We start from the raw sequence: 113,208 nt of genomic DNA, 5'->3' as shown, positions 1-113,208 counted from the left end.
TGTATTCCTGGTCGGTGGTCACGCCCAGCATGCGCTGACGCGTTTCGACAAGCTCCATCAGGTAGCTGTCGGGGTAGCGGGAGGATTCGACCCACTCAGGCTGGAACATATAGTGGGCGCCACCGCCCCAGTTCACAGCGGCCGCAATGCGTTCCGGCTGCAAGTGCGCCAGTTTGGTCGCCCAGTAGCCGCCGAACGAGCGCCCCAGGATGCCGACCTTTGCGCCGTCCAGGTCACTCTGACGACTGGCCCACTCGAATACGGGCAGGAACTGGCGCTCTGCATCCTGAACGCCCTTCACCGGTGACTCGCCGGTGCCTGCATTGTCCATGGCGATGGTCGCCACGCCGGCCGCCAGGAAGGCATTGCATGCGGCGGTCATCTGTTCTTTCCATGCATCCACCCCGCCCCACATGACAACGACAGGCGGGCGCTCCACACCTTGGGGACGACGGATCAGGAACACGATTTCCTTGCCTTCACCGCTGCGGCCTTCGAAGGGAATGGTGACGCGCTGCACCGGATTATCCCAATACGAACCTGCGAGGACATAGGTCTCGCGCTCTGCGCGTGCACAACGCTCCTTGTCAGGATGATTCGGGCAAGGGAATCGGCCCATGAAATAGAAGCCGCTTGCCTTCATGTAGAGCGCGGCAGCTTCTGCGTCGTTGGCGCTGTCACGGGCGCGGTCAGCCAGAGCGCGTGTTTCGTCACCGGCCTTGCCCCAGACGGCCGCCCACGATGCGCCATCCAGACCCTGAAGGGAGTCAATGAGACGCTCACCGTCTTCCTTCGACACCAGATTCATCGGGTGCACCTTGGCGGCCAGCTTACCCAGCATCCATTGCTTGGCTTCGGCCAGGGTCTTGGGGCGGCCCTGCACGGCGCCGGCATTCTCTACGTTCTCGCTCAATTCGTCACCTCTGTCAGTTGCAAGCCCTTATCGATGTGGGCCCGGGACTGATATCGTAGGCGCGCGAAGGCCAGCTACTTTGCCCCCTGTGCTGCGCCTTTTGACCCTCAGCGCAGCATCGCTGTCTGCCTCCTTCGCTCCGAGACAAATTGCACGGCCAGTTCAGGCAAATTTCATCCATGCATACCGCTACGCTGCCAGTGTGAACAACATCCTGGCCTTTTCGTATCGACTGCGGTCGTGCTGGGTCCGGTAACTGGAGACTTGTGTAGATGCAACAGAAGAAGATTCTTATCGTGGGCGGTGGGGTTGGCGGGATGTCTGCCGCCATATCGCTGGCCAGGTTCGGCCACCACGTGGAGCTCATCGACCTGGACCCGGAATGGCGTGTCTACGGCGCGGGCATCACGATTACCGGCCCTACACTGCGGGCGTTCAAGGCGCTGGGCGTGCTACCGGACATTGAAGCGCAGGCCTATACCGGCGCCGGCATTCAGGTGTGCTCTACCGACGGTGCGCGTCTGGCAGTATTGCCTACCCCCGTACGACCAGAGGATGGCATTCCCGGCTGCGGCGGCATCATGCGGCCGGTACTGCACAAGATTCTGTCGGCCAGAGTCCTGGCGGCTGGCGTGAATGTGCGTCTTGGCCTGTCGGTTGAGAAGTTCAACCAAGGCCATGACCAGGTCGACGTAGAACTGACCGACGGCACCCGGTCCAGCTATGACCTGGTGATCGGCGCGGATGGACTGTTCTCGCGTATCCGGAGCCTGCTCTTCCCGGACGCCCCCACTCCCGAGTACACCGGTCAGAGCGCCTGGCGCGCCCAACTGCCCCGCCCTCCTGAAATCGACCGGCGCCATTTCTTCCTGGGCGGCCCGTATAAGGTCGGTTTGACACCCGTATCCAAGGAGCGGATGTACATGTTTCTCCTGGAAAACGCCAAGGAAAAGCGTCGGCTCCCGGAAGAGTCCCTTCCTGAAGAACTGGAACGTCTGACTCGCTCCTATGGCGGCATCATCCGTGAAATCGGCAAATCTCTGAGCGCGGAGAACACCATCGTCCATCGACCGTTGGAAGCCTTTCTACTGCCGGGTCCGTGGTTCAAGGGCCGAGTCCTGCTCATCGGCGATGCCGCCCATCCGACGACGCCTCAATTGGCGTCCGGTGCGGGTCTGGCGGCGGAAGATGCCCTGGTATTGGCGGAAGAATTCGGTGACGGCCAGGATATCGACCGTGCGTTGATGCGCTACATGTCCCGGCGCTATGAGCGCTGCCTGCTGGTGGTCCAGAACTCACTGGAGATTGGGCGGCGCGAACAGGCCGGTCGGCCGATCGCGGAGCAAACCGTGCTCGTCGAACAATCTCTGAAGGTCCTGGCAGAGCCGATCTGACGCCGGCTCTTGGAGCAGCATGGCGTTTCTGAGCACGGCAAAATCGGGCAAGTCCTGCTTTGCATAGAGACAAAATCTTGCAGGCGAGAAGACTAATATCGGAATTTGTACCTAGAACAAAGTGGAGACCAGCATGACACAGCCATCTCACGACATCATCCGCGGCGCACAAGTCGCCATGAGCCGCCTCGCCGACCGCAATACGCCGTTTATCTTCAACGAATGGTATGTCGCAGCCTTCAGCGATGAAGTAGGTCGTTTTCTGCTCAAACGCACCCTGCTCGGCAAACGCGTGATCCTGTACCGCACCGAAGCTGGCAATCCGGTCGTCATGGACGACCGGTGCGTGCACCGTTCCTATCCTCTGTCGGCGGGTCAGCTGGACGGTGACACGGTCGTCTGCGGCTACCATGGCCTGCGCTATGACGCATCCGGTGACTGCATCGAGGCCCCCGCAGTTGCAAAATGCCCGAAGAACATCGGCGTACGTACCTATCCGCTAGCGGAGCGTGGCCCGGTCATCTGGATCTGGATGGGTGACCCCGCCCTGGCTGATGAGTCCAAGGTTCCGGCGCTGCCCTGGATGATGGATAGTGAATGGGCAGGCGCCAAGGGCTGCTACGACCTCAAGTCCAGTTACGTCTACTTGCACGAGAATCTGCTGGACACCTCGCACCTGAGCTACATGCATGCGAACACCATCGGCTCACCCGACTATGTGAAAGCGCCCACCAAATCCGAAATGGGTGAAGGCAGGTTTGCCCTGGTACGCACGGTGTCGCCGACCAAACTGCCACCGGTCTGGGGAAAGCCGACTGGCCTGGACGGCGTGCCAACCGCATCGCGCATCGTTCGCAATGAATTCCTGACGCCTGCGCTCTACGAGGTAACCACACGCTTGTACGATTCGGCACTTGCTGAAGGAGAACGTCCAGAATTCCTCATCAAGGTCGCTCACATGGCCACACCTGCCACGCACAACACCACCCACTACTTCATCTATCTGGGCCGTGACTTTGCCCAGACCGACGAGGCAGCGACGCAATTCATGGCCACGAATTTCTTCAAGGCATTCGATGAAGACGTGGTCGGCCTGAGCTTGCTCGAAGAAGTGATCGCAGAACAGGGGGACGACCTCTACGAGATTTCCATCGCCAGCGATGCGCTCGGCGTGGCCATGCGGCGTTATCTCAAAGGACGGGCCGACCAGGAAGCCAAGGATAAGGAAAACGCTCCGCCATCGACCGGTGCCGGCTTCCCCCAGGTGGTGATGATGCAGCAGTCCTGAATCCGGAAGTCAGCAGGAATGAGAATATGAAGCTCGATGCAGGCAGTAACTTGTGGATGACCATGACCGTATCGGCCAAGGTCCTGGAAGCGGATGGAATCTATTCTTTCAGGTTCAGAGCGGCCGGTGGTGAGGCCTTGCCCCGTTTCACTGCCGGTGCGCACATAGATGTCGAAGTCGCTCCCAACCTGGTCCGCCAATATTCGCTGTGTAACGTAGCGGGACAAGAGAGCGAATACGAAATTGCCGTGCTTCTGACAGAGCCGTCCCGTGGCGGCTCCAGGGGCATGCATGCGATTGGAGTCGGCCAATCGATCCGTATCAGTGCGCCCCGAAACAACTTCAACCTGGTGCCAACCACCGGTCGGTCGATTTTGGTGGCCGGTGGCGTGGGCATCACACCCATTTTGTCCATGGCAGAGGAGTTGCACGCTCAATCCAAGGCATTCGAACTTCATTTCAGCGCCCGGTCACCCGCTCGCGCAGCGTTTCGCCAGCGTCTTGCCGAACGCTCCTTTGCCAAGGACGTGCGGTTCTACTTCGATAACGAAGGCCAGAAGCTCGACCTGGCTGACCTCGCCAGGTCTCGTCAACCCGATGACCACCTCTACGTGTGCGGGCCGACCGGCTTCATGGACTTCGTCCTGGGCGAATCGGAACGGCTGGGCTGGAAAAAAGAACAGCTCCACAAGGAGTATTTTTCCCCACCGTCGGTCGAGGAAAAGAGCGGCGCTAGCTTTGACGTCAGGATTGCAAGCACCGGCGATGTCTTCCACATCCCTGAAGATAAGTCTGTCGTTCAGGTATTGGCAGAAAATGGCATCGAAATTCCTACTTCCTGCGAGCAAGGGATATGCGGGACATGCATCACCCGCGTCCTGAGCGGCAGCATCGACCACCGCGATTTCATTCTCAGCGATGAAGAGAAGCGCCGCAATGACCAATTCACGCCATGCTGTTCCAGAGCGGCTTGCCAGATGATTGAACTGGATTTGTAGTTATCCGTCATGGGCGCCGTGGCCTGCCAGGGCTGCTGATGGGGGGCATGGGACCAGCCCCTTCTCTCCGGCTCGGCAGCATGAATGAATGCGTTGTAGGTATCGGCCGGACGATGACCACCGGCCAGATCAAGAGCGTGACCAATCGCCCCTCGATGGTAGGTTCCATGATTGATGAGGTGGAACAGGGCTTCTTCGCGGCTGAGTCTTCCCCGCTTTCCATCGACAAACGTGAAAGAAATGCTCTCCTTCGAACTACTGGACGTCAGGCTCCTGGCATAGGCCAACGACCATTGGTTTGCCGCCGTCAGCCTGGAATCCAGCTCGGCCAATTCCGGCAGATGCTCGGTATTGGTGGAGTCATGGGGGTCTTCAACTCCGCGCAATCTGGCTTGAAACAACTCCTCGACGCGAACCATGTGGTTCAGCTGTTGCCGTGCGAAATCCAGGGCGCTTTTCTGTTCCGCTTGGGTGAGTTGCGCTACCGCGTCAAGAATGCGTCGGTCCGACCAACTCTTGTATTCCACGATTTTAATCAAGTCCATTTTCCAGCTCCTCCTCAGCGCTGCACGATACCTTAGTTCGAGGGTGCCAGGGTGGGGCCAACCATTTAGAAAGGGAGAAATCTATCCCCTCAGCGCCAGCCGGATACCCTCCGCATAGGAAGTCTTTTCTATCGGCCCGATCAACTGCTGCAGCGCCGAATCGTCCATGATCACCGGCTGCGTCTGCAGATAATGCATCTCCACCAGTTCGCGCATCAAGGGATTGAACATTCCGATGAACCGCAGCAGGGTCTTGCCCGCCACCCGGATCTTCAATTTACGCCCGGTCTGGCGCTCCATTTCCGCCACCAGCGCTTTTTGCGTCGTCACGCCCGCACCCGCCAGGTGCCAGATCTTGCCGAAGGCCGCAGGCGTGTTGACCAACCTGGCCACAACCGGACCGACGTCCGGCGCGAACACAAACTCGTGCGGCCGATCCAGCGGGCCGATCATGTCCGCCCTGCCCCCTTGCGCCGCTGCCTTGATCGCACCATGCAACAGGCTGGCTTCGACGCCGGGGCCGTAGAAGTCCGGCAGGCGCAGTACCGCGGCCTGGATGCGCCCTTCGGTGTGCGCCTGCATCAGCAGATCTTCCTGCGCCTTGCGCATGCGGCCCTTGAAGGTATGCGGCTGGCGCGGGTGGTCTTCACGCACCGGTGTGGTCTGCGGAACACCATACGGGTACACCGTGCCGATCAGGAGAATGCGCTTGACCCCGGCGCGGATGGCGCCGGCCAGGGTCTTGCGCATCAGTTCTGGATGCAGCTCGAACTGCGTGTAGTTGACGCCCACCAGGTAGATGAGTGTATCGACGCCATGCGCGGCCGATTCCACCGACGCCGGTGAATCGGGGTTCCAGGTGACGATCTCGGCGAGCGGATCTGATCCGAAGGTCTTGCGCAAGCTCGCTTCGCTACGGCCGACAACGCGGTATTGCTGGCCTTGGGCGCTGATGGTGGACGCGATGCTGCGACCAATGGCGCCGGCAGCACCGAACAAGGCAATCTTGGACATGGACTTCTCCTTGGGTAGCGTGTGATGGAAGAAGCTCCAGTATGCAAAATTGACGCATCAATGAAAATTGCATAAATTATCCTAGCATCTATACATAAATGAATACCATGGCCGACATCGAACCGAATTGGGAGTGGTACCGAACCTTCCTCAAAGTCTTGGAGACGGGCTCGCTGTCAGCGGCCGGACGCGAGATGGGCCTGACGCAGCCGACCGTGGGCCGCCATATCGACCAGCTGGAATCGACGCTGGGATTGAAACTCTTCGTTCGCTCCTTCGACGGCTTTTCGCCCACTGACGCAGCACTGGAACTGAAACCCTATGCAGCCGGGATTGCCGCCACCTCCGCTGCATTGCGCCGGGTCGCCAGCAGCCAGGGCAAGGAAGTGCGCGGAACCGTCAGGCTGACCGCCAGCGAAGTCATTAGCGTGGAAGTGCTGCCGCCCATCCTGACCGAACTCAGACGTCAGCATCCGGAGTTGCGCGTCGAACTGGTCATGTCGAACAAGCCCGATGACCTGCTGAACCGAGAGGCCGATATCGCCGTGCGCATGTTCAAGCCGTCGCAGGATGCGCTGATCGCCAGGCGGCTGGGCAGCATCGAATTGGGGCTACATGCCCACCAGCGCTATCTCGCGGCCCACGGTACACCGCGCTCGCTGGAAGCGCTGGCCGATCATGCGCTCATCGGCTTCGACCAGGAAAGCGCCTATGTGCGCAAGGTATTGAAAGAGCTCCCCTGGCTTTCGCGTGCCATCCTGGCGTTCCGCACCGATAGCGACCTCGCACAACTGGCCGCCATCCGCGCGGGCTTCGGCATCGGCATCTGCCAGGTGGCATTGGCGGCGAGGGACGACGCACTGGTGCGTCTGCTGCCCAGGCAATTCTCGCTCAAGATGGAAACATGGGTCGCCATGCATGAGGACCTGCGAGCAAGTCCGCGCTGCGCTGTGACATTTGCCGCCCTGGTAAAGGGTCTGGGCGCCTATATACGTAATTGACCTCCGCGTCGGGCGTTCAGGCAGCTTATGCCGGTTTTTCTCGGGCGCCGGGTATTCATCCCCTCTGCCCAGACAGCGATCCATTGCGCATTCGCAATTGATCAACAACCACAACGCCCGTTGCTTCTTTCTCCCCATCGCAACGAAAGTTGTTGACCACTGAGAATGATCGTTCTACTATACATAGAACGATCATTCTCATCTGGTTCACATGGATACTACTGACGACTCCCCTCTCACCGCCCGGCTGCTGGCCGCGACCGAGAAACTCATCTATTCAGGGGGCATTCACGCCACCGGGATGGATGCCATCGTGAAGGCGTCCGGTGTAGCGCGGCGCAGTATCTACCAGCTCTACTCAAACAAGGAAGCCTTGGTCGCGGCCGCGCTGCTGGCGAGAGACCAGCGGTGGATGGCGTGGTTTATCGATGCGACTTCGCAAACCAGTGCTCCGCTTGAGCGACTTGCGGCGATCTTTCCTGCGCTGCGCCAATGGTTTGAAACCGAGGATTTCCACGGCTGCGCATTTATCAATGCCGCCGGTGAACTTGGAGGGGTCAATCCCGAGATTGGCGCGGTAGCGGCGCTGCACAAGCAACGCTTGCTCTCCTATCTGCGTGAGCTGACCAATGCGTCAGGCTTGAGCAATCCGGACGAAATCGCGAACTATTTTCTGATTCTTATCGACGGCGCAACTGCAGTGGCCATGGTCACTGGCGATACAGGTGCCGCCGATAGCGCTGGTAGAGCGGCCGCTCTGCTTTTATCAACTCTGCAGCAGCAGGCGGGGTCCGTTTCACCTAAACATTCACGTCACCATTGAGGTCATATCATGTCATCCAATACTGAAGTTCGTCCGCCCCTTCCGCCGTTCACCCACGAGTCCGCCATCCAGAAGGTGCGCCTGGCCGAAGATGGGTGGAACACCCGCGATGCAGCAAAAGTCTCTCTTGCCTACAGCCTGGATACGCGCTGGCGCAATCGTGCCGAGTTCGCCAACGGCCGGGACGAAGCACGTGCCTTCCTCGAGCGCAAGTGGGCCAAAGAGTTGGAATATCGCCTGATCAAGGAACTGTGGGCATTCAACGGAAACCGCATCGGCGTGCGCTATGCCTATGAATGGCGCGACGATTCCGGCAACTGGTTCCGCTCCTACGGCAACGAGAACTGGGAATTCAACGAAGACGGGCTGATGCAGAACCGTTACGCCTGCATCAACGACCGCCCCATCACTGAAAGCGAAAGGCTGTTCCGTTGGCCGCTCGGACGTCGCCCGGACGATCACCCCGGCCTGTCCGAACTGGGACTCTGAGCTGGTCTCGCCGTCGCGCCTACTTCGGCCCGGCCGTACGCAAGTCCGGCGCGACGACACCTCTGTTTTCCTTGATGCGGATGAAGACGGTCATCAGGAATGCGATGAGCAGCAGACCTGAGAGGAACATCAGCCCGGTGCCTGGCGCCTGACCTCGGGTCTCAGTACCTTGGGTCGATAGGACTGGTCAGCGGACGAGAGCAGTCTTGTTCGAGAAGAAGATCGAATGGCAATTGTCAAATCGTAAGCAAAGTGGGATGTCGGTCAACTCGTGACCACCTGTCCCAGCCGCGCCACGGTGACCCCGGGTCCGAGCTGGCGCAGGGACGGCATGACGATGACGCAGTTGTCATAGGGCGTGACGAATTCCCGCTCACCTTCGCGGGCAATGACGGTGCCGGCCTGGGGGATGATCTCCATGCCGCGATAGTCTTCGGCGAATTCCAGGTCGTAGGACCTGGCCACCACCGGCTCGGTCACCTTGATGACGCTCTGCGCTACGGTTTCGCCGGCTGACATGAAGGCCATCAGAGCGGCCCCCTCCATCACGCCGGTCGCGATCAGGAATCGGCAGGCCGAGTCCATCGCGACATCCCGGCTGCGCGCGGAGAAGTGCTGGCCGGTCTCGATGAGCAGCGCATTCTTCGCGCTGGCAGGATCGCCGAAGCCGCCGTAGTCGCGCATGCGCACACCATTCGGGTGCCCGACGTCGACGATCACATGTTCCGGCGCTCCGACCTCCGCGGCGAAGCGGATGCCCTTGTCCAGGGGACCACTCACAATCAGCGGTACCGCCTCTTCATGCATGGAATGCAGGTCGAGCATGTAGTCGACCGTGTCGATGACGGGCCGCAGCTGGCGTGCACGACGCAGCTCCATGCTGTCGTCGGCGCCATCGAGGCGCGCTGGCGACCAGACCCGGTTCATGTCTTCATCCACATAGCGCGTCGCATCCGGGTCGCGGGCGTCGAAACGGCGATAGGCATCGACGTTGGCAAAGCCCAATGTGATACGTCCCTTTACCGGCTTCAGGCCGGCTTGCAACAAGCGGTCGACGGTGATCGCACCGCTGACCTCGTTGCCATGCATCAGCGCCAGGATCATCACGTGCGGGCCGGCGACGCCGCTGTCGATGCTGTGCACGAAGTCGACACCGGTGTTGCCGTGCTGCCACTTGGCGATGTCGGGAAAGGCCACTTCGACGGGATATTGCTTCAGTGCGGCGCGTACTTGTTCCAGGGTTTTCATTCAACAGGCTCCAGCTTGATTTATCGGGCGCGTCCCGTTCGGCGGCCGAGCACGATGACGGCCGTCAGGCTGATCAGTGCAGTGGCCATGACGTAGAAGCTCGGTGCCATGTTGTTGGCGCTGGCCGCGATCATCCAGGTCACGATGAGCGGGGAGAAGCCGCCGAACAGGGTCACGGAAAAGTTGTAGCTCAACGCAAGACCCGTGCCACGGGTCTGGGTCGGGAAGATATCCGACAGCAGGGCCGGGATCGGACCCAGGCAGGCCGCGATCAACACGCCGACGATGCCCTGTACCGCAATCAGGGTGGAAATGGTCGGCCAGGTGTTGAGCAACATGAACAGGGGATAGGAACTCAGCCCGATCGCCGCCATGGCGATGGTCAGTACGCGAAAGCGCCCATAGCGGTCCGACAGGGTGCCGAACACGGGTGCCGTCAGCATCAGTACCAGTCCGGTGATGAGGGCACCGATGAAGGAGGAGGTTGCAGGAATGTGCAGCTGCTTCAATGCATAGGTCGGCATGTAGAGCTTGTGCACGTAGTTGAACGCAGTGGCACCGGCGACCACGCCAATGGCCAGCAGCAGCTTGGCGCGATCACGTACCAGCACCAGTACCAGCGGTGATTTTTCGGATTGGGTCGCTGCTGCCGCGACCTTCTTGAATTCCGGTGTTTCATCGATCTGGCTGCGGATATAGAGGCCCACCGGACCCACCAGCAGACCGAAGCAGAAGGCGACGCGCCAGCCCCATTCATTGAGTTGCGTTTCGGTGAGCAGATAGCTGAGCAGCGCGCTGACGCCGGCGGCCAGTACCGTGGCCAGGCCTTGCGTAGACAACTGCCAGCTGGCGAAGAAGCCGCGTCGCTTGGCGTCGGCATGCTCGACCATGAAGGCCGTCGCCGCACCGAATTCACCGCCGGTGGAGAAACCCTGCAGCAGGCGCGCCACGATGATGATCAACGGAGAAGCGATGCCGATCTGTGCATAGGTCGGCGCGAAGGCGATCATCGCCGTGCCGACCATCATGATCAGGATCGATGCCGTGAGTGAGGCCTTGCGACCGGCACGGTCGGCGTAGGAACCCAGCACGATGGCACCGAGCGGACGGATGACGAAGGAAATCCCGAAGGTACCCACACTGAGAAGCAAGGAGGTCGTATCGTCCTGCGCCGGGAAGAACAGCTTGCCGATCACCACGGCAAAGTAGCCGTAGATCAGCAGATCGTAGAATTCCAGGGCGTTACCGATACTGGCGGCACAGATCTCCTTCCAGGGGTTCTTGCGGCGGGCTGCGTGATGGGCGGAGGCGCTGGTGGCGCTGCTGGCGTTGGCGACACTTGCGGCGGATGACTCTAGTTCGGCTGACATGCGATGGCTCCCTCTTCTCTGTGGGCGGCGCATCGCTGCTGCGTTGGCAATCCTGGCTGCGCCGCCTGTTCTATTTGGCTCGCACGCTTGATCTGTCCGGAAAAGTGCGCGCACTTTCCAGACGCATCGGAAGGCATGCCGAGAACGTCGAGGGAGTATAGGGAGCCGCTTTTTCTGGCGATTGCCGTGTCGGCACAAGCCTGTGCTTTTTGCGGCAGGAAGGGTCTGGGACGGGCCGGCGCCTATCAGGCCTGCTCGATGGCGTCCGCGGAGACGCCCTCCCAGATGGCATTGACCAGCGCATTGTCGTTGCCCCGCATGCGATAGAGCGAAATGTCGAAGTTCACGCGCATCTCGGGTTCGCCGATGATCTTCAGGCGGCGCTCGCTGAGGTCTTCCTGTACCAGCCGCTGGGGCAGCCAGGCCACGCCTGCACCGCGGCGGGCCATCTCGTGGATGGATTCGTAGGAGTCGGCTTCATACACCATGCGCAAGGCAATCTTTCTCGACAGGCCCGCCAGATGCTTGGCCAGCACCCCGCGCAAGGTCAGCGACTGCGAGAAGCCCAGCCATGGAATCGGCGCCAGCGCGGCGGCACCGCCCGTACCGGCTGCCGGCAGCTTGAAGCGCGCCCGTCCCTTGGCATCGACAGCGGCCACCGGCAGCAGGATCTCACGCGCCAGCGTCAGGGACTCGTAGCGCATCGGGTCGATCAGCAGGCGCGTGGTGGGACTGGAATAGATCACCAGCAGATCGGCATCCCCTGTGCCCAGTCGCAGGATCACCTCCTGCGCACCACCGGTACTGAGCGACACCGGAAACGGCCCGAAGCGCTGATTGATGCTCTCGTACCAGTCCGGGAAAAAGGTCCGCGCCAGGGTGCGCCCGGTGGCCACGCGCAAGGTTTTTTCCACCGGGCTGGAGGCATCCTGCAACTGGGCCCGGGCAGCGTAGAGCACGTCGGTCGAATGCGTGGCCGCATCCAGGAACAGCCTGCCCGCGGCGGTCAGTGACACCGGATGCGCGCGCACCACCAGCTCCGCGCCGACCCACTGCTCCAGCGCCTTGATGCGCCGACCGAAGGCCGGATGGGTAACGAAGCGATTCTCGGCGGCCCGCGAAAAACTGCGCGTGCGTGCCAGCTCGATGAAGTCTTCCAGCCATATCAAATGCACAATGCCACCTCTGGAGTTTGGTGTTGGCGATACTCGTCCATGCTGCTTTCCGCGGCCCTTGGCTCTCAGGGAATGACCTTGGCCCGCCCCTTCGCCGCCAGCAGCTGCACCAGCAACTGATCGCGCTCGGCGGCGATCGCAGCAGAGGTCTTGCCGGCCATCTGTTCTTCCACGCCGGCACGGATCCGGGCCTTGAGTGCGTCGGTGATGGCAGGCGTGCCGAGGTCGGCCCACCAGCTCTCGATGGGGGGGCCCAGGTGGTCCAGCATGTGCTGGATGCCGCCCTCGCCGCCCGACATGTGCAGGTTCAGATAGGGGCCCATCAGGGCCCAGCGCAAGCCGGGGCCGTAGGCGATGGCGGTGTCGATGTCCTCGGTACTGGCCACGCCCTGCTCGACCAGATGGAAAGCCTCGCGCCACAAGGCGGCCTGGAGCCGGTTGGCGATATGTCCCTTGACCTCCTTGCGGACGTGGATGGCCTTCTTGCCGATGGCGGTGTAGAAGTCCAGCGCGGCCTGCACCGCCTCGGGCGAACTCTGTTCACCGCCGATCACTTCCACCAGCGGGATCAGATGGGGCGGGTTGAAGGGATGGCCCAGCACCACTCGGCCGGGATGGCGGCAGGCGGCCTGCACCTTGCTCATCAACAGGCCCGATGAACTGGAGGCCAGCACCACGTCAGCCGGCAGCACGGCATCCATGCGCCGGAACAGGTCGATCTTGAGGTCTTCACGCTCGGGGCCATTTTCCTGGACGAAATCGGCATCGGCCAGCGCCTCTTCCAGCTGCGCCGAAAAGCGCAGCCGATCCAGCGACGCGCCCGGCGCCAGCCCCAGCACTTCCAGGCTGGGCCAATGGCGCGCAACGGCCTGGCGCAACTTCTCTTCGGCACCAGGCATGGGGTCGGTCGCCGAGACGTCCAGTCCTTGTGCCAGGAAATAGGCCACCCAGCTGGCGCCGATGACCCCGGTACCCACCACGGCAACACGCTGCACGCCCTGCTTGCCCTGCTTGCCGCGGACGGCGCCGGATGTTGATTCTTGCATCTGTATCTCCTCTTCTTGCCCTGATGGGAAGTGAAATGAACTCAAATAAAGTAATGATTTCTCGATTTTATTCGAGGAATTTTAGCGAGATTCCTACGGGCCTTCAGCTACGATGCCGTACAAACCATACAAAACAATAAATCGGACACGAGTCCGAACCAACTCCAGGCGCTTTCATGTTCTTGTACATCCCCTTCCTGCTGGCATTTCTGACCGTCGTGGTGATCGCACTGGGGTGGAGGTCATTAAGCAATAAGCTATGGTTGGCAAGCGTCGGGGTGAGCTTGTGGTGGTTCAGCCAGCACATACAAGGTAACCCGGGCTTCGTACTTTAGAGATGGATAGCGATCATGGACCGTTCCATCGTCTTTACTCCGCGTGACCCTATCCTGCCGGGCGGGATCTTCCTCAACTGCGTCTGCCTGCTGGTCGTCAGCGGCTGTCTGGGCCTGCTGCTCTACTTCCAGTGGGCCTTGCAGGAGCCGCTCTGCCCGCTCTGTCTCCTGCAGCGTACGGGCATCATCCTGACCGGCATCGGGTTCATGCGCAACCTGCGCTTTGGCGTGAAGAGCGCGCACTACGGCATGGCGGTGATCGGCGCCCTGCTGACCGGCGTGAGCGCGCTGCGCCAACTGACGCTGGAAGGTCTGCCAGGTCAGGATGCACCGGGTGCAGTGCTGCTGGGAATGCATTTCTACACGCTCTCGGCGCTGTTTTCGCTGGTTGCACTGGCCACCATCGCCGGCCTGCTGGGCGTCAAGAGCGCGGAATATCCGGCCACACTGGTGCTCATGCAGATGGCAGAGAAACCCGATATACAGCCCCGTACTCCCTGGGCCAGGATCACGACGTGCGCGACCTTCGCCCTCCTGGTGGGCGCGCATCTGGCCGCCACGATGACCGCTTGCGACCCCGGTATCTGCGATGAAAATCTGTTCGGCCGCCTGCAGCTCCAGGCCGGCAATACCCCTATCCCGTAATAAAAAAAACGGCGCACCCCGCAGAAGACGGGATGCGCCGTGCAATGAACGACTCAAGACTATCCAGTCCGGGTGCCTTGCCACCCGGACCTTGCTTCAATACATCAGAAGCGGTGCTGCATGCCCAGCGCCATGCCGAACTGGCTGTTGGCGAAGCCAGCCTCGTCACGCGAGAGGCCGACCAGCTGGTTGTTCTTGGCCTTGGCATAGGCCGTGCTCAGGTACAGGTCGGTGCGCTTGGACATCGCATACTTCAGACGCAACGAGTACATGATCGGATCGGCATCGTTGGCTACGTTCTTGATGTTCTGGTAGTAGATGGCACCGATCACGCTCATGGCCGGAGTGAACTTGTAGGTCACGCCACCCCAGAAGAAATCGCTGCGCAGGTCGGTGGCGCCGGTGGCCAGGCTCTTCTTGTAGTAGCGGTAGCCCAGGTTGAACTTCCACGCATCCGACAGCTGGTAACCGGCGGCCAGGTGGGCGCTGGTCGCGCGGTCGTAGGCGGCGCTGGTGGCGGTGGTGCTGTTGACGCGGTCGTAGGTCGCGGCCACGCTGAACGGACCCGAGCCCCAGCCCAGGCCGACGCCATACTTGGCGCCGTTGCTGGTGTCGCCGGCCACTTCGCCGAAGCCATACATGGCACCGACCTTCACGCCGGAGAACTCACCCTGGTACTTGACCAGGTTGGACACGCCGGTCGGCATGCCATCCTTGCGGCTACCGGTGGCGCCGGCCGAGGTCACCCACGAATAGTTGGCCGAATAGCCCATGGGATCGAAGGGCAGGATGAAGTCATAGGTGGTCGAGAAGGAACGACCCATGACCACGCGACCGAAGCCGCCTTCCAGGCCCACGGTGGACTGGCGGTTGAAGAGCTGGTTGGTGTCGCCGTCGAAGCTGCCGGTGTCGAGCTTGAAGCCGTTTTCCAGCTGGAACACGGCCTTGAGGCCACCGCCCAGGTCTTCCGTGCCACGGAAGCCGATGCGGGAGGTGTTCATCATGCCCGAGCTCAGGCGCACGACGTTGTTGCCGGCCGCGTTGGCGTGGTTGACGAATTCCACGCCCGAATCGATCAGGCCGTAGACGGTGACCGACGACTGCGCCTGGGCGCCGGTCGTGGCCATGGTGGCGAGGGTGGCGAATGCTGCCAGCATGCTGGCGGCGAGGTGATTCCTTTGCACTGAGGTCTCCTTGGTTGAAAGCTTGGATGGTTTGCGTCGGCACGGACGCGCCGTGCGACGTCTTCTGGTATTGCGCCCGGCCACGCCGACGAGCCGGCCGGACGAGCGGGAAGAACGGCGGGTATCCGTCCGCTCCCTTGCTTCATCGATGGGATGAACCGTTGATAGCCTGGGCGAGCTGCAGCAACGTCAGCGCGTCAGAACGCCCACAGCGCCTGTTCCGGCAGCGACAGCCAGTACTCGCCCTGCTCCAGACGCTGCGGCGCGTAGGCACGCAGGCCGACCGCGCCGGCCGGGCCGCCCTCGACCTTGAACAGGCATTCCCAGCGGTCGCCCAGGTACATGCAGGTTGACAGCGGCAGGCGGATGGCATTGCCGGTCTGCTCGCCGGAGACGCGCACCTGTTCGACGCGGATGATGCCGGTCAGCTGCTGGCCCGGCTGGGCATCGTTGCGGCCGCGCAGGGTGGCAACAGCGGTGCCGCCATCGAGCTTGAGGGTCACACGCTCGCCATCCCGGCTGACTACCTCGGCGGCCAGCTTGTTGTTGCTGCCCATGAACTCGGCGGTGAACAGGGTATCGGGGGTCTGGTACATGCTCTGCGGCGTACCCTGCTGTTCGATGCGGCCATTGTTGAGCAGCAGGATGCGGTCGGAGATCGCCATGGCCTCACCCTGGTCGTGGGTCACCATCAGGGCCGACAGGCCCAGGCGCACGATCAGTTCGCGCAGGAAGGCGCGGGCTTCCTCGCGCAGCTTGGCGTCGAGGTTGGAGAGCGGCTCGTCCAGCAGGATCACCTGCGGGTTGTAGACCAGGGCACGGGCAATGGCCACGCGCTGCTGCTGGCCGCCGGAGAGCTGGTGCGGATAGCGCTCGCCCAGATGGCCCAGGCCCAGTTGCGAGAGCACTGCCTTGACGCGGGTGGCGATCTCGGACGAGGGTGTCTTGCGCAGCTTCAGGCCATAGGCCACGTTGTCGGCCACGGTCTTGTGCGGCCACAGCGCATAGGACTGGAACACCAGCCCCAGGTTGCGCTCTTCGGCCGGCATCTCGAAGTTGCGGCTGCCATCGAAGACGCGGCGGGTGCCGATGTCGATGCTGCCGGCCTTGGGCGATTCCAGCCCGGCCACTGCGCGCAGCAGGGTGGTCTTGCCGCTGCCGGAGGGGCCCAGCAGGGCCACCACTTCACCGCGCTGCAGTTCCATGGAGACGCCCTTGAGAATGGGGTTGGCGTGGGCGCCGCTACCGTAGTCCAGGTGCAGCTCGTTGACGGAAAGTTCGCTCATGATGATTCCTTTGGAGACGCTTGCTTAAGGGGCGTCGGGCAGCCGGGCGCCCGACGCATGCAATGGATGGATTCGGTTGTCGGAGTCAGTCGTGCAGCTTGACGCCAAAGCGCAGCGCAATGCCCAGGCCCACGGCCACCAGCGTGATGTTGATGAAGGACAGTGCCGCCACCAGTTCCACCGCGCCGGCCGCCCACATGGAGACGATCATGGAGCCGATCACCTCGGTACCCGGCGAGAGCAGGTAGACGCCGGTCGAGTATTCGCGCTCGAAGATCAGGAACACCATCAGCCAGGCGCCGATCAGGCCATAGCGCACCAGCGGGATGGTGACGTCACGCGTGACACGGGAGCGCGAGGCACCGACCGCGCGGGCCGCCTCTTCCAGTTCCGGCCCGACCTGCAGGAGGGCGGTATTGATCAGGCGCAGGCCGTAGGCCATCCACACCACCGAATACGCCAGCCAGACCGAGAAGATGGTCGAACGCAGACCACGCAGCGCCGGGATGAAGCTGTCCACCAGCCACAGGGCGATGGGGTTGTCGATGCCCTTCAGGGCCGAATCCAGCAGCGACGGTACGAACAGGAACACCCACAGGAAGGACAGGCCGGCCAGCAGGCCCGGCACCGCACGCGGCACCAGCACGCTGTAGTCGAGGAAGCGGGTGATGCCATCCTGCTTGCGGTGCATGGCCAGGGCGATGGCGGTATAGCAGGCCACCGCCAGGGCGCCACCGATGACACCGATGAGCACCGTGTTGATGATGCCGCGCACCAGCGAGGGCTGGTCCCAGACGTTCAGGAGGTTGTCCAGGGTCAGCACTTCCAGCAGGTTCACGCCGTCGCCCCAGTGCGAGACGAAGGTACGCAGGGCAATACCCGACAGCGGGATGATCACGGTGAAGAGCAGCCAGCCGGCGATCAGCGCGAACGCCACCCAGCGCCACTTGCCCAGCGGCAGAGCCTTCTGGCGCGCGCCCTTGCCCTTGATGGCGACGTACTTGTTGGCCGAACGCAGCAGCCAGCGCTGCATCATCACCAGCGGCATGGTCACCGCCACCAGGCACACGGCCACTGCCGCCATCAGGTGATAGGACGGTGTCCCCAGCTTGTTGGTGAGCTTGTAGAGATAGGTCGGCAGGACCAGGTGACCTTCCGGATCGCCCAGCACCAGCACCAGGCCGAACACTTCGAAACCGAGGAAGAACACCAGCACGCCCGAATAGGCCAGGGCCGGCGTGATCATCGGCAGCGACACGTTCAAGGCCACCTGCAGCGGCGAGGCGCCGGCCACGCGGGCGGCCTCTTCCACGTCCGAGCCCAGGCTCTTGAGTGCCGACGAGGCGTACAGGTAGACGTGCGGTACGTGGGTCAGGCCGGCGATGATGACGATGCTGGTGAAGGAATAGATGTTCCAGGGGTCGCCCTCGAAGCCGAATACCGACAGCAGGTTTTTCATCCACACGGTGTAGAAGCCCACCGGTCCCATCGAGACCACGTAGCCGAAACCGATCACCATGGGCGAAACGAAGATCGGCACCATCAGCGCCGGGGCGATCAGGCTGCGACCGGGCAGGTCGGTCCGTACCATCAGGAAGGCCAGCATGCCGCCCAGCGGCACGGCGATCAACGTCAGACCGGCGGCCAGGGTGAAGCCATTGATGAAGGCCTGGCGGAAGTCCGGATCGTCGAAGATGAAACGGTAGGAATCCAGGGTCAGCGTCTTCACCGGCACGAAGAACGGCGCCGACAGGAAGCTCTGGTAGAAGATCAGCAGCAGCGGCACGAAGATGGCCAGGGCTGCCAGCAGCACGACCAGGCCGCGTGGCCAGTTCAGCCGGAAACGGCGGACTGGCAGGGCTTGCTCGCTGCGCGCTAGCGTTGTGGAGGTTTGCATGTTACGCCTCATGAATAGGCAAATCGGGACAAAAGGATCAGAACTGGCAAAGCGACGGCAATACCGCTCCCACGGAGCCGCACAGAGGCGCTCCGGGAGAGCAATGATTCAGACGGATGGAACCTGGCTGCTTGGACGACCCCGCCCGGACCTCCCCGGACCGGACGGGGCAGGGGCTTACTTCTTGGTGGCTTCCTTCCACTGCTTCAGGAAGTCCAGGCGCTTCTTCTGGTCCAGGTATTCCAGCAGTTCGGTGGAGACCGGCATGGGCTTCAGGGCCGCGCCCAGTTGCTTGGTCAGCTCGGCCGAGGTAGTGGCGCCGGTCACGTCGCCACGGATGGCGAACAGCTGCGCGTCATTGGCGATGATGGTCTGGCCGCGCTTGGAGAGGATGTAGTCCACCCACAGCTTGGCGGCATTGACGTTCTTGCCGGCCTTGTTGACGAAGATCACCCGCGAGAGCACCAGGTTGTAGTCCTTGGTGAAGGCCACGCCGATGGATGGGTCCTTCTTGGCGCGCACCAGGGCGTAGGGGCCGAGGATGTTGTAGCCGATCAGGTTTTCACCGGAAGAGATGCGCTCCAGCATGGTACCGGTGGAGGATTGCACGCGCGCTGCCACGCCGCCCATGGCGCGGGCGAAGTCCCAGAACTGCGGATTGTGCTTGAGGTCGTAGGTCATCAGGCTGAAGCCGACACCGGACTTCTCGATGTCGTAGGTGGTGACCTTGTTCTTGAACTTGTCCTGCTTGGTGGTCAGCAGCTTGGTGAAGTCGGCATGGGTGGTCGGCACTTCGGCTTCGGTCACCAGGCGCTTGTTATAGACAATGGCCGCCGGCTCGAAGGTGGTGCCGTAGGCGGTGTCCTTCCAGTTGGCCCAGGCGGGAACGGCAGCCGCTTCCGGCGACTTGTAGGGCAGCGCATAGCCTTCGGCGGCCAGCTTGACCTGCAGGTCCATCGAGGACGACCACATCACGTCGGCGGTGGCGCCACCGGCGGCCGCCTCGGAGATGAAGCGGTTGTAGGCTTCGGTGGAATTCATGTCGTTGTACTCGACCTTGACGGCCGGATAGAGCGCGCTGAAATCCTTGATCAGCGATTCGGCGGCCTTGGAATCGGTGGTGCTGTAGATCACGACCTTGCCTTCCTTCTTGGCGCCTTCGATGATCTTGGCGTAGTCGGCCGGATAGCCGGCAGGGGTATCGGCGTGAGCGACTCCACTCAAGGCGACGGGCAAAGCGAGGGCCAGGCCGAGCGCGATGCTCAGGCGACGTTGGTGCAACATGGATTCTCCTTGATGATGAAAATGGCCCGCGCCGGCAAGTCAGCAGAGAGCGCCTGACGGCGCCTGCCCACCCGCACTGTCAACGCACCAGGCCTAACTCCTGGGACAGCTTGCGATATCGCGCCACGGTCTGCGCGATGTAATCCGAAAGCGGCTTGCCGGTCATGGCAAAGGGCTGCAAGCCGCCGATACTGCGCTGGCGATCGAATGCAGGATCGGCCATCGCCTTGTCGAAATAGCGCACCCAGCGCTGGTAATCGTCCTCGCTGGCATACGGGCTCATGTAGAAGCCGCGGATGATGGGCCACACCACGTCATAACCCTGCTCGCGTGCGGTCGGCACCTCCTGCAGCGGCCCCGGCAGGCGCTGCTCGGACAGTACCGCCAGGATGCGCACCTTGCCTTCGGCGATGAAATGGGCGGCCTCCGAGGCATCGCCGGAAATCACCTGCACGTGGCCGGCCTGCAGGGCCGCGAACGAGTCGCCACCGCCTTCCAGCGCCACGAAATGGAACTGGCGCGGTGCCATGCCGGCACGCTGGACCAGCATGGCCACCTTCAGCCAGTCCTGGCTGCCGGCCGTGCCGGACAGGCCGATGGTGGTGGCCGAGGGATCCTTGCGGATGGCCTCCAGCAACTGCTTCAGGCTGCGCCAGGGCGCATCGCTACGGACTGCGATCATGCCGTGGTCGATCCCGACCCCGGCCACCCAGCGTACATCGCCGACATCGGCGCGACCGTACTTGCCTTGCGCCAGTCCCAGCAGGGAACCCCCTGAAAACGCCACCAGCGAATCCGGACCACCGCGGCGGTGCGACACCACCGAACCCCAGGCCACGGCCCCGATGCCACCGGGCAGGTAGGCGACCTTCACGTTGCCCTGGGCGTCGCGACCGTCCTGTTCCTGCATCACCCGCCGCAACAGCTTGCACGAGGCATCCATGCCACCGCCAGGCTTGGCCGGCACGATGCATTCCACCGCCAGGGCGCACGGCGCCGCGCATGCCAGCAGGCAAGCGGCCACAAAGCGGTGCCAGCGGTTCGCCTTCATGGCGTCAGCGGCACAGGGGATGCAATACGGGACGGGCGGTGTCGGCAGGGCCGACGGACAGGGCGGTCATGATGTGTCTCCTGCATGATCTTTTTTGATATGGGCGCATCGTACAAGAAAAGCCTTTCAGCCGGCTTTCAGTAAAGCTTGCAATGCGGCTTTCTCTCCACAATGGCGGCTACGCGTTTTCCGCAATTGCTGCGCCGGCCATTTCAAAGGGCGACGGCCTTCTGTTAGCATCCGCGCTGGAGACAAGCCGCACCGGACCTACATCAATAAAAAGGCAGCATCATGCGCATCCTGCTGGTCGAAGACCATATCGAACTTTCACGCTGGCTGGCCAAGGCCATGCGTGACGCCCACCTGACCGTGGAATGCGCCCATAACGGCGCCGATGCCGACAGCCTGCTGTTGACGCAGGACTACGCGCTGGTGATCCTGGACCTGACCCTGCCGCGCATGGACGGACTGGAAGTCCTGAAGCGCATGCGCGCCCGTGGCAGTCGCACCCCGGTGCTGATCCTGACCGCACGCGGCGGCCTGGCTGACCGCGTCAGCGGCCTCAACATGGGCGCCGACGACTACCTGGCCAAACCCTTCGAACTGGAAGAACTGGAAGCCCGCGTGAAGGCCCTGCTGCGCCGCTCGCAGAGCCATGAAGCAGTCACCGTCACCTGTGGCGCGCTCAGCTTCGACACCGTCTCGCGCACCTTTACCTATGACGGCGAACTGCTGGCGCTCACGCCCCGTGAGCATTCCGTGCTGGAAGCGCTGATCGTGCGCCATGGGCATACCGTCCCCAAGGAAAAACTGTTCCAGCAGGTGTTTTCGCTGGACGACAATGCCAGCGTGGATGCCATCGAGATCTATATCCACCGCCTGCGCAAGAAGCTCGAACGCGATGGCACCGGCAAGGTCGGCATCACCACCCTGCGCGGCCTGGGCTATCTGTTGCAGGCAGTGTGATGGCAACCGCGATCCGGCGCCTGGGCAACCTGCGCAGCCAGCTGGTGCGCTGGTTGCTGATCCCGTTGACGCTGCTGGTGGCGGTGGATGCGGTCTCGGTCTACTACAACGCGCTGGAAGTGGCCGACCTGGCCTACGACCGCTCGCTGCTGGCCTCGACCCGGGCACTGGCCGAGCGGGTTTCCATCGTCGATGGTCACGTCACGGCCGATGTGCCCTATGTGGCGCTGGACAGTTTCGAGACCGACAACCTGGGCCGCATCTACTACAAGGTCACCGGCTTGAAGGGTGAGCTGGTGTCGGGCTACGACGACCTGCCGCCGGTGCCGGCCAATGTCAAGCGCTCGGAAGTCTATCCGGCCCTGGTGCGCTTCTACCAGGCGGACTACCACGAGCAACCGATCCGCATCGCCGCCCTGCTGCAGCCGGTGTATGACGACAGCATGCGCGGCATCGCCCTGATCCAGGTCGGCGAGACCATGGAAGGGCGCAACGGCATGACGCGCAAGATCCTGTTCGACACGCTCTGGCGGCAAGGCACGCTGGTATCGGTGGCCGCGCTGCTGGTGTGGTTCGCGGTGCGTTTCGTGCTGCGGCCGGTGATGCAGTTGAAGGGGGAGGTGGAGTCGCGCGCGCCAACCGACCTGTCCGGCTTCGATCCGGCGCTGGTGCACAAGGAAATGCGTCCGCTGGTACAGGCCATGAATGGCTACATGGGCCGGCTGCAGGCGCTCATCAGCGCACAACGGCGCTTCATCGCCGATGCCTCGCACCAGTTGCGCACGCCCTTGACGGTCTTGAAGACGCAATCCGAACTGACCCTGCGCGAGCTGCGTCGTGAGCGCCTCGATGCCGGCGAACTGCGCGATCTGGTCGAGGGCATGGCGCGCACCACCGACTCGGCCGTGCATCTGGCCAATCGCCTGCTGACCCTGGCGCGTGCCGAACACGGCGCGGCCGAAGGCGGCACCATGCGCGTCTCGCTCACCGATGCGGCCCGCCAGGTGGCGCTGGAACTGTCGCAGCAGGCGGTGCTGCGTGACATCGCCCTGGCCTTCGAGGAAGAGGGCGACATCGGCATCCAGGCCAATGCCCTGCTGTTGCATGAATTGATGGTGAACCTGCTGGACAATGCGATCCGCTACACCCCGCCAGGCGGTCACGTCATCCTGCGCGTGCGTGCCGCCAGTGCAGCGGGGCAGCCCACCGGTGCGCTGCTGGAAGTGGAAGACGACGGCCCCGGCATTGCCGAGGCCGAGCGTGAACGCGTGTTCGAACCCTTCTACCGTGCCGGCGCGACCCAGCACGTCAATCCCGGCGGTACCGGCCTGGGGCTGTCCATCGTGCGCGAGATTGCGGCCATGCACCGCGCCAGCGTCACACTGGCGACTCCGCTGCGGGGCAACGGCCTGGTGGTACGGATCACGTTTCCGGGCGTGGTGGAGTTGCGGACCTGAGACGCGGCTCCTGCCCGCACAGGCGCAGGAGCCGTTGGCATAGCGATACCTCTCAGAACTGTTCCCAATCCCCGTCGTCGGCAGTCATGGCCTTGCTGCCGGCCTTGGCACTGGCCTTGTTGCTGGCCTTGGTGCTGGCCGCCGGCAAGGCAGGAGGTGTCGCAGTTGCCGCAGTTGCCGCGGCGGGCGATGTCGCAGCCGGTGCTGCTGCCTGCCCTGTTTTGGCCGCCGGGCGGGCGGTCGTCGCAGGCCGCGGCGCAAGCGGCTTGCGTGTGGCTTGCGCGCGCGGGGCATCGTTGCTACTGAGCTTGAAGACACCCACCGTTTCGCTCAGGCGGACCGACTGCTCCTGCAACGATTGCGCGGCGGCCGCGGCCTGCTCCACCAGCGCGGCGTTCTGCTGGGTCACTTCATCCATCTGCACGATGGCCTGATTGATCTGTTCGATACCATCGCTCTGCTCATGGCTGGCCGCCGAAATCTCGGCCACCACATCGGTCACCCGCCTGACACTGGCCACTACCTCGCTCATGGTACTGCCAGCCTGTTCCACCAACCGGCTGCCGTTGTCCACGCGGGCCACCGAATCATCGATGAGGGCCTTGATTTCCTTGGCCGCCGAGGCGCTGCGCTGGGCCAGGGTACGCACTTCGGAGGCCACTACCGCAAAGCCGCGTCCCTGCTCGCCGGCCCGGGCCGCTTCCACCGCCGCATTCAAGGCCAGGATATTGGTCTGGAAGGCGATGCCGTCGATCACGCTGATGATGTCCACGATCTTGCGGGATGCGTCATTGATCTCGCCCATGGTCTGCACCACCTGGCCGACCACGCTGCCGCCCTGCACGGCGACCTCCGAGGCCGTCGCGGCCAGCTGGTTGGCCTGGCGCGCATTGTCGGCGTTCTGCTTGACGGTGGACGTCAGTTCTTCCATGGCCGAGGCGGTCTCTTCCAGCGCACCAGCCTGTTCCTCGGTGCGGGAGGAGAGGTCCAGGTTGCCGGTGGCGATCTCGGAAGAAGCGGTATTGATGGTGTCGGTGCCGGTGCGGACCTCGCTGACGATGCGATGCAGGTTCTGGTTCATGGTCTTGAGCGAGGCCAACAGCATCCCGGTTTCATCCTTGCTGGTATCGGCGATCTGCACGGTCAGGTCGCCCTGGGCCACGGCGCTGGCGACGTTGACCGCCTCGTTCAGGGGCCGCGTGATGGAACGGGTCACCAGCCAGGCGGCGATCACGCACAGGATGATGGCCACGCCCGAGAGTTCCAGCATCAGGGCGATGGCCGAGTTGGTGGTGTTCTGACCCTCGATGACACTTTCATCCATCAGGGATTTCTGGAAGACGGCGAATTCGTTGAGCACCTCGAAGTAGCGATCCTGCGCCGGTATCACCTCGGTGAAGAGGACCTCGGTGGCCTCCTCCTTCTTCTGCTGGCGGATCAGTTCACGTAGCTTGTCGCGTGGGGTGTTGTAGGCAGCGCGTGCATCATTGATGGATTTCATCAATTCCTTGCCACGCGCTGTGTTCACCATCTTGTCGACATCGGCCAGCGCCTGGGTGGTCTTGGCGGAGTTGGCCGCACCGCGATCGAGGTAGCGGGTAGCTTCCTCGGGATTGCGCGCCAGCAAGGCATTACGCAGGTTGCGGGCAGCCGAGTTGACGTTCTCGCGGATTTCCATCACCAGCGAAATCTTCACATAGCGGTCCTCCACCACCATCCGGGAGGCCTTGCTGATGCTGTTGAGGCTTTGCATGCCCACGCCGGTGATCAGGCACATGACGCCGATCAGTATGGCAAAGCATGCGGCCAGGCGCACGCTGATCTTGATATCCTTGAATTTCATTGGTCGACCCCCATTCGTCGCATTAAAGAGATGCAAGAGAAGCCCGGACCATGCTGCCAGTCCGGACCCGCGCGCGTCTGCAGTCGCGGTCCTGTGGGTGTCGCCTTCGAGCAACCGGCTCGGTCGCGGGCAATCTGTTACCTGAGGACAATCGATCGGCCGCCATTGGCGAGAGCGGAGACCGGTCATGTGCGATGCAATCGGTATAAATTGCGGCGCGTTGCTTGTCAACGGCAGTTTCCCGCGTTACTTGAGCGTTGCTCGCCCGCCCCGGCCGTCGCCCCGCAGCCGCGCTGGCGCTTTGGGTTAGAATGCGCGTTGCCGTCAGCCTTCTCCGCCCTGCCAGGCCGGGTCCGCCAGCCACTCCTCCCTGTGCCGCGCCTGACCAGTCCTGACCATCGATGAATCCAGTCACTCCCCATCCCGCACCACTGTCGGTGCGCCTGAAGTCCGAGACCGCCGATCTGCACCAGCAGATGCACGCGCTCATGGAAAGGGCGCAGCCTTTTTCCGATCGCCTGCACTACAGCCGCTTTGTGGCGGCGCAATATCATTTCCAGCGCGACGTCGAACATCTCTTCGATGACCCCGGACTGCAGGCCGCCCTGCCCGATCTGCAGGTACGTGGTCGAGAAGCGGCGGCACTGGCCGATCTGGCCGACCTGCAGGCAGCTCCGGGTGAGGTGACCATCGCCACCGCCTCGGTACGGATGCCGCAAGCCTGGGGCTGGCTCTACGTGTCGGAAGGATCGACCCTGGGCGCGGCCTTCCTGTTGAAGGAGGTCCAGGACAAGCTGGGCCTGTCCGAACACTTCGGCGCACGCCACCTGGCGGCCTATCCGGAAGGCCGGGCGCTGGCCTGGCGTCGCTTCGTTGGCTTTCTCGATGCCAGCGAGCTGACAACGGCCGAGCAGGACGCCGTGGTGGCCGGCGCGACGGCGGCCTTCGAACGCTTCGGCGTGCTGCTCAGGCGCCATTTCGCGCTGGATTGATGCATCGTGGACCATCCGGCTCCGGATCCGCGGCAGGACGCCGCTCCTGAAGAACGCTCCCCCAACGCCAGCTCGCTGGCGCCACCGCGCACGCGCTGGCTATGGCTGCTGCTGGCCTATGCCAGCCTGGGCATCGGCATCATCGCCCTCTTCATCCCCGGCATCCCCACCACCGAGTTCGTGCTGCTCTCGGCCTGGGCCGCCGGCCGTGGTTCGCCGCGGCTGCAGCGCTGGCTGGAACAGCACCGCCTGTTCGGCCCGATGATCCACAACTGGCGCCATGGCCGCGTGGTGGCGCGGCGCGCCAAGATCAGTGCCTCGCTGATGATGAGCCTGTGTCTGGTCATCATGCTCTTTACCGTTAAGCGCCACTGGGTGATCGTGCTGGCCACGCTGGGCATGGCAGTCGGTGCGGCCTGGATGTGGTCGCGCCCGGAACGGATAGACCGCGACGACGGCCCATGAAAAAGCCCGTACCGTCGGGTACGGTACGGGCTATTCGGACAACACCAGCAATATGGATGAAGCTGAACGACCTGCAGTCGGTCAGCTCATCCGGTGATGGACGATGACACCTTCCACAGATCGACATCGCCATCGGTGGCATGGGTGTCGATGCGGGCCAGTTCATCGGCGCTGAAGTCCAGCTTCTTCACGGCATCCAGCGAATCATCCAGTTGCTCCACGGTGCGCGCACCGATCAGTGCCGAGGTGACGCGCGCATCGCGCAGCACCCAGGCGATGGCCATCTGCGCCAGGGTCTGGCCGCGCTGGCTGGCGATCTCGTTCAAGGCACGGATGCGCGCCAGGTTGTCTTCCGACAGCATGCGCTGCGGCAGTGACGGCGCACGCGTGACGCGCGCGCCTTCGGGCACGCCATTGAGGTACTTGGAGGTCAACAGGCCCTGTGCCAGCGGCGAGAAGCCGATGCAGCCCACGCCCAGCTCTTCCAGCGCCGGCAACAGCCCCTGTTCGATACTGCGGTTGAGCATGGAATAGTTGGGCTGGTGGATCAGCAGCGGCACCCCCTCGCTCTTGAGGATGGCGGCGGCCTTGCGGGTCAGTTCGGGTGAATAGGAAGAAATGCCCACATACAGCGCCTTGCCCTGGCGATGCAGGTGGGCCAGCGCGCCCATGGTCTCTTCCAGCGGGGTGTCGGCATCGACCCGGTGCGAATAGAAGATGTCCACGTAATCCAGGCCCATGCGCTTGAGGCTCTGTTCGCAACTGGCGATCAAGTGCTTGCGCGCACCGCTGGGACCGCCATACGGGCCGGGCCACATCTGCCAGCCGGCCTTGCTGGAGATGACCAGTTCGTCGCGATAGCGGGCGAAATCCTTGGCCATGTAGCGGCCGAAGTTCTCTTCGGCGGAACCGGCCGGCGGGCCGTAGTTGTTGGCCAGGTCGAAGTGGGTGACGCCTCGGTCGAAGGCGCGGCGCAATACGGCGCGGCCGGTCTCGAAGTTATCGACGCCACCGAAGTTCTGCCACAGGCCCAGCGACACGGCGGGCAGCAGCAGGCCGCTGCGGCCGGTGCGGCGATAGGGCATGCGGCCATCGTAGCGGGAGGGTTCGGCGATATAGCTCATGAGTCTCCTTGGGGAAGTTCCACTGTAGGGATTGAGGGAATGACCACTTCCTGAGTGGTGGTGCGCAGAAGTCTACGCTTCCGTCGCTTATTCATTAAATGCAATATTTCGATGCAATTGATCTGTCTGACTGATCAATCTACCGGCCCGTTCCCGCCTTCGCGCCGACCGATCATCGCGCCGGCAGGATGATGGTGGCAATCAGTCCGCCCTCGGGATGGTTGCGCAGCAGCAGTTCACCACCATGGGCCTGCACGATGTTGCGCGAGATGCCCAGGCCCAGCCCCATGCCACCGCTGTTCTGGGCACGGCCATGCTCCAGGCGCACATAGGGCTGGAACAGGGTGCGCATGGCATCTTCCGGCACGCCGGGACCGTGGTCGCGAATCTCGATTTCCACCAGGTCGCCGTCGGCACCGGCCGAGGGACGAATGCTGATCTCGACCTTCTGGCCGTAGTACAAGGCATTGTCGAACAGGTTGCCGATGGCGCGCTTTAAGGCCAGCGGCTTGGCCATGACATTGATGCCGGAGGGTGTGAAGGCGATCTCGTGGCCGGCCAGCCGGGCGTCGCGGATCATGCGCAGCACCAGCGCATCGAGGCGGACCTCGGTGCGGTTCTCGTGGATGTCGCTGTCCTTCACCGATTGCAGGGCGCCCTTGACCATCATGTCCAGCTCATCGAGGTCGTCATGGAATTCGGTGCGCATGGCATCGTCATCCATCAGTTCGGTGCGCAGTTTCAGTCGCGTGATGGGGGTGCGCAGGTCATGCGAGATGGAGACGAACAGGCGCTCGCGGTCTTCGAGATAGCGCTTGATGCGTTCGCGCATGCCGGAGAAGGCGCGCGCGGTCTTGACGTATTCGCGGCTGCCGGTGCCGGGCAGGCTGGGCACGGTCTCGCCCTTGCCGAAGGCTTCGGCGGCGTCGGCCAACGCGGCCAGCGGACGCGTGGTCCAACGCACCACCAGGATGGTCAGCAGCAGGATCGCCGCCAGCGACAGGCCCTGCAGCACCAGCCGGTCCAGCCAGAGCGGATTGTCGCTGTCGAGGAAATAGGGGTTGGGCATCAGCGCGGCCAGGTAGATCCAGCGCCCGCTTTCCACCTGCATCTGGATCACCAGCACCGGCGCCGAGTTGGGCTTGGTCAGCAGGATGTGTTGTACCCAGTTGTCGGGCAGGTCGTTGACGGTGAGGCCATCGCTGGCCACCGGCAGGCCGTCCGGCCAGGCAAAGGCCAGCCGTGCTTCGGGCAGGAAAGGCAGGTCTTCGCGCAGGGTCTGCGCGGTCACCTCGATGGCCAGGTTGGCCAGGCGGCTCTCGCCGATGGACTTGACCGGTACCGCGCTGCTGTTGGCATTGATGAAGAAGCGGGTGCCGCCCATCTCGCGCAATTGCTGGATCATCAGCGGACGATAGTTAGGCGGCAGGGTCATGAAGTAACGCACCGCCGAGGCTGCGCTGTGGGCCAGGTGCTGCGCGGCCACGCGGGTTTCCGCCTCGGACTTGCTGCGGAGCTGGATGTCCCAGATCAGGCCGCCGGCCACCTGCGTGACCAGCACGCCGAAGATCATCACCACCGACAGCCGCCCTAGCAGGGAATCCGGCAGCATCCAGTCCAGCAGCGCGGCCAGGCGACCGCGCAGGCTGGGTGAGCGGGTCTCTTCTGCAGCATCCGGAGGCGCCAGCGCCGTCTCCGGCGCCGCGCTCTCAGGCGGCTGCGGCACTGACGTCGGCCGAGAAGACATAGCCGGTACCGCGCACGGTCTTGATCAGGTGCGGCTGGCGGCCACCATCGTTCAGTCGCAGGCGCAGCTTGCTGATCTGCACGTCCAGCGAGCGGTCCAGCGGGCCGGCATCGCGTCCGCGCGTTTCTTCGCACAGCACGTTGCGGTCCAGCACGTCACCGGGATGTTCGACGAAATACTTCAGCAACTGGTAGTCCATGCCGGTCAGAGCCACGATGGCGCCGGCACTGTCGGTGAGAGTGCGCTCCACCGTGTCGAGCGTGAAGCCCGAGAAGCGGTAGTAGCGCGGTGCGGCACTGCTGTCGATGCCGATGCGGCGGTGGATGGCCTTGATCCGTGCCAGCAGCTCGCGTGGGCTGTAGGGCTTGGCGATGTAGTCGTCGGCGCCCAGTTCCAGTCCGACCACGCGGTCGGTCTCGTCCGAACTGGCGGTGAGCATGATGACCGGCACATTGGACTTGCGACGCACCGCCTTGCACAGGGCGAAGCCGTCGGTATCCGGCAGCATCACATCCAGGATCACCAGCGAGAGCTCGTCGGCAAAGCGCTGGAACTCGGTCATGAAGGCTGCGCCGTCATGGGCCAGACGGACCTCGTACTGGTTCTTTTCCAGATAGGCCTTCAAGAGCGTGCGGGTCTTCTGGTCATCGTCGACGATCAATATCTTGCGCGTCATGTTGCTGCTCCATCTCCGTGTTTCCTGGAACTCATTTCACATCCGTGGATGCGATGAGCCTAATCATTGCGATTGCGCGACAGGGTGCGCGCAATCGCTGCAAGTCGTTTCTGTGTCTGTTCTTCGCTGATGCTGCGGTCCAGGAAGAAGCGCTGCACCTCGGACACGATGGCATCCTTGGTGGTGTCGTCGGTGGCCATGCGGTGCACCAGGCTGGGCGCCTGCCAGGCCGGACCCTTGCTGAAGGCGCGCCAGGAATCCCTGGCGCAGCGGTCCATGTGCGGGTCGGCCGCACGCAGTACGGGGATCGAACCCTTGATCCTATTGTATTCGGACTGCACCGCCGGCGACATGGTCAGCCGCGCCAGCGTTTCCTGCATGGCCTGGTGCGCGTAGTTGCCGGCGAACATGGCCAGGGTGTCGGTACTGTAGAGGTGGAAATCTCCCGTGCCGGGGACCGGGGCGCAGCCGAACTGCTGGTCCACTTCCATGCCCCAGGCATTGAGCTCGCCCTTGGCCCAGTCACCCATGATGAGCATGGCGGCCTCGCCGCTGACCATGCTGCGCGCCACCTCGGTCCAGGGGCGCTCGCGCACCGGCTGCGCCATCGCCGCCGACAGTCCGCGCAGGCGCTTGAGGATATGCAGCATGCGCGCATCCAGATAGGCCGCCGGGCTCATCTCCACGAACAGCCGCCGGTAGTAGGCCGGGCCGCTCTCGGCCAGCGCCAGGTTCTCGAACAGGGTCGCCAGCTGCCAGGCTTCGGCGCTCTGCGCCAGCGGCGTGATGCCGCTGCCCTGCAGCTTCTTGACGATCTGGTCGAAGTCGTCCCAGGTCTTGGGCGGGCTCAGGTTGTAGCGCTTGAAGATGGCGGTGTTGTAGAACAAGGAATTAATGCGGTGGATGCCCAGCGGCGCCGCCACCACGTGTCCGTGGTTGTTGAGCAGCGACCAGACGGTAGGGAACATCTGCTTTTCCCAAGCGCCCTGCACAGCCACATTGTCCAGCTCCAGCAGCAGACCCAGGTCGGCCCATTCGCCGAAGACCACGCCGTTGAGTTGCGTCACTTCGGGAGCGCGGTTGGCCAGCACCATGCTCTTCAAGACCTTGGCCGCACCCATGCCGGCGCCGCCGGGGATGGCGACGTCGCGCCACTGGATATCCTGTTTCGCCAGCTGGTTGACCACCACGTTGATGGCCTGGCGCTCGCTGGCCGAGGTCCACCAGTGCAGCACCTGCAGGGAGCCGCCGCCGGAGGACGGCGGGACGGGTGAAGGTGAGGATGACGAGGATAGCGATACGCCGGAAGCCGGGCCGGAGCTCGACATTGGCAGCGACTGCGCCTGCGCCCCATTCCACCCCCAGCCCAGCCATAGCGCGAGCAGACACAGCAGGGCCGGCCAGCAGGTGGCCGGGCCGGTGCGTGCATTCGCGGGCCGTTTCTTTTTTATCATGGGGTGCGTGTCTCCAAACCGGGAGAGACTATAGCCGGGTGCATGCCAATGCGCAATTTGCATGCGCCCCGGCGGGAGCCCGATCCTGCCTTGCGAAGCATGAAGCCGGTTTATCTCTTGTTAAGAAACGTAAGCCTTGCTCTGCTTATCTTATCCACAGGCCAGCGCCAATGCTGCGCATCACCATCCCTTGCCTCGACGTCCAGACCGCCTGCAGATGCTGCAGGCCATGTAAGGATATGTAATGGCAAGAATCCTGCCCATCCTTGAATTATTCTTTTAAATCAACAACTTAAAAATACTCCAAGGGTCCTGGCAGCGTTGCTGGCATCACATGATCGGCACTGCTACTGTCACGGCGTTTCGTCGCGGCTGGCGTGCGGCGATCCCCACAACACCAAGGAGACCCAAGATGCAGACCGAAAAAAAGCCTGGTCGTTTTTCCCTCATCCCGCGCCGTCCACTGCTGGCCGCCTGCGCCCTCGCCCTGGGCCTGGCCGGCGGCCTCGGTGCCGCACACACCCAGGCCGGTACGCTGACCATCGAAAGCTGGCGCGTGGACGACCTGCCGCTGTGGCAGGAAGTACTGATCCCCGCCTTCCAGCGCAGCAATCCCGGCATCACCGTGAAGTTCTCGCCCACCGCCCCGACCGAATACGATTCCAGCCTGGCCGCGCGCCTGGCCGGCGGCACGGCCGGTGACCTGGTGGCCTGCCGCCCCTTCGATGTCTCGCTCTCGCTCTACAACAAGGGCCACCTGGAAAAGCTGGACGGTAAACCCGGCATGGAATACTTCGCACCGGCCGCCAAGGCGGCCTGGCAGACCGATGACGGCCGCGACACCTTCTGCATGCCGATGGCCTCGGTGATCCACGGCTTCTTCTATAACACCAAGATCTTCAAGGAACTGAACCTGGAACCGCCCAAGACCGAGGCCGAGTTCTTCAAGCTGCTCGATACCGTCAAGGCCAACGGCAAGTATGCGCCGCTGGTGATGGGCACGGCCGAACAATGGGAATCGCACCAGGTGCTGTTCACCGGCATCGGCCCCAACTACTGGAAGGGCGAGGAAGGCCGCAAGGCGCTCATCGCCGGCCGTGCCAAGTTCACCGATCCGCAATTCGTGGCCGCCTGGGAGTATGAAGCCAAGCTCGGCAAGTACCTGCCCAAGGGCGCCTCGGCCCAGACCTACAGCGACAGCCAGAACATGTTCGCGCTCGGCAAGGGCGCGGTGTATCCGGCCGGCTCCTGGGATATCGCCTACTTCAACGGCAAGATGGACTTCGCCGCCTTCCCGCCACCGGTGCCCAAGAACGGCGATGCCTGCTACATCTCCGACCACAACGACATCGGCATGGGCATCAACAGGAAGTCCAGGAACAAGGAAGACGCCTACAAGTTCCTGGCCTGGCTGGGCTCGCAGGAATTTGCCGATCTCTATACCAACAAGGTCACCGGTTTCTTCTCGCTGTCGAACCACCTGATCTCGGTGAAGGACCCGATTGCCAAGCAGATGATGGGCTGGCGCAAGAACTGCGCTTCCACCATCCGGGTCAATTCGCAGATCCTCAACCGTGGCACGCCGAGCATGGAAAACGAGATGTGGAACGTCAACGCCCAGGTGCTCAACGGCAAGCTCACGCCGCAGGATGCAGCCGCCAAGATCCAGGCCGGCTTTGCCAAGTGGTACAAGCCGCAGCAGTAAGGCTGCCTCAATGAAGTAAGCAGTACCCGCCCGTTCGGGCTGAGTAGCGGCAACACCGCGTATCGAAGCCTGACCTGAGCCCGTCGAAGGGCGCATCATCCGCGCGCCTTCGATACGGCCCTCGCGGGCCTACTCAGTCCGAACGGGAGTAGATGTCCGCGCTCCCCCTTCAGGAACAGGAGACCCATGAAAACCATCCGCGCCTGGCAACTGGCGGTGCTGCTCGCGCCGGCCGTGCTGATCTACGCGCTCTTCAGCGCCCTGCCCCTGCTGGACACCCTGCGCCTGGGCTTCTATACCGTCAATGACGCCGGGGTGCGCAGCTTCGTCGGGCTGGACAACTACCGCACCATCCTGTTCGACCCCGACTGGTCGGCCGCCTTCTGGAATGCCATGTGGAACAACGTCAAGTTCTTCTGCCTGCACATGCTGCTGCAGAACCCCATAGGCCTGCTGCTGGCGACACTGTTCAGTCTCAAGGGCCTGCGCGGGGCGCGCACCTACCGTACGCTGATCTTCCTGCCCACGCTGCTGTCGGTGGTCATCATCGGCTTCATCTGGCAGCTGATCCTCTCGCCGCTGTGGGGCGTGGGCGAAAAGCTGCTCGGCCTGGTCGGCCTGGCCGACTGGTTCGCGCCCTGGCTGGGGCAGGAATCCACCGCCCTGGTGACCCTCTCGCTGATCTCGGTATGGCAGTACGTGGGCATACCCATGATGCTGATCTACGCTGCCCTGCTGGCGGTGCCCGAAGAAGTGCTGGAAGCCGCCCACGCCGAGGGCGCCAGCGCCATGCGCATCTTCTGGCAGATCAAGCTGCCGCTGATCTATCCGACCCTGGGGCTGGTGACCATCCTGACCTTCGTGGCCAACTTCAATGCCTTCGACCTGATCTACTCGGTCAAGGGCGCGCTGGCCGGCCCCAACTACGCCTCCGACCTGCTGGGAACCTACTTCTATCGCACCTTCTTCGGCTACCAGGCGCAGATCGGCAGCCCCACCATGGGCGCGGCGGTGGCCACGCTGATGTTCCTGGTGATCCTGGCCGGCGTGGGTGCGTATTTCGTGATGGTGCAGCGGCGCCTGACGCGCTATGCGATGTGACGGGAGGATGACGACATGCTGGCTTCTTCCCCATCCTCCCCACGTTCCCCACTTTCCACCGCTCCCCACACCATGCGCAAACCCACGCTGATCCAACGCAGCTTCGGCACCGCCGGCCATCTCTGGGTACATGCGGTGCTGTGCCTGTATGCGGTGATTGCGCTGTTCCCCATTGCGCTGATCCTGATCAACTCGGTCAAGACCCGCAACGCCATCTTCGAAGGCCCGATGGCCCTGCCCACGGCCGAGACGCTGACCTTCGCCGGCTTCCAGAAGGTGCTGGCCGGTACCCACTTCCTGCTCTACTTCGGCAACAGCCTGGTAGTCACCGTGGCGGCGCTGGTGCTGATCGTGCTGTTCGGCGCGATGGCGGCCTGGGCGCTGACCGAGTACCGTTTCTTCGGCAACCGCGCGCTGAACTTCTTCATCGCCGTCGGCATCATGATCCCGATCCGGCTGGGCACGGTCTCCATCCTGCAGCTGGTGGTGGCACTGGACCTGATCAACACCCGGACCGCCCTGGTGCTGGTCTATACCGCGCAGGGATTGCCGCTGGCGGTGATGATCCTGTCCGAGTTCATGCGCCAGATTCCGGGCGAGCTCAAGGATGCGGCGCGCTGCGATGGCGTGGGCGAGCTGGGCATCTTCTTCGGCGTGATCCTGCCGCTGCTGCGCCCGGCCATCGCGACCGTGGCGGTGTTCACCATGATCCCGGCCTGGAACGACCTGTGGTTCCCGCTCATCCTCGCCCCCGGGGAAGATACCCGCACCGTCACGCTGGGGGTGCAGCAGTTCATCGGGCAATACGCCACCGACTGGAATTCGGTACTGGCCGCGCTGTCGATGGCAGTCATCCCGGTACTGTTGCTGTACATGGCCTTCTCGCGCCAGTTGATCCGCGGCCTGACCTCGGGCGCCGTCAAATAATCCAAAGGAGACCTCATGGCACACGTCAACATCAAGCAACTGCGCAAGACCTACGACGGCCGCGCCGATGTGCTGGCCGGGCTGAACCTCGATATCCGCGATGGCGAATTCTGCGTACTGGTCGGCCCGTCCGGCTGCGGCAAATCGACCCTGCTGCGCATGCTGTGCGGGCTGGAGGAGATCAGCGGCGGCGAACTCGCCATCGGCGGCCAGGTGGTCAATCACCTGCCACCGGCCGAGCGCGGCATCGCCATGGTCTTCCAGAGCTATGCGCTGTATCCGCACATGAACGTGTACAAGAACATGGCCTTCGGCCTGAAGGTGGCCGGCAGCAGCAAGAGCGAGATCGACCGCCGCATCCGCCATGCGGCCTCCATACTGAAGATCGATCACCTGCTGCAGCGCCTGCCGCGCGAGCTCTCGGGCGGACAACGCCAGCGCGTAGCCATCGGCCGCGCCATCGTGCGCCAGCCACGCCTGTTCCTGTTCGACGAGCCGCTGTCGAACCTGGACGCGGCGCTGCGGGTGCAGACCCGGCTGGAGATCGCCAAGCTGCATCGCCAACTCGCGGCCACCATCGTCTACGTGACCCACGACCAGGTGGAAGCCATGACCCTGGGCGACAAGATCGTGGTCATGCACGAAGGCCGCATCCAGCAGGCCGGCACGCCGCTGGAGCTGTACCAGCAGCCGCAGAACCTGTTCGTGGCCGGCTTCATCGGTTCACCGAAGATGAACTTCTTCCAGGGCGTGGTCACCCGTTGTGACGATCGCGGCGTACAAGTGGAAATCGCTGGCGGGCTGCGACTGCTGGCCGATGTCGATCCCACCGGGGTACAGGTTGGAGAGGCCGTCACGCTGGGCCTGCGTGCCGAACAGATCCGCGAGGGCCTGGGCGACGGCCAGCCCTTGCACGGCGTGGTCAACCTGGTGGAACACCTGGGCGAAGCCAACTTCCTCTACGTCAGCCTGGACGGCGGCCATGACATCGTGGTGCGCGGCGACGGCAACCGCAGTGTGCGCATCGGCGAGCAGGTGGCGCTGTCGGTCCAGAGCCAGGCCTTCCATCTCTTCGATGCCCGGGGCCAGGCCCTGCGCCGGCGTCAACCGGGCAACCTGCAATCGGCGCGTCGCCTGGACGAGGCCTGAACCATGGACGGTATTGCCTACCTGATCGGGGTGGACGGCGGCGGCAGCAAGACCCTGGTGCGGCTGGCCACGCCCGAGGGCCGCGTGCTGCAGGAAGCCAGCGGCACCGCCTCGGCACTGCGCAACGGCGCGGCCAAGGCCTGGCAGGTGATCGGCCAGACCATCGATGGCGTCTTTGTGCAAGCCGCCCTGGCGCGGCCGGACAATGCGGCGCTGGCGGTCGGCATCGGCATCGCCGGCGAGAACGTAGCGCAATGGTCGGCCGAATTCCGCGCCATGGCGCCGGCCTTCGGCGCGCTGGAGATCGTCAACGATGGCGTGGCCACACTACTGGGCGCGCATGGTGGGGCGCCAGGCGCCATCGTTGCGGTCGGCACCGGTACCATCGGGCTGGCCCTGGACACCGACGGCAGCCGCCGCATCGTCGATGGCTGGGGATTTCCCAGCGGCGATGACGGCAGTGGCGCCTGGATGGGCTTGCGCGCCCTGCATCACGCCCAGCTCGCACTGGATGGCCGCGCTGCCCGTGGCCCCCTGGCCGAGGCGGTGCTGGCACTGTGTCGCGCCGAACTCGCCGCCACCACGGCCAATGAAGAACGCGCCACCTTGCTGGACTGGCTGGCCCAGGCCGACCAGACGGCCTTTGCCCGCGCTGCCCGGCCGGTGGTCATGCATGCTGCGCAGGATGCGGCAGCCCGCGACATCCTGCAGGCGGCAGCGGCCGAGATCAGCCTGATGATCGCCACCCTCGATCCGGCGCAACGCCTGCCGCTGGCGCTGTGCGGCGGGCTGGCGGCAGCCTTGCAACCCTACCTCGAGCAACGCCTGCAGGCGCGCATCGTCCCGGCGCACGCCGATGCCGCCGGCGGTGCGCTGTTGCTGGCGCAGCGCGCCCTGCAGCAGCAGAATCCAGCGGAAAACCCAAAGGAAACCCCGGCATGAACGCACCGACCCAACTGCACGGCAACGTGCTGACCTCGCAAGGCTGGATCCAGGGCAACATGGTCTTCGACCAGCGCATCCGTGCCATCGACGGCCGGCCGCTGCGCCGCGAGCCACGCGTCATCGACGAGGGCGACTACATCCTGCCCGGCTTCATCGACCTGCACGTGCACGGTGGGGGCGGGCGTGACGTCATGGAAGGCGGCGATGCCGTGCAGGTGCTGTCGTGCCTGCATGCGCGGCACGGCACCACCAGCCTGCTGGCCACCACCATGACGGCGCCGCTGGAAGAACTGGAAGTGGCCCTGCGTGCCATCGCCGATGCCTGCGGCAGCCGCCAGCCGGGGCAGGCGCGGGTGCTGGGGGTGCATCTGGAAGGGCCGTACATCAATCCCGGCAAGCTGGGCGCGCAACCCGACTTTGCCATCGAAGCCTCGCTGGAGCAGGTGGATTACCTCAACAGCCTGGCGCCGCTCAAGCTCATCACCATCGCGCCCGAGGTGGATGGTCACCTGAAGCTGGTCTGCAAGCTGGCCCATCGCGGCATGAAGGTACAGATCGGCCATACCGCCGGCAGCTATGACGATGGCGTGGCCGCGCTGGCACACGGTGCCTCGGGCTTCACCCACCTGTTCAATGCCATGAGCGGCTTCCATCACCGCGCCCCCGGCATGGTAGGCGCGGCGCTGGCACATGCCACCTATGCCGAGCTGATCCCCGATCTGCTGCATGTCCACCCGGGTGCCATCCGTGCCGCCCTGCGTGCCATCCCGCGCCTGTTCTGCGTGACCGATTCCACGGCCGCCGCCGGCATGCCCGATGGCGACTACGCGCTGGGCCGGCAGGTGGTGCACAAATGCGCTGGCGGCGTACGACTGGATGACGGCACCCTGGCCGGCAGCGTGCTGACCATGGACCAGGCACTGCGCAACCTGATCACGCTGGGCATGGACGTGGCCGAAGCCTCACTACGCACCTCGACCTATGCCGCCGATTATCTGGGTCTGTCCGACCGTGGCCGCCTGGCCACCGGTTGCCATGCCGACGTGGTGGTGCTGGACCGGCATTTCGCCATCAAGGCTGTCTATGTGGAAGGAGAAGAGATTGACCTCGCTGATGCTTGAAGAAGCCCGTTCGGCCACCCGCCATGTGGCGCAGCAGCTGACCCGCGATCAGCAGCGCTATGCCGAACTGGGCGCCCGTCTGCGGGCCTCGCCGCCCACCAACGTGGTCACGGTGGCGCGTGGCAGTTCGGACCACGCGGCCGCCTATTGCGCCTACCTCGTCATGGCACGCCTGGGCCATATCGTGGCCTCGCTGCCGATGTCGCTGGTGACCCTGAACCAGGCGCCACTGCAGGTGCGCAACGCACTGGCCATCGCCATCTCGCAGTCGGGACAGAGCCCGGATGTGGTAGAACCGCTGCGCTATTTCCGCGCCCATGGCGCCACCACGGTGGCGCTGGTCAACCATGCAGATTCACCGCTGGCGACGGCGGCCGAGTGGAGCGTGCCGCTGCATGCGGGCATGGAGTCGAGCGTGGCCGCCACCAAGAGCTTCATCGCCAGCCTGGTGGCCGGCGCCCTGTTGACAGCGCACTGGCAGGACGATGCCGCGCTGCTGGACGCGCTGGGGCAGTTGCCGCAAACCTTGGAGACGGCCACCCGATGCGACTGGTCAGAAGCGATCGAAGTGCTGGCGCCGGCCAGTCGCATCATGGTGGTGGGCCGTGGCACCGGCTTCCCGCTGGCGCTGGAGGCCGCGCTCAAGTGTAAGGAGACCTGCGCCATCCAGGCCGAAGCCTTCAGCGGCGCCGAGATCAAGCACGGGCCGATGGCGCTCATCGAGGAGGGGTATCCGCTGCTGATGTTCGCCCCTCGCGGTCCGGCCCAGGCCGGCATGCTGGCGCTGGCCGCCGAGATGCGCGTGCGCGGTGCCAGGGTGCTGCTGGCCGCGCCGCAGGATGTGGTGGAGCGTGATCTCACCCTGCCGGTGGCGGCCGCGCCGGACCTGGACCCGATCGTCGCCATCCAGGCCTTCTACGTGATGGCGGCGCAATTGTCGGCGGCACGGGGCATGGATGCGGACCGGCCGCGCCACCTCAACAAGGTGACCCGGACCAGCTGACGATCCCCTCAGGCCTGCGCCTGGCGCGCTTCCTCGATGAAGGCGCGCAGGTAGTCGATGTCGACATCGCTTTCGCGCGCACCCAGGTAGATGTGCTTGGCGATGCCCTGCTTGCCCAGGCGCACCGGCACCACCGCCATCTGCTCCGCATACTCCAGCACCAGCCAGCGCGGCAGGGCCGCCACGCCGCGCCCGCTGGCGACCATCTGCAGCATGATGTCGGTGGTCTCGATGGTCTTGTGCCGGCGCGGCACGACTCCGGCCGGCGCCAGGAAGTGGGTATAGATATCGAGGCGGTCCACCGGCACCGGGTAGGTCACCAGCACTTCATTGTTCAACTGACGTGGCTTGACATAGTCGGCCGCGGCCAGCGGATGGTCGGCTGCCACCACCAGCACCTGCTCGTAGTCGAACACCGGCTCGAACACCAGACCCGGCTTGTCCAGCGGATCGGGCGTGACCAGCAGGTCGATCTCGTAGCCGAACAGGGCGCCGATGCCACCGAACTGGAATTTCTGCTTGACGTCCACATCCACGTCCGGCCAGGCCGCCAGATAGGGCGACACCACCTTCAACAGCCATTGGTAACAGGGATGGCATTCCATGCCGATGCGCAAGGCGCCACGCTCGCCCTGGGCGAACTGGCGCAGCCTTTCCTCGGCCAGGGCCAGTTGCGGCAGCACGCGGTTGGCGACCGCCAGCAGGTACTGGCCAGCCTGGGTCAGACGCAGATGACGCCCCTCCCTTAGCCAGATGTCGGTACCCAGCTGCTGCTCCAGCTTCTTCATGCTGTGGCTCAAGGCCGACTGGGTCACATGCAGGACACCGGCAGCAGCGGTGAGCGAGCCCTGGCGCTCGACTTCCTGGACGATGGAGAGGTGGATGCGGTCCAGCATGATGATGAATGGAACTCATGGATGGTTGGGATAGACGGATTTTACTTCATGCATCCGGCACACCATCATTGCACGGACCGGCAGCTGGGCAACATGACTCCAGGCACTGACATTTCAATTGAAATATTGGCGGCCGCTACTGACATACTGGGTCAACCGGGCACACGCAGACTACGTCCATGCCAGCCCAACGCCAGACAGGCAAGGGGCAAGCAGACCAAGTCCCCAACCCTGACCGAGGAAATCATCATGCGCCCATCCTTCCGCACCCTGTCCACCCTGTGCAGCATCGCCGCCATCGGCACCCTGGCCGTGTTCGCCTCGGCCTTCAGCAACACCGCCTACGCCGCCTCCGACAGCGCGCTGGAGCAGGCCCTGTCGCCGCACCGCGCCATGGTGCGCACGGCACTGCAATCGACCAGCGGCAACGCGATGGGCGCGGCCAGTGGCAACGGTGGTGGCGCCATGATGCAAGTCGCCGCCAGCAGCGAATCCTCGTCCTGCCGCACGCTGCGCATGCAGGCCGAGCGCGCCCGCACCAACGAACCGAGCAGCGTGCAACGCGACCCCACCCCCGGCACCCTGCGCGATGGCCGCTTCACCATGACCGGCCCGGGCTCCATCGAATATGGCGAACGCGCCCGGCTGGAATCGCGCTACATGACCGAGTGCCGGTGAGAGTGGATTCCAGGAATTTTTCCAGCTTCGGAAACTAAGTTTTTCTCTCCTTGTGGTTCTTTCAGGCAGGCCGATCCGGTCTGCCTTTTTTTATTTTCCTGACAAAGCACTGACACCAGCATGCTTCCGAAAGTCAATATGGACGTGGCTTCCAGTCAGCTATTTGTCAGCGATCCATCAAATTCTCCCCAGCTTTCATCCTTCTTCTTGAGCATGAACCTTTCTTGATCAGGTCTCTCAAACTTAGAAATCTGACACGTCCCTTCGCCGTTACATCCCATCACAATTTGATCGTCAACTGCGCAGTGCGGCGTGTCGTTATCAAGGCTATCCAGGCAATCCCCCCCACCGTTCCCATCATCCATGCCGGATCGAGGACCAGATCATGACAACAAGAAACAGCCATCGCGCCATCATCGTTTCCGCTTCGCTCCTGAGTGCCGTGCTGGCACTCTCGGCCTGCGAGAAGAAGGACAATGCCGACACCGCACCGCCCAATGCGGCAGCGTCGGCCACGCCCACTGCTGCGAGCGCGCCGGCCTACGTGCCACCCACGGCAGCCCAACTGTCACAGATGGTGGCGCCCATCGCGCTGTTTCCCGACAAGCTGGTGGCCCAGGTATTGGCCGGTTCCACCTATCCCGACCAGATCATCGCGGCCAACCAGTGGGTGGGACAGAACGCCGCGCTCAAGGGCGACATCCTGCAGGCCGCCGAGGACCGACAGCCCTGGGATGTCAGCGTGAAATCACTGACCATGTTCCCGGCGGTGCTCTCGCAGATGGCGGCCAATCCGGACTGGACGCGGGCCCTGGGTGACGCCTTCGTCAATGATCCGAACGACGTCATGAACGCCATCCAGGCACTGCGGCTGCGCGCCCAGCAGGCCGGCAACCTGAAGAATTCCTCGCAGCTGCGGGTCTCCACCACGGTACGCAGCAGCCAGAGCCAGGCACCTGTGTCGACACCGGAGCCGGTTCCAGTCTATGCCGGCGCGCCGGTGATTGCGCCGCCGCCGCAGACCATCGTCATCGAATCCAGCCAGCCCGATACCGTCTATGTACCGAGCTACAACCCGGCGGTGGTCTATGGTCCGCCGGTGCCGGTCTATCCGGGTTACGCGTATCGCCCGCCCAGCCGGGTGAGCAATGAAGTGGTCGTAGGGGCCCTGTCGTTCGGGGTGGGCATCTTCGTGGGCGAAGCCATCAGCCACCACGCCGACTGGGGCTGGCACGACTGGGGCATGCACTGGGGCGGTTCACCGGCGGGCGCACAGTCCGCTCCGGGATGGCAGCGTCCGGCGGTGGTGTACCGGAACACCACCTATGTCTCGCACTCGACCACGGTGATCAATCGCGTGACCATCAACAACAACCGGGTTGTGAACAACAACGTCAGTAATATCAACAATGTCAGCAATGTGCGCAATGTCAGCAACGTGGACGAGCGCAACATCAGCCGCGACCAGACCCGCATCGACAATCATCCGGAAGCGGCCAACCGCCAGGCCGGCATGAGCATGCCGCACTTCACGGCCAACGATGCGCATGCGGGTGCGATGCCGGCAGTCCATCCGCAACCACAGCCGCAACACCCGCAGTCGCCCGTGCAGGTCGCCGATCTCCACCACAAGGAAGCCGAGCAGAAGCAAGCTGCCCAGGCCAACGCGGCACGCCAGCATCAGGAGATGGAACAGCAGGTCGCCCGTGAACATCAGCAGGCGCAGCAGAATGCGGCTCAGCAGGAACGGCAACAGGCCGAGCAGCGTCAGGCGCTGGCCTTGAAGCAGGAAGCCGCGCGCGCCCAGCCGGCCCATCCCGCCGAGCATAAGGAGGCTGTGCCGGCCCATCAGCAGGCAGCCGCCAGGCCGGAAGCCCGCCAGGAAAACCGGCCGGTCCACCCCCAGCAGGCGCCTGCCGAAAGACATGAGGCCGCTGCGCATGAACATGCGTCAGAGCAGCATGCCGCCCAGAAGCACGAGCCGGCGCGGCATGAGGAGGACAAACGAGGCAATGAACGGCATGAAGCCGAAAAGCACAATGGCTGAGCGCTGACTCTTCCTGCCATGCAGCAAGCAACAGGGCCGCTCAAGAGCGGCCCTGTTGCTTGCTTGGTCAGTGAAGACCATCAACGATGGCGATCAGCCCGGAAGACGGTCGGGATCGCTGCGCTGGTCCAGCGTCAGTTGCAGGAAAACCAGATCAAGCCACTTGCCGAACTTGGTACCGACCTGGGGCATATGACCGACCTGGTCGAAGCCCAGCTTCTTGTGCAGGGCGATGGAACCGACATTGCTGGCATCGATGGCCGCTACCATCACATGCTTGCCCACGGCGCGTGCACGCGGGATGAGCGCTTGCATCAGCGCCACGCCCAGGCCTTCACCACGATGCTCCTTGTGGACATAGACCGAGTGTTCCACCGAATGGCGGAAGCCGTCGAACGGGCGCCAGTCACCGAAGCTGGCATAGCCCAGCACCTGGTCGCCGTTCACCGCCACCAGCACCGGATAGCCGAGCTGACGGCGTGCGGCCAGCCAGTCATGGCGGTTCTTTTCATCGACCTGGGTATCGCTCCAGATGGCGGTGGTATTGACCACGGCGTCATTGAAGATCAGGGTGATGGCGGGGATATCGGCGGGGGTGGCGTCGCGGATCTGCATGATGTGGGCGGCTGGCTTGCGTTAATGAGAAATGGGGAAAGGGAAAGAGGAATAGATGAGCCCACAGTGTAGCTCAAGACGGGCAGTGCTTCGGCGGACGCCTGGCGGGTGGGGCGACAGCGAGTGGGCAAAGGGCTTATAGTCCTGTCTTGGTCACCCTCAGCGCCTTCTCGACATCTTCAACATGAATCAACCCTACGGCGCCACCTATCGCGGCAAGCACATCAGCGTGGAGAGCACGCAGCAAAGAAACGGCGACGTGATCTGTTCGGTCCGCATCGACGGCGAACCGGCACCCGGCCTGCGCGGCAATCCCTTCGCTTCGCTGGCGGCGGCGCAGGTAGCCGGGGTCGCCTATGCGCGGGCGCTGATCGATACCCAGCTCGACAACGATGTGGCCGAACATCATGGCTACTTCATCCGCGTGAGCAGCACCGAGCAGATCGACGGTAGCTGGGTCGGCAACTACCAGCTGCATCGCAATGACAATCCGGTGGCTTTCCGTCGCGTGACGTGCGACGACTTCCGTGGCAATACCATGGTGGAGGCCGAGGAACATGCCATGGCCAGCGCCTTCCGGGCGGTGGATGCCGATATCGCGGCGGGTCGATTGTAGAGGACCTAGGCCGCCTTGCGGCGGCGCGCCGGCAGCTTGTCCGATTGCGCCAGGATGGCACTGAGCAGGCCGGGGAAACGCTGTTCGATATCGGCACTGCGCAGGGTGTTGATGTGGGTGGTGCCGTTGCTCTCGGTACGCACCAGCCCTGCCTCGCGCAAGACCTTGAAGTGGTGCGAGACGGTGGACTTGGGGCGCCCGCCATCGAGTTCGCCGCAGGTCGCGCATTCCACGCGGTCGAGATGGCGCACGATCTCCAGGCGGATCGAATCGCTCAGCGCGTAGAGAACGCGCTCCAGCACGAACTCGGCAATCTCGGGATGTTTGTAGGGACGCATCTGCAGGATGATACACCCTGGGTTATACTCCTTCCATAGTTCGAATATATTCGAACCAACGAAACAGGCGATCGCGGTCCCGACGCCTGGCGCTCCCTCATTGAACCCTGACAAGAAAACGCCCATGTCCGCCCTCTTTACCCCCTTCAAGCTCAAGGAGCTGAACCTGCGCAACCGCATCGCCGTGCCACCCATGTGCCAGTACATGGCAGTGGACGGCAAGGCCAACGAATGGCATCTGTCGCACTACGCCGGCATCGCCCGCGGTGGTGCCGGCCTGGTGATCGTGGAAGCCACCGCCGTGGCCCCCGAGGGCCGCATCACACCGGGCTGCACCGGCATCTGGTCGGACGAACTGGCGCAGGCCTTCGTGCCGGTCGTGCAAGCCATCAAGGCCGCCGGTGCGGTCCCCGGCATCCAGATCGCCCATGCCGGCCGCAAGGCCAGCGCCAACCGTCCATGGGAAGGTGACGACCACATCGCCGCCGACGACGCCCGTGGCTGGGACACCCTGGCCCCGTCGGCCATCGCCTATGGCAAGGGCTTGCCCAAGGTCCCCAAGGCCATGAGCCTGGACGACATCGCACGGGTGCGCCAGAACTTCGTGGACGCGGCCATCCGCGCCCGCGATGCCGGCTTCGAATGGCTGGAACTGCACTTCGCCCACGGTTACCTGGCGCAGAGTTTCTTCTCGGCACATTCCAACCAGCGTGATGACATCTATGGCGGCAGCGTCGAGAATCGCGCCCGTTTCCTGCTGGAAACCCTGCGTGCGGTGCGCGAGGTATGGCCGGAAAGGCTGCCCCTGACCGTGCGTTTCGGCGTGCTGGAATACGACGGCCGGGATGAACAGACGCTGCTGGAATCGATCGCCCTGGTACGTCAATTCAAGGCCAGCGGCATGGACATGATCAGCGTGACCATGGGCTTTACCATCCCCGAGGTCCAGATCCCCTGGGGCCCGGCCTTCCTCGGCCCGATCGCCAGGCGCGTGCGTGAAGAAGCCGGCGTGCCGGTCTCGTCGGCCTGGGGCTTCGGCACGCCCGAGCTGGCCGAACGTGCGGTCAAGGAAGAGCAGCTGGACCTGGTGATGGTCGGCCGTTCGCACCTGGTCAATCCGCACTGGCCCTACCAGGCGGCGCGGGAACTGGGCGTGGATCGTCCCTCGTGGACACTGCCGGCGCCCTATGCGCACTGGCTGGAACGTTATTGAGGTGCCTGCCGCTCGGGATTTCCCTGAGCGGTCTCGTGGTTTTCTAGGGAAAATCACTAAAGCCAACGGACGGGGGATTTCCTAAGATGACATCGTCTTGAGGAGATCACCATGTTCACCACCTACCTGCTGACCGTCGTTCTTTCCGCATTGGCGACCGTCGCCTTTTCGTTCCTGGGCATCTATCTGTTTGCCGAGGCGAAATGGCAGCATCACCCGCTGGCGCGCAATATCCGCCTGCCGGGACAGCGTCTGCCGGTCTGACGTCGGTTTGCAGGCAGGTGGAAGTGGATCTGGTGTTGCCCCTTGGTCTTTGACCAAGGGGCGTTTTTTTTTGGTGAGGATGAAAAGCTGCGGGTCCGGAACTGTGTTCAGTAGAACAACAGACTCAGCAGCGGCACGCTGGCCAGCAGCAGGCAACCCAGGAAGGCGGCGAGGAAGAGCAGTTTTTTCTTTCGGGTGGCCATGGTGGTCCTGCAAAGGGCAATGGGGGACGCGGTAAAAAGCGTAAGGCCGCAGTGTACCGCGCCAGCCGCCTTCAGGCCATGCCGTTGCGGCCGTAGGTGCGAAAGCCTGGACGCTCGGTCAGCCGTTCGAAATAAGCCGCCACCGCCGGCAAGGGCGCATGCTCGAAGGGTGTACCGAACCAGCGGTTCACCGACAGGCCGACCGCAATGTCGGCCAGCGTGAAGTCCGCTCCGGCAACGTAGCCACCGCTGTGCTGCAACTGCTGTTCCAGCACCTGCATGAAACGGGTCCAGCCGGCAATGGAGGCCGCTACCTGTTGTGCATCGCCATGCTCGGGCGACTTGCGGGCCAGGGCCATGAAGGCGTAGCTCCAGCTGCGGTTGAGGTCGCTGGCCTGCCAGTCCAGCCATTGGTCCACGCGGGCACGCTCGCGCGGCGCGGCCGGATAGAGCGCGCTGCCGCCATATTGCGCGACCAGGTAGCGCAGGATGCTATTGGATTCCCACAGCACGAAACCATCATCGTCGATCACCGGCACCATCGCATTGGGATTCATGGCCAGGAAGCCTGCTTCGCTGGTGGGACGAAAGCCGGCGCCCCAGTCTTCCCGCTCGAAGGCGATGCCCAGTTCGGCACAGGCCCACAGCACCTTGCGTACGTTGATGGAATTGTCGCGCCCGTAGATTTTCAGCATCGCTGCCCTCCCTGTTGTCAATCTGCCCAAGATTATCAGCACGGCGCACGGGGCGACATGTACAGTTGCCCGGCCGTATCGGCAGCCACTGTTGCGGGCGGCCAAGTGGCACGGTGCAAAGCACGCAACTGTACCGGGACGGCCAGGGGCCGGTCGCCGTACAATCATCATCCGACCGGCCCTCCATGGCGCTGCCCCGCGACGCGACGCCTTATCTCCATGTCCTCCTCCAATATCGCCAAACTGTTGTTGCTGGCCGCCATCTGGGGCACCAGCTTCATGCTCATGCGCATTGCCGCGCCCGTCTTCGGCCCCATGCTGACCACCTTCGGCCGCGCCTCGCTGGCCACGCTGTCGCTGCTGGCCTTTGCCCGCGTGCGCGGTGTATCGCTGCAGTGGCGCCAGAACTGGCTGCCCTACCTGGTGATCGGCGTGTTCAATACCGCCCTGCCCTTCGCGCTGTTTGCGTGGTCGGCGCTGCACATTCCTTCCTCCTACATGGCGACGATGAATTCGCTGGCGCCGGTGTTTACGGCCATGTTCGGTTTCCTGCTGATGGGTGAGCGGCTGAGCCTGTTGCGCGGCGCCGCCTTCGTGCTGGGCCTGGTGGGCGTGGCGGTGCTGGTGGGCATCGGCCCGGCGCCGGCCGATTTCCTGGTCATCGCAGGAGTGCTGGCGGCCATGGGGGCGGCTGTCAGCTATGGCTTTGCCGCCACGTTTACGCGCATACGCGCCGGTGGCATCTCTCCTATCGCCATGGCGACCGGCAGCCAGTTCGCCGCCGCCCTGTGCCTGCTGCCGCTGGCCGCCCCGTCGGTGCCGCATGCGCTGGAGGCCGGCACCGTGCCGGCCCTGCTGGCTGTACTGGTGCTGGGCGTGGTCTGTACCGGGATTGCCTATGCGCTGTTCTTCCAGCTGATCGCCGCCGAGGGCGCGACCAAGGCCATCACCGTCACCTTCCTGGTGCCGATGACGGCGTCGCTGTGGGCCTGGCTGCTGCTGGATGAACCGGTGACCCTAGGCACCGTGGCCGGGATCGCCATCGTGCTGGTGGCAACCGCCACGGCGCTGCGCGCCAAGCCGGCGGCCAGCGTCAAGCCGCCGCAGGCCAAGGCCACCGTCTGAGGACAGGCCGACGGCTGTGGAAAAGACAAAGGCGCTGCAGATTCTGCGGCGCCTTTTTGCTGGTGCGTATTTCCTGCGAGGTATTGACCGGCAGTCGCCTGCCGACCCCGGCTTACCAGCCGTAGCGCGCGCAAGCCTTGCGATAGGCCAGGCCGGCCAGGGCCACATCTTCCAGGCCGATGCCGATGGCCTTGTAGATGACGATGTCTTCGGGCTTGCGCTGATAGGCCATGCTGCCGTCGACTGCCTGCGCCAGTTCCATCACCTCGGCCCAGTCGAACACACCCGGCGCGCATTGCACCAGGTCGCCGGCTTCCTGCTGGGCCTGTGGTTTCCATTCGACGAAGAGGGCAGCGGCGCGGCCGATGGCCACGTCATCCAGCTCACGCACATTGGCCTTGGAAGCGCCGACGGCGGCCACGAAGGTACCTGGACGCAACAGCTGGCCATCGAACAGGGGTGTGGCGGCGCGGGTCACTGTCACCAGCACGTCGGCCTGGGCAGCAGCCTCGTCGATGCCGACTGCGCGCGCGGGCACGCCCAGGGTACGGGTGACTTCCTCGGCCAGTGCCTGCTGGCCCGACTGGCCGGCGATCAGGACTTCCTTGAATGGACGGACCTGCAGCAGCGCCGGGATGTGCGAGCGCGCCTGCACGCCGGTGCCGATCACGGCCAGCACCTGCGCATCCGGGCGCGCCAGCGCATCACAGGCCACGGCGGTGGCCGCAGCGGTACGCAGGCCGGTCATGGTGTCGCCCTCGATGGTGCACAGCGGCGCCCCGGTCTCGGTGGAGAACAGCTGGATGACGAACTTGAACTGGCCCTTGATGGTGGTGTACACCTTGGCGCCGGCGATGCCGGCGGCCGGAATGACCGCACCCATCATCGACAGCATCACGCCATTGGAGGCGCTGGTGCGCACGCGCCCCTGGTGGGCGCCTTCGGCGGCATGGGCGAAGGCTTCGCGCATGGAGGCGATGGCGTCTTCGGTGGTCAGCAGTTCGCTGATCTGCTGGTTGGTGAGAAATTTCATCGGTAGATCCTTGTGATGTTCAGGCGTGGGAGGTCCGGGCAGGGCAAGCTCACTGCGCGCCGTGCTCGGACTTGAGGTAATTCCAGATACGGTCGATGTCGGGGTTGGCACCATCCAGGCGGCGGTAGGCGCGGATATCCATCTCTTCGCACCACAGCCCCTGTTCCAGCGCCTCGCTGTCGTTGGGCGCGATGGCCAGGGTCAGCTTGCCCTCGGCGATCTCGCGGGCCACCGCGCTGGCGGGCAGCCAGGCGATGCCGTGGCCTTCCACGGCCATGCTCTTCAAACCCTCGGCCAGGTCGGTCTCGAAGCGGCGGAACAGATGCACGCGGCGCGGGCTGGAATGCAGGGCCTTCTCGACGATGCGCGACAGCGACGAATACGGCGAATAGCTGAGGAAGGGTTGTGGATCATTGGGCGTGCCAGGCAAGACATATTTGGGCAGGCCGCTGGGCAGGGTTTTCACATAGGGGCGCAATGGCTCCTTGCCCAGCGAGAGCACGGCGTAGCGCTCGGTATCGAGGGCGATGCCCTGCTGCCGGTGGTCGTAGCAGATCAGCAGGTCGCAGTTGCGCTCCACCAGCGCCATCACGGCGTCGTGGACGTTGCCGGCCATTACGGTGGTGGAGATGGCGCCGATCTTCTTTTCGATCTCGGAGAGCAGCTTGGGGAAGACCGTCAGCAGCAGCGTATGCGGCATGGCGAAGCGCACCGCCGATTGCGCACCGGCCAGCTGGCCGCGCAGCACCAGCCTGGCCTGCATGGACTGGTTCAGCATTTCCTTGGCGATGGGCACGAAGGACTCGCCTGCCGGGGTCAGGGTGCAGGGGTAGGAAGAACGATCGAACAGTTCGGCGCCCAGCCAGGTTTCCAGCGAGCGGATGCGGCGTCCGAAGGCCGGTTGCGTGACATTGCGCAACTTGGCCGAACGGCTGAAGTTGAGCGTGTCGACTACCGACAGAAAGTCTTCCACCCATTTGATTTCCATGCTTGCCACCCCGTTGGCATGCCGCGCCGGATGGGCGGCATGGTGTTTGCGCGCACGTGGCGCGGTGTGCGCCGCATGCCATCGGCATCGCAGTCGCCCTCTCCCTTGGCGGCAACTATACCGAAACGGCACCGCCGACGTCCCATGCCATTTTGGCATAAGTCGCGCCGGGCGCTCGGTTGCGGCCGATTTGGATCAGTGACAGGCGATGGCGAAAGACGAGCCAGCAGCCGGCATCGGCGCTGGCGCTCAGGCGTTGGCTTGCAGTTCTGACAAGACTTCGTCGGCGCGGGCCAGACGTACACCGGCCGCGGACATGGCTTGCAGGAATTGCTGGTAGTGCGCCTCGAAGCCGGTCACGGGACTCATGCAGTCGGTGACCAGCACCAGGCGCATGCGAGCGGCCGCGTCCAGCTGGGCCACGATGTGTTCGGTGGTGGCGCGCACGCAATGGCTGCCGGCCTCGCCGGTGATGTAGACGCGATCTGCCTCGGCCAGGCGGGCGATGAAGCCGTGGTTGAGCTGGGTGGCGGGGTCGTCGGCATCGGGGACTTCGGCCATCACCGCCGAATAATGCTCGGTCCAGGGATTGCTGCCCTTGCCGAGCTTGGTGACCTGGCCCAGGTGCGCATCTTCCCAGCGGTTGTAGGCGGCCCGCACATCGGCATGCACGGCGGCGCCCCAGCTGCCGATCTCGCAGTGGACCGGCCATATCATGAGGCGGTAACGGCCGGCTGCTTCCAGCGCATCCAGGTAGGCCAGGCTGCGCGCCAGTGCCTGCGGGTCGCGCGGCTGGTAGAGGCCGGCGCGCACCTGGGCCGCCTCAATCTGGGTGAAGGGTGCGACCGGTGCGCCCTCGCTGCTCTGCCAGAAGGTGGGGTGAGCGATGTCGAGGCGGTGATGGGCGTCGAGGGTGATGCTGATGGCAGAGAGCCCGGCCCCGCCCTGGTCGATCAGCCCGGCCACGCGCTGCAGGTCGGCATGGCTGCCAGCCACGGGCAGCGCCGGACGTAGCAGGTCACCGTTGACCGGATCAAGCGGCAGGTAGCTGGCGGGGAGATCGCAGAAATCGTTTTGCGGATCGATGACAAGCAGGTGGAAGTTGCGTTTCATGGGGGCTCCGGAGGGCGGCAGGCAGTCACTGTCCCCAGAGTGTAGAACACTGCGCGCCAGGCGGCAGCAGCAACGAAAACGGCGCGCCGTTGAAGGCGCGCCGTTTTCGTCAGTAGCGGGGTTGTGTGGGCCCCTCAGGCACAACAGTTACCGTCGATATGTTCACAGCGCTCCTGGCGCCGGGCTTCACGACGGTGGCGCACGCGTTGCGAGACGCGGTACACGGCGCGCTGGGTCAACATCATGGAGAGCGTGCTCAGGCTGAACTCTGCTGCAATCAGCAAACCGACCAGAGCGGCAAACTGCAGATAGATCCGTGGATAGAAGGACAGGCCACGCGAGAACACTTGCTGCAACATGATGATTTCCTCTTTGTTGTTGTACTTGCTCTAACTTGCTCTAACTTGCTCTAACTTGCTCTAACTTTCTTTGGCTTGCTTTGACTGCCTGCTTCAATCAGCCTGGCAGGCCAGCGAGGCGGATGCGTGGTCATCGGATCAATCGGGATGACCTTGCATCCGCATGCCCTGCATCAGGCACCAGCGTAGGTCGAAGCAGCGGCACGACCGGCGGTCTGCACTTCGCTCTTGGCGGGACCGTTGCTGATCACCGGGAACACCGAGTCAGGCTGGTTGGCCAGGCCTTGTTGCTGGGCACGTGCCAGGTCGGCCTTGACTTCGGCACGGGTGGTGTGGGAAACGAAGGCTTGGTCAACCGGATACTGGGCTTCAGCGAAAGCGACGGACGAAGCGGACAGGGCCAGGACTGCTGCGATGATGGTCTTTGCGGACATGATGTTCTCCTTGGGTACAGTTAAGTTCAATCGGGTTAAATACAGTTTGGTGATGCACAGGCAATGTTGGGTACATGTTTCGGTGGAGCGAATGGGACACATGTGCCGCTCTCTAGAACTCCGTCGCTACCGCCTCGTTTGGGGCGTTGCGATGTCGTTCATCGATGGACTGAAGTCTACGGAAGAGCGGCGCGAAGAAAAACCATGCCAGAGAGAATTGAGTGTTCCGCGATCTGGAACAATCGTCAGGGACTATCGAAGCGATAGGTAATAGCCGCAACAGTTTCCACAGTCACGACGATAGCGAGGGCCGCGCAGAGGATAGCGCCAGGCCGCTGCAGAGCGCAGGCAGACTGGTACGTCGCAGGCCAGGGGCCTGCACGCAGATGAAAACGTCGGGGACAGCCGCGTGAACAGGTCCTAGCGAGCGGAGCGATCCAGCTTTTGCTGCTCCAGCAGTTGTTCGGCCTCGGACAGGCCACCGGGCTTGAGCACGGTGCGGCCCTTGGCAGGCGCGCCATCCAGTGGGGCAGGAACAGTTTCCTGCTCAGGGGTATGGCGCGGATCGGGATGATCCTCGAGGACGTTATCGGGCTTGGTCGGATCGGCGGGATGCATGCTCATGATGGTCTCCTCATCGCTCAGGTCCACTGGCGCTGGCTGGCGCGCAGCGGACGGGTGTATTCCTCGTGCTGACGTTGGGCCGGCCGCTCGCGCCTTTGCGCTGCGACGGCGGGTCGGGGCTGTTCCTGGACGCCACCCGTGGGGGAAATCGAGCGCGCCACCGCGCCACGTCCCAGCGAGCGGCGCAGGCGCTGGCGCACCGGGTCGTCAGGGTGCTCGCCCATGCGCGCGAATTCTTCCTTCAGGCGCGACAGATCCTGGTCGGACAGGTCTTCGGCCTCCATCATCTGCTTGCGGGTCCCTTTGACGGCGCGGATCAGTTCATCCAGCTTCAGCTGCGTCGCCTGGGCGTCGCGCTTCTGGGCGTTCTGGATCAGGAAGACCATCAGGAAGGTCACGATGGTGGTGCCGGTATTGATGAGCAGTTGCCAGGTGTCGGAGTAGTCGAACATCGGACCGGTGATGGCCCAGACCAGCACCACGCCGAGCGCCAGGACGAAGGTCCAGGAACTGCCCACCGCATGCGCGCAGGCTTCGCTGAAACGATGGAAGGTTTCGGAAAGACCGGCATCGGCAGGCGTGGCCGATCCGGGGTGCTTGGTGGCTTTCATGATGCGCTGTCTCCTCCCGCAATCTCCTTGTTGTTGCGGCAAGGGGGGCGAACTCAGGAGTGCAAACTCAGGAGTGCAGACTGATGGCGCAGACCCATGCCGGGAATGAGCGAGAGTATCTCTGCGGTAGCCACCCACCGCAAAGCAGACAAGCGCCATCCCTGCTGTAGGAAAGCAGGCAGCCCAGCGCTTAGGCCACGTTCTTGTAGGGAATTGGACGGTCGGATTCCTCGGCCACGATCTGCATCTCGCCGATGCGGTTGCGCAATTCCTCCCAGGGATGCTGGGGCAGGCCGTCGCGAGCATGCTCGGACTGCACGCGGCTGGCCAGCTCCTCGACATCTTCGGCCACGCGTTCCTGCCAGCGTCGTTCCAGCGCGATGAACAGCACGATGGCCGCCACCAGCCCGCCCATGCACAGCGCAAGCGCGGCATAGATGGCGTACTGCATGATGGCGTCGATCCAGTCCATGTGCGGCCGGTCCTCGTTTGGATGGGTTGGGGGGGAATATCGGGAATGGACGGATCTTAGGCGTGTAACTCGACGATGCCCATCAGGAAATGACTGAGTCGCCGTCCTGCCACAGGCCAAGCTCATCCGCAGGAACCGCCTCGCCAGCGGAAAGGTCTGCCGTCTTGCCGTTCAGCCTTCTGCTGTTGGCTCATCCCACCGGAGTCGCCCATGTCCGCCCCCTCGTCCGCACACGTCGGCAGCACGACCATTCCCGCCCGCCTTGACCGCCTGCCATGGTCACGCTGGCACTGGCGCGTGGTCATTGCACTGGGCGTGGCCTGGGTTCTGGACGGGCTGGAAGTCACCCTGGTTGGATCGCTGGGCAGTGTCCTCGAACGCTCCGATACGCTGGGGCTGGATGCGGCCCAGGTCGGCTGGACCGGCTCGCTCTACATCGCCGGCACGGTGCTGGGGGCATTGCTGTTCGGGCGCCTGACGGACCGTCTGGGGCGCAAGCGCCTGTTCATGCTGACCCTGGCGCTGTACATGGCCGCCACGCTGGCGACCGCCTTTGCGCAGGACTTCCTGTTCCTGGCCCTGTGCCGCTTCGTCACCGGCCTGGGCATCGGCGGGGAATATGCGGCCATCAACTCGGCCATCGACGAACTGGTGCCGGCGCGGGTGCGCGGCCGCGTGAACCTGATCATCAATGCCAGCTTCTGGATCGGCGCGGCACTGGGCGCGGGCCTGTCGCTGGTGATCCTGGACCCGCGCGTACTGGGTGCGGCGCTGGGCTGGCGCGCCTGCTTCCTGCTGGGGGCGGTATTGGCGGTGGCGATCCTGCTGGTGCGCCGGCATGTGCCGGAAAGTCCGCGCTGGCTGCTCATGCATGGGCATCACGAGAAGGCCGAACAGGTGGTGCGGGAGATCGAGACACAGGTCGCGGCTGAACACGGTCCATTGCCGGCGCCGCTGCCTGCCGATACCTCGCCGGCTGCCAGTACCGGTACCGGCATGCTGCCCTGGCGCGAGATGGCGCAGGTGCTGCTGCATCGCTATCGCCAGCGCAGCCTCATGGTGGCGCTGATGATGGTGGCCCAGGCCTTCGTCTACAACGCCATCTTCTTCACCTATGCGCTGGTGTTGACGCGCTTCTTCCAGGTGCCGGACCACCGCGTGGCGCTCTACATCTTCCCCTTCGCGCTGGGCAATGTGCTGGGGCCGCTGGTGCTGGGCCATCTGTTCGACAGCATCGGCCGGCGTCGCATGATCGCCGCCACCTACCTGCTCTCCGGCGCCGGACTGGCGGCCACCGCCTGGGCCTTCCAGGCCGGCCTGCTCGATGCGCTCGGGCTGGCGCTGTGCTGGAGCGCGGTGTTCTTCGTGGCATCGGCGGCGGCCAGTTCGGCCTATCTCACGGCCAGCGAGGTATTCCCGCTGCGCATGCGGGCCATGGCCATTTCGATCTTCTATGCCATCGGGACCGGGGTGGGGGGATTCATCGCGCCGCTGCTGCTGGGCTGGCTCATCGCCAGCGGCGATCGTCATGCGGTGGCGGCGGGTTATGCGCTGGGCGCATGCCTGGCCCTGCTGGCGGGTGCCTGCGCGCTGCGCTGGGCGGTGGATGCGGAACGGCGCACGCTGGAAGACGTGGCGGAGTGGAAGGACTGATCGCCCCGCTAGGCCAGGACCTTCTCGGCGATGCCTGCCCCCAACGGCGCCAGCAGTGCCCGCAATTCTTCTTCGCCGAACTTGATGGTAGTGGTGTCATCCCGCCCCAGCATGCCTTCGGCCAAGGCCGACTTGCGCGCCTGCAGCTCCAGCAGGCGCTCTTCGATACTACCCTCGATGACCAGCTTGTAGACGAACACCTGGCGCGTCTGACCCAGTCGATGGGCGCGGGCGATGGCCTGCTCTTCCACGGCAGGATTCCACCAGGGATCGACCAGCACCACGGTATCGGCAGCGGTCAGGTTCAGGCCCACGCCGCCGACCTTCAGGCTCACCAGCATGAGCGGCACCTGTTGTGCCTGGAAGCGTTCAATCACGGCACTACGGGCGGCCGGTTCGGTGTCGCCGGTCAGCATCAGGCAGGGCAGCTGCAAGGCCTGCAGCTCGCTGTCGATGAGCCGCAGCATGCTGGTGAACTGCGAGAACACCAGGATGCGGCGCCCCTCGGCCACCAGCGCCGGCAGGGTATCGCGCAACCACTCGATCTTGGCGCGCTCCAGCCCCTGGGGCATGCGTCCCTGCTTGAGCAGGTAGGGGTCGCAGCAGACCTGGCGCAACTTCAACAGTGCATCCATCACGCTGACCTGCACACTGCCCAGGCCGCGCCGTTCCAGGGCGCGCCGCACCTGCTTGTCGGCGGCCACGCGCACGCTTTCGTAGAGCTCACGCTGGCGCCCCTGCAGTTGCAGGCGCTCGACGATCTCGATGCGGGCCGGCAATTCCTGCAGCACGTCTTCTTTGCGCCGGCGCAGGATGAAGGGGCGTACCCGCTGCGCCAGCAGTCGCGCGCGTACGGTCTGGCCCTGCTGTTCGATAGGCTTGCGCCACAGCCGCGCAAAGCTGCGCGCATCGCCGAGAAAGCCCGGCATCAGGAAATGGAACTGGCTCCACAGCTCACCCAGATGGTTTTCCAGCGGCGTGCCGGTCATGCAGAGACGATGGCGGGCATGCAGTCGGCGCGCGGCGGCGGCGCTGCGGGCGCCGGCATTCTTGACGGTCTGGGCCTCGTCCAGCACCAGCAGGTGAAAACGCAAGGACAGCAGCGCATCCAGGTCGCGCCACAGCAAGGGATAGGTGGTCAGCACCAGGTCGGCCTGGCCGGCGGCAATCGTGGCGACGTGGCGGGCGCGGTCGTCCCCGTGCAGCACCACTACGCGCAGTGCCGGCGCAATGCGCTGCGCCTCCTGCTGCCAGTTGAACAACAACGAGGTCGGTACCACTACCAGCGCCGGCAGGTCCAGGCGAGCGGCCTGCTGCTCGATCAGCAGGTGGGCCAGCACCTGGGCGGTCTTGCCCAGGCCCATGTCATCGGCCAGGATGCCGGCCAGGCCGTGCTCACGCAGGTATTGCATCCAGGCCACACCTTGCAGCTGGTAGCCGCGCAGGCGCAGACCCAGTCCATCGGGTGCCGCCACCGGTACGACGCTGCCGGCGGCGCGCAGGCGCTGCGCCAGTTGCAGCACGCCGGTCGCGCCGCTCATATGCCAGGGCTGGCCACCGTCGAGGGCCTGCAGCGCGCCATGCAGGCTGTCGAGGCGGTGCGCATCCCAGGGGGTCAGGCGCAGCGGACCGTCCTGACGCTTGAGGTCGATCAGCAGATCGAGCAAGGCCAGCACCACCGCCTTGAGCGGACCGGCCATGGCATCGATGCGACGCCCGCCGGGAGCGCGCAGGGAAATCACCGCATGCGGGTCCATGCGCTCGACCTGTTGCGCATCGGCCCAGCGCGGGTCGCGCCGCAGCAGGTCGGCCACCATCGGCGCCACGTCCATGGATTGCCCATCGACGTCGATGCCGATGGACAGCAACCAGCGGCCGGTCGGATCCAGGCCATCGAAGACTTCGCTGGAAAAGGCACGGGGCAACAGGGGCGCGGCCACTTCGCGGCTGACGACTTCACCGGTGTCGGGGCTGACGATGATGCGCCAGGCGCTTACCGGCACGCTCTCGTGGGCGAAGCCGGGGTGCAGGCGCAAGACCCAGCCCATCTGTTGCAGGCGTGGCGCCTGGTCGGCCCAGAAGTCGCCGAAGAATTCTTCCTGCACCAGCGTCCAGAGCTGGCCGGCGTCATGCAGGGGATTGCTGGCGCGCCATTGCAGGGCATCTTCGCGCAGGGGCAGGAGGCCCATGTCGCGGATGGTCTCCAGCGCCAGTGCTTCGGCCTGGGAATCGCGCACGATGTGGGCCGGCGTGTAGCCGGCTTCGTCCTCGGCGTGACCTGTCGGCGCCGGCGTGCTCCAGCGCTGCGCCCCATCGCCATAGACCCAGTCGATTTGCGCCACCGTGACCAGGGCGCCACGTGGCCCGAACAGGCCATGGGCGCGCATGCCCAGCAGCCCCTCGCCACGGGTGAGGGACTGCAGGGTCAGGCGCGGATGGAAGGCACTGGGAGAAGGAGAAGGCGGACTGGGCATGCGACCAGGGAAGTTGGGCAAAGCGGCCATTGTAGGGCGCTTCGCGAGCAAGGTGCAGCAGGGGGGCAGGCGCGCGACAGGAAAGACGATGCGACCCGGGAAGACGGCAGACCGCTTACTTGGCCGGCGGGGTGATGCAGAAGTCCAGCATGCCGAAGGGGGTACGCCCTTCGCCGGTGGCCCACACCCACACCGCCCAGCACAACAGGCCGCACACCAGCAGCAGGGCCAGCACAATGTGCAGTCCGGAGGCTTTGCGCAAGACGTCTTCGACGCGGTCAAAGAGGGCGGTCATGGATGAGCTGGGAAATAAGGAAGTGGGACGAGTGAAGAAAGCTAACAACCAGCATTCTAGCCAAGGCCGACGGCCGATGTAATGGGACAAATTGACGCAGTGTCAGGCTGGCAATATCGGGAAACATTGACGCAGCCTGCTCTGCCTGCTCTGTTACCCTAGCGCACTTCCCCCACCCCAAGGCAGCCACGCCATGACTACCGCCCTGCTTATCATCGATGTCCAGCACGCCCTGTGCACCGGTCCCGACGCCGTCGTCAACGGCGAGCTCACTATCGCCAACATCAACCTGCTGTCGCAGAAGGCGCGTGCCGCCGGGATGCCGGTGATCTTCGTGCAGCACGAGGACCAGGGTGCGTTGCTGCAGGGCAGCCCCGGTTGGCAACTGGCGTCGGGCCTGCAGCGGCATGCGACGGATTTGGACGTGCGCAAGCGTGGTTCGGATGCCTTCCATCACACCGGGCTGGAAGCGCTGCTGCGCTCGCTGGGTGTGACGCAACTGGTGGTGTGCGGCATGCAGACCGAATTCTGCGTGGAATCCACGGTACGGCGCGCGCTGGCGCTGGGCTTTCCGGTGACGCTGGCGGCCGATGGCCACACCACCGCGCCCAACGGCGTGCTGTCGGTGTCCGATGTGGTGGCGCATCACCACTCCACGCTGTCCAACCTGGGGGCCTATGGCGTACGCACCACCATCACGCCGGTGGCCGAGATCGCCTTCTGATCGCGGTGACGCCCTCAGAAGCGCTGTGCGCTGAAGGGTGACAGGTCGATCTCGGGGGCTTGCCCGGTCAGCAACTGGGCGACGATGCGACCGGTGCGGGCCGAGCAGCCCAGTCCGATATGGCCGTGACCATAGGCATGGATGATGTCGTGGCTGGCACTGGCGTGGCCGATGCAGGGCATGCCATCGGGCGTGCTGGGACGCCGGCCCAGCCAGAATTGCACATCCTGCGCAGCCAGCGTGCGGGGCAGGCCGGGGAAGAGCTTGAGGGCGATGTCGCGCATGATCTCGCCACGGCGCCAGTCCGGCGCGGCCTCGAAGGAGGCGAATTCCACCTGGCCGGCGATGCGCAGGCCGGTTTCCATCTGGGTGGCGATGACCTTGAATTCAGACACCATCATCGGTGTGCGTGCGGTGGCCCGCAGTTGCTGGCCACGGATCACGGCGTGGTAACCCCGCTCGCTCTCCAGTTGCACGCGGTCACCTGCCTGGGCGGCCAGGGCCTTGGAGCGCGCGCCGGCAGCGATCACGGCGGCATCGCAGGCGATCTCGCCCTGTTCGGTCAGCACCGCCTTCAGACGCCCCTGCTCGACCCGGAAGCCGCTGGCGCGGCCGCTGATGCGGGTGGCGCCGCGGGCCAGCACATAGGCTTGCAGCGCCTGCATGTAGGCGCCAGGATTCTTGCAGTGACCGGCCTCGTCCACATGCACCGCGAAGCCGAAGGCCGGATCGAGGTCGGGCTCGCGGCGACGCAGGCTCTCGCCTTCCAGCTCCTGCCAGGTGATGCCCAGTTCGCGCCGCACGCCCCAGCCGAAGGCGTCGTTGTCGAAGTGCCGGCGCGAGCGATAGACGTGCAAGACGCCCGACGTATCGATCAGGTGGGCCACGCCGGCACGGCGCGCCACCTCCAGGTGCAGATTGCGGGCATCGGCCACCAGCGTGCGCAGGGCGCGGGCGGTGGTGCGGATGCGATCACGCCGGGCGCTGGCCAGGTTGCGCAGCAGCCAGGGCGTCAGACGGGGCAGGTAGCGCCAGCGGATCGATAGCGGGCCCAGCGGGTCCTTCAGATAGCCCGGTACTTTTTTCCACATGCCCGGCTCGACCGGGGGAATCACCGAATGCGAGGACAGCCAGCCGGCATTGCCGTAGCTGGAGGCTTCTTCGCTACCGGCCTCGTTGAAGTCCAGCAGGCTGACCTGCAGGCCCTCGTCCAGCGCGTGGATGGCGCTCATGAGCCCCACGGCACCGGTGCCGATGACGACGACGTGGCGGGGAAAGACAATTTCCTGAGAGGTGGACATGGGCGGATGTGCGGAATAAAGCAGCATGATACGAGAACTTGCCGACGGATGTCTGATAGACGTCGAGGTCAGCATTGATCAGGTCCGGCAGACCGATCCGGATCAAGGCTGGCTCGATTGACCCGCCGCACGGCGCCGCCTAAGATCGGCATCCGGCAGCACTGGCCCAGGGCGGGCGCGACAACGGCGGCCCGGGCATTCGCGCCCATTACCATCCGAATTACTACGGCGCCTTTGTCCTCGATCCCGACGGGCACAACATCGAAGTCGTCTGCCATTGCCCGGCCTGAAACAGACGCGGCACGGTCGCGCTTGACAGCATCACCGGAGCGGCGGAGGCTGGCATGCGCCGGCCCCGTTGCCGCCCCGCAGCCCGTCACCATCCACCCGCCAGCCCGAGGAGACCCGCATGAGCCAGCCCCATACCGTCAAGATCTTCCGCGTCCTGCGGGCCAAGCCGGAGCGCGTCTATCGCGCCTTTCTGGATCCCGACGCCATGGTGAAATGGCTGCCGCCCCATGGCTTCACCGGCAAGGTGCATCACATGGATGCGCAGGTCGGTGGCTCGCACAAGATGTCGTTCACCAATTTCAGCACCGGGCAGTCGCACTCCTTCGGCGGTACCTATGTGGAGCTGGTACCGCATGAGCGCATCGTCTACACCGACAAGTTCGACGATCCCAATCTGCCGGGCGAGATGAAGGTCAGCATCAGCATCGCCGCCAACCTGGTGGGCAGCGAACTGACGGTGGTGCAACAGGGCATACCGCCGTCGATCCCGCTGGAATTCTGTTATGCCGGCTGGCAGGAATCATTGCAGCTGCTGGCGCAACTGGTCGACCCGGAAATCCCGGACGGCGCCTGACGTCGCTGCGTCATTGCCCCTGCGCAGCGGCTTCGTTGTAACGCAGCGTGCGTGGCTGGTAGGGCTGGCCGTTGATGCGCCGCAACTGGTGGAAGTGGGCACTGACGAAGCGCTCGCTGAGGATGTCGTGGCGGGCGTCGTAATAGACCGAATCCACACCCAGCAGGCCTAATACCGTGTGTTCCATCTGGTCGGTCTGGTAGGGGCGGTATTCGAGCTGGGCTTTTTCTTCCGGGCTCTTGCCGGTGAAGGAGCGGGTCCACGCCAGCATCGGGATCTCATAGCCGGTGGCATCGGCCACCGACTGGCCGGCGTGGTTGCGGGTGTGGCCGACCTCCTGCGCATGGTCGGAGCTGAAGAGCAGGCTGGCATTGTCTTCGCGCGCATCGTTCATGGTCAGCCTGAGCATGCTGCCGAGCACGTAGTCGTTGTAGGCGATGGCGTTGTCGTATTCGTTGCGCAATTGCCGTATCCAGGCCGAGCGGTCGGCGTTCTCCAGCCGTTCGGCCACGCTGTCGCGCAGGCTGTCGAAGCGGGCGTACTGGCTGGGATAGCGCATGTCGTAGGTGGGATGGGCGCCCAGCAGGTGCACCACGATCAGCTTCTTCGGGGCCGGGTCCTGCAAGGCGGCTTCCAGGGCCGGCAAGAGGTTGCCGTCGAAATTGTTTTCCCCGCGCCCGGCCCCCTTGTTGATGAAGACCTGATGATCGGCGCGTCGCGAGACCAGCCCCAGCCAGCCGTCATTGGGTGGCTGATTGGATAGCCAGTGGATACGGAAACCGGCCTCGCGCGCCAGCATCAGCACGTCCGGCTTGCGGTTCCAGGCCTGCGGGTCGTTCAGGTCGGCCGGGGTCAGCATCTTCATCAGCGAGGCCATGGTGGCAGGCTCAGAGGAGACCACGTCGCGGAACACGATCAGGTCCTTGCGCATGGCCTCCAGCGTGGGCGAGGTCGCACGCTCATAGCCATACAGCGACATGTTGGCGCGGTTGAGGCTCTCGCCGATCACCCACACCACGGTGTTGCGTTCGGGACCGTGGTAACGCACCTGCCACTCCGACTTTTGCGCCATGTTGCGCGCCACGTTCTCTTCCATGCTGGCGGCCTGGGCCATCTGGTCGCGGTAATCCAGATAACGGATGGGCCAGAACAGCAAGGGATTTTCCTTGGCCATGGTCGGGTTGAAATGCAGCGCGATGAAGATCGCCAGCAGACTGCCGACCCCCGCCACACCCCGCCAGCGCCAGACCGGGGCCGGCTGGCCCACCTCGCTGCGGCGCAGACGGCGCTCGGCCAGCCAGACAGCACCCCACGTCAGCCACAGCAGGCCGGCTGCCTCGGCCACGTCACGCCCGTTGTGGCGGAAGAACTCGCTGCTCTCGGCGGGGTTGGTATTGAAGATGGCCTGCAGCACCAGTACCGGATTGGGGCGCAGCCCGAAGTAGTCGCGCAGGAAGCCCTTGATGGCGGCATCCAGCAAGAACAGGCCGATGATGCCCAGGCTTGCCGCCGAGAACCAGCCGGGCCGACGCCGCAAAGCGGGCATCGCCAGGAACAGGCCGGCGATCCCCGGCAAGGCCGTGGCCATGAGCACGCTGCTCTTGGCCAGCTCGTTGGCGCTGATGCGACCCAGCGCCCAGAACACCGCCAGGCCAGCCAGGCCCAGCAACAGTCGTTTGAGCAGTTTGTTCAATGCTGTCTTTCCGCCGCCCAGTCGGCAATATGGCTGTCATCGGGAAATGGATTGCGGCACCGGCGCTCCCCTGCGCCGGTCACATCCTTCACGTTTCACACACGCAGTCTGCGCGATAGGACAAGCTCAGCGATAATTTGTTTCCAGGCCGCGAGGATAACATTGCATAGCAGGCACCCGCGTCCGGTGCAGATTTTCCAGCGACCTCCCCCTATCGAAAGGAACACCATGCGTCCCCTCCTCCATCGCCTCTGCGTCGCGCTCATCGGTCTGTCGGCCTGCGTGGCCGCCCTGTCGCCGGCCTCGGCCCAGGGCGTCTACGACGACTGGTCCTCGGTCAAGGCGCCGGCTGCGCCGGCACTGTCGCACATCACCGTAGACCCATCCACCACCGCCCTGCTGGTGCTGGACCTGGCGCGCCAGACCTGCCATCCCGATACCCGTCCGCGCTGCGTGGCCATGCTGCCACGGGTAGCCAAGATGCTGGCGCTGGCGCGGGAGAAGAAGATCACCGTGATCCACACCCTGGGGGGTGCCAGCACACCGGCCGATGTCTGGCCCGAGGCGGCCATGCAGGCGGGCGAGCCGCTGTTCAAGTCCGGCCCCGACAAGTTCCTCAATACCGACCTGGAAAAGACCTTGCGTGACAAGGGCATCAAGACCGTCATCTGCATCGGTGCCGCAGCCCATGGGGCGGTACTGCATACGGCCTCCAGCGCAGCGCTGCGTGGCTTCGACGTGGTGGTGCCGGTGGACCTGATGGCCTCCGACGCCCCCTATGCCGAGCAATATGCGGCCTGGCACCTGGTCAATGCGCCGCGCCTGGGCGAGCGCGTGAAACTGACCCAACTGAGCTGGATCAACTAGGCGAAAAAAATCCCGTCCGGCAGGGCCGTGACGGGATGGCAGCGTGACGGCCGCGCGGCCTATGCCGGCAGCAGCACGCGCTGGCCGTCGCGCAGGCGGAAACGTCCCACCAGGCCGGCCAGTTGATCGGTCTGGTCGCGCAGGGAGTGGGCTGCGGCAGCCGCCTCCTCCACCAGCGCGGCATTCTGCTGGGTGCCTTCATCCATCTGCGTGACGGCATGGTTGATCTCGTCGATGCCGCGACTCTGTTCCCGGCTGGCCACCGCGATCTCGTTCATCAGGGTCGCCACGCGGGCCACCGAATCGACGATCTCGTGCATGGTCTTGCCGGCCTGGTCGACCAGGTCCGCGCCGGTGGCTACCTGCTGCACCGATCCTTCGATCAGTTCCTTGATCTCGCGCGCTGCCGCGGCCGAGCGCTGCGCCAGGCTGCGCACCTCGGTGGCCACCACCGCGAAACCGCGTCCCTGTTCGCCGGCACGGGCCGCTTCCACGGCCGCATTGAGCGCCAGGATATTGGTCTGGAAGGCGATCCCGTCGATCACGCCGATGATGTCGGCGATGCGCGAGGAACCCAGGCGAATCTCGCTCATGGTCTGCACGACGCGGTCGACTACCGCGCCGCCCTCGCTGGCCAGACGTGAGGACGTTGCCACCAGCTCGTTGGCCTGATGCGCGTGGTCGGCGTTCTGGCGCACGGTGGAGGTCAGTTCCTCCATGGCGGAGGCGGTCTCTTCCAGACTGGAAGCCTGCGATTCGGTGCGCGATGAGAGGTCGGCATTGCCGCTGGCGATTTCGCCGGAGGCGGTATTGATGATGGCGATGCTGCGATGCACCTCGCCCACCATCGTGCCCAGGCTCTCGGTCATGTGGTTCAGCGCCAGCATCAGCTGGCCGGTCTCGTCACGGCCGTGCACCTTGACCTGACCGGTCAGGTCATTGTCGGCCACGCGACGTGCCAGTTGCAGGGCCTCGACCAGGGGTCCCGCCACCACCCGGGCGATGGTCACGGCCAGTATCAGGCCGATCAGGATGCCGGCGGCCAGCACGCCGATGATCCAGTTCTGCGATGTGTTGTAGACGCGGTCAGCCTCGGTGTTGGCGGCTTCCTTTTGCTCGATGTTGGCCAGGCGCAGGGTCGAGAACTGCTTTTCGATGGCGCGATAGGCCTTCAGCGAGTCACCCTTGGTCAGAGCCAGCGCCTCTTCCTTGTGATTGTCGTGGGACAGCGCGATGATCTTCTTGTGCTCGACGAGATAGGTGGCCAGGGTCTTGCTGAGCTGGTCGAATGTGCTGGCCTGCTCCGGGGTGAGGTCGAGCTTGCGGTATTGCTCTTCCAGGCTGGTGAATTCCTTGTAGCGGTCGGCCAGTGCCTTTTCCAGCGTCGCCATGGTTTCCTGGTTGCCCAGGATGTGCTGGAACTCGGTGGAGCGCACCCGCACCAGCGTGCGTTCCAGCATCAGGCTGATGCGTATGCTGGGCTCCCACTTGTGGGCGATTTCGGTAGCCGTGTCATTGACCTTGTCCATCTGATACAGCGAGAAGATGCCAAGCGCCGTCATCAGCCCCAGCACCGTGACGAAGGAGAGCAACAGCTTGGTTGCGATCTTCCTGTCCATGAACCATTTCATTGTGATATCCCTTTCCTGTCCAACCCCACCAATCGGTCACGGAGAAAATCCGAAGGCCTGAGAAGATTGGCTTTTCGATATTTCCTCTTGCGCAAAACAAAAGGACCCAGCCCGTGTCACGGACTGGGTCCTGGAGGGGCCGCCCGAGCGGCCGACCCTCCATGTCGGCAGACTCAGGCGAAGTCGAACAACTGCGCCGCTGTCTTGCCGGTGATGAGACGACGGTCCTGCTCATCGCTCACCAGATCCTCGAATCGCCGCCAGCTGTCGGCATAGTCGGTCATGCTCTCGTGCTGGGTATGCGGCCAGTCGCTGCCCCAGAGCAGGCGCTCCGGCCCCAGATGCTGGCGCAACAGCGGCCAGGCCTGACGCGCAAAATGCGCACCACCCTCACTGCCGCCATTGCGGTATTGCGCCGACAGCTTCACCCACACCAGGCGCGAAGCACCGGTGGAGAGCAGGTACCGGAAACCTGGATCGTCCACGCCCAGGGCCGGATCGACCCGGCCGAAATGATCCACCACGACCTTCATGCCCAGTTCCAGCAAGGGCTCCAGCACCTGCGGCAGGTCCACCGCCTCGCGATGGATCTCGACCTGCCAGCCCAGTTGCGCGATATGCCGCAGGGTGTCGCGCCAGGCGCCTTTGAAATCCGGCAGCGGTGCGCCTCCCACCAGGTTGAAACGCACGCCGACCACGCCCCCTTGCTGCAAGGCCAGCAGGGCTTGCTCGCCGAGATCGGGCTCGACCATGGCGATGCCGCGCAGACGATCCGGTGCGCGGGCGATGGCCTGCAGCATGTAGCTGTTGTCGCTGCCCAGGAAACTCGGCTGCACCAGCACGCCGTGACTCATGCCCTGGGCATCCAGCCGGGCCAGGTATTCGTCGACCGTGATGTCGTAGGCCGGGGTGTAGCGACGGCCATCAGCCATCGGCAGGCCACGCGCAAACACGTGCGCGTGGGTGTCGATGCGCAGGCCGGTGGTGCTGGCCGCTTTGCTCATGCTGCCGTTTCCATGCTGCGGCCCTTGGTTTCAGGGAGCATCAGCACGGCCACAACCACCAGCGAATAGGCGATGGCGGCATCGATGCCGATGGCCTGGCCCAGCGGCATCGAGTCACTCATGTGACCTACCAGCACCGGGAAGCCGGCCGAGGCCACGCGACCGAAGTTGTAGCAGAAACCCACCCCGGTGCCGCGGATGCCGCTCGGATACAGTTCGTTGAACAGCGCACCCAGGCTGGCCGGAATACCGGCTGCAAAGAAGCCCAACGGGAAACCGCAGACCAGCATCTGCGTGTCGGTCAGCGGCAGGAAGATGTAGCACAGCACGGTCAGCACGCAGCAGATGGCAAACGAAGCCACGGTACGACGGCGACCGATGCGGTCGAGCAATTGCGAACTGGCGATGCAACCACACCAGAAGGCGACGATGATGACCGCCAGATAGCCCCCGGTGGAGAGCACCGACAGGTGCTTCTCGGTCTTGAGGTAGGTCGGCAGCCAGGTCATCAGCGCGTAGTAACCACCATGGGCGCCCACCCCCAGCAGGCTGCCGATAATGGTCAGGCGCAGCACGTCGGGGCGGAAGATACCCAGCAGGGTGCTGGCTGCAGGCTTGCCGTCAGCGGCCTTGCGGCCGGCCAGGAAGGCATCGGTTTCCGGCACCGAGCGGCGCACGTACACCACCAGCAGTGCCGGCAACAGACCGATGACGAACATCACGCGCCAGGCCATTTCCTGCGGCAGCAGCGAGAACAGCACCGAGAACAGCAACACCGCGCCGCCCCAGCCGACGGCCCAGGCGCTTTGCACCGTGCCCATGGCCTTGCCGCGATGTTCGGCGCGGATGGTCTCGGCCATCAGCACGGCACCGGCCGCCCATTCGCCGCCGAAGCCAAAACCTTGCAAGGCCTTCAACACCAGCAGTTGCGGATAGCTCTGGGCAAAGGCGCTCAGGAAGGTGAACAGCGAGAACCAGATGATGGTGATCTGCAGTGTCTTGACGCGGCCGTAACGGTCCGACAGGGCGCCGGCAAACCAGCCGCCGATGGCCGAGGCCACCAGCGTGGCGCCGCTGATCAGGCCGGCATCGGCCTTGCTGAGGGAAAAGGCCGCGATCAGCGCCGGAATGGCCAGGCTGAACATCTGCACGTCCAGCGCATCCAGCGCCCATCCGCTGAAGCAGGCCCAGAAGGTCTTGCGTTCCTTGGCAGTCACCTGCCGATACCATGAAAACATTGTCTCGTCCTCTAAGCTGAAGGCGCGCAACCGGTGCGATCCCCTCCCGGCAATGGCTGGGGAGGGATGAACGGAAGCGCGAAGCTGATTGAATTATCTCGTTGATTACTCATATAGACATATATATGAGTTGGCGTAAGATAACACAGGCAAATGGCCTCAACAATCCTCATCCGCTCGTGGTGCAATCTCTCCTGGCAGGCCGCATCGGGTAGCTGTCATGGGATGCAGGCATGATCTGCGTGATGCGGCCACAAGACAATGCCGGCGGCACTGTACCTGCCAGGGCTGGGCTGCACTGTTCACCCCGCCGTTGTGGGCAAGCCGCGCCACGGGTAGACTGAGCCCCTTTCATCCATGCAAGGCCAGTTCCACCATGCCTGACCAGTCCGTCGATGGGCGCCTGCCGCTTTATCTCCAGTTGCGCGACCTGTTGGCCGCGCAGATCCGCGCCCAGAAGTGGCAACCGGGTCAAGCCATTCCGTCGGAAGCGGAGCTCAGCCAGACCCATCAGATGGCAGTGGGTACGGTGCGCCGCGCCATCGAAACGCTCATCGCCGAAGGGCTGGTGGAGCGTACGCATGGCCGGGGGACCTTCGTGCGCAAGGCGCGCTTCGACAATTCCCTGTTCCGGTTCTTCCGTTTCGAATCCGCCGAGGGGCAACCGCTGGCGCCCAGGAGCGTCATCGTCGGCCGCAAGATCATCGAGGCACCACGTCAGGTGGCCGAGGCCCTGCACCTCAAGCCCCATGCCCGGGTGATCGAACTGCTGCGCCTGCGCACGGTGGACGATCAACCGGTGCTGGCCGAGAACATCTATCTCTGCGCCCAGCGGTTCAAGGCCCTGGCCGACAAGGCGCCGGAAGATTTCGGCGACCTGCTCTATCCGCTGTATGAACGTGAATGCGGCCTGATCGTGGCCTCGGCCCGCGAGACCCTGACAGTGGAAACGGTGACGGCGGCGCAGGCGCGCCTGCTGGGCTTGAAGGAAAAGACGCCGGTAGTGGTGATCGAACGCATCGCCTTCGGTTCGGACGGAACACCGCTGGAGTGGCGGCAGTCCAGGGGGGCGGCGAGCAAGTTCAGGTATAGCGCGGAGATTCGCTAGCGGCAGCTGCCGGGACGCTACTTGCGTCGACCCTGGGTCAGCCGGGCGGCCCCTGGTTCCCGGATTTCCAGTATATGGGGCGGGCGCGCTACATCGTTCGTCCCGGCCCTTACCTCGGCCAGCAAATCCGGATGCTTGCGCAGCAGGCGCAGCAACAATACCAACGCGCGTGGCGGCTTGATCTTCCCGGCCTCGTAACGGTTGAAGGCATTGATGCCGCCGCCGAACAGCAGGCTGGCTTCGCGCTGGCCCAACTGCAGGAGCTCGCGTGCCTCGATGATCTCGGCAGGATCGATGAGGCCGGCATTGACCTCCTTGTTGAAGGCCAGTGCCTCGGAAGAGACTCTTTCTTCCTCCGCAGGCAGGGGCAGGCATTCACCGCAGAGCGGGCAATAGTCACCTGTCACGCCCCCGATAAGGGTGGTCTCGCCCTTATAGGTATAGGGCAAGTCTCGGGTGGCGCGGACCATCTCGGCACCGCCGCAACTGGGACACTTCATCTCATCTCTCCTTGAACGATACGATCAATACGTCATCCAGCACGGTCAGCTTGATGTACAGCACGCCATGACGGGTCAGCGGGCAGTACACGTCATGCCAGATCCGGTGATCCAGGTGGCTGGTCATGCTCTTGTAGAAATCACTGCTCTTGAGCGCTGCCACCACTGCGGTCATCTCCGATTCGTCCATGCCCAGTGCTGCGGCGCCCAGGATGGCCGTCGCAGTTTTGCGGATTCGCCCCTGGGCGAGCAGTGAATGGATTTGATACAGCTTGCGGTGAGGCGTGTGCTTTTCCATGTGCATGGTAACCATCCTGGTTACGCAAACCAAGGTGATATGGGCAAAAATTGTTCGAGAAAACTGCGCAACAAGGTCGGATACGACTGATGTATGCAGCCGGAGAGGTGGAGCGAAGGAGGGAGTGTGGTGCGACTTGTGCGGATTTCAGACAGATGGTTTGAAATCCTGAGGAGATCTCGTTTACTATCGTCACTCAGCCCGTCACTTCCCGCACCATGAATCTGAAGCGATCCATCACCCGCAAGTCCACTGCCCTCCCGGCGGCAGGCCTGCGCGCGTGCGGGCTGAATACCAAAAAACGGCATCTCCGCTGACGGGGATGTCACGTCCCGTCCGGCGGATCGCCTGGCGGGACTGGATCGCAGCAGTATTTCCCCTTTCAGACCTCGCCCGGCAGCGCCGGCGGAACGGCTTTCTTCAACCGTTCTTCCAGAGGTACTCATGCAAAACAGTTTTACCGGACTCCAGATAGCCGGCGCCTTTCCCGCCACCGCCGACAATGCGCTGCAGCTCTACGCCGACGCGCAGTACGCCAGCCCCTACGCCATGTCGGTCTTCGTGGCCCTGCGCGAGAAGCAGTTGCCCTTCACGTTGCAGACCGTGGATCTCGACGCCGCCGCCAACCTGGCACCGGCCTATGCCGAGCTGTCGCTGACGGCGCGCGTGCCGACGCTGCTGCACGGCACGCTGGCGCTATCGGAGTCCTCCGCCATCACCGAATACCTGGATGAGGTCTTCGCCGGCCCGCGGCTCTATCCGCAAGATCCCGTGCAGCGCGCACGGGCGCGACAGGTGCAGGCCTGGCTGCGTAGCGACCTGATGCCGATTCGTGAAGAGCGCAATACGCAGGTGCTGTTCTATGGCGCCAAGAAGGCGCCGCTGACGGCGGCGGGCCAGGCGGCGGCGTCGCGCCTGTTCCGCTTTGCCGAGAGCCTGTTGGCGCCGGGTGCGTCCAGTCTGTTCGATGGATGGAGCATTGCCGATACCGACCTGGCGCTGATGCTCAACCGGCTGGCCCTGCACGGTGACCCGGTGCCAGAGGCCCTGCTCCGTTACGCGCAGGTCCAGTGGCAACGGCCGGCCGTGCAGGAATGGGTAGTGTTGCAGCGTCCGCCATTGGCAAGTTGATCCGGGCTTGCGGGTCTCATGACCCATGAAAAAGGGGCGGCGCCTCTCGACGCCGCCCCTGTCCCACTCTCGCCTGCGATACCGTCAGGCCAGCGCCTGCGCGCGCGGACGGGCCAACGCAAACACCACCGCCACGGCGACCAGATCGAACACCGCCAGCAGCACAAACAGCGGGCCATAGCCGATCTGCGTGACCAGGATGCCAAACAGCAGGGTGAACAAGGTCGCCCCCAGGTAACCGCTCATGCCGGTCAAGCCAGTGGCGGTCGCCACCTGGTTGCGGGTGAAGACGTCGGAAGTGATCGAATACAGCGCACCCGACAGCGTCTGGTGGGCGAAACCACCAATGGACAGCAGCGCGATAGCCACATAGGGACTATCCACGAAGCCCACGCAGGCCGGCCCGATCATGGCCAGGCTTCCCACCAGCATGACCAGCTTGCGCGAGGTGAACAGTGACACATTGAGATGCTTGTGGAAGAACGGGCTCAGGTAGCCACCCAGCACGCAACCGATGTCGGCGGCCAGGAAGGGCAACCAGGCGAACATGGCGATTTCCTTGATGTTCATGTGGCGCTCGGTCGCCATGTACAGCGGAATCCAGGCATTGAAGGTCTGCCAGGCCGGCTCCGACAGGAAGCGCGGAACGGCGATCGACCAGAAGTTGCGGCTGCGCACGATGAGCGTCCAGCTCTCGCGCTGCACCTTCTCGGGCGATTGTTCCTGGCCGTCCAGGATGTAGGCACGTTCTTCCGGCGACAGCAGCTTCTGATCCCGCGGGTTCTTGTAGAACAGCATCCACAGCACGAACCAGATCACCCCCAGCACGCCCACCACCACGAAGGACATCCGCCATCCGCCGTGCAGGATGGTCCACACCACCAGGGGCGGCGCACACAGGGCGCCGATGGAGGGACCGATGTTGAACCAGCCGATGGCCACCGAGCGCTCCTTGGCCGGGAACCACTCGGTGGAAGCCTTCACCCCGCCCGGGATGCCAGCCGCCTCGGTCACGCCCAGCAGCGCCCGGAAAAAGGCCAGGCTCTGCCAGCCGGTGGCCATGGCAGCGGCGGCGCACACCAGCGACCAGGCCAGCGCGAAGATGCCGAAACCGATCTTGGTCCCTACCGCATCAAGGATGTAGCCCGCCACCGGCTGCATGAGGGCATAGCAGATCTGCCACGACACCACGATGTAGGAATACTGCTGGGTGCTCATGTCCAGCTCTTTCATCATGGTCGGTGCGGCCACCGACAAGGTATTGCGGGCCAGGTAATTGACGATCAGGGCCAGGGTCACCAGGGTGACCATGTACCAGCGGATTCCTCTTACGTACTTCATGGCGTCTCCAAAAGGATTTTTATTCAAATGGGCAGTACTGCAGCGGGCCGTCCCTGCTGCGCGCGTCGCCGGACAGGCCGGACGACGGTGGATGACGCGCAGGGATACAATCCCGGCCGTCCTGAGGACGGCCGGAGGCTTGAGAGGGCTAGGCAGGTCTTGGTTTCATACCGGTCTCCACACTGGCTGCTGTTGTCTTTTTTATGGCTGCAATTATACGATGTCGTATAAGTAAGAGCGTAATTAGTCCGACTAATTTCGAATGCAGGTGGACAACTTTAATGATCGACGTCCATGAAGTCAACCGGATTCGCGCCATCTGGCAGCCTGGAAGCGCTTTTTAATGCGGTTTTCGGCTCGGTTGCACGAATTGCAACAGCTTTTGGCCGCGCTGGCTTGCGCAGCCAGGGCGAGTCCTTCATAGTGTCCGGAGAAGAACTCAACGGCAGCAGTCATCGTACATGTCAGAATCCCGCACACCGCCGCCCCCTGCCCCAACGCCAGCGCCCGGCCAGCTCAGCCGCTCAGAAGATATCTGCAAGCAGATCATCGCCGCCATCCTGCGCGGCGAACTGGGCGAGAACCGCCGCCTGCCGACCGAGGTGGAACTGGCACAGCGCTACCAGGCCTCCCGCACCACGGTGCGCGAGGCGCTGTCGCGGCTGCGTTCGGAGGGCATCGTGGTATCGCGCCGCGGCTCCGGCAACTATGTGCAGCGCCTGCCGTCCCTGCAAAACAGCGTACCGGCGCAGATCGCCAGCATCCATGACATGGAGCGCTACTACGCCTTTCGGGAATGCGTGGAAGTGGGCGCGGCCGGCATCGCCGCCCTGGCGCGTCAGGAAGACGACGTGCGCCTGATGCACGCCTGCCTGCAAGCTCTGCGCAGTGCGCAACTGAAGGGCCAGACCGGGGTCGAGGAAGACCTGGCGCTGCACATGGCCATCGCCCGCGCCAGCCGCAACCCCTTCTTCATCTCAACCATCGAGCATGCGCTGGGACCGATACGCCAGTGCATGGAGCTGGCCCGGAATCTGGGCTCGCCCCAGGACAGTGTGCGCATCCAGACCATCGACGACGAGCACCAGGCCATTGTCCAGGCCATCGCCGAGGGTTCGCGCGAGCGGGCCGAAGCGGCCATGCGCGGACATATCGGCCTGGCGCGGCTGCGCATCTTCGAGGGCGGCTGATCGACGCCAGGTATCGCCAAAAGCGAGCCAAGAAAAACAAAAGGACCGGAATTGTCCCGGTCCTTTTGTTCAGGCAAACCTGACGCGTCCTATGCCCGCCCTCGCCTACTGCGGATTCTGGATCGCCTGCGGCAGGTCGCGGCCGTGGTATTTCTTGTAGATGGCATTGAGCTTGCCGTTCTTCTGGTTGGTCCGCACCCAGTTGTCGATCCACTCCTTCAGGCGCGGCTGGTTCTTGTTCATGGCGATGCCCAGGTCGAAGGCCTTTTGCTCGAATTTCATTTCCAGGTTCTTGCCCGCTGCCTTCTTCTGCATCTCCTGCAGGTTGGACGGCGTGCTGGAGAACAGGTCGATCTGACCGGTCACCATCGAGGTGATCAGGGTGGCGTCGTCTTCATAGCGCACCACCTCGGCGCCTTTGGCGTTCTGCGTGGTCAGGGTGTCATTGGGCGTGGCGCGGGTCACGCCGACGCGCTTGCCGTCGAGGCCGGCGTAATCCTTGACGGCCATGCTGGCGGGACCACCGATGATGAGACTGATGACCGCATAGGGCACCGAGAAATCAATGACCTTCTGCCGCTCCGGCGTGATCGACAGCGAGCCCACCACGATGTCGGCGCGATTGGCCTGCAGGGTCGGCACGCGGGCGGCATTGGTGACGCCGGCCAGCTCAAGCTGCACGCCGAGGTCCTGTGCCAGCAGGCGCGCGGCGTCGACATCGGAACCGGCCAGTTGCAGCTTGTCGTCGGTGAAACCGAACAAGGGTGTGCTGATGGTGGTGGCAATGCGGATCTTGCCGGACTTGCGGATATCGTCGAGCTGGTCGGCCAGTGCGCTCTGGGTGGCCAGGCCGAGCAGGATGACGGCTATGGCGGTGCGGGTCCAGCGGTGGAAGGATGGCAGGGGCATGTTGAGTCTCCGTTATAGATATGGGTGAAGCAGCAAGGGACGCCGTTGGGCTACAGGTCGGCAGCCAGGAAAGCCTTCAGTTCGGGGGTATGGGGATGGTCCAGCATCTCGCCGGGGCCGACTTCCCAGACCCGGCCCTGATGCATGTAGATGATGCGGTCGGCCACGCGCTTGGCGAAGTTCATCTCGTGCGTCACCAGCAGCATGGTCATGCCGTTGGCGGCCAGGTCTTCCATCACGCGCAGCACTTCACCGGTCAGTTGCGGGTCCAGCGCCGAGGTCACCTCGTCGAACAGCATCACCTTGGGCGACATCGCCAGCGAGCGCGCAATGGCCACACGCTGTTGCTGACCACCAGAGAGTTGCTCGGGATAGGCTACGGCCTTTTCGTCCAGCCCGACCTGGGCCAGCGCCGCCAGCGCCACCCGTCGCGCCTCGGCCTTGTCCTGCTGCTTGACGTGGCGCAGGGCCAGCATCACGTTCTCCAGCACGTTCAGGTGGGGGAACAGGTTGTAGCTCTGGAAGACGATGCCCACCTCGCGGCGCAGGCGATGCAGGTCCACCTGCGGATCATCGACGCGGATGCCGGCCACCTCGATGCTGCCGGAGTCGATGGTCTCCAGCCGGTCGATGCAGCGCAGCGCCGTGCTCTTGCCCGAGCCGGAGGCACCGATGATGGCGATCATTTCGCCGCGCGCCACCTCGAAGGACACCCCCTTCAGGACCTGGTTGTCGCCGAAGCTCTTATAGACCTGATCGAGCCTGACGATGACGGGCTGCACCACCTGGGCGGGCGCCACGGGACGCAGGTGCGTCACCGTCTCCGGATTAACGATTGCCGACATTGAGTTTTCTCTCCATGGATGCGCTCCAGCGCGATAAGGGATAGCAGAGCAGGAAATAGAAGGTTCCGACCAGCACGAATACCAGGAAGGGCTGGAAGATCGAGTTGTTGATGATCTGCCCGGCATGCGTGAGCTCGACGAAACCGATCACCGAGGCCAGCGAGGTCATCTTGATCAGCTGCACCAGGAAGCCGATGGTCGGTGGCAGCGACAAACGAACCGCCTGCGGGATGATGACCAGGCGCAGCGTCTGCCAGCGCGTCAGAGAGAGGCATTCGGAAGCCTCCCACTGCGGCCGTGGCATGGCCTCCACGCAACCGCGCCAGATGTCGCCCAGATAGGCGCTGGCATAGATCATCATGGCGATGCTGGCCGCCACCAGCGCCGGCAGCACCAGGCCGTAGACCGACAAGCCAAAGTAGACGATGAACAGCAGGATCAGCAGGGGAATGCCCTGTATGCACTCAATGAAGAGCAAGGCGGGGCGCCGCAGCCAGGCCCGAGGCGAGATGCGCGCCAGCATCAAGAGGAAACCGCCGACACCGCCCAGCACGAAGGCCAGCGCCGAGAGCACCAGGGTCCAGCCGATGGACTGCACCAGATAAAAGAAGTAGGTCCAGGTAAAGCCGCCCATCATGAGACCCTCCCACCGGTGCGGGCGCGCAGGCGTACGGCCGCATGCACGTAGGGTGTGTGGACCAGTGGCGCCGTGCCGGGCGGATCGTTCACCGGGCTACGCCGGCCCTGGGCCGCGGCGCGACGCAGGGTGCGGCGACGCTTGAAGATGGTCTCGCCCACGGCATAGGCGATCAGCTTGACCAGCACTGCCAGCACCAGATACAGCAGCGCCACCACGATATAGGTCTCCAGCGAACGGAAGGTATCGGACTGCACGGTATTGGCGATGGCCGTCAACTCTTCCGCCGAGATCTGCGAGGCCATCGCCGAGGCCTGCATCATCAGTAGGAACTGGCTGGTCAGTGCCGGATAGACGCGCTCGATGGCCGGCTGCAGCATCACGTGCCAGCGGATGCGCCAGGTCGACAGGCCCAGGCATTGCGCCGCCTCGATCTGGCCACGCGGCACGGAATCGATGCCGGCGCGGATGATCTCGGCCGCATAGGCGGCGATGTTGACCACCATCGCCAGGGTGGCCGCCGCGAAGGTCGGCATGCGCACGCCCAGGCTGGCCAGGCCGAAGTACAAGAGGAATATCTGTACCAGGAAGGGCGTATTGCGCACCACCTCGATATAGGCGCTGCACAGCTGGGCGAGGATGCGATTGCGGCTGTTCTTGGCGAACGCGACGAAGATGCCCACGCTCACTCCGGCGATGACGGCCACGCTGGTCATCCTTAACGTCAGCCAGGCGCCGCGCAGGAATACCGGCCAATAGGGGGCGAGGGGCGAGAAATCCAGAGAAAAGTTCATGGCTGCCGGTCCATCAAGGTGGAAGGAAACCGGACATCGGTGCGACGCGTGCGCGATCCTGCTGCGTGCGGGCGGCCCGGTGTACCGGGTGCTGCCTTGCTGCGATTCAGGTCAAGCTGCTGCTCAAACGCTTACATGCGGGATGGGCCGGCGCGCACTGGGGCGACGCGCTGCACATCGAGTGCTTTCAGGTCTGGCGGGTGAAGGACTTCACGCCGCCGGGGAGGTACTACGCTACTGCGATGACTGGGTACTGCCTTGCTATCGGGACCGGACAGAGAAACCTGGCCTGCCGCTCAGCCGACCAGGGGATCGAACGGACCGGCGGCCGTGAAGGCACCACCCTGCAGGGTCGCCACCGGATCATCCGGGGCCGGCTGCGGCTGGGCTTCCACCTTGGCACGAAAGATCTCGGAACTGTCCTTGGGCGCATAGCCCAGATGGGCTGCGTAACGGTTGTCCCACCAGGTGTGCGCATTGGCCGACATGCCATAGACCACGGTATGACCAACGTTCGGGGTGAACAGCGAGCGGCGCAAAAGCTGCTCGAAATCGTCCATGCTCATCCAGCTGGCCAGCATGCGGCGATTGGTCGCCTCGGGGAAGATCGAACCGATGCGGATGCTCACCGTCTCCACGCCATAGCGGTCGAAGTAGAACTGCGCCATGTCTTCGCCATAGGACTTGGACAGCCCGTAATAACCGTCGGGACGACGCAAATCATGCGCATCGATGCGCTGGTCCTGACGATAGAAACCGGTGACGTGATTGGAACTGGCGAAGATGACCCGCTTGACGCCATGGCGGCGTGCCGCTTCATAGATGTGGAAGACACCCTTGATGTTGGCTTCCAAGATTTCCTCGAAGGGCCGTTCCACCGACACCCCGCCCAGGTGGATGATGGCCTCGCAGCCGGCCACCATGGCATCGACTGCAACACGGTCGGCCAGGTCGCACCCCAGTACCTGCTCGTGGGGCGCTGCCGGGCCGGCCGCCTCCATGGCGCTGGCGAGATCGGCCAGTCGTACGCTGTCGGCAAAGGATGCCAGGCGCGGGCGCAACTGCTTGCCCACGCCACCGGCCGCGCCGGTCAGCAACAGGCGGGAAAAGCGTGCGGTCTGCCACGCATCGCGATCGGAATCTGCGCTCATGCGGGCTGTCTCCTGATGGTTGCTCATCGTTGTTGTTGTGGAATCGGGTTCAACGGCGACATCGCGGACAAGATGCCATCGTTGCAAACGATCTTGTACGTTGTCGTATCACTTGCGGATTATTCCCGCCGGGCGAGGCCTTGTCAAATGGATTTATATGGCGAACAAGGCGCGTCAAAAGCGCGACAGTGTAGGCAATTCTCACGGGAAAATCACACGATATATCCTCTATCTCTCAACAAAACAACGTTAACTCGCATCAAATGAGATAAACGTACGATCGTATCCGAAAGTCCTTGGAGCTGGGAATTACTCTCATCTAAAATCTTTTCCACCGGGAAAGTGAACCTGCAACGCGCCCTCCCCAACGGCCATCGCGGCAGGCAATCCTGCTCCTCCTTCTTCCGCTGCCCCCACAGCCGGACTCCACGTACAAGAAAAGTCACAATCCCATGAATCATCTGAGCAAGCTCAAGATCGGGACCCAGCTGCGTCTCGGCTTCGGCATCGTCATCGCATTGATGCTGGTGCTGATCGCCATCGCGCTGGTCCGCATGCAGTCCATCTCCGGCGCGATGCGCTACCAGAACCAGGTCACCGCCAGCAAGCTGGAGCCGCTGTACATCGCCCGCGAGGCACTGGACCAGACCGGCATCGCTGCCCGCAACGCCTATATCTTCCGCGATGATGCCGACGCCACCCGCGAACTGACCCTGCTGGATGAGCAAAAGGCCATCTATCTGGCAGCGCTGCGCCAGCTGGACGCGGTCATGGCGGGCAATGCCCAGTTCGAGAAGGCCAAAAGCGGCCTCCTCAGCATGGCCGACGAACTGAAGCGGCCGCGCCGCTATCGCGAGAGCGGCCAGATGGAAGCCTATGGCCAGTTCCTCGTGAAGGAATGCAGCCCGCTGCGGCGCCAGATCGTCAGCGACATCGACACCCTGCTCAAGACCGTGCAACGTGAAAACCAGCAGGCCAGTGATGCCGCCGAAGCCCTGTTCGACAGCTCGCTGCGCCTGATCGTGGTGTGTGCCGCGATCATCCTCGCAGTCTCGATCGTCACGGCCTGGCAGATCCGTCGCAGCCTGCTGGGCCAGCTGGGTGGCGAACCACGCTACGCGGTGGAAATCGCCGGGCGCATCGCCGACGGCGAACTGGCCACGCCCGTCCATACCGAACCGGGTGACCGCTCCAGCCTGATCCATGAAATCCGCATCATGCGCGACAAGCTGGCCTCGCTGGTCCAGCAGGTCCGCAGCGGGACCCACACCATCGCCAGCGCCTCGACTGAAATCGCCATGGGCAACCAGAACCTGTCGGAACGCACCGAACAACAGGCCGATACCCTGGAAAAGACGGTGATCGCCATGGATGAACTGAGCCAGGCGGTGCGCCGTAATGCCGACAATGCGCAGCAGGCCGAGACGCTGGCCGCCTCGGCCTCGGAGATCGCCAGCCAGGGTGGCGCGGTGGTCCAGCAGGTGGTCGAGACCATGGGCGTGATCGATGCCTCCTCGCGCAAGATCGTGGACATCATCAGCGTGATCGATGGCATCGCCTTCCAGACCAATATCCTGGCGCTCAATGCCGCCGTCGAAGCGGCGCGTGCCGGTGAACAGGGACGCGGTTTCGCGGTCGTGGCCTCGGAGGTCCGGTCGCTGGCGCAACGCTCGGCCGCCGCCGCCCGCGAGATCAAGCACCTCATCGACAGTTCGGTGGCCAGCGTGGCCGACGGCAGTCGCCTGGTGCAGCATGCCGGCGGCACCATGCAGGAAGTGGTCACCAGCGTGCAGCGTGTCACCGCCGTGGTGGCCGAGATCAGCGCCGCAGGTCGCCAGCAGGCCGAAGGCATCCAGGCGATGCAGCACGCCATCGCGCGTCTGGATGAAAACACCCAGCAGAACGCCGCGCTGGTCGAACAAGCCGCAGCAGCCTCGCAATCGATGAGCCAGCAGGCCGACCATCTGAACCACCTGGTGGATGCCTTCAAGCTCAGTGCAGCGCAGATGGAAGGTCAGCCGGCGCGGGAGGATGGAGAACACCGCACCATCGATATCACGCCCGCGCGCGCCAGCCTCGGTCTGCGCTGATCCAGGAAGAAATGGAAATACAAACGCCGCGACCCGGTAACAGGTCGCGGCGTTTCATCTTGTGAGGCGGCCAATGCAATCAGGAAGGCGCACCCTTGTCCGCAGCCGAGGCCGAAGCCGACGCGGGCTGGGTCTGCTGGGTCTGCTCGTACCAGCCACCGCCCAGCACCTTGTAGAGCGTGATGCGATTGCTCTGCTCGGTCAGCCGCAGCGAGATCAGGGTCTGCTGCGCCGAATAGAGCGTACGCTGTGCCACCAGCGTCGTGAGGTAGCTGTCGATGCCGTTCCTGTAGCGCGCCTCGGACAGGCGGAATGCCTTGTCGCTGGCGGCGGTCGCCTTGCCCTGGGCATCCAGTTGCTGATCCAGCGTGGCGCGCACGGCCAGCGCATCAGCCACTTCACGGAAGGCGGTCTGGATGGCCTTCTCGTAATTGGCCACGTCGATGTTGCGCGTGATCTTGGCCGCATCCAGGCTGGCGCGCAGGCTGCCGGCATTGAAGATGGGCAGGTTGATGGACGGGACGAAGCTCCAGCTGCCGCTGCCCGCCTTGAACAAGCCCCCCAGCGTACGACTGGCAGTACCGCCATCGGCGGTAAGTGAAATGCTGGGGAAGAAGGCCGCACGCGCCGCCCCGATATCGGCATTGGCGGACTTGAGCGTATGCTCGGCCGCCAGCACGTCCGGACGACGCAACAGCACTGCCGAGGGCAGGCCGGACGGGGTGGAGGGCAGCACGCTGGCGGTTTCCGGCAGGCCGCTGGGCAACAGCGTCGCATCGACATCCGTGCCCACCAGCAGACGCAAGGCATTGAGATCCTGCGCCACCTGGCTGGTATAGCTGGCCACGTCGGCGCGGGCGCTTTCCACGGTGGCTTCCTGGCTGGCCAGGTCGACCCCGGAGACGGTGCCGATCTCGTGACTGCGCTGGCTCAGTTCGAAGGTACGTGACTGGCTGGCATAGGTGTCCTGCGCCAGCTTCAGGCGCTCGCGATCGGAGGCCAGCGTGAGCCAGGCCGTGGCGACCTCGGCCACCAGGCTGATGTGGGTGCTGCGGCGGGTCTCGACCTGGTACTGATAGGTCTCCAGCGCGGCATCGGAGAGGTTCTTCAGGCGCCCGAAGAAATCCAGCTCGTAGGCGCTGATGCCCACGGTAACGCTCTGCTGGCGCGTCACCGTGGCGCGGCCACTGGTGGATAACTCGGACGGCGTGCGGCTGGCGCTGCTGGTGCCGGTGGCGGAGATGGCCGGATAGCGGTCGGCATCGGCAATGCGATATTCGGCACGCGCCTTCTCGATGTTCAAGGCAGCCACGCGCAAGTCGCGGTTGTTCTCCAGCGCGGCGGCGATCACCTGCTGCAGGCGCGGGTCGATGAAGAACTCACGCCAGCCCAACTGGTCGGCATCGATCTCGCCGGCAGCGCGCGAACCACTGGTGACCAAGGGCTTGCCATCGACCTGTTGCGACCAGCTGGCCGGAACCGGCGCGGCCGGTTGCGCATAGTCTGGCGCGAGGTTGGCGCAGCCGGCCAGGGCAGCGCTCAGGGCCAGCGCCAGGACGGTGCGCAGGTGTTTGTTGTGGATCATCGGGCGCATCATCACAGGCCCTCCTTTGGCATGGCGTGATCGTCATCCCGGCGCGGTCTGGCCGCGGCGCGGCGGTCCAGCCAGGTGCCGATCAGGTAATAGAACAAGGGCACGAAGAAGATGCCCAGCATGGTGGCCGACAACATCCCGCCCAGCACACCGGTACCGATGGCACGGCGGCTGGCCGAGCCGGCACCGCTGGCCAGGGCCAGTGGCAGCACGCCGAACATGAAGGCCAGCGAGGTCATCAGGATCGGCCGCAGGCGCAGCTGCACCGCCTCCAGCGTGGCATCGCGCAGGCTCTTCCCGGACTCGTGCAACTGCTTGGCGAATTCCACGATCAGGATCGCGTTCTTGGCCGACAGGCCCACCGTGGTCAGCAGGCCGACCTGGAAATACACGTCATTGGACATGCCGAAGACACCGGTGAGCAGCACGGTACCCACAATCCCCAGCGGCACCGCGAGGATCACCGCGAAGGGAACCGACCAGCTCTCGTAGAGCGCTGCCAGGCAGAGGAACACGAAGAGGATGGAAATCGCATACAGCATTGGTGCCTGGTTGCCCGAGAGCCGCTCCTGGTAGGACGAACCAGTCCACTCGAAACCGATGCCCGCCGGCAGTTGCGCCACCAGCTTTTCCACCTCCGCCATGGCGGTCCCCGAACTCACCCCGGCCGCCGGTTCACCGACGATCTCGAAGGAAGACACGCCGTTGTAGCGCTCCAGCAGCGACGGTCCATAGGTCCATTGGCTGCTCATGAAGGCCGAGAACGGCACCATCTGGCTGGCCGAGTTGCGCACATACCAGCGGTTGAGGTCATCGGCCTGCATGCGGAACGGCGCATCGCCCTGCACATAGACCTTCTTGACCCGGCCATTGCTGAGGAAGTCGTTGACGTAGGTACCGCCCATGGCGGTGGCCAGGGTGGCATTGATATCGGCGGTCGCAATCGACAGCGCATCAGCCTTGCGGTCATCGATGGCCACGCGCAGCTGCGGCGTATCGTCCAGGCCGGTGGTGCGCACGTTGGCCAACAGCGCATTGCTGCGCGCCAGCTGCAGGAACTGGTCGCGTGCCTTCAACAGGGCATCGTGACCCACACCACCGACGTCCTTCAGTTCGAGGTCGAAGCCGGAACTCTGACCCAGGCCACGCACCGCCGGCGGGTTCATCAGGAACACCCGCGCGCCACGGATCTTGGACAGGTCCGCATTGGCACGACGCACCAGAGCCGAGGCCGACTGGTCAGCCCCCGTGCGCGCATCCCAGGGCTTGAGGCGGATGAAGGCCCGCGCACCGTTCTGGCTATTGCCGCCCACGCCGGCACCGACGATGGCCAGCACCGAATCGACCGACTCCGGCTTGTTCATGAAGTATTCCTGCACGGTCTTGACCACGGTGGCGGTCTGCTCGGCCGTGGCGCCGGTAGGCAGCTGGATCTGCGCCATCAGCACGCCCTGGTCCTCTTCCGGCAGGAAGGATGTCGGCAGGCGCATGAACAGGATCGCCATGGCCGCCGCGATCAGGGCATACATCAGCAGGCCGCGCTTGCCACGCTGCAGCAGGCCGGCCACGCCACCCTGGTAGCGCGTGGCACTGCGATCGAAGGTGCGGTTGAACCAGGTGAAGAAACGGCCCTGCTGCACATGGCCGGCGGCATGGGGCTTCAACAGTGTGGCGCACAGCGCCGGGGTCAGGGTCAGCGCCACCATCACCGACAGCGCCATGGCCGAGACGATGGTGATGGAGAACTGGCGATAGATCACGCCGGTGGAGCCACCGAAGAAGGCCATCGGAATGAACACCGCCGACAGCACCATGGCAATGCCCACCAGCGCGCCGGTGATCTCCTGCATGGACTTGCGGGTAGCCTCACGGGGACTGAGTTTTTCCTCGCTCATCAGGCGTTCGACGTTCTCGACCACCACGATGGCATCATCCACCAGCAGGCCGATGGCCAGCACCAGGCCGAACATGGTCAGCGTGTTGATCGAATAGCCGAACATGGCGAGGATGCCGAAGGTCCCCAGCAGCACCACCGGCACCGTGATGGCCGGGATGAAGGTAGCCCGCAGGTTCTGCAGGAACAGGTACATGATCAGCACCACCAGCACGATGGCTTCGATCAGGGTCTTGACCACCTCTTCCAGGGACACCCTCACAAACGGCGTGGTGTCATAGGCGACATTGGTCTTGAGCTTCATGGAGGCCGGGAAGTACGGCTCCAGCTCGGCCATCTTCTGCTTGACCGCATCGGCCGTGGCCAGCGCATTGGCGCCGGTGGCCAGCTGGATGGCCAGCGCCGAGGACGGCTTGCCGTTCTGCTGCGAGGCCACCTGGTAGCTCTCGCCACCGAGCTCCACCCGCGCCACGTCGGAAAGCTTGACCAGCGAACCATCGGCCGACGACTTGACGATGATGTTGCGGAATTCATCGGGCGTGGTCAGCTTGCTGCGCGCGGTGATGGTGGCATTGATCTGCTGGCCGGGCCGGGCCGGCAGCGCACCGATCTCGCCGGCGGAGACTTCGGTGTTCTGGGCTTCCAGGGCGCTGGTGACGTCGGACGGCATCAGCGCATATTTCTGCAGCTTGGCGGGATCGATCCAGATGCGCATCGCATAGTTGGTACCGAAGGCGGTGACGTCACCCACACCCTCGACCCGGCTGATCTGGTCGGTCAGGGTGCTGCTGATGAAGTCGCCGATATCGATGCTGGTGATGCGCGGATCATCCGAGGTCAGCGACAACACCATCAGGATGTCGGTGGAGGCCTTGGTGACGGTCACACCATTGTTCTGCACCGCCTGCGGCAGCCGCGCCGTGACCTGCTGCAGCTTGTTCTGCACCTGCATCTGCGCCACGTCCGGATTGGTGCCGGCAGTGAAGGTGAGCGAGACCGTGGCGCTGCCGGCCGAGCTGGAGCTGGCCGACATGTATTGCAGGTTGTCCAGGCCCTTCATCTGCTGCTCGATGACCTGGGTCACCGAGTCCTCCAGGGTCTTGGCCGAGGCACCGGTATAGGTGGCCTTGATGTTGACCTTGGGCGGAGCGATGTCGGGATACTGCTCCAGCGACAAGGAACGGATGGCCATCAGGCCACCCAGCATGATGATGATGGCGATGACCCACGCGAAGATGGGCCGGTCGATGAAGAAACGTGCCATGTGCGCCCCGCTTACTTCGACTTGGCGCCGGCGGCGTTGTCGGTGGTGGTGGTGCCGGTGGTGGCGGGGCTGGCAGCGTTATTGCCGGCGTCTGTATCAGCGTTGTCGGCATCGCCTCCCAGTGAGGGATCAGCAGCGGCGGCGGCGGCCTCGCTGGCCAGGTCCTTCTTCAGGCTGTCGGTGATGTCAATGGCACGCGGGGTATCGCCGGTGCGCACCTTCTGCAGGCCATCGACGATGAGCTTGTCACCCTCCTTCAAGCCCTTGCTGATCCACCAGTTGTTACCCACTGCACCCGCCACGGTGACCAGACGTTGCTCCACCTTGCCATTGGCGCCCAGCACCAGGGCCGTTGCTGCACCGGTCTGGTCACGGCTGACCGCCTTTTGCGGCACCAGCAGGGCATGCTCGTCCACGCCCTCCTCCAGCACCGCCCGTACATAGGCGCCCGGCAGCAACACACCGTCCGGGTTGGGCACCACTGCGCGCAGGGTGATCATGCCGGTACCGGTATCGACCGACAGGCCGGTGAATTCCAGCCGGCCGGTGCGGTCGTAGGCGGAGCCGTCTTCCAGCAGGATCTTGACCTGGGCGGCATTCTCGCCGCTCTTGCGGATCTGGCCGCTGGCCAGTTCGCGGCGCAGACGCAGCAGATCCACCGTGGACTGGGTGACGTCCACGTAGATCGGATCGATCTGTTGCACGGTGGTCAGCGCCGTGGTCTGGCTGGCGGTGACCAGCGCGCCGGGCGTGACCGAAGACTTCTCGATACGTCCGGAAATGGGCGAGAGGATCTTGGTGTACTGCAGGTTGATGGCCGCCGTCTGCACCGCCGCCTTCTGCACCTCGACGTCGGCCTGGTTCTGGCGCAGGGTGCTCTGGGCGTCGTCGTTATCCTGTTTGGAAACGGCGTCGATCTTGTTGAGTTCGGCGTAGCGCTGGGCCTTCAGCCTGGACGAAGCCAGCGTGGCCTCGGCCTTGAGCAGCGATGCTTTGGCGCTGTCGTAGGCCGCCTGGTAGCTGGCCGGGTCGATCTGGTACAGCGGCTGACCAGCCTTGACCTTGGCGCCCTCCTTGAACAGCCGCTTCTGGATGATACCGCCCACCTGCGGGCGGATATCGGCGGCCAGGTAGGCACTGGTACGGCCGGGCAATTCGGTCGTCACTGCCTGTCGCTGGGCCTTGACCACCACGTAACCGACCTCGGCCTGGGCTGCTGCCTTGGGCGCCTCGCCGGAGCGGGAGCAGGCCGCCAGGGTCACGGCCAGCAGGGCGGCCAGGGTCAGGGTGCGCAGCAGGCGGGGTGGATTCTGGCGCAGCAGGGGCAAGGCTTGGGAGCGGAAATCGGGCATCTGGGCGGCTTTCTGCCAGGAACACCTGCCGCCATGGGCAAGTCATCCGGGCGCAATGAGCTATCGGACCTGTGATTATGGAAAGCAAATGTGAAGGAAATTTGAGCGCAGCCACTTTCTTCCCGGAATGAAACAGATCACTCCCCGGCCCTCGCCGCCATGCGACTATCTTGTTAAGCTGGCGCCTTGTCCTGTCATTCCCGGCTCCCGTGTTCAAGTCCATCGCCCACTCGCTGGCGGCGCTGTCCGACCGCTTCTTCCACCGCGCCAACATCCGCCTGAAACTGTTCTACGCGATGCTGGCGCTGATCGTGGCGCTGATCGCCGCCATCAATGGCGCCGGGCACTACATCTTCAATCGCGACTTCCTCGGCTATCTCAACGAACAGGCCCAGCAACGCATGGAAGACATGGTGCCGCGCCTGGAGCAGGCCTATCGCGAGCATGGCAACTGGGACTTCATCCGCGGCCAGCCACGGGTCTGGTTCGAACTGATGAAACCGGCCATCGTCGAGCACAACGGCGTAACCCCCCCGCCGGGACCGCCGCTGACCGCCTCCGACCTGACCGGCGCCACGCTGCGCTTTTCCTTGCTGGATGCCCATCGGCAGCTGGTGATCGGTTATCCCAACATCGGTCCCGATGCGCGCCTGCGACCGCTGCTGCTGGACGACGTGATCGTGGGCTGGGTGGCGCAGACGCCCTTCGAAAACGTGATCGGCGCCATCGACCTGCGCTTCCAGCAGAGCCAGTTCCTGGCCCAGCTCATCATTGCGGTGGTGGCGGTGATGCTGGCGGCGTTTCTGGTGGTGCGCATCTCCGGCGTGCTGACGCGCCCGCTCACCCGCGTGGCGCGCGCCACCCACCGGCTGGCCGGCGGCGACTACGCAACCCGGGTCGAGGTCGAATCCGGCGATGAAGTGGGACGACTGGCGCAGGACTTCAACCAGTTGGCCATGACACTGGAGCGCAACGAGCAACTGCGGCGCGAATTCATGGCGGACGTCTCGCATGAGCTGCGCACGCCGCTGGGCATCCTCAACGGTCAGCTGGAAGCACTGGAAGACGGCGTCATGCAACCGGACGCGCAGACCCTGCGCTCGCTCAAGAGCGAGGTGGAACATCTCAACAAGCTGGTGGGTGACCTTTACGACCTGTCGCTGGCGGACGCCGGTGCGCTGGCCTATCGCCAGACGGACATGGATCTCTTGCCGCTGTTGCGTACCAGCGTGCAGGTCTATGGCGAGCGCTTCAGCCAGCGCGGCCTGACCCTGACGGCACAACTGCCGGCGGCCATGCCGGTGCATGCCGATGGTGCCCGCCTGCAGCAACTGTTCAACAACCTCTTCGAAAACAGCCTGCGCTACACCGATGCCGGCGGCGGCCTGCACCTGCAGGCCAGCCTGCAGGAACAGCACTGGCATCTGGTCTTCGACGACAGCGCGCCGGGCGTGCCGCCGGAAGCGATGGCGCGCCTGTTCGAGCGCTTCTTCCGGGTTGAGAGCTCGCGCAATCGCGCCAGTGGTGGCGCCGGACTCGGGCTGGCGATCTGCCGCCGCATCGTCGATGCGCACCAGGGCAGCATCGCGGCCAGCGCCTCGCCCACGGGCGGCCTGCGCGTCACGGTGGTGCTGCCGGCGCGGTTCGAGGAGCAGCCATGAGCGAAACCTTCCACTTCCAGCCGCCCCGGAGCGCCGACATCCTCATCGTCGAGGACGAGCCCAAGCTGGCCGAACTGCTGCAGAAATATCTCGCCGCAGCCGGCTACCAGTCACGCCATGTGGCGCGGGGCGATGCCGTCGTCGAGGCGGTGCAGCAGCAGCGCCCGGACCTGATCCTGCTCGATATCATGCTACCGGGAATGGATGGCTGGGAAATCTGCCGCCGCCTGCGCAGCTTCTGCGACGTGCCCATCCTGATGCTGACCGCCCGCGCCGAAGAAGAGGATCGCCTGCGTGGTCTGGAACTGGGTGCGGACGACTACATCAGCAAGGCACCGTTTTCACCGCGTGAAGTGGTGGCGCGGGTCAAGTCCATGCTCAGGCGCAATGCGCTGGTGCAACGCGCACAGGCACAGACGAGCCCGACCGCTGCGGAGTTGCTGCACATCGACGAACTGCGGCACCAGGCCAGCGTGCGCGGCGAGCCGCTGAACCTGACGCCACTGGAACTGCGCCTGCTCAAGACCTTCGCCGCCGCACCGGGCCAGGTATTTTCACGCGAGCAGTTGCTCAACCACCTGCACGACGACGACCGCCCGGTCACCGACCGCGTCATCGATACCCACATCAAGAACCTGCGGCGCAAGCTGGAACCATTTTTCCCAGGTCATAACGCGATCCAGGCGGTGTACGGGGTGGGGTATTGCTTCGAGTTGCCGTCGCAATGAGTCCATCGTAAACGGCGTACGCATGACCACCTTGGCGGTCATGCAAACCTCGTATGTAGGTTTCAGCGCTGGATCTTGAACACGCTGACCACCTGCGTCAGCCGTCCGGCCTGGTCCTGTAGCGACTGCGCGGCGGCAGCGGCTTCTTCCACCAGCGCGGCGTTCTGCTGCGTGACTTCGTCCATCTGGGTGATGGCGCGGTTGATTTCCTCGATGCCGGTGCTCTGCTCGTGGCTGGCGGCGCTGATCTCGGCCACCACGTCGGTGACGCGGCGCACGCTGGCGACCACCTCGCTCATGGTAGCGCCGGCGCGCTCGACCAGCTGGCTGCCGGCGCCGACCTTTTCCACCGAATCATCGATGAGCTGCTTGATCTCCTTGGCCGCCGAGGCCGAACGCTGGGCCAGTGAGCGCACTTCCGAGGCCACCACGGCGAAGCCGCGGCCCTGCTCGCCGGCACGGGCCGCTTCCACCGCCGCGTTCAACGCCAGGATGTTGGTCTGGAAGGCGATGCCGTCGATCACGCTGATGATGTCGGCAATGCGGCTGGAACTCTCGGTGATGCCTTCCATGGTCTGCACCACCTGGTGCACCACTTCGCCCCCCTGGCTGGCGATGTCGGAGGCCGAGGCCGCAAGCTGGTTGGCCTGGCGGGCGTTGTCGGCGTTCTGCTTGACGGTGGAGGTCAGTTCTTCCATGGCCGAGGCGGTCTCTTCCAGGGAGCCGGCCTGTTGCTCGGTGCGCGAAGACAGGTCGAGGTTGCCGGTGGCGATTTCCTGCGAGGCGGTGGTGATGGCATCGGTGCCGGTGCGCACTTCGCAGACGATCTTGTGCAGGCTGTCATTCATGGCGCGCAGGGAATGCATCAGCATGCCCGTCTCGTCCTTGCTGTGGGACTGGATTTCCACCGTCAGGTCGCCTTGGGCCACCCGCTCGGCCACGCTCACCGCTTCGTTCAGGGGACGCGATACCGCGCGTGCCACCGCTGCGGCCAGGGCAAAGGCAATCACCACGATGGCCACCAGCAGGCCGATGATCCACTTGCGCGCAGCGTCGAACACGTCGCTGGCGTCCTGGTCGGAGCGGGCGCTGCCGGCGTCGTTGATCTTGACGATCTCGTCCATGTTTTCCAGCATGCTGCGGAAGGTCTTGTTGGAGTCGCCCTTGAACATGGCGCGGGCGTCTTCTTCCTTGCCTTGGCCGGAGATGTCGGCGAGCTTGCGGTTGATCTCAAGATAGCTGGCGAAATTCTTGGAGAATTTTTCGTAGACCAGCTTTTCCTCGGCCTCCGAAATCTGCTTTTCGTAGGTGGCGCGCTGCTTGGCCAGGATCTCCAGGCGCGACTTGATGGCCTTGAGCGCATCTTCGCGTTCGGCAGGGTTGGCCGCGGTGATCATCTGCAGTTCGGAGATGCGCATGCGCGGCAGGGACGCCTGGATCGCCTGCGCCGCCTTGATGGTCGGCAGCCAGTTGCTGGCCATGTCGGTGGAGGCCTGGTTCACCGCCTTGAGCTCGCGGATCGCAAAGATCCCCAGGATGACCGTCAGGATGATGACGGCGGCAAAGGAAAGGATCAGTTTCCGGGCGATCTTCAGATTGTTGAACCAGTTCATGTCTGCCTCGTTATTCTCACAGTGCTGGAATGCAGAGTCGATTCTAGGCAGCTCGTGAACGGGCCATATCGCTGATTACGCGGGGGTTTACCGGGCAATTGCCGTACTTGCCATGCAGAACTGACAGGCCTGTCAGCAAGCGGCTTTCCGGCCGATCAAACTGGTCAGGCCATCATATCAGTCGTTCTCTTGCGGCGATAAGATTGGCAATTGAGCAAGTGCCGGTGCCGACGAGCTACCGACCTGCGGCGCACTCTCACGACGATCCTGCCAGTCTCCACCGAGCGCTTTGATGAGGAACACCGACACCAGCAGCCGTTGACCCATCAATTGCGCCGCCTGGCGCTCGCTGTTGAGCAGGGACTGTTGCGCGGTGATTACATCGAGATAGGGCGTGGCACCACCTTCGTAGCGGCTGGTGGCGATGTCCAGCACCCGACGCGCACTGGCGATGGCCGACTGGGATTGCCGATAGGCACGGTCCAGGGCCGCGATACCGGTGATGCCATCTTCCACTTCCTGCATGGCGGTCAGCACGGTGCGCCGGTAACCGGCCACGGTAGCCTGGTAGCCAGCCTTGCTGAAGTCCACGCCGGCGCGCAGGCGGCCGGCATCGAACAGGCTTTGCGAGGCCGATACTCCGAGTGACCAGAGCACGCTGGGCGCGTTGAAGAGCGCGCCCCAGTTGCGGCTGTCCACGCCATACGAGGGTTGCAGCATGAAGCTGGGATAGAAGGCCGCGCTGGCCACACCGATCTGGGCATTGGCGGCAGCCATGGCACGCTCGGCCGAGGCCACGTCAGGGCGACGCTCCAGCACGTCCGAGGGCACGCCCAGCGGAATCGCCGGCAAGGCGATCGGCGCCAGCGAGGGGGCGATCGCAAAGCCCGGGGCGGGGGTGCCGGTCAGGGTAGCGATGGCATGCTCGTACTGGGCGCGCTGGCGGCCCAGGAGGTCGACCTGGGTCAGCGTGGTGTCGAGCAGAGCCTGTTGCTGGGCCACGTCCAGTCCGGAAGTGGCGCCCAGGTCGTGCCGCGACGTGGCCAGGTCCAGCGCCTTGCGCTGCAGTTCGATGGCGCGCCGGACCACGTCCAGCTCGACATCCAGTTCACGCAGGTTGAAATAGTTGTTGGCCAGGTCGGCGCTGATCAGGAGGCGGGTGTTTTCGAGATCGGCAGCCGATTGCTGGAGGGTGGCGCCGGCCGCTTCCACCGAGCGTCGTACCCGGCCGAAGAAATCCAGTTCGTAACTGACAGTCAAGCCCAGCGCGAAATCGTTTTGTACGGTCGCGTAATTGGGCGAATTGTAGTTGGTCAGCGGCCGGTTGGCCGAGATACGGGCACGTGCGGCACGGCTGCTGATGCCGACCTGCGGCGCCTGTGCCGCCCCGCTCACATCCAGTTGCGCCCGTGCCTGGGCCAGCCGCGCCGTGGCAATCGCCAGCGTCTGGTTGCCGGCCAGCGCCTGCTGCTGCAGGGCATTGAGCTGGGCATCGCCGAAGCGCTCCCACCAGGGGCCGCGCGCGACCTCATCCTGCGGCTGCATGCTGCGCCAGGGGGCTTCCGGCGTCCAGGCGGCGGGCATGTCCAGCGTCGGCTTGACGTAGTCGGGGCCGCTGGCGCAGGCAGTGAGCGCCAGGGCGCAGGTCAGCATGACCAGGACGACCGGCGGGCGGCGCTGCTTCATGATGCGGCTTTCTTCGCTGGGGCGGCCTGCTCCAGGGTGGGTTCGACCTGGTCACCTTCGGACAGCGAATCGGAGGGATTGAGGATCAGTTTTTCCTTGCCGCTCAAGCCCTCCAGCACTTCCACGGTGAGCCCGAAGTTGCGCCCCAGCCTGACCTTCTTGAGCTGTACCTTGTTCTGCTCATCGACGGCCGCCACCAGCGAACCATCGCGCCGGAACATCAGGGTATCGGCTGCGACCAGCAGCGCGCCGCTGGGTTTCAGGGGCAACGCCACCTGTACGAAGGCGCCGGGCAGCAGCGCGTTATCGGCATTGGCCAGGGTCACCTCGATCTGCATGGATCGGGTCGCCGTATCGATCGACCCGGCGGTGCGCGCCACCTTGCCTTCGAACTTGCGGCCACGCAGTTCGGACTGGGTGACCGTGACCTGCTGGCCCGGCTTGACCAGGTTGGCATAGGACTGCGGCACGTTGACATAGACCCGCAGCGGATCAGTCTGCGAGAGCACGAACAGCGAGCGCCCTGCGCCCGGATCGATCAGGTCGCCCACGTCCACGTTGCGGCGCGTGATGATGCCCGAGAACGGTGCCACGATGCGCTTGAAGCCCTCCACCTGGCGCAGCCGTTCGACGTTGGCGTCGGCTGCCGCCAGGTTGGAGCTGGCCTGGGCGAAGGCGCTGCGGCGTTCATCCAGTTCCTGCTGCGAGACCGCATCCTTCTTGCGCAGAGCCTCCCAGCGGGCCATCGAGCTCTTGGCCAGTTCCATGCTGGAGGCGGCCTGCTGACGGGCGGCCAGGGCCTGCGAGAGTTGCTGGTCGATTTCCGGGGTATCCAGTTCGGCCAGCAGCTCGCCCTTCTTGACCTCGGCGCCGATGTCCTTGTACCAGCGCTTGAGGTAGCCGCCGGAACGCGCCGAAATGGGCGACTGCACAAAGCCCTGCAAGGTCCCCGGCAGGGCCAGGGTCTGGCCATCGGCGCTGCTGCGGGCTTCGGTCACGCGCACGAACACCTTGGCGCGCTCGGCGGTGCCGGCTTCCAGGGCGCGTGCGTTGGCCGTGCGGCTGATGATGGTACGCGCCGCGCCTGCGGCCAGCAGGATCAGCACCACCACCAGCACCAGCCGGGCGCGCTTCATCATCTGCTGGCGCTGTTGCGGCTCGCCCTCGGAAAGGGGGTGGATGCCGAGTTCGGAATGACGGTCATGCGACATGGTTCAAGACTCCTGATGCGCGGGCCCGGCCACGGGATGGCGGCGCTTGTCGGCGCGGCGGGCCAGTCTCTGATGCACGCCGGCAAACACCACCGGCACGAAAAACAAGGTCGATACGGTGGCCAGCATGAGCCCACCGATCACGGCACGCCCCAGCGGCGCGTTCTGTTCGGCACCCTCGCCCAGGCCCAGGGCCATGGGAATCATGCCGATGATCATGGCCAGTGCCGTCATCAGCACCGGGCGGATACGGGTGGAGCCGGCTTCCAGCGCGGCCGCCAGCGGGGTGGCACCCTCTTCCCGGCGCTGCCGCGCAAAGGCCACGATCAGGATACTGTTGGCGGTGGCCACGCCCATGGTCATGATGGCGCCGGTCAGGGCCGGCACCGAGAGCGTGGTGCCGGTGATGAAGAGCATCCAGGCGATGCCGGCCAGTGCGGCAGGCAGCGCGGCGATGATGATGGCGGCATCGATCCACGACTGGAAGTTGACCACCACCAGCAGGTACACCAGCACGATGGCCATGGCCAGGCCGACGCCCAGGCCGATGAAGGAAGACTGCATGGTTTCCACCTGGCCGCGGATCACCACCTGGCTGCCACGGGCCAGCCTGGGCTTGATCTCTTCCACCAGGGCCGTCACCTTGCCGGCCACGCTGGCCAGGTCGGTCCCCTGCACGCTGACATAGACATCGATGGCCGGCGAAATGTTGTAGCGCGAGGCCACGGCCATCTGGCGTCCGGCATGCACATCGACCAGGTTGCCCAGCAGTTGCGGCGGGGTGGTGGCATTGGCGCCAGCCCCGACCGGGATATTGAGCAGGGAATCGAGCGAATCGACCTGGTATTGCGGGGACTGCACCGCAATGCTGTAGACCACACCGTTATTGGGATTGAGCCAGAAGGCCGGCTGCGTCTGCGAACTGCCGGACAGGGCGATCAGGAGGTTCTGGCCGACATTGGAAGCCGACAGGCCGAACTGCTGCAGGCGCGTGCGATCCATGCGCAGGTCCAGCGAGGGACCGTCCAGTCGCTGGTGGACGTGGGCGTCCACCGCGCCGGGAATCTGCCTGATCTTGCGCGTCAGCTCGGCCGCCAGGCGCGCATTGGCTTCCATGTTGGGGCCGGTGAATTGCACGTCGATGGCCGCCGGCAGGCCGAAGTTCAGGATCTGGGTGACGATGTCGGCCGGCTGGAAGAAGAACTCGATGCCGGGGAAGCGGCGCGGCAATTGCTCGCGCAGCATGGACACCAGTTCCTCGGTGGGGCGGTGGCCTTCCTTCAAGGCCATCAGGATTTCGCCGTCGAGGGTGCCGATGGTGCCGGCATTGCTGTAGGACAGGTTGATGCCGGAATTGGGCACGCCCAGGTTATCGAGGATGGTCTCCAGTTCGGAGGCCGGGATCAGGCTGCGGATGACGCGCTCGACCTCGTCGGCGGCACGTGCGGTTTCTTCGATGCGGGTGCCGGTGGGCATGCGCATGTGCAGGCGGATCTGGCCGCCATCCACATTGGGGAAGAAGTCGCGGCCGAGGAAGGGATACAGCAGGCAGGACAGCAGGCAGAACCCCAGGAAGCCCAGCGCGAAGCGGCGCCGGTGCGCCAGCAGCGAGGACAGCACCAGCGTATAGCCATGGCGCACCCGCTCGAAGCGGTTGTCGAAGGCGCGGTACAGGCGCTGCAGCAGACTGGCCTTGGCGCTGTCGACCTGGCCGTGGCTACCCATGAGCAGCATCACCAGGGTCGGTACCAGGGTGCGCGAGAGGATGTAGGAGGCGGCCATGGCAAAGACCACGGCTTCGGCCAGCGGCACGAACAGGAAACGCGCCACGCCGGAGAGGAAGAACATCGGCACGAACACGATGCAGATGCACAGCGTGGCCACGAAGGCCGGCACACCGATCTCGCCGGCGCCGACGGTGATGGCGTCGTGCAGCGGCTTGCCCAGATGCAGGTGGCGCTCGATGTTCTCGATGGTGACGATGGCCTGGTCCACCAGGATGCCCACCGAGAGCGCCAGGCCGCCCAGGGTCATCAGGTTCAGGGTCTCGCCCAGGGCGGCCAGCATCAGGATCGCCGCCATGATGGACAGCGGAATGGTCAGGCCGATGATGAGCGTGCTACGCCAGTTGCCCAGGAACAGCAGCACCATGGCCGCCGTCAGGCCGGCGGCGATGAGCGCCTCGCTGATGACGCCGGTCACGGCCGCCTTCACGAACAGCGACTGGTCAAACAGCGGCGTGATCTTGATGTCTTCAGGCAGGGTCTGGGCCGCGGTGGGCAGGAGCTTGCGCAGGTTGTCCACGATGTCCAGGGTGGAGGCGCCGCCGTTCTTCAAGATGGACAGCAGCACGCCGCGCGCGCCGTCCTGGCGCACCACGTTGGTCTGCGGCGAGAAGCCGTCGCGCACGTTGGCCACATCCTTGATGTAGATGGTGGCGCCGTTGGTGGTGCGCACCGGCAGTTCGTTGAGACCGGCCACGGCTTCGGGCGAACCGTTGATCTTGACCGAATACTCGGTGCCGCCGAACTTGGCCGTGCCGGAGGGCAGGATCAGGTTCTGCGTATTGATGGCATTGACCACGTCGATGGGGGCCAGGCCACGCGACTGCAGGGCCTGGGTATCCAGGTCCACCGAGATCAACCGGCTCTTGCCGCCATACGGGTAAGGCACCGCCACGCCGGGAATGGTGACCAGCTGTGGACGCAGGGTCTGGACGGCAGCATCGAACACGGTCTGCTCGGGCAGCGTCGGCGAAGACAGTGCCAGTTGCATCACCGGGATACTGGAGGCGGAATACTTGATCACCAGCGGCGGCGTGATCCCCGGCGGCAGCTGGCGCACCTGGGTCTGCACCGAGGCCACCACCTGAGCGATCGCCTGCTGGATATTGGCCTTGGGCTGGAAGAACACCTTGATCACCGACACCCCGGCCAGGGACTGCGACTCGATGTGTTCGATGTCGCTGACCACGGTGGTGAGTCCGCGCTCGTTCTGGGCGGCGATGCGCTGCCCCATCTCCTGCGCCGACAGGCCGTTGTAGTTCCAGATGATGGAGACCACCGGGATATTGATCTCGGGGAAGATGTCGGTGGCCATGTTCTTCAGCGTCAATGGCGTGGCCAGCACGATCAGCAAGGCCATCACGATGAAGGTGTACGGGCGGCGCAACGCCAGCGCGACCATGTTCATGAACTGCTATCCCTGTAAGGCGGGCAGGATCGACCGGGCAGCCTGCGTCATGCAGCCTGCCCATGCCATGAACCGGCGCCCCGTGCGGCCCCGGCCGTCCTCTCCTGCTGTGCTTTGTTCTATGTGGCGCAGGCTGGCGCTTTTCCCCGGTCGCCGGTCTGCGTTCCCTGAATCCGATGAGCTTGCCGGGGCCCGGTTTTATTCTTCGTGGGCCGTGCGGCGAGGGCTATTGTAGCGGCCTCGGAGCCGCCTTGCAGAAGGCTTTTCGACAAATCGCTTTCTGACAGAAATGTCAGCAAAAGACTTCTCACTGGCTGCAAGCACAACCGGAAAATCGCCACATGTGGCGACCGGCAGGAACCGCGCCGCTATGGCACACTGCCCTTCCCTTACCTTGTCCCCGCACTCTCCTGCATCATGGAATTCCTGCGCCAGCGCATCGAAGCCAGTGTCCTCTCTATCAGCCGCGGCCCTGGCAGTGCCGACTTCCTGCAGCCGCCGGGCGACCCCGGCCTGTTCGGTCCGGACTCGGCAGCCTGGCAGGTCCACAGCGATTTCACGGCCATGCTCACCGGCGGCGTGGCGGCTTTACTGTTGCAGATGTTGCATCCGCTACCACTGGCCGGGGTGTGGGATCACTCCAACTTCCAGGCCGACATGCTGGCGCGCCTGCGCGCGACCGCACAATTCATCGCCGGCACCACCTTCGGCAGCCGCGCCGACGCCGAGCGCCTCATCGAGCGGGTCAAGCGCATCCATCTCGTGGTCAAGGGCGTAGCGCCGGATGGACGCGCCTATTCCGCCAGCGACCCCGATCTGCTGACCTGGGTGCATGTGGCCGAGGTGCATTGCTTCCTGCGGGCTTATCTGCGCTATCGTCGGCCGGACTTTCCGGCGGTGCGCCAGGACCAGTATTTCGGCGAGATCGCCCGGGTCGCCGAGGCACTGGGCGCGCGCGAGGTACCGCGTTCGCAGATGGCAGTGGACGGATACATCCAGGCGATGCGCCCCGAACTGCGCTGCGACGAACGCACCCGCAAGACCTTGCAGCTGGTATTGAATGCCCCCGCGCCGAACGCGCTGGCGCAACCATGGACGCGCCTGATGATGCGCGCCGGAGTGGACCTGCTGCCGCCCTGGGCGCAAGAGATGCTGGGGGTCACACCGCGTCCGCCGTGGCGTCGGGAGCTGCTGCGACGCTCGGTACTGGTGGCCGCACAGCCACTGCGCTGGGCGGTGCGCAACGGTTCCATCCATCTGGCGCGGCGGCGCATGGGCTTGCCGCCGTACGGCTGAAGGCCGCTCTTTCAGGGCTGACGGACGCTGCGCAGATAGGCCAGGATGTCGTCGATCTGGCGATCGCTGCCGATGCCCCAGAAACGCATCTTGTTGCCCGGCACCACCTCGCTGGGCGCCTTGAGGAAGGCGCGCAGCTTGTCCTCGGTCCAGACGAAGCCGGCACCGGCCATCGCCGGCGAATACTTGAAATCTGTGGTGGAACCGGCCTTGCGGCCGATCACGTTGCTCAGCTGCGGACCGAAGCCGGCGCGGGCCGAGGGTCCGACTGCGTGGCAGCTGGCGCACTTGGCGAAGGCAGCGCGCCCGGCCACGGGGTCGCCTGCCGCCTGGGTCACCAGAGGGATGAAGGCAAGGACAACAATCAGCAAGGAGGTCAGGCGCATGGACATTCCGGTCAGTCGGCTACCGCAGGCGCGGAAGCGCCCCGGATCACGAAATGGCTGGCCTCAATGCCCGATTTCTGAAGAAAGGCGAACACCGAGTCAGCCGTGGTGGTCTCGATTCTATCGCTGCCGCTGGAACGGCGCACCGGCACTGCCATGATCGTGGCGCTCAGGCCCTGGTCGCCGGCGTATTTCCTGGAAATGCGTCGGGATGAGAATCCATAGCGCAGACTATTCCGTCATCACCGCCGGCCTGCCACCCGGTGCATGATCACGCCGCTCCGCCAGCCATCCCCACACCAGCAGCGCCAGCACGGCAATCCCGGTCAGCGCGGCAAACGCGGCGCCATAGCCGTAGTGCTTGGCGACCACACCGGCCAGGGCCGGGCTCAGCGCCGCGCCGACCGACTGGATGGTGGTGACCGCGCCCAGGCCGATGTTGATATGGCCGCTGCCCTGCAGGATGCGCGCCACCGAACCTGGCAAGGCCACGCCCAGCAGGCCGGCACCGACGCCATCGAGCATCTGCACCGGCAGCAGCGCCCAGGGCGAATCCCACACGCCGGCCACCAGACCGCGCACTGGCAATGCCAGCAGGGCGATGGTGATGGGCAGCCAGTAGCCCTGGCGTTCAGCGAAGCGGCCTGTCAGCAGCGCCGTGGGGATCATCACCAGCTGCGCCACGATCACCGTGAGCGCGGTATAAAGCGCCGGATCGGCACCGCCGCGCGCCACCACCGACTGGCTCAGCAAGGGCAACATCGCCGCATTACCGAGATGGAACAGCATCATGGCCATAGCCAGCAGCATCAGCGGGCGCGAGGCGACCAGCACGCGCCAGGTGGAGACCTGCGGCTCAACTGCAGCGCGTTCCGGGTCCAGCCCACGGGCGACGTCGTGATCGATGTCCTGCGGGCGGATGCGCGACAGGCAGACCAGCGAAGCCAGCGCCATCACCGCCATCAGTACGAACACCGCCGGCAGGCCCCAGTAGTAACCGAGCGCACCGGCCAGGGCCGCCGAGAAGACATTGCCGGCGTGGTTCCAGGCTTCGTTGCGCCCGAGCTGGGCGGGCAAACCCTGCTGACCGACGATGCCCAGGGTGAGGCCGGCGATGGCCGGGCCGATGACGGCGCCGACGATGCCGGTGCCAACCTGGGAAATGGCGGTCAGCGTGAAACTGGGCGCCACCAGCAGCAGCAAGGAGCCGGCCACCACCAGCACCGATCCCAGCCCGACCACCAGGCGCTTGGCGCGCACCGCATCGGTGAGCGCGCCGGCCGGTGTGGTGGCGAGCATGCCGGCAATGCCGCCCAGCGTCATCACATAGCCGATGTCGTCGGCGGCCCAGCCCTGCCCCATCAGGAAGACCCCGAGGAAAGGCCCGAGACCGTCGCGCACGTCGGCCAGGAAGAAGTTCAGCCTGGACAGCCAGGCGATGGAGCCGGCCTTGGCGTTCATCCTATCGGCCCCTTGAAGATGAAGAAGGCGCCCAGGCAGATGCAGCCAAACCCGACCAGATGGTTGATGGTGAACTGCTCACCCAGGTAGAGCACCGAGAAGATCGAGAACACCACCAGCGTGATCACCTCCTGCATGGTCTTGAGTTCGGCGGCGTTGTAGACGCTGTGGCCGATGCGGTTGGCGGGGACGGCGAAGCAGTATTCGGCCAGGGCGATCATCCAGCTGACCAGGATCACCAGGTACAGCGGACGGTTCTCGAACTTGAGATGGCCGTACCAGGCAAAGGTCATGAAGACGTTGGAGATGATCAGGAAGACGATGGGAAGGACTTTGGGCGACATGTTTTTTGTTCTTTATGAAAATGACGACAACAAGGAAAAGAGGCGCAACCGATGGCACAAGGCCATCCGCTGCGCATCGACGGGACCATCAGTGATGCAGCCAACTCGACCAACTCAGCCAGGCAGGGCAGCCTCAGCGCACCCGGCTGTACAAGGGTTGCACGCTGTCCGCACTGGCACCGACATCAATGGCCTCGATGGCGGTACCCATGCTGTTGCGGGTGCCCAAGCCATTGGCAGCAAACGGCGCGCCGGGTTCCAGCGACATGCGCACGCTGTCGGGCGCAAAGCGGGCGATGCTGCCGTCATCGAGGATGACGCCGTTGGCTTCGCCACGCGGGCCGGTGAGGACCATGGCGATCTTGCCGCGCACCGACAGCTGGCGTAGTTGCGCCGCGCGCAGATGGGGCGGCAGCGGCGGGTTGGCGTCGAAGGCGGGCGGACGGTCGATCACGGTCTGGCCGGTGGCGAGATTGACGATGGCATCGGCCTTGATGGTGCCGGCCCCTTCACCCTGGCCGAAAACGCGCACCGACTGCCCCGGCTTGACCACACCCTGCAAGGTCTGCGACAGGTGCGGCGGGAACTTGACCACGGTGCGCTCACCCACCAGCAGGCCATCGACCTCACCATAGGGATTGATCAACAGGCGGCTGACGCGGCCTTCGGTGACCGGGGCCTGGGCCGTCAGGGCGGCTTCATAGGTGGCTGGTGGCGTTTGCACGGCAGGCGCCGCCATGCCCGCAGCGGGGACCGGACCGGGCAGGGGCGCCGGCGGGGGCGGCAGTGCCTGGGCATGGGCGGCCACCAGTGAAGTCAGCACGGCCAGGGTCGAGGCAGCTGCCAGCGAGCGCAGCGAGGCTGAAAGCGGGGATGAAGAAAGATTCATGACAACTCCTTGAGGGGTGAGAGGTATTCCCTCATTTGCAAACCCCGTGCCCGCCACGAATCCCTTTATATTCAATCACTTAGGAACTCATCTTGCGAACAGGTGTCCGTTTCCGTGACACTTCAGCGTCCGCAAACGGACACTGTCCGCCGCCATTTTTTACACAGGAGCCCCCATGTCCCTTTCCTCGCCCACCTCCTCTGCTTACCTGACCCTGGCCGTGGCCATCGTGGCCGAAGTCATCGCCACCACCGCCCTCAAGTCTTCCGACGGCATGACCCGCGTGCTGCCGGCCCTGGTGGTGGTGCTCGGGTATGGCCTGTCCTTCTATTGCCTCTCGCTGACCCTGCGCAGCATGCCCACCAGCGTCGCCTATGCCATCTGGTCGGGGGTGGGGATCGTGCTGATCACGCTGGCGGCCTGGCTGATCCACCACCAGCGCCTGGACGGGCCGGCGGTGGCCGGGATCGCCCTGATCGTGGCCGGGGTGCTGGTGATCAACATCTTTTCCAGCAGCGCCGCACATTGAGGCGGTCGCGGGGCCGGTGACGGGATCCGGTCAGGATGTCCGAAAACACCACCTTCTGCGTCATTCCGGAAATCGGCCGCCGCCATAAGATGCTCTCCATCGCAACCGACAACCCCAAGGAGAACATCATGACCCAGTCCCAAGCCACCACCCAGCGCGGTACCGCCCTCATCACCGGCGCTTCGTCCGGCATCGGCGCGCTGTATGCCGACCGCCTCGCCCGCCTGGGCTACGACCTGATCCTGGTGGCCCGCAACCGCGAGCGCCTCAATGCCCTGGCCCAGCGCATCAGCAACGACACCCGCCGTACCGTGGAAGTGCTGGAAGCCGACCTGGGCCAGGCCCAGTCGCTGGCGCTGGTGGAAGACAAGCTGCGCAGCGATGCCAGCATCACCCTGCTGGTCAACAATGCCGGCATCGGCACCCACACCCCGCTGATGCAGAGCAATGTCGATCACATGACCGACATGATCGCCCTGAACGTCACCGCGCCGACCCGCCTGACCTATGCCGTGGTCCCCGGCTTCGTGGCACGCGGCCAGGGCGCGATCATCAATATCTCCTCCATCGTCGGCGTGGCGCCGGAGGTACTCAACGGCGTCTATGGTGGCAGCAAGGCCTTCGTGCTGGCGTTCTCGCAATCGCTGCATCATGAACTGGCGGCCAAGGGCGTGCAGGTGCAGGCCGTGTTGCCCGGCGCCACCGCGACCGACTTCTGGGCCATCGGCGGACTGCCGGTGGAACACCTGGACCCGGCCATCGTCATGCCGGCCGACCAGATGGTCGATGCCGCCCTGGTCGGCTTCCAGCGCGGCGAACTGGTGACCATCCCGTCGCTGCACGAGGAAGACGCCTGGACCCGCTTCGAGACCGCCCGCCAGAACCTGGCCAGCAAGCTCTCGGCCAATGTCCCGGCAGCGCGCTACACGGCCGCGCACTGAGTTGCCCTGAGCTGCACTGTATTGATCCGCTATCGCGGCCGACCTGACTGCAGCCAATCCAGACACCAACGATCCGATCCGGAACGACTGCCCCTGGGCAGTCCTCCACAGCCCCCTTACGACCTTCTCTTCAGAAAGGCAACATCATGAAACTTACCGACAACGTCATCTTCATCACCGGCGGCACGTCCGGCATCGGCCGCGCCCTGGCAGAGGCCTTCCACAAGCTGGGCAACCAGGTCATCATCGGCGGCCGCCGCCAGGCGCTGCTGGACGAAGTCACCGCCGCCAATCCGGGCATGGAGGCAATCGCCTTCGACGTCTCGGAGCTGGCCAGCATCGAAGCCGCAGCCGCCACCCTGAAGGCGCGCCATCCGGGGCTCAACGTGCTGATCAACAATGCCGGCATCATGCCCTTCGACGACGCCGGCGGCATCATCGACGATGAAGTCAGCCGCAACATCATCAACACCAACCTGTTGGGCCCGATCCGCCTGAGTTCGGCCCTGATTGACCTGCTCAAGGCCCAGCCCAGCGCCACCATCATCCACAACACCTCGGTGCTGGCCTATGTGCCGCTGGCGGTGACCGCCGTGTATTCGGCCACCAAGGCAGCCCTGCACTCCTACGCGCTGTCGCAGCGCTTCATGCTGCGCCAGACCAACGTGCGGGTGCAGGAAATCGCACCGCCCTGGGTCGACACCGACCTGGTCAAGAAGAGCGGTGATCCGCGTGCCATGCCGCTGGATGCCTTCATCGCCGAAACCATGGCCAAGCTGGCCAGCGATGACGAGGAAATCCTGGTCGAAGCCATCAAGCCCTTGCGTGACAACCCGGGCGCCAACGAGCACGCGCTGGTCAACGGTTTCAACGAAGCGCTGATCGCCAACCCGATCCCGGTCTGAGCCGGTCTTATCCGATCTCATCCGGTCTCATCCGACCTCCCTACAGCGGCCGGTCTGCGGCGCCAGCAATCACCTGCTGCGCCGGGCAGGCCGGCCGCCCCACCTTGCCAGCGATAGACAGCATGAAACCTGCTCCCACCCCCACCCCTGACACCACTGCGCCTGCACCACAGGCCGCTGCCGGCTCCGCACCGCCCCATCCGGGCTCCCTGCTGACGGCCGGTTTCCTGGCCCTGGGTACCTTTGCCATCGGTACCGAGGGCTTCATGATCGCCCCCTTGCTGCCGCGCATGGCGGCCGACTTCGGCATGAGCGTGTCGGTCGTGGCCAGCCTGGTGATCGTCTTCACCCTGATGCTGGCCCTGAGTTCGCCCATCACCACGGTGCTGTCGGCCAACGTCAATCGCCGCAATGTGCTCATCGTCGCCATGGGCATCTTCACCGTGGCCAACCTGGCGGCGGCCCTTTCCACCAGCTTTGCCGGCCTGCTGTTCGCGCGCCTGCTCATGGCGGTAGCCGCCGGGCTCTACACGCCCAATGCCAATGCCCTGGCCGGCGCCATCGTCAGACCCGAGCAACGCGGGCGGGCGCTGGCCATCGTCAGTGGCGGCATGACCATTGCCATCGCCCTGGGCCTGCCATTGGGTTCCGTGGTGGGGCATGCCTTTGGCTGGCGTGCCACCTTCCTGGCGGTGGCGGCAATGGGTGCCGTGGCGGTGGTCGGTATCTGGCTGGGCGTGGATCGCCGGGCCGGTGGCCAGTTGCATGTGGCCAGCCTGCGCGAGCGGGTCGGCGTGATCGGGCAGGTAGCGGTGCGTCGCCTGCTGGCCGTCACCCTGTTCTGGTCGGTTGCGGCCTATGCCGCCTATCCCTATATCGCGCCCTACCTGTCACATACCCTGGCCTTCGGCGAAACCGGCATCGGCCTGACGGTTAGCCTGTGGGGGGTGGCGGCGGCCGTGGGCGTGAGCACTGGCGGCATGCTCAACGATCGCTTCGGCTCGCAGCGCGTGGTCCGTACCGCCCTGCTGCTGCTGGCACTGTCGTTCTGGGCGCTGGCGGCAGCCACCTGGCTGGCACCGCAGGTCGCGCTGGTCCCGGTGCTGCTGGCCGTGGCACTGTGGGGCTTTGCGGTATGGGCTTTCTTCCCGGCTCAGATGGCACGGCTGATCGCGGCCGGTCCGCCTTCGCAGGCCTCGGTCTCGCTCTCGCTCAATACCTCCACCATGTACCTGGGCTTCTCCGTGGGCAGCGCCATCGGCGCGGGCATCCTCGGTCTGGGTGTGGTCGGCGGGATCGGCCTGTTCGCCGGCTGCTGCGCCGTGCTGGGGCTGGTGCTGGACCGCGCAGGTAAGCTGCCCTGAGGTAAGCAGGCCATCCGAGAACGTCCAAGAAGTTTTTCCGCCGTCGTGATAGTCTGCCGATCCGGAAAACAGCGGATGACCGGTTGGGGCCGGTCGTCCGGAAACATGCCCCTCTTTGTCCTGCCGGGGGGGCATGGGGCAACCTATCATCGAACTGTCTTCCATGGCGCGAGAGGGCGCCGGACGCGGATCTCATCCGCACAATCAAATCCATACAACAGGGGAAATCATGGATAAGGCTAACAACAAGGGGCGTTCGCTCAGCGTGGCCGCGCGCCTGGGTCTCAGTTTTGCGCTGGTACTGGTGATGATGCTGGTGCTGACGGTGGTGAGCATCAGCAAGGTCAATGCCATCGAAGGCAGCCTGACCACGGTCAGCGAAGACAATAACGTCAAGCAACGCTATGCCATCAACTTCCGTGGCAGCGTCCACGACCGCGCCATCGCCCTGCGCGATCTGACGCTGGTGGACGACGCCGAGGTCAAGGACGTGGTGGCCCTGATCAACAAGCTCGATGCCGATTACCAGCAATCGGCGCAGCCGCTGGATGCCATCTTCGCCAACAAGGGCGCGCATGCGCCCAACGCCGACGAGCGCGACGCCCTGGCCCAGATCAAGGCCGCCGAAGCCCGCGCCATGCCGCTTTCGGCACGCATCATCGCCGCCCGCAGCAGCGGCGACATCGACGGCGCCCGCAAGATCATGCTGGGCGAAGCCAAGCCGGCCTTCATCACCTGGCTGGCCACGGTGAACAAATTCATCGACCTGCAGGAACGTATGAGCCAGGCCGAGTCGACCAAGGCACGCAGCACCGCCCGCGGCTTCCAGGCGTTCATGCTGGTACTGCTGGCAGCCGCCATGGTGGCCGGGGTGGTGCTGGCAGGTCTGATCACACGCTCCATCGGTCGCGCCCTGGGTGCCGAACCGGACGAGGTCAAGCAACTGGCACTGGCGGTGGACCGTGGCGAGCTGTATCACGAAGTGGCCCTGCGCCGCTACGATGGCGGCAAGCGCCAGAGCATCATGGCGACACTCTCAGAAATGAGCGTCAACCTGCGCAATACCGTGACCGAAGTGCGTGATGCGGCCGCCGGTGTGGCCACCATCAGCGCCCAGATCGCCGCCGGCAACAGCGACCTCTCGGCCCGCACCGAAGACCAGGCCGCCTCGCTGGAAGAAACCGCCTCGGCCATGGAACAACTGACGGCGACCGTCAAGCAGAACGACGGCCATGCCCGCGAAGCCAACCAGCTGGCCCGCAATGCCTCCGACATCGCCAAGCAGGGTGGCGCCATCGTTGACGAAGTGGTCGATACCATGGCTGCGATCAACACCTCGTCGCGCAAGATCGTGGACATCATCGGCGTGATCGACGGCATCGCCTTCCAGACCAACATCCTGGCCTTGAACGCCGCAGTGGAAGCGGCCCGTGCCGGTGAACAGGGACGCGGCTTCGCCGTGGTCGCCACCGAAGTGCGCAACCTGGCACAGCGTAGCGCGGCGGCGGCCAAGGAAGTCAAGCAACTGATCGATGCATCGGTCGACAACGTCGAGAACGGTACCCGCCTGGTGGAACGCGCCGGCGAGACCATGGAACAGATCGTGGCCAGCGTGCAGCAGGTCACCGATGTGATGGGCGAGATTTCCACCGCCAGCCATGAGCAGAGCGTGGGCATCGAGGAAGTGCACAAGGCCATCGCCCTGATGGATCAGGTGACCCAGCAGAATGCGACCCTGGTGGAACAGGCCAGTGCCGCCGTCTCCAGCCTGCAGGACCAGGCGCAGCACCTGACCCGGGCAGTGGACGTATTCCAGCTGGCAGCGCCCTCCTCGTCCGCGGCACCGGCCGCAGCAGCGGTGAAGTCGCGCCCGAGCGTCGAGGTCAATCCGCCACGTGCGCTGACAAGCCAGACCAGCCGCCCCTTGCAGCTGGCCGCCGCCGGGGATCACGGCGATGCCTGACCCGGCCCTGTCCCGGCCGAACGATGAACTGCAGCGCCTGGCGGCGCTGCATGCCTTGCATCTGCTCGATACCGGCTCCTCCGAAGATCTGGACAACATCACCCGCCTGTGCCACTCGCTGTTCGGCGTCAACGGGGCGTACGTGTCGCTCATCGACGCCGACCGGCAGTGGGTCAAGTCGCAGAGCGGCCCGGACATGTGCGCGCCCTCGCGCGAGCTGTCCTTCTGCGACCACACGGTCAGCCAGCGTGCGCTGATGGTAGTGGAAGACGCCACCCTCGATGCCCGCTTTGCGGATAATCCGCTGGTGTCCGGGCCGCCGCATATCCGTTTCTATGTGGGCGCGCCCCTGCTCACGCCCGAGGGCCATGCCATCGGCGCGCTGTGCATCACCGACACCGTGCCGCGCACCTTCGATGCAGCCCAGCGCAAGCAGCTGCAGCAGCTGGCTGCGCTGGCGATGTCGCAGATGCTGCTGCGGCGGGCGATCGGCCGTGTCGATCCGCTCACGGCCATGCCCAACAAGTACCAGTTGCGGGAAGACCTGGCCTCGCTGGTCCCGGCCGACAGCGCCCTGCAGGAGGCAGAGCCGGGCACCCGGGCGCTGGCCTACATCGACATGCCGGACGCCCATACCTCCTTCGAGATCGGCAGCGTGCTGGGTTCGCGTATCCATGACGAGCTGATCCGCAACGTCGGGGCGCGGCTGCAGACGCTGGTGCAGGGCCAGGCCGATGTCTATCACATCAGCGACGGTCGTTTCGCGCTGCTCTCGCATGCCGGCAAGGCCGAGCAACTGGCCGGCCACCTGCGCGGCATGACAGCGGCACTGGAACAACCGGTCGACAGCATGGCCGTACCGATGAACCTGCCCAGCTATGGGGGCATCGTCAGCGTGGTGCAGACCCGCGAGCAATTGCGCGATGCGCCGCGCAAGGCGGTGGCCGCCCTGCACGAAGCCCTGGCGCGCCGGCAACGCTGGGCCGATTACGATGCCGATGCCGACGTGATGCACCAGCGCCGCTTCCGCCTGCTCAACGATATTCCCGATGCGTTGCTGCCGGAGCGCCAGCAGGGGGGTGGCCTGGCCCTGGTCTACCAGCCCAAGCTGGACCTGCGCAGCAACCGCTATCACGGCGGCGAAGCGCTGCTGCGCTGGCAGCACCATGAGCTGGGACCGATCTCGCCGGCCGAATTCATCCCGCTGGTGGAGCGCACGGCATTGATCCGTCCGGTCTCGGAATGGGTGATCCAGGCCGCCCTGCAACAGATGGCGACATGGAAGGATGAAGGCATGCCGGTCAAGCTGGCCATCAACCTGGCCGCGCCCAATTTCGAGGAGTCCGACCTGATCGGCCGCCTGGAACGCGGCTGTCGGGACAGCGGCATCGACCCGGCCATGGTCGAGATCGAATGCACCGAGGGGGTATGGATGCACAGCCCGGCCGTGCTCAAGCTGCTGCATGAGATCCGCGCCCTGGGCATGGGGCTGGCGCTGGACGATTTCGGTACCGGCTACAGCAACTTCGCCTACCTGCAGCAGGTCCCGGCCTCGGTGGTGAAGATCGACCAGTCCCTGATCCGTCACCTGGACAGCAGCGCAAGGGATCGCCGCATCGTGCAATCGCTGATCGCGCTGGCCAAGGAACTGGACTACCACATCGTGGCCGAGGGCGTGGAAACGGCGCAGACCCTGGAACTGCTGCGCGCCTGGGGCGTGGACGAAGCGCAGGGTTACTACATGGCCCGCCCGCTGACACCGGAGGCCTTCTCGGCCCACGTACGGGCGGCGGCCTGAGGCCACAGCGACCAGGTGCCTTCCGTGAGGCCGCTAGCTACCTGGCGGCCCCGCTTCTTCCAGCTTGCGATACAGCTGCTGGCGCGAAATGCCCAGCCGGCGGGCGGCTTCGGCGCGGTTGCCGTTGGCCGCCGCCAATGCGCGCTCCAACATCAGCCGCTCCACCTGTGCCACTGCCGCCGCCAGCGGACCATCCCAGTCGATCTGCATGCCCTGCGCCGGACTGGTGGCAGACAGGCTCGGCAGGGCAATGTGTTCGGCCTCGATGCAGTTGCCGTGACTCATTACCGCCGCCCGTTCCATGGTATTGCGCAACTCGCGCACATTGCCCGGCCAGGCATGCTGCAGCAAGCGTCGTGCGGCCGCCGCGCTGATGCGCCTGGGGCTGTCGCCACCGTGCTGGCGCAGGAAATGTTCGGCAATGGCCAGGATGTCGCCGGGCCGCTCGCGCAGTGGCGGCACCATGATCGGTACCACCTGCAGGCGATACCACAGGTCTTCCCGGAAGCGCCCCTCGCGAATCTCCTGCGGCAGGTCGCGGTGGGTGGCGGCGATCACCCGCACATCCACCCGCAGCGACTGGCTGCCGCCGACCGGCGTCAATTCCCGCTCCTGCAGCACGCGCAGAATCTTGGCCTGGGTCGGCAGGGCCATGTCGCCGATCTCGTCCAGGAACAGGGTGCCGCCATCGGCTTCCTGGAAGCGTCCCATGCGATGCTGGGTGGCCCCGCTGAAGGCACCCTTGACGTGGCCGAACAGTTCGCTTTCGATCAGCTCGGCCGGGATCGCCGCACAGTTGACCGCCACGAAGGGACGCCCTGCGCGGCTGCCATTGCGATGCAGGGCGCGTGCCACCAGTTCCTTGCCGGTGCCGGTTTCGCCCAGGATCAGCACGGTGGCGTCGCTGGTGGCAGCACGGCCGATCTGCTTGAAGACCTGGCGCATGGCTTCGCTGTCACCCACCAGCTGGTTGCGCTCGCCGGCAGCGGCGCTGGCCACGTCCGGCGCAGCTGAAGAATCGGAGGCGGCGGTACTCTGGCGCAAGGCACGTTCCAGGGTCTCCACCAGCGCCGTGCGCGGGACCGGTTTGGTCAGGTGGTCGAAGGCGCCCAGGCGGATGGCTTCGATGGTGTTGTCGCCGCTGGCATAGGCGGTGAGCATGATGCAGGGAATGGCGGCAATGGCCGGAGCACGCTGCAGGAAGACCAGACCATCTTCCTCCGGCATGCGCAGATCGACGATGGCGGCATCGATGGCATGGGCCGACAGCAGGCGCAGGCCGGCGGCGGTGCTGCCGGCCTCCAGCACCTCATGACCGAGATCGCCGACGGTCTCGGCCAGGCTACTGCGAAAGGCGACGTCGTCATCGACGATCAGGATGCGCGCCATGGCAACTCCATATCGAAACGGGCGCCACGCTCGGTAGCGGCCAGGGTGATGCTGCCGCCATGGGCATGCACGATTTCGCGCACCAGCACCAGTCCCAGACCGGTACCGCCGCTGCGCTGACTGACGAAGGGATCGAACAGGCTCTCGCGCAGTTCGGGCGCGACACCGGGGCCGTCATCGGCCACCCAGAGCTGCAGGCGGCCATCCGCGCCAAGCCGGGCGCCGATGTCGATACGGCCGCCAGCCTCGCAGTGGGCCAGCGCATTGAGCAGCAGATTGTCCAGCGCGCGTGCCATCTGCACCGGGTCCAGCGCACTGGTTGACAGCCCCGAGGCGAAGCTGGGCAGATCCAGTGTAGTGCCCAGCTGCAGTTGCTTCTTCTCGGCCAGCTCGGCATGGGCTTGGCGCCTTTCCTCGATCCAGGCCGCCAGGTCGATGCGCTGGCGCTGCACCTGGAAGGGCTGGGCCAGGGCCAGCAGGCTGGCCACCAGCGCGTCGAGCCGCTCGGTCTGGCTGACCACCATTTCCAGCGCACCGGTCACCCGCGCCTCGCGCACCTGGGCCGGCGCGGCCAGGGCGTTCTCGGCCTTCATGCGCATGGCGCCGATGGGATTGCGGATTTCATGGGCCATGCCGGCCGCCACCCGGCCCAGCGTGGCCAGGCGCTCGGCATGCGCGAGCTGATGCGACAGGCGCTCGGACTGCCCACGCCAGCGGCTCAGGGTGCTCCCCAGCCAGACCCCGCTGACAATGACGAAACCCAGCAACAGCGCAATGGCCACCAGCAACTGGTTGAGCACGCCGGCGCTCATCACCGGCACGCGCTTGAGCGTCCAGGCCGCCAGCGACACACCCTTGAAGTTGACCGGGCAGGCGGCGAACACCACCGCCTCGCGCAGGCCGGGGCGCACATCGCTCACGGTGGCCGCGCCATCGAGGGCGCGCTGGGCGATCGAGACGATGCGTTCCATTTCCGCGCCTGGCGGGTCGCGCTTGATGCCGCTGCCGTCATAGGTGGGAAAGGCATAGGCCACCACGTCCTGTTGCGGGTGCCAGAAGCCGCCCTCCACCCCGGCCTGATCGCGCAGGGACAGGTCGATTACGGCCTGCATCAGCGAGCGCGCGGGCAACCCGTCGGCATTGGACGCCTGGGGTGTGCTGGGGACAGAGGGAGAGGGAGGGCTGGAAGGATGGGTGGAAAGCGCATGCGCCAGTCCGGCGCTCATGGCGGTGCAGCTCACCGCGGCCTGGCCGGTGGCCTGGCTGATCTGCGAGGCGGCGCCCTGCCGGCTCAGCTGCAGCAGCAGGAAAGCCAGCACGAGCGCGATCAGGGCAATGAAGGCCCACAGGATGACCAGGTCGCGTTTGATGGTGTTCTTGATGTTCAGGAGGCCTCCGGTGCCGGCTGGCATGTCGCCTTTCATGGCGCTCGCATTTAAGCACGAAGCTTTACCGGTGATAAGCCATCTGACAGGAACGGCGGGATGGCGGTTCATCTTTTGTTGCAACTCAATCACGTTGCCGCCGATCAAGATGGAAGCGCTTTTTGCTTTATGCGTTAATTGCGCCTGGGTGAAGCAGGGGGGAAATAAAATCAAGCAGTTGAAGAAATATCTGGTGGTGGTATTGGGCATCGCCATGCTGATGGTGATCGCCATGTGTGCCAGCACGCTCTACCAGAGCTATCGCCAGACGCGCCTGGCGGCCGTGGACAATGCCGGCAACGTGACTCTGATCGCCCAGCGCGCGATCTCGCGCAACATGGAAGTGCTGTCGCTGTCGCTCGATACGCTGGCCTACCGCTACCAGCATCCGCTGGGCGCAGGGCGTCTGAATGATGCCCAGCGCTATGCCTACCTGTTCGGCAGCACCGCCAATGTCAGCCATATCTCGGTGATGGCGATCATCGATGCCAATGGTCGGGTTCAGGCCAGCTCGCGTCGTCGCCAGGGTGATGCCGCGCCCAACTACGCCGACCGCGCCTATTTCACGGTGCATCGCGATTCGGCCAATGCCGGGCTGTATGTCTCCAAACCCATCCTGGCCAATCTGCCCAACCTGGGCAACGATGTACGCGTGGTGGTGCTATCCAAACGCCTGTTCAATGAAGACGGCAGCTTTGGCGGCATCGTCGTCATGGCGCTGAACCTGAGCTATTTCCGCGAACTGTTCGAAGGACTTTCGCTGGGTGCCGATGGCGTGATCTCGCTGTATTCGGACGATGGCGTGGCCTACATGCGCATTCCGTACAACGAGCAGATCATCGGCCGCGACCTGAGTGGCAGTTCCAACTTCCAGCGCATCCAGAGCGCACTGCGGCACGAGGAGGGCAGCTTCTTCGCCCGTGCCAACAGTGATGGCGTGGAACGGCTCTATACCTTCCGTCGCATTCCCGACTCACCGCTGATCGTCTTCGTGGGCTATGCCGAACAGGCCATCTTCAAGAACTGGCGCAAGACTCTTTATGCGGTGATCATCTCGCTGTTCATCTTTGCCCTGCTGTTGGCCTATCTGCTGTCGCACGTGCGCCAGGAACTGCGCCGGCGCGTGACCATCGAGCGGCGCCTGGAAGAGCTGGCCCAGACCGACGGCCTGACCGGCCTGCTCAACCGACGCGCCCTGGACGGGGCCCTGCAGGCGGCCTGGGAGCGCTGCCGGCGCAATCTGAACTCGACCTTCTCGGTGCTGTTCATCGATGTGGATTACTTCAAGCCCTATAACGATACCTATGGCCACAAGCTGGGCGATGGCGTGCTGCAGGAGGTGGCCAAGACCATCAGCGACAACCTGCCGCGTCATACCGACTGCGCCGGCCGCTATGGCGGCGAGGAATTCGTGGTGCTGCTGGAGCTGACCGACACCGAAGGTGCGCGCCTGATGGCACAACGCCTGTGCGACGCGGTCTACAGCCGCCTGATCGTACATGCCAGCAGCCCGTTGCGGGTGGTGACCATCAGCGTGGGCGTGGCCACGCTGCAGCGCGCTCATCATCATCGTGTGGAAGACGTGCTCAACGCCGCCGATGCCGCGCTCTACCGGGCCAAGCGGGATGGCCGCAATGCGGTGCGGGTCAGCATGGCGGATTGAAGCGCACGGGCGGCATGGCCTGCACTACGAAAAAAGGGCGCCGTTTTCACGGCGCCCTTGTTCATTGCGATGCAGCGTCAGGCCGATCGTTCGGCGCTAATGCAGACCTCCCGCAGATCTCGCTCAGACCTCGCTCACGTCGAGCGGTGCTTCGGTCTTCTCGATCACTTCTTCCTTGGTGACGCCGGAAGCCAGTTCGATCAGCTTCAGGCCACCGGGGGTGACGTCGATCACGCCCAGGTCGGTGATGATGCGGTTGACCACGCCCACGCCGGTCAGCGGCAGGTTGCAGTCGTTCAGGATCTTCCTGGATGTGCTGCCGTCCTTGGCCTTGGCCACGTGCTCCATCAGGACCACCACGCGGCCGACACCGGCCACCAGGTCCATCGCACCGCCCATGCCCTTGACCATCTTGCCGGGGATCATCCAGTTGGCCAGGTCACCCTTGGCCGAGACCTGCATCGCGCCCAGGATGGCGATGTTGATCTTGCCGCCACGGATCATGCCGAAGGAATCGGCCGAACTGAAGAAGGACGAGCCAGGGATGGTCGTCACGGTCTGCTTGCCGGCGTTGATCAGGTCGGCGTCGACCTGGTCTTCGGTGGGGAAGGGGCCGATGCCCAGCAGGCCGTTCTCGGACTGCAGCCATACTTCGATATCGTTGGGAACGTGGTTGGCCACCAGGGTGGGCAAGCCGATGCCCAGGTTCACGTAGAAGCCGTCCTGCAGTTCCTTGGCTGCGCGGGCAGCCATTTCATCTCGGGTCCATGCCATTTTGTCGTGTCTCCTCTTATGCGCGCACGGTGCGTTGTTCGATGCGCTTCTCGGGCGTGGCGTTGACCACGATGCGATGCACGAAGATGCCGGGGGTGTGGATCTGGTCCGGATCGAGTTGCCCCACTTCCACCAGTTCTTCCACTTCCACCACGGTGACCTT

General features: G+C 64.5%; 100 protein-coding genes and 2 pseudogenes (2 of these 102 only partly in view). 43 read left to right on the top strand and 59 right to left on the bottom strand.

The window, feature by feature from the left end; all coding sequences use genetic code 11:
* Positions 1-913 carry the 5' portion of a S9 family peptidase gene (locus BTM36_RS01270; RefSeq protein WP_077234920.1) on the bottom strand. 251 nt of this gene lie to the left of the window's left edge, so only the first 913 of its 1,164 coding nucleotides appear in the window; it begins with the start codon at positions 911-913; its stop codon lies off the left edge, out of view.
* A gap of 272 nt (positions 914-1,185) precedes the next feature.
* Here BTM36_RS01270 and BTM36_RS01265 point away from each other — a divergent pair, with 272 nt between their 5' ends.
* From BTM36_RS01265 to BTM36_RS01255, 3 genes are all read left to right on the top strand, one after another.
* Positions 1,186-2,307 carry an FAD-dependent monooxygenase gene (locus BTM36_RS01265; RefSeq protein ID WP_077234919.1) on the top strand — a complete coding sequence of 374 codons (1,122 nt, stop codon included), beginning with the start codon at positions 1,186-1,188 and terminating at the stop codon, positions 2,305-2,307.
* A 133-nt stretch (positions 2,308-2,440) separates the two neighbouring features.
* On the top strand, positions 2,441-3,595 hold the full coding sequence (locus BTM36_RS01260) for an aromatic ring-hydroxylating dioxygenase subunit alpha (protein ID WP_077234918.1): 1,155 nt from the start codon (positions 2,441-2,443) through the stop codon (positions 3,593-3,595).
* A 26-nt stretch (positions 3,596-3,621) separates the two neighbouring features.
* Positions 3,622-4,593, top strand: coding sequence for a PDR/VanB family oxidoreductase (locus tag BTM36_RS01255; protein WP_077234917.1), 972 nt, complete (start codon positions 3,622-3,624; stop codon positions 4,591-4,593).
* Positions 4,594-4,718: 125 nt separating this feature from the next.
* On the opposite strand, the pseudogene BTM36_RS01250 reads toward BTM36_RS01255, so the two are convergent.
* Positions 4,719-5,138: pseudogene (locus tag BTM36_RS01250) on the bottom strand (DinB family protein); the annotation flags it as partial.
* An 81-nt stretch (positions 5,139-5,219) separates the two neighbouring features.
* Positions 5,220-6,152 (bottom strand): NAD-dependent epimerase/dehydratase family protein, encoded by a 933-nt coding sequence (locus tag BTM36_RS01245; RefSeq protein ID WP_077234916.1) that lies wholly within the window; start codon positions 6,150-6,152, stop codon positions 5,220-5,222.
* A 107-nt stretch (positions 6,153-6,259) separates the two neighbouring features.
* Here BTM36_RS01245 and BTM36_RS01240 point away from each other — a divergent pair, with 107 nt between their 5' ends.
* From BTM36_RS01240 to BTM36_RS01230, 3 genes are all read left to right on the top strand, one after another.
* On the top strand, positions 6,260-7,153 hold the full coding sequence (locus BTM36_RS01240; protein ID WP_077234940.1) for a LysR family transcriptional regulator: 894 nt from the start codon (positions 6,260-6,262) through the stop codon (positions 7,151-7,153).
* A gap of 211 nt (positions 7,154-7,364) precedes the next feature.
* On the top strand, positions 7,365-7,976 hold the full coding sequence (locus BTM36_RS01235; RefSeq protein ID WP_006461250.1) for a TetR/AcrR family transcriptional regulator: 612 nt from the start codon (positions 7,365-7,367) through the stop codon (positions 7,974-7,976).
* 9 nt (positions 7,977-7,985) lie between these two features.
* A complete protein-coding gene (locus tag BTM36_RS01230) occupies positions 7,986-8,465 on the top strand; it encodes a nuclear transport factor 2 family protein (protein WP_006461249.1) in 480 nt (159 codons plus the stop codon).
* 264 nt (positions 8,466-8,729) lie between these two features.
* Here the strand turns inward: BTM36_RS01230 and BTM36_RS01225 are convergent, their stop codons facing one another.
* The 4 genes from BTM36_RS01225 to BTM36_RS01210 form a co-directional block, all read right to left on the bottom strand.
* A complete protein-coding gene (locus BTM36_RS01225) occupies positions 8,730-9,713 on the bottom strand; it encodes a M14 family metallopeptidase (RefSeq protein WP_077234915.1) in 984 nt (327 codons plus the stop codon).
* Positions 9,714-9,733: 20 nt separating this feature from the next.
* Positions 9,734-11,083, bottom strand: coding sequence for an MFS transporter (locus BTM36_RS01220; RefSeq protein WP_077234914.1), 1,350 nt, complete (start codon positions 11,081-11,083; stop codon positions 9,734-9,736).
* 245 nt (positions 11,084-11,328) lie between these two features.
* Positions 11,329-12,258, bottom strand: coding sequence for a LysR family transcriptional regulator (locus tag BTM36_RS01215; protein WP_077234913.1), 930 nt, complete (start codon positions 12,256-12,258; stop codon positions 11,329-11,331).
* 65 nt (positions 12,259-12,323) lie between these two features.
* Positions 12,324-13,304: a 3-hydroxyacyl-CoA dehydrogenase NAD-binding domain-containing protein gene (locus BTM36_RS01210; RefSeq protein ID WP_077234912.1), complete on the bottom strand. Its 981-nt coding sequence runs from the start codon at positions 13,302-13,304 to the stop codon at positions 12,324-12,326.
* A 350-nt stretch (positions 13,305-13,654) separates the two neighbouring features.
* Here BTM36_RS01210 and BTM36_RS01205 point away from each other — a divergent pair, with 350 nt between their 5' ends.
* Positions 13,655-14,284, top strand: coding sequence for a disulfide bond formation protein B (locus BTM36_RS01205; RefSeq protein WP_077234911.1), 630 nt, complete (start codon positions 13,655-13,657; stop codon positions 14,282-14,284).
* 104 nt (positions 14,285-14,388) lie between these two features.
* Here BTM36_RS01205 and BTM36_RS01200 read toward each other — a convergent pair whose 3' ends face one another.
* The 5 genes from BTM36_RS01200 to BTM36_RS01180 all read right to left on the bottom strand — a co-directional run bounded on the left by BTM36_RS01200 (position 14,389) and on the right by BTM36_RS01180 (position 20,986).
* Entirely contained in the window at positions 14,389-15,468 is a 1,080-nt protein-coding gene (locus BTM36_RS01200; protein ID WP_077234910.1) for a porin, read from the bottom strand.
* Between the two features lie 197 nt (positions 15,469-15,665).
* Positions 15,666-16,754, bottom strand: coding sequence for an ABC transporter ATP-binding protein (locus BTM36_RS01195; RefSeq protein ID WP_006461242.1), 1,089 nt, complete (start codon positions 16,752-16,754; stop codon positions 15,666-15,668).
* Positions 16,755-16,839: 85 nt separating this feature from the next.
* Positions 16,840-18,651 (bottom strand): iron ABC transporter permease, encoded by a 1,812-nt coding sequence (locus tag BTM36_RS01190; RefSeq protein WP_077234909.1) that lies wholly within the window; start codon positions 18,649-18,651, stop codon positions 16,840-16,842.
* 177 nt (positions 18,652-18,828) lie between these two features.
* Positions 18,829-19,935, bottom strand: a complete 1,107-nt coding sequence (locus BTM36_RS01185) for an ABC transporter substrate-binding protein (RefSeq protein ID WP_077234908.1) — start codon at positions 19,933-19,935, stop codon at positions 18,829-18,831.
* Between the two features lie 79 nt (positions 19,936-20,014).
* Entirely contained in the window at positions 20,015-20,986 is a 972-nt protein-coding gene (locus tag BTM36_RS01180) for a tripartite tricarboxylate transporter substrate binding protein (RefSeq protein ID WP_077234907.1), read from the bottom strand.
* 291 nt (positions 20,987-21,277) lie between these two features.
* Between BTM36_RS01180 and BTM36_RS01175 the strand changes: the two genes are divergently transcribed.
* Together BTM36_RS01175 and BTM36_RS01170 are read left to right on the top strand one after the other, a co-directional pair.
* Positions 21,278-21,952 (top strand): response regulator, encoded by a 675-nt coding sequence (locus tag BTM36_RS01175; protein WP_077234906.1) that lies wholly within the window; start codon positions 21,278-21,280, stop codon positions 21,950-21,952.
* A complete protein-coding gene (locus tag BTM36_RS01170) occupies positions 21,952-23,409 on the top strand; it encodes a sensor histidine kinase (protein WP_077234905.1) in 1,458 nt (485 codons plus the stop codon). Before BTM36_RS01175 ends, BTM36_RS01170 begins: the two co-directional genes overlap by 1 nt.
* A 52-nt stretch (positions 23,410-23,461) precedes the next feature.
* Here the strand turns inward: BTM36_RS01170 and BTM36_RS01165 are convergent, their stop codons facing one another.
* Positions 23,462-25,252: a methyl-accepting chemotaxis protein gene (locus tag BTM36_RS01165; RefSeq protein WP_077234904.1), complete on the bottom strand. Its 1,791-nt coding sequence runs from the start codon at positions 25,250-25,252 to the stop codon at positions 23,462-23,464.
* Positions 25,253-25,653: 401 nt separating this feature from the next.
* On the opposite strand from BTM36_RS01165, the gene BTM36_RS01160 reads away from it, so the two are divergent.
* Together BTM36_RS01160 and BTM36_RS01155 are read left to right on the top strand one after the other, a co-directional pair.
* Positions 25,654-26,244, top strand: a complete 591-nt coding sequence (locus tag BTM36_RS01160) for a biliverdin-producing heme oxygenase (protein ID WP_077234903.1) — start codon at positions 25,654-25,656, stop codon at positions 26,242-26,244.
* A 6-nt stretch (positions 26,245-26,250) separates the two neighbouring features.
* Positions 26,251-26,709: a YbaN family protein gene (locus BTM36_RS01155; RefSeq protein ID WP_077234902.1), complete on the top strand. Its 459-nt coding sequence runs from the start codon at positions 26,251-26,253 to the stop codon at positions 26,707-26,709.
* A gap of 86 nt (positions 26,710-26,795) precedes the next feature.
* Here BTM36_RS01155 and mgrA read toward each other — a convergent pair whose 3' ends face one another.
* The 4 genes from mgrA to BTM36_RS01135 form a co-directional block, all read right to left on the bottom strand.
* Complete coding sequence (mgrA, locus tag BTM36_RS01150; RefSeq protein WP_077234901.1) at positions 26,796-27,833, bottom strand: L-glyceraldehyde 3-phosphate reductase; 1,038 nt, start codon at positions 27,831-27,833, stop codon at positions 26,796-26,798.
* 172 nt (positions 27,834-28,005) lie between these two features.
* Positions 28,006-29,445, bottom strand: a complete 1,440-nt coding sequence (locus BTM36_RS01145; RefSeq protein ID WP_254426885.1) for an ATP-binding protein — start codon at positions 29,443-29,445, stop codon at positions 28,006-28,008.
* Between the two features lie 97 nt (positions 29,446-29,542).
* Positions 29,543-30,256 carry a response regulator gene (locus tag BTM36_RS01140; protein ID WP_077234900.1) on the bottom strand — a complete coding sequence of 238 codons (714 nt, stop codon included), beginning with the start codon at positions 30,254-30,256 and terminating at the stop codon, positions 29,543-29,545.
* A gap of 59 nt (positions 30,257-30,315) precedes the next feature.
* On the bottom strand, positions 30,316-31,710 hold the full coding sequence (locus BTM36_RS01135) for an ABC transporter substrate-binding protein (protein ID WP_077234899.1): 1,395 nt from the start codon (positions 31,708-31,710) through the stop codon (positions 30,316-30,318).
* A gap of 412 nt (positions 31,711-32,122) precedes the next feature.
* On the opposite strand from BTM36_RS01135, the gene BTM36_RS01130 reads away from it, so the two are divergent.
* From BTM36_RS01130 to BTM36_RS01100, 7 genes are all read left to right on the top strand, one after another.
* Positions 32,123-33,415, top strand: coding sequence for an ABC transporter substrate-binding protein (locus BTM36_RS01130; RefSeq protein ID WP_077234898.1), 1,293 nt, complete (start codon positions 32,123-32,125; stop codon positions 33,413-33,415).
* Positions 33,416-33,601: 186 nt separating this feature from the next.
* Positions 33,602-34,516, top strand: a complete 915-nt coding sequence (locus BTM36_RS01125; protein WP_077234897.1) for a carbohydrate ABC transporter permease — start codon at positions 33,602-33,604, stop codon at positions 34,514-34,516.
* A 72-nt stretch (positions 34,517-34,588) separates the two neighbouring features.
* A complete protein-coding gene (locus tag BTM36_RS01120) occupies positions 34,589-35,443 on the top strand; it encodes a carbohydrate ABC transporter permease (protein WP_077234896.1) in 855 nt (284 codons plus the stop codon).
* A gap of 15 nt (positions 35,444-35,458) precedes the next feature.
* The gene (locus BTM36_RS01115; protein WP_077234895.1) at positions 35,459-36,592 is read left to right on the top strand and encodes an ABC transporter ATP-binding protein; all 1,134 of its coding nucleotides are present in this window, start codon (positions 35,459-35,461) and stop codon (positions 36,590-36,592) included.
* Between the two features lie 3 nt (positions 36,593-36,595).
* Positions 36,596-37,534 (top strand): BadF/BadG/BcrA/BcrD ATPase family protein, encoded by a 939-nt coding sequence (locus BTM36_RS01110; RefSeq protein WP_077234894.1) that lies wholly within the window; start codon positions 36,596-36,598, stop codon positions 37,532-37,534.
* On the top strand, positions 37,531-38,658 hold the full coding sequence (gene nagA / locus BTM36_RS01105; RefSeq protein WP_077234893.1) for an N-acetylglucosamine-6-phosphate deacetylase: 1,128 nt from the start codon (positions 37,531-37,533) through the stop codon (positions 38,656-38,658). Before BTM36_RS01110 ends, nagA begins: the two co-directional genes overlap by 4 nt.
* Positions 38,651-39,661: an SIS domain-containing protein gene (locus tag BTM36_RS01100; RefSeq protein ID WP_077234938.1), complete on the top strand. Its 1,011-nt coding sequence runs from the start codon at positions 38,651-38,653 to the stop codon at positions 39,659-39,661. The genes nagA and BTM36_RS01100 overlap by 8 nt, the downstream gene beginning before the upstream one ends.
* A gap of 8 nt (positions 39,662-39,669) precedes the next feature.
* Here the strand turns inward: BTM36_RS01100 and BTM36_RS01095 are convergent, their stop codons facing one another.
* Positions 39,670-40,557: a LysR family transcriptional regulator gene (locus BTM36_RS01095; protein WP_077234892.1), complete on the bottom strand. Its 888-nt coding sequence runs from the start codon at positions 40,555-40,557 to the stop codon at positions 39,670-39,672.
* 249 nt (positions 40,558-40,806) lie between these two features.
* Here BTM36_RS01095 and BTM36_RS01090 point away from each other — a divergent pair, with 249 nt between their 5' ends.
* The gene (locus BTM36_RS01090) at positions 40,807-41,235 is read left to right on the top strand and encodes a hypothetical protein (protein ID WP_077234891.1); all 429 of its coding nucleotides are present in this window, start codon (positions 40,807-40,809) and stop codon (positions 41,233-41,235) included.
* A gap of 385 nt (positions 41,236-41,620) precedes the next feature.
* Entirely contained in the window at positions 41,621-43,282 is a 1,662-nt protein-coding gene (locus BTM36_RS01085; protein ID WP_077234890.1) for a DUF3300 domain-containing protein, read from the top strand.
* A 93-nt stretch (positions 43,283-43,375) separates the two neighbouring features.
* Here BTM36_RS01085 and BTM36_RS01080 read toward each other — a convergent pair whose 3' ends face one another.
* Positions 43,376-43,897 carry a GNAT family N-acetyltransferase gene (locus tag BTM36_RS01080; protein ID WP_006461218.1) on the bottom strand — a complete coding sequence of 174 codons (522 nt, stop codon included), beginning with the start codon at positions 43,895-43,897 and terminating at the stop codon, positions 43,376-43,378.
* Positions 43,898-44,081: 184 nt separating this feature from the next.
* Here BTM36_RS01080 and BTM36_RS01075 point away from each other — a divergent pair, with 184 nt between their 5' ends.
* A complete protein-coding gene (locus tag BTM36_RS01075; RefSeq protein ID WP_006461217.1) occupies positions 44,082-44,513 on the top strand; it encodes a hypothetical protein in 432 nt (143 codons plus the stop codon).
* A 5-nt stretch (positions 44,514-44,518) separates the two neighbouring features.
* Here BTM36_RS01075 and BTM36_RS01070 read toward each other — a convergent pair whose 3' ends face one another.
* The gene (locus tag BTM36_RS01070) at positions 44,519-44,851 is read right to left on the bottom strand and encodes a helix-turn-helix transcriptional regulator (RefSeq protein WP_006461216.1); all 333 of its coding nucleotides are present in this window, start codon (positions 44,849-44,851) and stop codon (positions 44,519-44,521) included.
* Positions 44,852-44,975: 124 nt separating this feature from the next.
* Between BTM36_RS01070 and BTM36_RS01065 the strand changes: the two genes are divergently transcribed.
* Both BTM36_RS01065 and BTM36_RS28245 read left to right on the top strand, forming a co-directional pair.
* Positions 44,976-46,064 (top strand): NADH:flavin oxidoreductase/NADH oxidase, encoded by a 1,089-nt coding sequence (locus BTM36_RS01065; protein WP_077234889.1) that lies wholly within the window; start codon positions 44,976-44,978, stop codon positions 46,062-46,064.
* Between the two features lie 111 nt (positions 46,065-46,175).
* Complete coding sequence (locus BTM36_RS28245) at positions 46,176-46,328, top strand: hypothetical protein (RefSeq protein WP_168189723.1); 153 nt, start codon at positions 46,176-46,178, stop codon at positions 46,326-46,328.
* A 274-nt stretch (positions 46,329-46,602) separates the two neighbouring features.
* Here BTM36_RS28245 and BTM36_RS01060 read toward each other — a convergent pair whose 3' ends face one another.
* The gene (locus tag BTM36_RS01060) at positions 46,603-47,226 is read right to left on the bottom strand and encodes a glutathione S-transferase family protein (RefSeq protein WP_077234888.1); all 624 of its coding nucleotides are present in this window, start codon (positions 47,224-47,226) and stop codon (positions 46,603-46,605) included.
* Between the two features lie 219 nt (positions 47,227-47,445).
* Here BTM36_RS01060 and BTM36_RS01055 point away from each other — a divergent pair, with 219 nt between their 5' ends.
* Positions 47,446-48,351, top strand: a complete 906-nt coding sequence (locus BTM36_RS01055) for a DMT family transporter (RefSeq protein ID WP_077234887.1) — start codon at positions 47,446-47,448, stop codon at positions 48,349-48,351.
* Positions 48,352-48,463: 112 nt separating this feature from the next.
* Here BTM36_RS01055 and BTM36_RS01050 read toward each other — a convergent pair whose 3' ends face one another.
* From BTM36_RS01050 to BTM36_RS01015, 8 genes are all read right to left on the bottom strand, one after another.
* Positions 48,464-49,384 (bottom strand): ornithine cyclodeaminase family protein, encoded by a 921-nt coding sequence (locus BTM36_RS01050; protein WP_006461209.1) that lies wholly within the window; start codon positions 49,382-49,384, stop codon positions 48,464-48,466.
* Between the two features lie 49 nt (positions 49,385-49,433).
* The gene (locus BTM36_RS01045; RefSeq protein WP_006461207.1) at positions 49,434-50,372 is read right to left on the bottom strand and encodes a LysR family transcriptional regulator; all 939 of its coding nucleotides are present in this window, start codon (positions 50,370-50,372) and stop codon (positions 49,434-49,436) included.
* Between the two features lie 249 nt (positions 50,373-50,621).
* A complete protein-coding gene (locus tag BTM36_RS01040; protein ID WP_077234886.1) occupies positions 50,622-51,485 on the bottom strand; it encodes a cysteine hydrolase in 864 nt (287 codons plus the stop codon).
* A 134-nt stretch (positions 51,486-51,619) separates the two neighbouring features.
* Entirely contained in the window at positions 51,620-51,844 is a 225-nt protein-coding gene (locus BTM36_RS01035; RefSeq protein WP_006461205.1) for a hypothetical protein, read from the bottom strand.
* Between the two features lie 173 nt (positions 51,845-52,017).
* Positions 52,018-52,278, bottom strand: coding sequence for a DUF4148 domain-containing protein (locus BTM36_RS01030; protein WP_006461204.1), 261 nt, complete (start codon positions 52,276-52,278; stop codon positions 52,018-52,020).
* Positions 52,279-52,698: 420 nt separating this feature from the next.
* Positions 52,699-52,902, bottom strand: coding sequence for a hypothetical protein (locus BTM36_RS01025; protein WP_139347013.1), 204 nt, complete (start codon positions 52,900-52,902; stop codon positions 52,699-52,701).
* Between the two features lie 17 nt (positions 52,903-52,919).
* Positions 52,920-53,513: a low affinity iron permease family protein gene (locus BTM36_RS01020; protein WP_077234884.1), complete on the bottom strand. Its 594-nt coding sequence runs from the start codon at positions 53,511-53,513 to the stop codon at positions 52,920-52,922.
* A 190-nt stretch (positions 53,514-53,703) separates the two neighbouring features.
* Positions 53,704-53,985 carry a hypothetical protein gene (locus BTM36_RS01015; RefSeq protein ID WP_006461201.1) on the bottom strand — a complete coding sequence of 94 codons (282 nt, stop codon included), beginning with the start codon at positions 53,983-53,985 and terminating at the stop codon, positions 53,704-53,706.
* A 210-nt stretch (positions 53,986-54,195) separates the two neighbouring features.
* Here BTM36_RS01015 and BTM36_RS01010 point away from each other — a divergent pair, with 210 nt between their 5' ends.
* A complete protein-coding gene (locus tag BTM36_RS01010) occupies positions 54,196-55,638 on the top strand; it encodes an MFS transporter (protein WP_174616795.1) in 1,443 nt (480 codons plus the stop codon).
* An 8-nt stretch (positions 55,639-55,646) separates the two neighbouring features.
* Here the strand turns inward: BTM36_RS01010 and BTM36_RS01005 are convergent, their stop codons facing one another.
* Positions 55,647-58,142, bottom strand: coding sequence for a DEAD/DEAH box helicase (locus tag BTM36_RS01005; RefSeq protein ID WP_077234883.1), 2,496 nt, complete (start codon positions 58,140-58,142; stop codon positions 55,647-55,649).
* 85 nt (positions 58,143-58,227) lie between these two features.
* Positions 58,228-58,407: a hypothetical protein gene (locus BTM36_RS01000; RefSeq protein WP_039873725.1), complete on the bottom strand. Its 180-nt coding sequence runs from the start codon at positions 58,405-58,407 to the stop codon at positions 58,228-58,230.
* Between the two features lie 193 nt (positions 58,408-58,600).
* Between BTM36_RS01000 and BTM36_RS00995 the strand changes: the two genes are divergently transcribed.
* Positions 58,601-59,131, top strand: coding sequence for a cysteine hydrolase family protein (locus tag BTM36_RS00995; RefSeq protein WP_077234882.1), 531 nt, complete (start codon positions 58,601-58,603; stop codon positions 59,129-59,131).
* 14 nt (positions 59,132-59,145) lie between these two features.
* Here BTM36_RS00995 and BTM36_RS00990 read toward each other — a convergent pair whose 3' ends face one another.
* Entirely contained in the window at positions 59,146-60,432 is a 1,287-nt protein-coding gene (locus BTM36_RS00990; RefSeq protein WP_077234936.1) for an FAD-binding oxidoreductase, read from the bottom strand.
* 149 nt (positions 60,433-60,581) lie between these two features.
* Between BTM36_RS00990 and BTM36_RS28875 the strand changes: the two are divergent.
* A pseudogene (locus BTM36_RS28875) lies at positions 60,582-60,722 on the top strand (VOC family protein); the annotation flags it as partial.
* A 119-nt stretch (positions 60,723-60,841) separates the two neighbouring features.
* Positions 60,842-61,297, top strand: coding sequence for an SRPBCC family protein (locus BTM36_RS00980; RefSeq protein ID WP_077234881.1), 456 nt, complete (start codon positions 60,842-60,844; stop codon positions 61,295-61,297).
* A 10-nt stretch (positions 61,298-61,307) separates the two neighbouring features.
* Here the strand turns inward: BTM36_RS00980 and BTM36_RS00975 are convergent, their stop codons facing one another.
* A complete protein-coding gene (locus BTM36_RS00975; RefSeq protein WP_077234880.1) occupies positions 61,308-62,990 on the bottom strand; it encodes a phosphoethanolamine transferase in 1,683 nt (560 codons plus the stop codon).
* 228 nt (positions 62,991-63,218) lie between these two features.
* Between BTM36_RS00975 and BTM36_RS00970 the strand changes: the two genes are divergently transcribed.
* Entirely contained in the window at positions 63,219-63,857 is a 639-nt protein-coding gene (locus BTM36_RS00970; protein WP_077234879.1) for a cysteine hydrolase family protein, read from the top strand.
* Positions 63,858-63,916: 59 nt separating this feature from the next.
* On the opposite strand, the gene BTM36_RS00965 is transcribed toward BTM36_RS00970, so the two are convergent.
* The 3 genes from BTM36_RS00965 to BTM36_RS00955 form a co-directional block, all read right to left on the bottom strand.
* Positions 63,917-65,488, bottom strand: a complete 1,572-nt coding sequence (locus tag BTM36_RS00965; RefSeq protein WP_077234878.1) for a methyl-accepting chemotaxis protein — start codon at positions 65,486-65,488, stop codon at positions 63,917-63,919.
* 173 nt (positions 65,489-65,661) lie between these two features.
* Positions 65,662-66,492 carry an amidohydrolase gene (locus BTM36_RS00960; RefSeq protein WP_077234877.1) on the bottom strand — a complete coding sequence of 277 codons (831 nt, stop codon included), beginning with the start codon at positions 66,490-66,492 and terminating at the stop codon, positions 65,662-65,664.
* Positions 66,489-67,730, bottom strand: coding sequence for an MFS transporter (locus tag BTM36_RS00955; protein ID WP_077234876.1), 1,242 nt, complete (start codon positions 67,728-67,730; stop codon positions 66,489-66,491). The genes BTM36_RS00960 and BTM36_RS00955 overlap by 4 nt, the downstream gene beginning before the upstream one ends.
* Positions 67,731-68,106: 376 nt before the next feature.
* Between BTM36_RS00955 and BTM36_RS00950 the strand changes: the two genes are divergently transcribed.
* Entirely contained in the window at positions 68,107-68,838 is a 732-nt protein-coding gene (locus tag BTM36_RS00950; RefSeq protein ID WP_077234875.1) for a GntR family transcriptional regulator, read from the top strand.
* Between the two features lie 17 nt (positions 68,839-68,855).
* Here BTM36_RS00950 and BTM36_RS00945 read toward each other — a convergent pair whose 3' ends face one another.
* Positions 68,856-69,338: a type II TA system antitoxin MqsA family protein gene (locus tag BTM36_RS00945; protein ID WP_077234874.1), complete on the bottom strand. Its 483-nt coding sequence runs from the start codon at positions 69,336-69,338 to the stop codon at positions 68,856-68,858.
* A gap of 1 nt (position 69,339) precedes the next feature.
* Entirely contained in the window at positions 69,340-69,636 is a 297-nt protein-coding gene (locus tag BTM36_RS00940) for a type II toxin-antitoxin system MqsR family toxin (RefSeq protein ID WP_077234935.1), read from the bottom strand.
* A 444-nt stretch (positions 69,637-70,080) separates the two neighbouring features.
* Between BTM36_RS00940 and yfcF the strand changes: the two genes are divergently transcribed.
* On the top strand, positions 70,081-70,767 hold the full coding sequence (gene yfcF / locus BTM36_RS00935) for a glutathione transferase (protein WP_168189722.1): 687 nt from the start codon (positions 70,081-70,083) through the stop codon (positions 70,765-70,767).
* Positions 70,768-70,851: 84 nt separating this feature from the next.
* On the opposite strand, the gene BTM36_RS00930 is transcribed toward yfcF, so the two are convergent.
* The gene (locus tag BTM36_RS00930) at positions 70,852-72,108 is read right to left on the bottom strand and encodes an MFS transporter (RefSeq protein WP_077234873.1); all 1,257 of its coding nucleotides are present in this window, start codon (positions 72,106-72,108) and stop codon (positions 70,852-70,854) included.
* A gap of 461 nt (positions 72,109-72,569) precedes the next feature.
* On the opposite strand from BTM36_RS00930, the gene BTM36_RS00925 reads away from it, so the two are divergent.
* A complete protein-coding gene (locus BTM36_RS00925; RefSeq protein WP_077234872.1) occupies positions 72,570-73,298 on the top strand; it encodes a FadR/GntR family transcriptional regulator in 729 nt (242 codons plus the stop codon).
* A gap of 105 nt (positions 73,299-73,403) precedes the next feature.
* Here the strand turns inward: BTM36_RS00925 and BTM36_RS00920 are convergent, their stop codons facing one another.
* From BTM36_RS00920 to BTM36_RS00900, 5 genes are all read right to left on the bottom strand, one after another.
* Positions 73,404-74,207, bottom strand: a complete 804-nt coding sequence (locus BTM36_RS00920; RefSeq protein ID WP_077234871.1) for a transporter substrate-binding domain-containing protein — start codon at positions 74,205-74,207, stop codon at positions 73,404-73,406.
* Between the two features lie 50 nt (positions 74,208-74,257).
* Positions 74,258-75,052, bottom strand: a complete 795-nt coding sequence (locus tag BTM36_RS00915) for an amino acid ABC transporter ATP-binding protein (protein WP_077234870.1) — start codon at positions 75,050-75,052, stop codon at positions 74,258-74,260.
* Entirely contained in the window at positions 75,036-75,689 is a 654-nt protein-coding gene (locus tag BTM36_RS00910) for an amino acid ABC transporter permease (RefSeq protein ID WP_006461182.1), read from the bottom strand. Before BTM36_RS00910 ends, BTM36_RS00915 begins: the two co-directional genes overlap by 17 nt.
* Positions 75,686-76,483 carry an amino acid ABC transporter permease gene (locus BTM36_RS00905; protein WP_077234869.1) on the bottom strand — a complete coding sequence of 266 codons (798 nt, stop codon included), beginning with the start codon at positions 76,481-76,483 and terminating at the stop codon, positions 75,686-75,688. Before BTM36_RS00905 ends, BTM36_RS00910 begins: the two co-directional genes overlap by 4 nt.
* Before the next feature lie 296 nt (positions 76,484-76,779).
* Positions 76,780-77,634 (bottom strand): NAD(P)-dependent oxidoreductase, encoded by an 855-nt coding sequence (locus BTM36_RS00900; RefSeq protein WP_006461180.1) that lies wholly within the window; start codon positions 77,632-77,634, stop codon positions 76,780-76,782.
* A 452-nt stretch (positions 77,635-78,086) separates the two neighbouring features.
* Between BTM36_RS00900 and BTM36_RS00895 the strand changes: the two genes are divergently transcribed.
* Positions 78,087-79,724 (top strand): methyl-accepting chemotaxis protein, encoded by a 1,638-nt coding sequence (locus tag BTM36_RS00895; RefSeq protein ID WP_077234868.1) that lies wholly within the window; start codon positions 78,087-78,089, stop codon positions 79,722-79,724.
* Between the two features lie 79 nt (positions 79,725-79,803).
* Here BTM36_RS00895 and BTM36_RS00890 read toward each other — a convergent pair whose 3' ends face one another.
* From BTM36_RS00890 to BTM36_RS00880, 3 genes are read right to left on the bottom strand one after another with little or no spacing between them, the layout of a single operon-like run.
* A complete protein-coding gene (locus BTM36_RS00890) occupies positions 79,804-81,321 on the bottom strand; it encodes an efflux transporter outer membrane subunit (protein WP_077234867.1) in 1,518 nt (505 codons plus the stop codon).
* Positions 81,321-84,476: an efflux RND transporter permease subunit gene (locus tag BTM36_RS00885; RefSeq protein WP_077234866.1), complete on the bottom strand. Its 3,156-nt coding sequence runs from the start codon at positions 84,474-84,476 to the stop codon at positions 81,321-81,323. The genes BTM36_RS00890 and BTM36_RS00885 overlap by 1 nt, the downstream gene beginning before the upstream one ends.
* 11 nt (positions 84,477-84,487) lie before the next feature.
* A complete protein-coding gene (locus tag BTM36_RS00880) occupies positions 84,488-85,828 on the bottom strand; it encodes an efflux RND transporter periplasmic adaptor subunit (protein WP_174616794.1) in 1,341 nt (446 codons plus the stop codon).
* Positions 85,829-86,037: 209 nt separating this feature from the next.
* On the opposite strand from BTM36_RS00880, the gene BTM36_RS00875 reads away from it, so the two are divergent.
* Both BTM36_RS00875 and BTM36_RS00870 read left to right on the top strand, forming a co-directional pair.
* On the top strand, positions 86,038-87,489 hold the full coding sequence (locus tag BTM36_RS00875) for an ATP-binding protein (protein ID WP_254426883.1): 1,452 nt from the start codon (positions 86,038-86,040) through the stop codon (positions 87,487-87,489).
* Positions 87,486-88,217 (top strand): response regulator, encoded by a 732-nt coding sequence (locus BTM36_RS00870; RefSeq protein ID WP_077234865.1) that lies wholly within the window; start codon positions 87,486-87,488, stop codon positions 88,215-88,217. Before BTM36_RS00875 ends, BTM36_RS00870 begins: the two co-directional genes overlap by 4 nt.
* A 62-nt stretch (positions 88,218-88,279) precedes the next feature.
* On the opposite strand, the gene BTM36_RS00865 is transcribed toward BTM36_RS00870, so the two are convergent.
* The 4 genes from BTM36_RS00865 to BTM36_RS00850 form a co-directional block, all read right to left on the bottom strand.
* Positions 88,280-89,830 carry a methyl-accepting chemotaxis protein gene (locus BTM36_RS00865; RefSeq protein ID WP_006461173.1) on the bottom strand — a complete coding sequence of 517 codons (1,551 nt, stop codon included), beginning with the start codon at positions 89,828-89,830 and terminating at the stop codon, positions 88,280-88,282.
* A gap of 177 nt (positions 89,831-90,007) precedes the next feature.
* The gene (locus BTM36_RS00860; protein ID WP_077234864.1) at positions 90,008-91,516 is read right to left on the bottom strand and encodes an efflux transporter outer membrane subunit; all 1,509 of its coding nucleotides are present in this window, start codon (positions 91,514-91,516) and stop codon (positions 90,008-90,010) included.
* Positions 91,513-92,727: an efflux RND transporter periplasmic adaptor subunit gene (locus tag BTM36_RS00855; protein ID WP_006461171.1), complete on the bottom strand. Its 1,215-nt coding sequence runs from the start codon at positions 92,725-92,727 to the stop codon at positions 91,513-91,515. Before BTM36_RS00855 ends, BTM36_RS00860 begins: the two co-directional genes overlap by 4 nt.
* Before the next feature lie 3 nt (positions 92,728-92,730).
* Entirely contained in the window at positions 92,731-95,919 is a 3,189-nt protein-coding gene (locus tag BTM36_RS00850; RefSeq protein ID WP_077234863.1) for an efflux RND transporter permease subunit, read from the bottom strand.
* 417 nt (positions 95,920-96,336) lie between these two features.
* On the opposite strand from BTM36_RS00850, the gene BTM36_RS00845 reads away from it, so the two are divergent.
* Entirely contained in the window at positions 96,337-97,215 is an 879-nt protein-coding gene (locus tag BTM36_RS00845) for an oxygenase MpaB family protein (RefSeq protein ID WP_077234862.1), read from the top strand.
* A gap of 11 nt (positions 97,216-97,226) precedes the next feature.
* Here BTM36_RS00845 and BTM36_RS00840 read toward each other — a convergent pair whose 3' ends face one another.
* From BTM36_RS00840 to BTM36_RS00825, 4 genes are all read right to left on the bottom strand, one after another.
* Positions 97,227-97,601 (bottom strand): cytochrome c family protein, encoded by a 375-nt coding sequence (locus BTM36_RS00840; protein ID WP_077234861.1) that lies wholly within the window; start codon positions 97,599-97,601, stop codon positions 97,227-97,229.
* Between the two features lie 231 nt (positions 97,602-97,832).
* Positions 97,833-99,062 carry an MFS transporter gene (locus BTM36_RS00835; protein ID WP_077234860.1) on the bottom strand — a complete coding sequence of 410 codons (1,230 nt, stop codon included), beginning with the start codon at positions 99,060-99,062 and terminating at the stop codon, positions 97,833-97,835.
* Entirely contained in the window at positions 99,059-99,406 is a 348-nt protein-coding gene (locus BTM36_RS00830; RefSeq protein ID WP_006461163.1) for a DMT family protein, read from the bottom strand. Before BTM36_RS00830 ends, BTM36_RS00835 begins: the two co-directional genes overlap by 4 nt.
* Positions 99,407-99,539: 133 nt before the next feature.
* Positions 99,540-100,295, bottom strand: coding sequence for a hypothetical protein (locus BTM36_RS00825; RefSeq protein WP_077234859.1), 756 nt, complete (start codon positions 100,293-100,295; stop codon positions 99,540-99,542).
* Between the two features lie 175 nt (positions 100,296-100,470).
* Between BTM36_RS00825 and BTM36_RS00820 the strand changes: the two genes are divergently transcribed.
* From BTM36_RS00820 to BTM36_RS00795, 6 genes are all read left to right on the top strand, one after another.
* Entirely contained in the window at positions 100,471-100,824 is a 354-nt protein-coding gene (locus BTM36_RS00820) for a multidrug efflux SMR transporter (protein ID WP_077234858.1), read from the top strand.
* 128 nt (positions 100,825-100,952) lie between these two features.
* Positions 100,953-101,765 carry an SDR family oxidoreductase gene (locus tag BTM36_RS00815; protein ID WP_077234931.1) on the top strand — a complete coding sequence of 271 codons (813 nt, stop codon included), beginning with the start codon at positions 100,953-100,955 and terminating at the stop codon, positions 101,763-101,765.
* A gap of 146 nt (positions 101,766-101,911) precedes the next feature.
* A complete protein-coding gene (locus tag BTM36_RS00810; RefSeq protein ID WP_006461157.1) occupies positions 101,912-102,670 on the top strand; it encodes an SDR family oxidoreductase in 759 nt (252 codons plus the stop codon).
* A gap of 122 nt (positions 102,671-102,792) precedes the next feature.
* Positions 102,793-104,034, top strand: a complete 1,242-nt coding sequence (locus tag BTM36_RS00805; protein WP_077234857.1) for an MFS transporter — start codon at positions 102,793-102,795, stop codon at positions 104,032-104,034.
* Between the two features lie 229 nt (positions 104,035-104,263).
* Positions 104,264-105,997 (top strand): methyl-accepting chemotaxis protein, encoded by a 1,734-nt coding sequence (locus tag BTM36_RS00800; RefSeq protein ID WP_077234856.1) that lies wholly within the window; start codon positions 104,264-104,266, stop codon positions 105,995-105,997.
* Entirely contained in the window at positions 105,990-107,795 is a 1,806-nt protein-coding gene (locus tag BTM36_RS00795; protein ID WP_077234855.1) for a GGDEF domain-containing phosphodiesterase, read from the top strand. The genes BTM36_RS00800 and BTM36_RS00795 overlap by 8 nt, the downstream gene beginning before the upstream one ends.
* A 33-nt stretch (positions 107,796-107,828) precedes the next feature.
* Here BTM36_RS00795 and BTM36_RS00790 read toward each other — a convergent pair whose 3' ends face one another.
* Together BTM36_RS00790 and BTM36_RS00785 are read right to left on the bottom strand one after the other, a co-directional pair.
* Complete coding sequence (locus BTM36_RS00790; RefSeq protein WP_077234854.1) at positions 107,829-109,184, bottom strand: sigma-54 dependent transcriptional regulator; 1,356 nt, start codon at positions 109,182-109,184, stop codon at positions 107,829-107,831.
* Positions 109,169-110,608: a PAS domain-containing sensor histidine kinase gene (locus tag BTM36_RS00785; RefSeq protein ID WP_006461147.1), complete on the bottom strand. Its 1,440-nt coding sequence runs from the start codon at positions 110,606-110,608 to the stop codon at positions 109,169-109,171. The genes BTM36_RS00790 and BTM36_RS00785 overlap by 16 nt, the downstream gene beginning before the upstream one ends.
* Positions 110,609-110,822: 214 nt before the next feature.
* Here BTM36_RS00785 and BTM36_RS00780 point away from each other — a divergent pair, with 214 nt between their 5' ends.
* Positions 110,823-112,271 (top strand): sensor domain-containing diguanylate cyclase, encoded by a 1,449-nt coding sequence (locus BTM36_RS00780; RefSeq protein WP_254426884.1) that lies wholly within the window; start codon positions 110,823-110,825, stop codon positions 112,269-112,271.
* A 123-nt stretch (positions 112,272-112,394) separates the two neighbouring features.
* Here BTM36_RS00780 and BTM36_RS00775 read toward each other — a convergent pair whose 3' ends face one another.
* A complete protein-coding gene (locus BTM36_RS00775; protein WP_006461145.1) occupies positions 112,395-113,045 on the bottom strand; it encodes a 3-oxoacid CoA-transferase subunit B in 651 nt (216 codons plus the stop codon).
* Between the two features lie 16 nt (positions 113,046-113,061).
* Positions 113,062-113,208: the 3' portion of a CoA transferase subunit A gene (locus BTM36_RS00770; protein WP_006461144.1), read on the bottom strand. Its footprint extends 549 nt past the window's final position; the window shows 147 of its 696 coding nt (coding positions 550-696); its start codon lies off the right edge, out of view; it ends in the stop codon at positions 113,062-113,064.

The organism is Herbaspirillum sp. VT-16-41 (assembly GCF_001994935.1).
In the GTDB taxonomy this organism is placed as follows: domain Bacteria; phylum Pseudomonadota; class Gammaproteobacteria; order Burkholderiales; family Burkholderiaceae_D; genus Herbaspirillum; species Herbaspirillum frisingense.
This window is presented reverse-complemented; position numbering and strand designations above follow the sequence as displayed.

What these genes read in the sequence shown, in the direction of transcription:
- BTM36_RS01225 (WP_077234915.1), bottom strand. Translation starts at nt 9,713, where the DNA reads ATGAAAACCCTGGAACAAGTACGCGCCGCACTGAAGCAATATCCCGTC.
- BTM36_RS01065 (WP_077234889.1), top strand. Translation starts at nt 44,976, where the DNA reads ATGTCCGCCCTCTTTACCCCCTTCAAGCTCAAGGAGCTGAACCTGCGC.
- BTM36_RS01070 (WP_006461216.1), bottom strand. Translation starts at nt 44,851, where the DNA reads ATGCGTCCCTACAAACATCCCGAGATTGCCGAGTTCGTGCTGGAGCGC.
- BTM36_RS01050 (WP_006461209.1), bottom strand. Translation starts at nt 49,384, where the DNA reads ATGAAATTTCTCACCAACCAGCAGATCAGCGAACTGCTGACCACCGAA.
- BTM36_RS01005 (WP_077234883.1), bottom strand. Translation starts at nt 58,142, where the DNA reads ATGGCCGCTTTGCCCAACTTCCCTGGTCGCATGCCCAGTCCGCCTTCT.
- BTM36_RS01060 (WP_077234888.1), bottom strand. Translation starts at nt 47,226, where the DNA reads ATGCTGAAAATCTACGGGCGCGACAATTCCATCAACGTACGCAAGGTG.
- BTM36_RS01095 (WP_077234892.1), bottom strand. Translation starts at nt 40,557, where the DNA reads ATGCTGGACCGCATCCACCTCTCCATCGTCCAGGAAGTCGAGCGCCAG.
- BTM36_RS01045 (WP_006461207.1), bottom strand. Translation starts at nt 50,372, where the DNA reads ATGGAAATCAAATGGGTGGAAGACTTTCTGTCGGTAGTCGACACGCTC.
- BTM36_RS01025 (WP_139347013.1), bottom strand. Translation starts at nt 52,902, where the DNA reads ATGAGCATGCATCCCGCCGATCCGACCAAGCCCGATAACGTCCTCGAG.
- BTM36_RS00910 (WP_006461182.1), bottom strand. Translation starts at nt 75,689, where the DNA reads ATGATGGGCGGCTTTACCTGGACCTACTTCTTTTATCTGGTGCAGTCC.
- BTM36_RS00865 (WP_006461173.1), bottom strand. Translation starts at nt 89,830, where the DNA reads ATGAACTGGTTCAACAATCTGAAGATCGCCCGGAAACTGATCCTTTCC.
- BTM36_RS00920 (WP_077234871.1), bottom strand. Translation starts at nt 74,207, where the DNA reads ATGCCCCTGCCATCCTTCCACCGCTGGACCCGCACCGCCATAGCCGTC.
- BTM36_RS01265 (WP_077234919.1), top strand. Translation starts at nt 1,186, where the DNA reads ATGCAACAGAAGAAGATTCTTATCGTGGGCGGTGGGGTTGGCGGGATG.
- BTM36_RS00785 (WP_006461147.1), bottom strand. Translation starts at nt 110,608, where the DNA reads ATGAAAGGCGACATGCCAGCCGGCACCGGAGGCCTCCTGAACATCAAG.
- BTM36_RS01145 (WP_254426885.1), bottom strand. Translation starts at nt 29,445, where the DNA reads ATGCTGCCGGATTCCCTGCTAGGGCGGCTGTCGGTGGTGATGATCTTC.
- BTM36_RS00820 (WP_077234858.1), top strand. Translation starts at nt 100,471, where the DNA reads ATGTCCCTTTCCTCGCCCACCTCCTCTGCTTACCTGACCCTGGCCGTG.
- BTM36_RS00810 (WP_006461157.1), top strand. Translation starts at nt 101,912, where the DNA reads ATGAAACTTACCGACAACGTCATCTTCATCACCGGCGGCACGTCCGGC.
- BTM36_RS01185 (WP_077234908.1), bottom strand. Translation starts at nt 19,935, where the DNA reads ATGTTGCACCAACGTCGCCTGAGCATCGCGCTCGGCCTGGCCCTCGCT.
- BTM36_RS00980 (WP_077234881.1), top strand. Translation starts at nt 60,842, where the DNA reads ATGAGCCAGCCCCATACCGTCAAGATCTTCCGCGTCCTGCGGGCCAAG.
- BTM36_RS01175 (WP_077234906.1), top strand. Translation starts at nt 21,278, where the DNA reads ATGCGCATCCTGCTGGTCGAAGACCATATCGAACTTTCACGCTGGCTG.
- BTM36_RS01125 (WP_077234897.1), top strand. Translation starts at nt 33,602, where the DNA reads ATGAAAACCATCCGCGCCTGGCAACTGGCGGTGCTGCTCGCGCCGGCC.
- BTM36_RS01100 (WP_077234938.1), top strand. Translation starts at nt 38,651, where the DNA reads ATGCTTGAAGAAGCCCGTTCGGCCACCCGCCATGTGGCGCAGCAGCTG.
- BTM36_RS01205 (WP_077234911.1), top strand. Translation starts at nt 13,655, where the DNA reads ATGGACCGTTCCATCGTCTTTACTCCGCGTGACCCTATCCTGCCGGGC.
- BTM36_RS01035 (WP_006461205.1), bottom strand. Translation starts at nt 51,844, where the DNA reads ATGTTGCAGCAAGTGTTCTCGCGTGGCCTGTCCTTCTATCCACGGATC.
- BTM36_RS00990 (WP_077234936.1), bottom strand. Translation starts at nt 60,432, where the DNA reads ATGTCCACCTCTCAGGAAATTGTCTTTCCCCGCCACGTCGTCGTCATC.
- BTM36_RS01130 (WP_077234898.1), top strand. Translation starts at nt 32,123, where the DNA reads ATGCAGACCGAAAAAAAGCCTGGTCGTTTTTCCCTCATCCCGCGCCGT.
- BTM36_RS01010 (WP_174616795.1), top strand. Translation starts at nt 54,196, where the DNA reads ATGTCCGCCCCCTCGTCCGCACACGTCGGCAGCACGACCATTCCCGCC.
- BTM36_RS01120 (WP_077234896.1), top strand. Translation starts at nt 34,589, where the DNA reads ATGCGCAAACCCACGCTGATCCAACGCAGCTTCGGCACCGCCGGCCAT.
- BTM36_RS00900 (WP_006461180.1), bottom strand. Translation starts at nt 77,634, where the DNA reads ATGAGCGCAGATTCCGATCGCGATGCGTGGCAGACCGCACGCTTTTCC.
- BTM36_RS01210 (WP_077234912.1), bottom strand. Translation starts at nt 13,304, where the DNA reads ATGCAAGAATCAACATCCGGCGCCGTCCGCGGCAAGCAGGGCAAGCAG.
- BTM36_RS00855 (WP_006461171.1), bottom strand. Translation starts at nt 92,727, where the DNA reads ATGTCGCATGACCGTCATTCCGAACTCGGCATCCACCCCCTTTCCGAG.
- BTM36_RS01000 (WP_039873725.1), bottom strand. Translation starts at nt 58,407, where the DNA reads ATGACCGCCCTCTTTGACCGCGTCGAAGACGTCTTGCGCAAAGCCTCC.
- BTM36_RS01115 (WP_077234895.1), top strand. Translation starts at nt 35,459, where the DNA reads ATGGCACACGTCAACATCAAGCAACTGCGCAAGACCTACGACGGCCGC.
- BTM36_RS00805 (WP_077234857.1), top strand. Translation starts at nt 102,793, where the DNA reads ATGAAACCTGCTCCCACCCCCACCCCTGACACCACTGCGCCTGCACCA.
- BTM36_RS01180 (WP_077234907.1), bottom strand. Translation starts at nt 20,986, where the DNA reads ATGAAGGCGAACCGCTGGCACCGCTTTGTGGCCGCTTGCCTGCTGGCA.
- BTM36_RS01260 (WP_077234918.1), top strand. Translation starts at nt 2,441, where the DNA reads ATGACACAGCCATCTCACGACATCATCCGCGGCGCACAAGTCGCCATG.
- BTM36_RS00775 (WP_006461145.1), bottom strand. Translation starts at nt 113,045, where the DNA reads ATGGCATGGACCCGAGATGAAATGGCTGCCCGCGCAGCCAAGGAACTG.
- BTM36_RS00790 (WP_077234854.1), bottom strand. Translation starts at nt 109,184, where the DNA reads ATGGCGCGCATCCTGATCGTCGATGACGACGTCGCCTTTCGCAGTAGC.
- BTM36_RS00930 (WP_077234873.1), bottom strand. Translation starts at nt 72,108, where the DNA reads ATGAAGTACGTAAGAGGAATCCGCTGGTACATGGTCACCCTGGTGACC.
- BTM36_RS00835 (WP_077234860.1), bottom strand. Translation starts at nt 99,062, where the DNA reads ATGAACGCCAAGGCCGGCTCCATCGCCTGGCTGTCCAGGCTGAACTTC.
- BTM36_RS01015 (WP_006461201.1), bottom strand. Translation starts at nt 53,985, where the DNA reads ATGGACTGGATCGACGCCATCATGCAGTACGCCATCTATGCCGCGCTT.
- BTM36_RS00970 (WP_077234879.1), top strand. Translation starts at nt 63,219, where the DNA reads ATGCGTCCCCTCCTCCATCGCCTCTGCGTCGCGCTCATCGGTCTGTCG.
- BTM36_RS00815 (WP_077234931.1), top strand. Translation starts at nt 100,953, where the DNA reads ATGACCCAGTCCCAAGCCACCACCCAGCGCGGTACCGCCCTCATCACC.
- BTM36_RS01085 (WP_077234890.1), top strand. Translation starts at nt 41,621, where the DNA reads ATGACAACAAGAAACAGCCATCGCGCCATCATCGTTTCCGCTTCGCTC.
- BTM36_RS01245 (WP_077234916.1), bottom strand. Translation starts at nt 6,152, where the DNA reads ATGTCCAAGATTGCCTTGTTCGGTGCTGCCGGCGCCATTGGTCGCAGC.
- BTM36_RS01235 (WP_006461250.1), top strand. Translation starts at nt 7,365, where the DNA reads ATGGATACTACTGACGACTCCCCTCTCACCGCCCGGCTGCTGGCCGCG.
- BTM36_RS00845 (WP_077234862.1), top strand. Translation starts at nt 96,337, where the DNA reads ATGGAATTCCTGCGCCAGCGCATCGAAGCCAGTGTCCTCTCTATCAGC.
- nagA (WP_077234893.1), top strand. Translation starts at nt 37,531, where the DNA reads ATGAACGCACCGACCCAACTGCACGGCAACGTGCTGACCTCGCAAGGC.
- BTM36_RS00895 (WP_077234868.1), top strand. Translation starts at nt 78,087, where the DNA reads ATGAATCATCTGAGCAAGCTCAAGATCGGGACCCAGCTGCGTCTCGGC.
- BTM36_RS01165 (WP_077234904.1), bottom strand. Translation starts at nt 25,252, where the DNA reads ATGAAATTCAAGGATATCAAGATCAGCGTGCGCCTGGCCGCATGCTTT.
- BTM36_RS00870 (WP_077234865.1), top strand. Translation starts at nt 87,486, where the DNA reads ATGAGCGAAACCTTCCACTTCCAGCCGCCCCGGAGCGCCGACATCCTC.
- BTM36_RS00825 (WP_077234859.1), bottom strand. Translation starts at nt 100,295, where the DNA reads ATGAATCTTTCTTCATCCCCGCTTTCAGCCTCGCTGCGCTCGCTGGCA.
- BTM36_RS00940 (WP_077234935.1), bottom strand. Translation starts at nt 69,636, where the DNA reads ATGGAAAAGCACACGCCTCACCGCAAGCTGTATCAAATCCATTCACTG.
- BTM36_RS00880 (WP_174616794.1), bottom strand. Translation starts at nt 85,828, where the DNA reads ATGCCCGATTTCCGCTCCCAAGCCTTGCCCCTGCTGCGCCAGAATCCA.
- BTM36_RS00955 (WP_077234876.1), bottom strand. Translation starts at nt 67,730, where the DNA reads ATGTTTTCATGGTATCGGCAGGTGACTGCCAAGGAACGCAAGACCTTC.
- BTM36_RS00960 (WP_077234877.1), bottom strand. Translation starts at nt 66,492, where the DNA reads ATGAGCAAAGCGGCCAGCACCACCGGCCTGCGCATCGACACCCACGCG.
- BTM36_RS01220 (WP_077234914.1), bottom strand. Translation starts at nt 11,083, where the DNA reads ATGTCAGCCGAACTAGAGTCATCCGCCGCAAGTGTCGCCAACGCCAGC.
- BTM36_RS00995 (WP_077234882.1), top strand. Translation starts at nt 58,601, where the DNA reads ATGACTACCGCCCTGCTTATCATCGATGTCCAGCACGCCCTGTGCACC.
- BTM36_RS00800 (WP_077234856.1), top strand. Translation starts at nt 104,264, where the DNA reads ATGGATAAGGCTAACAACAAGGGGCGTTCGCTCAGCGTGGCCGCGCGC.
- BTM36_RS01110 (WP_077234894.1), top strand. Translation starts at nt 36,596, where the DNA reads ATGGACGGTATTGCCTACCTGATCGGGGTGGACGGCGGCGGCAGCAAG.
- BTM36_RS01240 (WP_077234940.1), top strand. Translation starts at nt 6,260, where the DNA reads ATGGCCGACATCGAACCGAATTGGGAGTGGTACCGAACCTTCCTCAAA.
- BTM36_RS01055 (WP_077234887.1), top strand. Translation starts at nt 47,446, where the DNA reads ATGTCCTCCTCCAATATCGCCAAACTGTTGTTGCTGGCCGCCATCTGG.
- BTM36_RS01135 (WP_077234899.1), bottom strand. Translation starts at nt 31,710, where the DNA reads ATGATAAAAAAGAAACGGCCCGCGAATGCACGCACCGGCCCGGCCACC.
- BTM36_RS00840 (WP_077234861.1), bottom strand. Translation starts at nt 97,601, where the DNA reads ATGCGCCTGACCTCCTTGCTGATTGTTGTCCTTGCCTTCATCCCTCTG.
- BTM36_RS01020 (WP_077234884.1), bottom strand. Translation starts at nt 53,513, where the DNA reads ATGAAAGCCACCAAGCACCCCGGATCGGCCACGCCTGCCGATGCCGGT.
- BTM36_RS01075 (WP_006461217.1), top strand. Translation starts at nt 44,082, where the DNA reads ATGAATCAACCCTACGGCGCCACCTATCGCGGCAAGCACATCAGCGTG.
- BTM36_RS01160 (WP_077234903.1), top strand. Translation starts at nt 25,654, where the DNA reads ATGAATCCAGTCACTCCCCATCCCGCACCACTGTCGGTGCGCCTGAAG.
- yfcF (WP_168189722.1), top strand. Translation starts at nt 70,081, where the DNA reads ATGCAAAACAGTTTTACCGGACTCCAGATAGCCGGCGCCTTTCCCGCC.
- BTM36_RS00780 (WP_254426884.1), top strand. Translation starts at nt 110,823, where the DNA reads ATGCTGATGGTGATCGCCATGTGTGCCAGCACGCTCTACCAGAGCTAT.
- BTM36_RS01170 (WP_077234905.1), top strand. Translation starts at nt 21,952, where the DNA reads ATGGCAACCGCGATCCGGCGCCTGGGCAACCTGCGCAGCCAGCTGGTG.
- BTM36_RS00830 (WP_006461163.1), bottom strand. Translation starts at nt 99,406, where the DNA reads ATGTCGCCCAAAGTCCTTCCCATCGTCTTCCTGATCATCTCCAACGTC.
- BTM36_RS01195 (WP_006461242.1), bottom strand. Translation starts at nt 16,754, where the DNA reads ATGAGCGAACTTTCCGTCAACGAGCTGCACCTGGACTACGGTAGCGGC.
- BTM36_RS01040 (WP_077234886.1), bottom strand. Translation starts at nt 51,485, where the DNA reads ATGAAACGCAACTTCCACCTGCTTGTCATCGATCCGCAAAACGATTTC.
- BTM36_RS01090 (WP_077234891.1), top strand. Translation starts at nt 40,807, where the DNA reads ATGCGCCCATCCTTCCGCACCCTGTCCACCCTGTGCAGCATCGCCGCC.
- BTM36_RS00850 (WP_077234863.1), bottom strand. Translation starts at nt 95,919, where the DNA reads ATGAACATGGTCGCGCTGGCGTTGCGCCGCCCGTACACCTTCATCGTG.
- BTM36_RS00915 (WP_077234870.1), bottom strand. Translation starts at nt 75,052, where the DNA reads ATGTCGGCAATCGTTAATCCGGAGACGGTGACGCACCTGCGTCCCGTG.
- BTM36_RS00950 (WP_077234875.1), top strand. Translation starts at nt 68,107, where the DNA reads ATGCCTGACCAGTCCGTCGATGGGCGCCTGCCGCTTTATCTCCAGTTG.
- BTM36_RS00925 (WP_077234872.1), top strand. Translation starts at nt 72,570, where the DNA reads ATGTCAGAATCCCGCACACCGCCGCCCCCTGCCCCAACGCCAGCGCCC.
- BTM36_RS00885 (WP_077234866.1), bottom strand. Translation starts at nt 84,476, where the DNA reads ATGGCACGTTTCTTCATCGACCGGCCCATCTTCGCGTGGGTCATCGCC.
- BTM36_RS00795 (WP_077234855.1), top strand. Translation starts at nt 105,990, where the DNA reads ATGCCTGACCCGGCCCTGTCCCGGCCGAACGATGAACTGCAGCGCCTG.
- BTM36_RS00905 (WP_077234869.1), bottom strand. Translation starts at nt 76,483, where the DNA reads ATGAACTTTTCTCTGGATTTCTCGCCCCTCGCCCCCTATTGGCCGGTA.
- BTM36_RS00945 (WP_077234874.1), bottom strand. Translation starts at nt 69,338, where the DNA reads ATGAAGTGTCCCAGTTGCGGCGGTGCCGAGATGGTCCGCGCCACCCGA.
- BTM36_RS01190 (WP_077234909.1), bottom strand. Translation starts at nt 18,651, where the DNA reads ATGCAAACCTCCACAACGCTAGCGCGCAGCGAGCAAGCCCTGCCAGTC.
- BTM36_RS28245 (WP_168189723.1), top strand. Translation starts at nt 46,176, where the DNA reads ATGTTCACCACCTACCTGCTGACCGTCGTTCTTTCCGCATTGGCGACC.
- BTM36_RS01230 (WP_006461249.1), top strand. Translation starts at nt 7,986, where the DNA reads ATGTCATCCAATACTGAAGTTCGTCCGCCCCTTCCGCCGTTCACCCAC.
- BTM36_RS00890 (WP_077234867.1), bottom strand. Translation starts at nt 81,321, where the DNA reads ATGATGCGCCCGATGATCCACAACAAACACCTGCGCACCGTCCTGGCG.
- BTM36_RS00860 (WP_077234864.1), bottom strand. Translation starts at nt 91,516, where the DNA reads ATGAAGCAGCGCCGCCCGCCGGTCGTCCTGGTCATGCTGACCTGCGCC.
- mgrA (WP_077234901.1), bottom strand. Translation starts at nt 27,833, where the DNA reads ATGAGCTATATCGCCGAACCCTCCCGCTACGATGGCCGCATGCCCTAT.
- BTM36_RS01140 (WP_077234900.1), bottom strand. Translation starts at nt 30,256, where the DNA reads ATGACGCGCAAGATATTGATCGTCGACGATGACCAGAAGACCCGCACG.
- BTM36_RS00965 (WP_077234878.1), bottom strand. Translation starts at nt 65,488, where the DNA reads ATGAAATGGTTCATGGACAGGAAGATCGCAACCAAGCTGTTGCTCTCC.
- BTM36_RS01080 (WP_006461218.1), bottom strand. Translation starts at nt 43,897, where the DNA reads ATGCAGATCCGCGACGCCACCCCCGCCGATATCCCCGCCATCACCCTG.
- BTM36_RS01030 (WP_006461204.1), bottom strand. Translation starts at nt 52,278, where the DNA reads ATGTCCGCAAAGACCATCATCGCAGCAGTCCTGGCCCTGTCCGCTTCG.
- BTM36_RS01255 (WP_077234917.1), top strand. Translation starts at nt 3,622, where the DNA reads ATGAAGCTCGATGCAGGCAGTAACTTGTGGATGACCATGACCGTATCG.